This window comes from Streptomyces sp. NPDC059895, from assembly GCF_042731035.1.
Classification (GTDB): Bacteria; Actinomycetota; Actinomycetes; order Streptomycetales; family Streptomycetaceae; genus Streptomyces.
In genome coordinates this window covers 171,704-254,882 of sequence record NZ_JBHWKO010000011.1, presented here as the reverse complement: position 1 = coordinate 254,882, position 83,179 = coordinate 171,704, and the positions used below count along the sequence as shown (strand labels likewise).

74 protein-coding genes and 1 pseudogene (1 of these 75 only partly in view) are annotated in these 83,179 nt (G+C 72.9%); 47 read left to right on the top strand and 28 right to left on the bottom strand.

The features are described 5' to 3' along the window. Window positions 1-1,000 precede the first annotated feature (1,000 nt). The 7 genes from ACFV9M_RS16315 (at window position 1,001) to ACFV9M_RS16285 (ending at window position 8,187) form a co-directional block, all read left to right on the top strand. Complete coding sequence (locus tag ACFV9M_RS16315; protein WP_385102466.1) at window positions 1,001-1,237, top strand: helix-turn-helix domain-containing protein; 237 nt, start codon at window positions 1,001-1,003, stop codon at window positions 1,235-1,237. A gap of 203 nt (window positions 1,238-1,440) precedes the next feature. Next, on the top strand, window positions 1,441-2,415 hold the full coding sequence (locus ACFV9M_RS16310) for a tyrosine-type recombinase/integrase (protein ID WP_385068984.1): 975 nt from the start codon (window positions 1,441-1,443) through the stop codon (window positions 2,413-2,415). A 73-nt stretch (window positions 2,416-2,488) separates the two neighbouring features. Then, complete coding sequence (locus ACFV9M_RS16305) at window positions 2,489-3,322, top strand: M55 family metallopeptidase (RefSeq protein ID WP_385068985.1); 834 nt, start codon at window positions 2,489-2,491, stop codon at window positions 3,320-3,322. Next, window positions 3,315-4,619 (top strand): M20/M25/M40 family metallo-hydrolase, encoded by a 1,305-nt coding sequence (locus ACFV9M_RS16300; protein ID WP_385068987.1) that lies wholly within the window; start codon window positions 3,315-3,317, stop codon window positions 4,617-4,619. Before ACFV9M_RS16305 ends, ACFV9M_RS16300 begins: the two co-directional genes overlap by 8 nt. Before the next feature lie 16 nt (window positions 4,620-4,635). Next, complete coding sequence (locus ACFV9M_RS16295) at window positions 4,636-6,588, top strand: prolyl oligopeptidase family serine peptidase (protein ID WP_385068989.1); 1,953 nt, start codon at window positions 4,636-4,638, stop codon at window positions 6,586-6,588. Beyond that, window positions 6,585-7,508 carry an LD-carboxypeptidase gene (locus ACFV9M_RS16290; protein ID WP_385068991.1) on the top strand — a complete coding sequence of 308 codons (924 nt, stop codon included), beginning with the start codon at window positions 6,585-6,587 and terminating at the stop codon, window positions 7,506-7,508. The genes ACFV9M_RS16295 and ACFV9M_RS16290 overlap by 4 nt, the downstream gene beginning before the upstream one ends. A 118-nt stretch (window positions 7,509-7,626) precedes the next feature. Next, entirely contained in the window at window positions 7,627-8,187 is a 561-nt protein-coding gene (locus ACFV9M_RS16285) for a GNAT family N-acetyltransferase (RefSeq protein ID WP_385068993.1), read from the top strand. Here the strand turns inward: ACFV9M_RS16285 and ACFV9M_RS16280 are convergent. The 3 genes from ACFV9M_RS16280 to ACFV9M_RS16270 all read right to left on the bottom strand — a co-directional run bounded on the left by ACFV9M_RS16280 (window position 8,150) and on the right by ACFV9M_RS16270 (window position 9,359). Next, on the bottom strand, window positions 8,150-8,317 hold the full coding sequence (locus ACFV9M_RS16280) for a hypothetical protein (protein WP_385068994.1): 168 nt from the start codon (window positions 8,315-8,317) through the stop codon (window positions 8,150-8,152). The genes ACFV9M_RS16285 and ACFV9M_RS16280 overlap by 38 nt on opposite strands. Beyond that, on the bottom strand, window positions 8,314-8,673 hold the full coding sequence (locus tag ACFV9M_RS16275; RefSeq protein ID WP_385068996.1) for a VOC family protein: 360 nt from the start codon (window positions 8,671-8,673) through the stop codon (window positions 8,314-8,316). The genes ACFV9M_RS16280 and ACFV9M_RS16275 overlap by 4 nt, the downstream gene beginning before the upstream one ends. Before the next feature lie 149 nt (window positions 8,674-8,822). Then, window positions 8,823-9,359, bottom strand: a complete 537-nt coding sequence (locus tag ACFV9M_RS16270) for a hemerythrin domain-containing protein (protein ID WP_385068998.1) — start codon at window positions 9,357-9,359, stop codon at window positions 8,823-8,825. Window positions 9,360-9,479: 120 nt separating this feature from the next. Here ACFV9M_RS16270 and ACFV9M_RS16265 point away from each other — a divergent pair, with 120 nt between their 5' ends. From ACFV9M_RS16265 to ACFV9M_RS16195, 15 genes are all read left to right on the top strand, one after another. Continuing rightward, window positions 9,480-9,953, top strand: a complete 474-nt coding sequence (locus ACFV9M_RS16265; protein WP_385069000.1) for a phage holin family protein — start codon at window positions 9,480-9,482, stop codon at window positions 9,951-9,953. A gap of 48 nt (window positions 9,954-10,001) precedes the next feature. Further along, on the top strand, window positions 10,002-11,024 hold the full coding sequence (locus ACFV9M_RS16260; RefSeq protein WP_385069002.1) for an SDR family oxidoreductase: 1,023 nt from the start codon (window positions 10,002-10,004) through the stop codon (window positions 11,022-11,024). 463 nt (window positions 11,025-11,487) lie between these two features. Next, window positions 11,488-13,149 carry an NAD(P)/FAD-dependent oxidoreductase gene (locus ACFV9M_RS16255; protein WP_385069004.1) on the top strand — a complete coding sequence of 554 codons (1,662 nt, stop codon included), beginning with the start codon at window positions 11,488-11,490 and terminating at the stop codon, window positions 13,147-13,149. Window positions 13,150-13,153: 4 nt separating this feature from the next. After that, complete coding sequence (locus ACFV9M_RS16250) at window positions 13,154-15,001, top strand: transketolase (protein ID WP_385069006.1); 1,848 nt, start codon at window positions 13,154-13,156, stop codon at window positions 14,999-15,001. A 5-nt stretch (window positions 15,002-15,006) separates the two neighbouring features. Then, window positions 15,007-15,969, top strand: a complete 963-nt coding sequence (gene ligD, locus ACFV9M_RS16245) for a non-homologous end-joining DNA ligase (RefSeq protein WP_385069120.1) — start codon at window positions 15,007-15,009, stop codon at window positions 15,967-15,969. Between the two features lie 103 nt (window positions 15,970-16,072). Then, a complete protein-coding gene (locus ACFV9M_RS16240; protein ID WP_385069008.1) occupies window positions 16,073-16,432 on the top strand; it encodes a gas vesicle protein in 360 nt (119 codons plus the stop codon). A gap of 64 nt (window positions 16,433-16,496) precedes the next feature. Continuing rightward, entirely contained in the window at window positions 16,497-16,922 is a 426-nt protein-coding gene (locus ACFV9M_RS16235; RefSeq protein WP_385069009.1) for a gas vesicle structural protein GvpA, read from the top strand. After that, on the top strand, window positions 16,919-17,674 hold the full coding sequence (locus ACFV9M_RS16230) for a GvpL/GvpF family gas vesicle protein (protein ID WP_385069011.1): 756 nt from the start codon (window positions 16,919-16,921) through the stop codon (window positions 17,672-17,674). Before ACFV9M_RS16235 ends, ACFV9M_RS16230 begins: the two co-directional genes overlap by 4 nt. Window positions 17,675-17,708: 34 nt before the next feature. Then, complete coding sequence (locus ACFV9M_RS16225) at window positions 17,709-17,969, top strand: gas vesicle protein GvpG (protein ID WP_385069012.1); 261 nt, start codon at window positions 17,709-17,711, stop codon at window positions 17,967-17,969. Then, window positions 17,966-18,646, top strand: a complete 681-nt coding sequence (locus ACFV9M_RS16220) for a DNA primase (protein WP_385069013.1) — start codon at window positions 17,966-17,968, stop codon at window positions 18,644-18,646. Before ACFV9M_RS16225 ends, ACFV9M_RS16220 begins: the two co-directional genes overlap by 4 nt. Next, complete coding sequence (locus ACFV9M_RS16215) at window positions 18,643-19,815, top strand: SRPBCC family protein (protein WP_385069015.1); 1,173 nt, start codon at window positions 18,643-18,645, stop codon at window positions 19,813-19,815. Before ACFV9M_RS16220 ends, ACFV9M_RS16215 begins: the two co-directional genes overlap by 4 nt. Beyond that, a complete protein-coding gene (locus tag ACFV9M_RS16210; RefSeq protein ID WP_385069017.1) occupies window positions 19,812-20,153 on the top strand; it encodes a gas vesicle protein in 342 nt (113 codons plus the stop codon). The genes ACFV9M_RS16215 and ACFV9M_RS16210 overlap by 4 nt, the downstream gene beginning before the upstream one ends. Next, window positions 20,150-20,977, top strand: a complete 828-nt coding sequence (locus tag ACFV9M_RS16205; protein WP_385069019.1) for a GvpL/GvpF family gas vesicle protein — start codon at window positions 20,150-20,152, stop codon at window positions 20,975-20,977. The genes ACFV9M_RS16210 and ACFV9M_RS16205 overlap by 4 nt, the downstream gene beginning before the upstream one ends. Beyond that, on the top strand, window positions 20,974-21,162 hold the full coding sequence (locus ACFV9M_RS16200; protein WP_385069021.1) for a gas vesicle protein: 189 nt from the start codon (window positions 20,974-20,976) through the stop codon (window positions 21,160-21,162). The genes ACFV9M_RS16205 and ACFV9M_RS16200 overlap by 4 nt, the downstream gene beginning before the upstream one ends. After that, a complete protein-coding gene (locus ACFV9M_RS16195) occupies window positions 21,159-21,530 on the top strand; it encodes a gas vesicle protein K (RefSeq protein ID WP_385069023.1) in 372 nt (123 codons plus the stop codon). The genes ACFV9M_RS16200 and ACFV9M_RS16195 overlap by 4 nt, the downstream gene beginning before the upstream one ends. Before the next feature lie 171 nt (window positions 21,531-21,701). On the opposite strand, the gene ACFV9M_RS16190 is transcribed toward ACFV9M_RS16195, so the two are convergent. Both ACFV9M_RS16190 and ACFV9M_RS16185 read right to left on the bottom strand, forming a co-directional pair. After that, the gene (locus ACFV9M_RS16190; protein WP_385069025.1) at window positions 21,702-22,523 is read right to left on the bottom strand and encodes a class I SAM-dependent methyltransferase; all 822 of its coding nucleotides are present in this window, start codon (window positions 22,521-22,523) and stop codon (window positions 21,702-21,704) included. 184 nt (window positions 22,524-22,707) lie between these two features. Then, window positions 22,708-22,872 (bottom strand): annotated as a pseudogene (locus ACFV9M_RS16185) (phosphoesterase); the annotation flags it as partial. A gap of 79 nt (window positions 22,873-22,951) precedes the next feature. Here ACFV9M_RS16185 and ACFV9M_RS16180 point away from each other — a divergent pair. The 3 genes from ACFV9M_RS16180 to ACFV9M_RS16170 all read left to right on the top strand — a co-directional run bounded on the left by ACFV9M_RS16180 (window position 22,952) and on the right by ACFV9M_RS16170 (window position 25,794). Beyond that, window positions 22,952-23,641, top strand: coding sequence for a histidine phosphatase family protein (locus ACFV9M_RS16180; RefSeq protein ID WP_385069027.1), 690 nt, complete (start codon window positions 22,952-22,954; stop codon window positions 23,639-23,641). A 73-nt stretch (window positions 23,642-23,714) separates the two neighbouring features. Next, window positions 23,715-25,334: an ABC-F family ATP-binding cassette domain-containing protein gene (locus tag ACFV9M_RS16175; RefSeq protein WP_385069029.1), complete on the top strand. Its 1,620-nt coding sequence runs from the start codon at window positions 23,715-23,717 to the stop codon at window positions 25,332-25,334. A gap of 127 nt (window positions 25,335-25,461) precedes the next feature. Further along, a complete protein-coding gene (locus ACFV9M_RS16170) occupies window positions 25,462-25,794 on the top strand; it encodes a DUF6158 family protein (protein ID WP_385069031.1) in 333 nt (110 codons plus the stop codon). Between the two features lie 172 nt (window positions 25,795-25,966). On the opposite strand, the gene ACFV9M_RS16165 is transcribed toward ACFV9M_RS16170, so the two are convergent. The 3 genes from ACFV9M_RS16165 to ACFV9M_RS16155 all read right to left on the bottom strand — a co-directional run bounded on the left by ACFV9M_RS16165 (window position 25,967) and on the right by ACFV9M_RS16155 (window position 28,904). Next, window positions 25,967-26,518, bottom strand: a complete 552-nt coding sequence (locus ACFV9M_RS16165) for a type 1 glutamine amidotransferase domain-containing protein (protein ID WP_385069033.1) — start codon at window positions 26,516-26,518, stop codon at window positions 25,967-25,969. Between the two features lie 81 nt (window positions 26,519-26,599). Beyond that, window positions 26,600-26,977: a DUF2795 domain-containing protein gene (locus tag ACFV9M_RS16160; RefSeq protein WP_385069035.1), complete on the bottom strand. Its 378-nt coding sequence runs from the start codon at window positions 26,975-26,977 to the stop codon at window positions 26,600-26,602. A 127-nt stretch (window positions 26,978-27,104) separates the two neighbouring features. Continuing rightward, on the bottom strand, window positions 27,105-28,904 hold the full coding sequence (locus ACFV9M_RS16155; protein ID WP_385069037.1) for a thiamine pyrophosphate-requiring protein: 1,800 nt from the start codon (window positions 28,902-28,904) through the stop codon (window positions 27,105-27,107). A 284-nt stretch (window positions 28,905-29,188) separates the two neighbouring features. Here ACFV9M_RS16155 and ACFV9M_RS16150 point away from each other — a divergent pair, with 284 nt between their 5' ends. The 4 genes from ACFV9M_RS16150 (at window position 29,189) to ACFV9M_RS16135 (ending at window position 34,036) form a co-directional block, all read left to right on the top strand. Beyond that, on the top strand, window positions 29,189-29,983 hold the full coding sequence (locus tag ACFV9M_RS16150; protein WP_385069039.1) for an RNA polymerase sigma factor SigF: 795 nt from the start codon (window positions 29,189-29,191) through the stop codon (window positions 29,981-29,983). A 293-nt stretch (window positions 29,984-30,276) separates the two neighbouring features. Then, window positions 30,277-31,320, top strand: a complete 1,044-nt coding sequence (locus ACFV9M_RS16145) for a hypothetical protein (protein WP_385069041.1) — start codon at window positions 30,277-30,279, stop codon at window positions 31,318-31,320. A gap of 230 nt (window positions 31,321-31,550) precedes the next feature. Beyond that, a complete protein-coding gene (locus tag ACFV9M_RS16140; protein ID WP_385069043.1) occupies window positions 31,551-32,798 on the top strand; it encodes an aminotransferase class I/II-fold pyridoxal phosphate-dependent enzyme in 1,248 nt (415 codons plus the stop codon). Then, window positions 32,795-34,036 (top strand): MBL fold metallo-hydrolase, encoded by a 1,242-nt coding sequence (locus ACFV9M_RS16135; RefSeq protein WP_385069045.1) that lies wholly within the window; start codon window positions 32,795-32,797, stop codon window positions 34,034-34,036. Before ACFV9M_RS16140 ends, ACFV9M_RS16135 begins: the two co-directional genes overlap by 4 nt. 79 nt (window positions 34,037-34,115) lie before the next feature. On the opposite strand, the gene ACFV9M_RS16130 is transcribed toward ACFV9M_RS16135, so the two are convergent. Both ACFV9M_RS16130 and ACFV9M_RS16125 read right to left on the bottom strand, forming a co-directional pair. After that, window positions 34,116-34,748 (bottom strand): DedA family protein, encoded by a 633-nt coding sequence (locus ACFV9M_RS16130; RefSeq protein ID WP_385069046.1) that lies wholly within the window; start codon window positions 34,746-34,748, stop codon window positions 34,116-34,118. Beyond that, window positions 34,745-35,518, bottom strand: a complete 774-nt coding sequence (locus tag ACFV9M_RS16125) for an MBL fold metallo-hydrolase (RefSeq protein ID WP_385069048.1) — start codon at window positions 35,516-35,518, stop codon at window positions 34,745-34,747. Before ACFV9M_RS16125 ends, ACFV9M_RS16130 begins: the two co-directional genes overlap by 4 nt. 85 nt (window positions 35,519-35,603) lie before the next feature. On the opposite strand from ACFV9M_RS16125, the gene ACFV9M_RS16120 reads away from it, so the two are divergent. The 4 genes from ACFV9M_RS16120 to dnaK all read left to right on the top strand — a co-directional run bounded on the left by ACFV9M_RS16120 (window position 35,604) and on the right by dnaK (window position 40,883). Then, window positions 35,604-36,005: a hypothetical protein gene (locus ACFV9M_RS16120; RefSeq protein ID WP_385069050.1), complete on the top strand. Its 402-nt coding sequence runs from the start codon at window positions 35,604-35,606 to the stop codon at window positions 36,003-36,005. An 84-nt stretch (window positions 36,006-36,089) separates the two neighbouring features. Continuing rightward, entirely contained in the window at window positions 36,090-38,171 is a 2,082-nt protein-coding gene (locus tag ACFV9M_RS16115) for a phage holin family protein (protein WP_385069052.1), read from the top strand. A 151-nt stretch (window positions 38,172-38,322) separates the two neighbouring features. After that, window positions 38,323-38,751, top strand: coding sequence for an OsmC family peroxiredoxin (locus ACFV9M_RS16110; RefSeq protein ID WP_385069054.1), 429 nt, complete (start codon window positions 38,323-38,325; stop codon window positions 38,749-38,751). Between the two features lie 251 nt (window positions 38,752-39,002). Then, a complete protein-coding gene (gene dnaK, locus ACFV9M_RS16105; RefSeq protein WP_385069056.1) occupies window positions 39,003-40,883 on the top strand; it encodes a molecular chaperone DnaK in 1,881 nt (626 codons plus the stop codon). 61 nt (window positions 40,884-40,944) lie between these two features. Here dnaK and narJ read toward each other — a convergent pair whose 3' ends face one another. From narJ to ACFV9M_RS16090, 3 genes are all read right to left on the bottom strand, one after another. Beyond that, window positions 40,945-41,439 carry a nitrate reductase molybdenum cofactor assembly chaperone gene (gene narJ, locus ACFV9M_RS16100; protein WP_385069058.1) on the bottom strand — a complete coding sequence of 165 codons (495 nt, stop codon included), beginning with the start codon at window positions 41,437-41,439 and terminating at the stop codon, window positions 40,945-40,947. Window positions 41,440-41,613: 174 nt separating this feature from the next. Next, entirely contained in the window at window positions 41,614-42,432 is an 819-nt protein-coding gene (locus tag ACFV9M_RS16095; RefSeq protein WP_385069060.1) for an SAM-dependent methyltransferase, read from the bottom strand. Window positions 42,433-42,476: 44 nt separating this feature from the next. After that, window positions 42,477-43,340 (bottom strand): helix-turn-helix domain-containing protein, encoded by an 864-nt coding sequence (locus tag ACFV9M_RS16090; protein WP_385069061.1) that lies wholly within the window; start codon window positions 43,338-43,340, stop codon window positions 42,477-42,479. A 400-nt stretch (window positions 43,341-43,740) separates the two neighbouring features. Here ACFV9M_RS16090 and ACFV9M_RS16085 point away from each other — a divergent pair, with 400 nt between their 5' ends. Continuing rightward, a complete protein-coding gene (locus ACFV9M_RS16085; protein ID WP_385069063.1) occupies window positions 43,741-44,280 on the top strand; it encodes a hypothetical protein in 540 nt (179 codons plus the stop codon). Between the two features lie 7 nt (window positions 44,281-44,287). Here ACFV9M_RS16085 and ACFV9M_RS16080 read toward each other — a convergent pair whose 3' ends face one another. Beyond that, window positions 44,288-45,127, bottom strand: a complete 840-nt coding sequence (locus ACFV9M_RS16080; protein WP_385069065.1) for a helix-turn-helix domain-containing protein — start codon at window positions 45,125-45,127, stop codon at window positions 44,288-44,290. A 176-nt stretch (window positions 45,128-45,303) separates the two neighbouring features. Here ACFV9M_RS16080 and ACFV9M_RS16075 point away from each other — a divergent pair, with 176 nt between their 5' ends. The 3 genes from ACFV9M_RS16075 to ACFV9M_RS16065 all read left to right on the top strand — a co-directional run bounded on the left by ACFV9M_RS16075 (window position 45,304) and on the right by ACFV9M_RS16065 (window position 48,427). After that, on the top strand, window positions 45,304-45,609 hold the full coding sequence (locus tag ACFV9M_RS16075) for a 4a-hydroxytetrahydrobiopterin dehydratase (RefSeq protein ID WP_385069067.1): 306 nt from the start codon (window positions 45,304-45,306) through the stop codon (window positions 45,607-45,609). A 42-nt stretch (window positions 45,610-45,651) separates the two neighbouring features. Further along, window positions 45,652-46,413, top strand: a complete 762-nt coding sequence (locus ACFV9M_RS16070) for a class I SAM-dependent methyltransferase (RefSeq protein WP_385069069.1) — start codon at window positions 45,652-45,654, stop codon at window positions 46,411-46,413. A gap of 112 nt (window positions 46,414-46,525) precedes the next feature. Further along, complete coding sequence (locus ACFV9M_RS16065; protein ID WP_385069071.1) at window positions 46,526-48,427, top strand: rhamnogalacturonan lyase; 1,902 nt, start codon at window positions 46,526-46,528, stop codon at window positions 48,425-48,427. A gap of 44 nt (window positions 48,428-48,471) precedes the next feature. Here the strand turns inward: ACFV9M_RS16065 and ACFV9M_RS16060 are convergent, their stop codons facing one another. Further along, complete coding sequence (locus ACFV9M_RS16060) at window positions 48,472-51,141, bottom strand: cellulose binding domain-containing protein (RefSeq protein ID WP_385069072.1); 2,670 nt, start codon at window positions 51,139-51,141, stop codon at window positions 48,472-48,474. A gap of 166 nt (window positions 51,142-51,307) precedes the next feature. Beyond that, entirely contained in the window at window positions 51,308-54,223 is a 2,916-nt protein-coding gene (locus ACFV9M_RS16055; protein ID WP_385069074.1) for a glycoside hydrolase family 48 protein, read from the bottom strand. Window positions 54,224-54,487: 264 nt separating this feature from the next. Here ACFV9M_RS16055 and ACFV9M_RS16050 point away from each other — a divergent pair, with 264 nt between their 5' ends. From ACFV9M_RS16050 to ACFV9M_RS16040, 3 genes are all read left to right on the top strand, one after another. Beyond that, the gene (locus tag ACFV9M_RS16050; protein WP_385069075.1) at window positions 54,488-56,008 is read left to right on the top strand and encodes a cellulase family glycosylhydrolase; all 1,521 of its coding nucleotides are present in this window, start codon (window positions 54,488-54,490) and stop codon (window positions 56,006-56,008) included. Window positions 56,009-56,124: 116 nt separating this feature from the next. Then, window positions 56,125-57,861, top strand: coding sequence for a glycoside hydrolase family 6 protein (locus ACFV9M_RS16045; protein WP_385069077.1), 1,737 nt, complete (start codon window positions 56,125-56,127; stop codon window positions 57,859-57,861). Window positions 57,862-58,060: 199 nt separating this feature from the next. Then, complete coding sequence (locus tag ACFV9M_RS16040; RefSeq protein ID WP_385069079.1) at window positions 58,061-59,068, top strand: class I SAM-dependent methyltransferase; 1,008 nt, start codon at window positions 58,061-58,063, stop codon at window positions 59,066-59,068. 74 nt (window positions 59,069-59,142) lie between these two features. On the opposite strand, the gene ACFV9M_RS16035 is transcribed toward ACFV9M_RS16040, so the two are convergent. The 3 genes from ACFV9M_RS16035 to ACFV9M_RS16025 form a co-directional block, all read right to left on the bottom strand. After that, a complete protein-coding gene (locus ACFV9M_RS16035; RefSeq protein WP_385069081.1) occupies window positions 59,143-59,979 on the bottom strand; it encodes an aldo/keto reductase in 837 nt (278 codons plus the stop codon). A 130-nt stretch (window positions 59,980-60,109) separates the two neighbouring features. Continuing rightward, complete coding sequence (locus ACFV9M_RS16030; RefSeq protein WP_385069083.1) at window positions 60,110-61,930, bottom strand: AMP-dependent synthetase/ligase; 1,821 nt, start codon at window positions 61,928-61,930, stop codon at window positions 60,110-60,112. 310 nt (window positions 61,931-62,240) lie between these two features. After that, on the bottom strand, window positions 62,241-63,149 hold the full coding sequence (locus ACFV9M_RS16025) for a LysR substrate-binding domain-containing protein (protein WP_385069085.1): 909 nt from the start codon (window positions 63,147-63,149) through the stop codon (window positions 62,241-62,243). Between the two features lie 171 nt (window positions 63,150-63,320). Between ACFV9M_RS16025 and ACFV9M_RS16020 the strand changes: the two genes are divergently transcribed. After that, complete coding sequence (locus tag ACFV9M_RS16020) at window positions 63,321-64,379, top strand: bile acid:sodium symporter family protein (RefSeq protein WP_385069121.1); 1,059 nt, start codon at window positions 63,321-63,323, stop codon at window positions 64,377-64,379. Between the two features lie 393 nt (window positions 64,380-64,772). After that, on the top strand, window positions 64,773-65,300 hold the full coding sequence (locus tag ACFV9M_RS16015) for an isochorismatase family protein (protein ID WP_385069086.1): 528 nt from the start codon (window positions 64,773-64,775) through the stop codon (window positions 65,298-65,300). Window positions 65,301-65,413: 113 nt separating this feature from the next. Here ACFV9M_RS16015 and fdhD read toward each other — a convergent pair whose 3' ends face one another. From fdhD to ACFV9M_RS15990, 5 genes are read right to left on the bottom strand one after another with little or no spacing between them, the layout of a single operon-like run. Beyond that, window positions 65,414-66,262: a formate dehydrogenase accessory sulfurtransferase FdhD gene (gene fdhD, locus ACFV9M_RS16010; RefSeq protein ID WP_385069087.1), complete on the bottom strand. Its 849-nt coding sequence runs from the start codon at window positions 66,260-66,262 to the stop codon at window positions 65,414-65,416. Between the two features lie 7 nt (window positions 66,263-66,269). Next, complete coding sequence (locus ACFV9M_RS16005; RefSeq protein WP_385069089.1) at window positions 66,270-67,130, bottom strand: 2Fe-2S iron-sulfur cluster-binding protein; 861 nt, start codon at window positions 67,128-67,130, stop codon at window positions 66,270-66,272. Beyond that, window positions 67,127-68,944: an NADH-ubiquinone oxidoreductase-F iron-sulfur binding region domain-containing protein gene (locus ACFV9M_RS16000; protein WP_385069090.1), complete on the bottom strand. Its 1,818-nt coding sequence runs from the start codon at window positions 68,942-68,944 to the stop codon at window positions 67,127-67,129. Before ACFV9M_RS16000 ends, ACFV9M_RS16005 begins: the two co-directional genes overlap by 4 nt. 4 nt (window positions 68,945-68,948) lie before the next feature. After that, window positions 68,949-70,919, bottom strand: a complete 1,971-nt coding sequence (locus ACFV9M_RS15995) for a molybdopterin oxidoreductase family protein (protein ID WP_385069092.1) — start codon at window positions 70,917-70,919, stop codon at window positions 68,949-68,951. A 41-nt stretch (window positions 70,920-70,960) separates the two neighbouring features. Next, window positions 70,961-71,932 (bottom strand): 2-dehydropantoate 2-reductase, encoded by a 972-nt coding sequence (locus tag ACFV9M_RS15990; protein WP_385069093.1) that lies wholly within the window; start codon window positions 71,930-71,932, stop codon window positions 70,961-70,963. A gap of 226 nt (window positions 71,933-72,158) precedes the next feature. On the opposite strand from ACFV9M_RS15990, the gene ACFV9M_RS15985 reads away from it, so the two are divergent. The 4 genes from ACFV9M_RS15985 (at window position 72,159) to ACFV9M_RS15970 (ending at window position 75,608) form a co-directional block, all read left to right on the top strand. Beyond that, entirely contained in the window at window positions 72,159-73,505 is a 1,347-nt protein-coding gene (locus ACFV9M_RS15985; RefSeq protein WP_385069095.1) for an OFA family MFS transporter, read from the top strand. Beyond that, the gene (locus ACFV9M_RS15980) at window positions 73,465-73,644 is read left to right on the top strand and encodes a hypothetical protein (protein ID WP_385069096.1); all 180 of its coding nucleotides are present in this window, start codon (window positions 73,465-73,467) and stop codon (window positions 73,642-73,644) included. Before ACFV9M_RS15985 ends, ACFV9M_RS15980 begins: the two co-directional genes overlap by 41 nt. Window positions 73,645-73,824: 180 nt before the next feature. Beyond that, window positions 73,825-74,772 (top strand): beta-ketoacyl-ACP synthase III, encoded by a 948-nt coding sequence (locus ACFV9M_RS15975; protein WP_385069097.1) that lies wholly within the window; start codon window positions 73,825-73,827, stop codon window positions 74,770-74,772. Window positions 74,773-74,930: 158 nt separating this feature from the next. After that, window positions 74,931-75,608, top strand: coding sequence for a GntR family transcriptional regulator (locus ACFV9M_RS15970; RefSeq protein WP_385069098.1), 678 nt, complete (start codon window positions 74,931-74,933; stop codon window positions 75,606-75,608). 208 nt (window positions 75,609-75,816) lie between these two features. Here ACFV9M_RS15970 and ACFV9M_RS15965 read toward each other — a convergent pair whose 3' ends face one another. From ACFV9M_RS15965 to ACFV9M_RS15950, 4 genes are all read right to left on the bottom strand, one after another. Next, window positions 75,817-77,205 (bottom strand): OFA family MFS transporter, encoded by a 1,389-nt coding sequence (locus tag ACFV9M_RS15965; RefSeq protein ID WP_385069100.1) that lies wholly within the window; start codon window positions 77,203-77,205, stop codon window positions 75,817-75,819. Window positions 77,206-77,328: 123 nt separating this feature from the next. After that, window positions 77,329-79,473 (bottom strand): acetate--CoA ligase family protein, encoded by a 2,145-nt coding sequence (locus ACFV9M_RS15960; RefSeq protein WP_385069102.1) that lies wholly within the window; start codon window positions 79,471-79,473, stop codon window positions 77,329-77,331. 4 nt (window positions 79,474-79,477) lie between these two features. After that, entirely contained in the window at window positions 79,478-80,707 is a 1,230-nt protein-coding gene (gene frc, locus ACFV9M_RS15955; protein WP_385069104.1) for a formyl-CoA transferase, read from the bottom strand. 12 nt (window positions 80,708-80,719) lie between these two features. Then, window positions 80,720-82,402: a thiamine pyrophosphate-binding protein gene (locus tag ACFV9M_RS15950; RefSeq protein WP_385069106.1), complete on the bottom strand. Its 1,683-nt coding sequence runs from the start codon at window positions 82,400-82,402 to the stop codon at window positions 80,720-80,722. A gap of 339 nt (window positions 82,403-82,741) precedes the next feature. On the opposite strand from ACFV9M_RS15950, the gene sucC reads away from it, so the two are divergent. Further along, a protein-coding gene (gene sucC / locus ACFV9M_RS15945; RefSeq protein ID WP_385069107.1) for an ADP-forming succinate--CoA ligase subunit beta crosses the window boundary here: on the top strand, window positions 82,742-83,179 show its 5' end (the start). 693 nt of this gene lie beyond the right edge of the window; the window shows 438 of its 1,131 coding nt (coding positions 1-438); it begins with the start codon at window positions 82,742-82,744; its stop codon lies beyond the right edge, outside the window.

The following is an 83,179-nucleotide window of genomic DNA, read 5'->3' as shown; positions in this document are numbered from 1 at the left end:
CCGAAAGCCCCGCCTCGATCCCCTCCGCCACACCAGCATCCTACGAGCCAACAGAACTCAGAAACCGAGGAGTTATTTTTCGACAGCCCCCTGGGGCCGCCGCAACGAGGCATTCGCCTACGGCAGACAAGAAAGAGCGCCGAAAGACTGGATAGCTGCGTGATGACTATGTCAACGTACAACGTCCTGCAAATAATCCAGGCCAGACAGTGCTGATGCTCGACTGCGATCACATTTCCGGAACCACAAGGAATGAGCATCGTGCGGGCTGCCCTGTTGGCATGGCTCCTGTTTGAGAGGCCCGTCTGTCTGAACCTGCCCTCCGATCTGCCCGAATCGCCTCCCCCATTCTCTTTGGCCTTGGTGGATTTAACGCCTGGATCAGCCAAACGGCAGGCAACTACCTGGCGGTCTCCACCGGCCTCTGTGTCCGTTTCTGCGCGGCCGGCCATTTTGGTGAAAATCTCTTGCAACGGGACTGCCGCGGCGATCGTGTCGTCCTGGCGCACGTGGCACGGAATCTCGGCGCCACAACTCGGCAGGTGGCACCCAGGCCCTCGGGATTCCCGAGCGCCTCGTCACGGCGAATGCCGACCGGCTCACGGATGACGGTCTGCTGACGGTCACATCGGACAGCGTGCCCGGAACCCCGCGCTCGTACCTTCTTCCCTCCGGCTACGGCCCGGCCGAGCGGACATCGGGTACGTGGTGCGGTGCGAAACATAGCCGACGATCGCCGGTTAGCCAAACCGGCGATCGACGCGACCATCGAAGTGTTCGCGTTCGGCTGTGCTTGGCGGTGGAGCCGTCGCGTTCGCAGAGACAGCCAGCGAGACATGCATGCAGTTGTCGGTGTTCTCTCACTGCTGTCCGAAATTCGATTTCTGTTATTCGCGCCAGTGTTTCAACCGTGGATTGTTGACTCGACCAATGAGTTGGCGCGACGCGTAGCTGATCACATCGCGCGTCCGGTTGAGGAAAATCGTTGATTCCAGTCGATATGGCCATTGTCCGTAGCTCTCGTCTCGAAAATATGGTTTCGCCGGCGACGTATCGGTACGCCGATGATGAAGCGCTGACGGTCAGGGAGGTCGCTGCTTGGTTGCGGGTATCTAGGAACACGGTATTTGCATTGCTTCGCACCCGAGATATCGAATCATTTACCGTCGGTCGAAGTCGTCGAATCCTGGCTTCTGATGTGCGTGTCTACATGGAGCAGCGAAAGGGGCATGAGTAATGGCAAAACGTCGCCCGAATGGGGCCGGAATGGATCCGGTGAAGAGGTCTGACGGTCGCTACGCTGCACGCGTGTACGTCCTTCAATCGGACGGGGGAAGTCGGGCGAAATGGGTGTACTCGCGATCCTATGAAGAGTGTATACGTAAGCGAGATGCTCTTCTTAGTAAAACGCGCGACAGTATCCCTGTACCGTCGAGGGATATGAAAGTTGCCGAATGGCTTGACTATTGGTTGGAAAACATAGTGCTCGCAGAGCACCCGTACACCACCTTTGCTGGTTACGAGCAGTGTGTGCGCTTGCATCTTAAGCCCCGGCTGGGGACTAAGCGATTGAATGGTCTTTCCATCGCTGACGTGCGGTCCTTCAAGAACGCCATGCTGAGATCGAAGGGTGCCAGTACGACCAAGAGGGCACTCGTGCCGCTCAGGTCGGCCCTCACCGCGGCGATGAAGGAAGACCTGCTTACGCGGAATGTCGCTCAGTTGGTGGACTTCCCTGAAGTTGAGGTGGGCGACTATGAGCCCTGGTCCCATAGTGAGGCCATTACATTTTTCCGTGCCGCGCGGGCGCACTGGCTGTATGCCGGCTTTCTCTTCGCCCTTATTATGGGGCTCCGCCGAGGTGAAGTCCGTGGCCTGCGTTGGTCGGATGTCGACCTTGAGAAGCGCACCCTACGGGTGCACGCGCAGAGTCAACGGATCAAGGTCCCTGGCCGACCCATTGTGGATGTGGATTACAAGCCCAAGGGTAAAGGTCGAAAGAAGCATAAAGGCTTGATCGGCCTGCCTGAGGTACTGATCTTGCCTTTGCAGGAACAGCGGGAGAGGCAGAAATGGCAGCGCCTGCGGGCCGGCGCCACTTGGGTTGAGAATGACTATGTGTTCACCGGCGACAAGGGGCAGCCGATGAACAAGGATGCTCTGGCGGGTGCCTTCAGGCGTCTCTGTATCAAGTTGGGCCTCAGAGTCATCCGACTGCACGACCTGCGTCATGGCGCGTCGAGCCTCCTGGCTGACACCGGTGCCAAGCCGCACGAAGCGCAGGCCATCATGGGGCATAGCCACGTTGACACCACCATGTCGGTCTACACGCATGCTGCCCTGCAGGCTCAACGCGACGCGCTGGACAGGGTCGGTGCCCTGCTCGGAGCTCACGGAACTGATGTCAACAATTGATGTCAGCGGTACGAGCCCATCGATGGGGTGTGGTCCATGGCCAGCATATTCGGTGGCCTGTAGCGTCCTCTGCATGAAGATCCTCATCAGCGCCGACATGGAGGGCGCCACCGGCGTCACCTGGCCGGCCGACGTGCTGCCGGGGACGCCGCAGTGGGAGCGCTGCCGTGCCCTGTTCACCTCGGACGTCGACGCCGCCGTCCGCGGCTTCTACGACGGCGGCGCCGACGAGGTCCTGGTCAACGAGGCGCACTGGACCATGCGCAACCTGCTCCTCGAACGGCTCGACGAGCGGGCGCAGATGCTCACCGGGCGGCACAAGGCGCTGTCCATGGTGGAGGGGGTCCAGCACGGCGACGTCGACGCCGTCGCGTTCGTCGGCTACCACGCCGGCGCCGGCATGGAAGGCGTCCTCGCCCACACCTATCTCGCCAACTCCATCACCGGGGTGTGGCTGGACGGCGTACGGGCCAGCGAGGGGCTGCTCAACGCGCGGGTCGTCGCCGAGTACGGGGTGCCGGTGGTGCTGGTCACCGGGGACGACGTGGCCTGCGAGGACGCGCTCGGGTACGCGCCGGAGGCGCTGAAGGTGGCGGTCAAGGACCATGTGTCGCGGTACGCGGCCGTGTGCCGGACGCCGGCCCGCACCGCGGCCGACATCCGCGCGGCCGCCCGGGAGGCGGCACGGCTCGCCGTCCGTCACGAGCCGGTGCAGGCCGGGCCGTTCACGGTCGCCGTCGAGTTCGACGCCGAACACCTGGCGATGGCCGCCACCGTCGTACCGGGCGTCGCCCGGACCGGCGAGCGCAAGGTGGCGTACACCAGCGGCACCATGTACGAGGGGATCCGCACGTTCAAGGCGGTCACGACGGTCGTCTCGGCCGCGATGGAGGAGCAGTATGGCTGACGCCCGGGCGTACGACGAGGTCGTGGGGTTCACCTCCGACCTCATCCGGATCGACACCACCAACCGGGGCGGCGGGGACTGCCGGGAGCGGCCCGCCGCCGAGTACGCGGCCGCGCTGCTCGCGGAGGCGGGCGTCGAACCGACCCTCCTCGAACGCACCCCGGGCCGCACCAACGTCGTCGCGCGGATCGAGGGCACCGACCCGTCCGCCAACGCGCTGCTCCTCCACGGTCACCTCGACGTCGTACCCGCCGAGGCCGACGACTGGACCGTGCACCCCTTCTCCGGCGAGGTGCGCGACGGGGTCGTGTGGGGCCGGGGCGCGGTCGACATGAAGAACATGGACGCGATGATCCTCGCCGTCGTCCGCTCCTGGGCCCGCACCGGCGTCCGCCCCCGGCGCGACCTCGTCGTCGCCTTCACCGCCGACGAGGAGGCCAGCGCCGAGGACGGCGCCGGCTTCCTCGCCGACGCGCACCCCCACCTCTTCGAGGGCTGCACGGAGGCCATCGGCGAGTCCGGCGCGTTCACCTTCCACGACGGCGCCGGACGCGAGATCTACCCCATCGCGGCGGGCGAACGCGGCACCGGCTGGCTCCGGCTGACCGCGCGCGGCCGGGCCGGGCACGGCTCCAAGGTCAACCGGGAGAACGCGGTGACCCGCCTCGCCGCCGCGATCACCCGCATCGGCGAGCACGAGTGGCCGCCGCGCCTCACCCCGACCGTGCGGGCCGCGCTCACCGAACTCGCCGGCCTCTACGGCATCGACCCCTGCCTCGACGACGTCGACGCCCTGCTGGACAAGCTCGGGCCGGCCGCCCAGCTGGTCGAGGCGACCGTCCGCAACAGCGCCAACCCGACCATGCTGGACGCCGGTTACAAGGTCAACGTGATCCCCGGGGAGGCCGTCGCCCACGTCGACGGACGGTTCCTGCCGGGCGGCGAGGACGAGTTCCGCGCCACCCTCGACGACCTCACCGGCCCCGACGTCGACTGGGAGTACGTCCACCGCGAGGTCGCCCTCCAGGCACCCCTGGACTCGCCCACGTTCGCCGGGATGCGCGCCGCCGTGGCGGAGTTCGCGCCCGAGGGGCACGTGGTGCCGTACTGCATGTCCGGCGGCACGGACGCCAAGCAGTTCTCGCGGCTCGGGATCACCGGCTACGGCTTCGCGCCGCTGCGGCTGCCCGAGGGCTTCGACTACCAGGCCCTCTTCCACGGCGTCGACGAACGCGTCCCCGTCGACGCCCTCCACTTCGGCGTCCGCGTCCTCGACCGCTTCCTGCGGACGGCCTAGGCGAGCGGGGGAGAACGTGCAGATCCTGCCGTACGGCTCCTGGCCCTCGCCCCTCGACGCGGGCCTCGCCGCCGCGCACGACGGGCGCCCCGAGTACGTCGGCTTCGTCGGCGACGAGGTGTGGTGGACGGCGCCCCGGCCCACCGAGGGCGGCCGGCGCACCCTCGTGCGGCGGCGCACGGACGGCGGCGAGGAACCGGTCCTGCCCGCGCCCTGGAACGTCCGCAGCCGGGTCCTGGAGTACGGCGGCCGGCCCTGGGCCGGCGTGCCGCACGGGGGACGGCCCCTCGTGGTGTTCACGCACTTCGACGACCAGCGGCTGTACGCGTTCGAACCCGGCGGCACACCCCGTCCGCTGACCCCGCTCTCGGCGGTGGGCGGCGGACTGCGCTGGGCGGAGCCCCGGGTGCTGCCGGAGCGGGGCGAGGTGTGGTGCGTGCTGGAGGAGTTCACCGGCGACGGGCCCACCGACGTCCGCCGCGTCCTGGCCGCCGTACCGCTGGACGGATCGGCCGCGGACGACCGGCGGGCCGTGCGCGAACTCACCGACGGGCGGCGGCGGTTCGTCACCGGGGCGCGGCTGACCCCGGACGGGCGGCGGGCCGCCTGGCTGGCCTGGGACCATCCGCGGATGCCGTGGGACGGCACCGAGGTCGTCGTCGCCGAGGTCGGCGCCGACGGGACCTTCGGCCCGGAACGCGTCGTGGCGGGCGGGCCGCGGGAGTCGGTGGCCCAGGTCGACTGGTCGGCGGACGGCCGTCTGCTCTACACCAGCGACCGCACGGGCTGGTGGAACCTGTACCGCGACCACGAGCCGGTCTGCCCCCGCGAGGAGGAGTTCGCCGGTCCCCTGTGGAAGCCGGGCCTGTCCTGGTTCGCCCCGCTGGACGGCGGGTTCGTCGCCGTCCTCCACGGCCGCGGACCGGTTCGGCTCGGCGTCCTCGACCCGGAGACCGGCGAGGTCGTCGACGCGGCCGGGCCGTGGACCGAGTTCGCGCCCACGCTCGCCGCGCGCGGCGAACAGGTCGTCGCCGTCGGCGCCAGCCCGCGCAGCGCCCACGAGGTGGTCGAGCTGGGCGTCCGGACGGGCCGCGCCCGGGTCGTCGGCGCCGCCCACGACGACACCGTCGACCCGGCCTACTACCCGGAACCCCGGATCCGCACCTTCGCCGGCCCCGACGGCCGGGAGGTGCACGCCCACGTCTACCCGCCCCACCACCCCGGCTGCGCCGCCCCGGACGCCGAGCTGCCCCCGTACGTGGTGCGGGCGCACGGCGGGCCCACCGACCGCTCCCCGCTCGTGCTGGACCTGGAGATCGCCTACTTCACCTCCCGCGGCATCGGCGTCGCCGAGGTGAACTACGGCGGGTCGACCGGCTACGGCAGGGAGTACCGGGACCGGCTGCGGGAGCAGTGGGGCGTGGTCGACGTCGAGGACTGCGCGGCCGTCGCCCTCGCCCTCGCCGACGAGGGCACCGCCGACCGGCGGCGGCTGGCGATCCGCGGCGCCAGCGCGGGTGGCTGGACCGCCGCCGCCTCCCTGATCTGCACCGACGTCTACGCCTGCGGCACGCTCGCCTACCCGGTCCTCGACCTGGTGGCCTGGGCGACGGGCGGCACCCACGACTTCGAGTCCCGCTACCTCGACACCCTCGTCGGGCCGCTCGCCGAGGTGCCCGCCCGCTACGCCGAACGCTCGCCCGTCGAGCACGCCGACCGGATCGGCGTGCCGTTCCTGCTGCTCCAGGGCCTGGACGACCCGATCTGCCCGCCCGCCCAGGCCGAACGCCTGCTGGCCCGCCTCGCGGGACGCCGGGTGCCGCACGCCTACCTCGCCTTCGAGGGGGAGGGGCACGGCTTCCGGCGGGCCACGACGATGGTGCGCGCCCTGGAGGCCGAGCTCTCCTTGTACGCTCAGGTGTTCGGGCTGCGTCCGCCCGGCATCCCGACCCTGGAGTTCACACAGTGAAGGACCTCGTGCGGCCCACCCGGCTCGCCCCCGGCGCCCGGGTCGCGGTCGTCGCGCCCAGCGGACCCGTCGTCGAGGAACGGCTCCAGGCCGGTCTCGACGTCCTGCGCGGCTGGGACCTCGACCCGCGGGCCGCCCCCCATGTGCTGGACCGCCACGGTGAGCTGGACCACCTCGCCGGCACCGACGCGGACCGGGCCGCCGACCTCCAGCGGGCCTGGTGCGACCCGGCCGTCGACGCGGTCGTCTGCGCGCGCGGCGGCTACGGGGCCCAGCGCGTGGTCGACCTGCTCGACTGGGACGCGATGCGGGCGGCCGGCCCCAAGGTGTTCGTCGGCTTCAGCGACGCGACCACGCTCCACGAGGCGTTCGCCGTCCGCCTCGGCCTGGTCACCCTGTACGGGCCCGTCGCCGCCGGCGTCGACCTAGCCAAGAACGCCCGCGCCCAGGACCACCTGAAGGCCACCCTGTTCGCCCCGGAGACCGTCCGCACGCTCACCTCCTCCGGTACCGGCCTGGCACCCGGCCGAGCCCGGGGCGTCACCCTCGGCGGCTGCCTCACCCTGCTCGCCACCGGCCAGGGCACCCCGCACACCCGGCCCGGCGCCCGCGGCGGGCTGCTCCTGCTGGAGGACGTGGGGGAGCAGCCCTACCGCGTGGACCGCACGCTCACCCAGCTGCTGCGCACCGGCTGGCTGGACGGCGTCGCGGGCGTCGCGCTCGGCTCCTGGGACCGCTGCGGGCCCTACGAGCGGCTGCGCCCGGTCCTCGCCGACCGGCTCGGCGGGCTCGGGGTGCCCGTCGTCGAGGAGCTCGGCTTCGGTCACTGCGAGGGAGCGCTGACCGTGCCCTTCGGGGTGCACGCCGAACTGGACGCCGACGCGGGCACGCTCACCCTCGACGAGCCCGCCCTGCGGTGACCGAGGGCCGCGTCACCCCGCGGGGCGGACGGTGATCCGGCGACAGGACCCGAGCCCGGCGACAGGACCCGAGCCTGGCGGCGGAGCGCCACGACCGCCCCCGTCGTAGGCTGGGCCGGTGCCGCACACCGCTTCCCGCTACCTCGCCGAGGGCCCCCGCGTAGGCATACGCCACTTCACCTACGCGGACGGTGCCGAGTTCACCGCACGGGTCCGCGAGAGCAAGGACCTGCACCACCCGTGGCTGTTCCCGCCGGCCACCGCCCACGCCTACACCGCGTACGCGGGCCGGCTCATCGAGGACCCCACCAAGGCCGGCTTCCTGGTGTGCACGTCGGCCGACGACGCCATCGCCGGCTTCATCAACATCAACAACATCGTCGAGGGCGGCTTCCAGTGCGGTGCGCTGGGCTACGGCGCCTTCGCGCACGCCGCCGGACGCGGACTGATGCGCGAGGGGCTCGACCTCGTGGTGGGCCACGCCTTCGGGCCGATGCGACTGCACCGGCTGGAGATCAACGTGCAGCCCGGCAACGCCGCCTCCATCGCCCTCGCCCGGGCCTGCGGCTTCCGCCGGGAGGGCTTCTCCCCGAAGATGATCTACATCGACGGGGACTGGCGGGACCACGAGCGGTGGGCGCTCACCGTCGAGATGTGGACCTCCCGGCCTTCCGGTTGACCCCCATGGTGTCGATCTCCATGGTGCCCCGGACGATGACGATGACGATGACGATGACGATGACGACGACGATGACGACGCCGAGGACGACGCCGAGGACGACGACGACACCCAGCGGTGCCCGCGTCACGTCCGGCGGCGGTCGGCGGTCTCGGCGTACTCGTAGACCGAACCGTCCGGGTGCAGGGCGATCAGGTTGCGGCCCACCGGCGTCGCCAACGGCCCGGCGAGCACGTTCGCGCCCAGCTCGGTGAGCCGCTTGTACGCCTCGTCGACGTCCGTGACGGCGATCGTCGCCGTCACCTTGCGCAGCACCTCGAGCTCGCTCTCCGGCCCGCTCATCAGCAGGAAGCAGCCGACCGCCGCCACCTGCACACCACCGCGCTCGAACCGCAGCGCCGGGGCGCCGGCCAGACGCTCGTAGAAGGGGACGGCGGCCTCGAGATCGTCGACGCAGACACGCAGCGTGGCTCCCAGGATGTCCATGGCGAGGAGCCTAGTGGGGGCGGCCCGCGCGGGAGAATCCTTCACACCATCCCCGCGCCGTCCGGCCACCCCGCGCCGTCCGACCGTCCGCCTGCGGTGCCGCGCACGTCGGCCGTCCGCCTGCGGTGCCGCGCACGTCGGCCGTCCGCCTACGGTCCCGCGGCCTGCGCCGCCCGCCCGCGCCCGGTGTCCACGCCCGGAACGCCTCGCGCGGCGCCGGTGACCTGGACCGGGTGCGGACGGGTGGGCACGAGCGCGTCGGCCGCGCGTACGGCGTGGGCCAGGGTCGCCAGCCCGCCCCCGTCCGCGACCTGGTCGAGGCGCGGGAACTCGTACCGCTCCTCGGCGGCGGCGTGCGCCAGCACGTCCCGGTGCAGGGCCGCGAGCAGACCGGGGAACGCGGGCGAGTCCGGGTCCACGGCGTCCAGGCGGGCCAGCGCCCGCCCGGCCCGCGCCTCCTCCGCGATCCGCCTCCCGGCGAGGCGCGCACCGCCGCGCAGGTGCCTGCGCACGAAGGGATGGACGATCTCCTCCTCGACGGTCTCGTGCACCGCGAGCAGCCGGACGAGGTCCTGGAAGGCCCGCCTGCGCTCCTCGCCCCCGGCCCGCGCCACTTCCTCGAACAGCCTCCGGATGCGCGCGTGCTGCTCCATGAGCAGCCACACCACGTCGCTTCGCTCGGACATCGACCTGAGCTCTCTCGTGAGACGGTGAACCGCGGTTGCCGGGAGCACGACACCACCGGCCGCCGGGTGCCCCGCGGCGCGCCGGCGTTACCCGCCCGACGCCCCGGGTACCCGGATTCCATGGAACGCATCGATCACCTGGAGCATCTGGACAAGCATCTCGTCGACGAACTGGCGCAGGTGGCACGCGAGACCATCCGCGAGGAACTGCGCGAGCAGACCCGCAAGCAGCGCCGCACGGCCATGCTGTACGCCGCGTCCGGCGCCCTCGCCCTGTACGCGGGCGCTGCCGTCGCGCTCGCCGTCGGGCTGGGGCTCGCCACGGGCCTGCCCGACTGGGCCGCCGCGCTGATCACCGCGGCGATCCTCGGCGTCCTGGCGTACGTACTGCGCGGCGCCGCCCGGCCGCACCGGCACCCGGCCCACCACGAGGCCGACGCGTCGACCCCGCAAGGCCCCACGGCCGCCGGGGTGACCCCCACCGGGCCGGCCGGCGGTCTCGGCATGCCGTACCCGCCGATGCCGCCCACCCCGCCCGCCGCGGCACCCCGACCCGGTGACACCGACCCCGGGTCGCCGCACCACCGGGCGTGATGCCGGGTGCGGACGCGCGGCACGGCGGCGGACGGCCGGGGACGGGCCGTGGTGGTGACCGGGGCGAGCGGTGGCGTCGGCCGGGCCACGGCCCGTGCCTTCGCCGCGCGCGGCGACCGGGTCGCCCTCCTGGCCCGGGGCCGTGAGGGCCTCGCCGCCGCGGCGGACGACGTGCAGCGCACCGGCGGTGAGGCGCTCGTCGTGAGCGTCGACATGTCCGACGCCAAGGCGGTCGAGGACGCGGCGCAGAAGGTCGCCGACGCCTTCGGCCGCATCGACGTATGGGTCAACAACGCCTTCTCCGGCGTGTTCGCCCCCTTCAGCGAGATCACCCCCGACGAGTTCCGCCGGGTGACCGAAGTGACCTACCTGGGCTATGTGTTCGGCACGCGCGCCGCCCTGCGCCACATGCTGCCGCGCGACCGCGGCACGATCGTGCAGGTCGGCTCCGCGCTCGCCTACCGCGGGGTGCCGCTGCAGTCGGCGTACTGCGGGGCCAAGCACGCCATCCAGGGGTTCAACGAGTCGCTGCGCTGCGAACTGCTGCACGGCGGCAGCCGGGTGCGGACCACGATGGTGCAGCTGCCCGCCGTCAACACCCCCCAGTTCGACTGGGTGGTGAACCGCATGCCGGGACGGCCCCGGCCCGTGGCGCCCGTGTACCAGCCGGAGGTCGCCGCGCGGGCCGTCGTGCACGCCGCGGGACACGCGCGGCGGCGGGAGTACTGGGTGGGCGCCTCCACCGCGGCGACCCTGCTCGCCAACGCCGTCGCCCCCGGGTTCCTCGACCGCTACCTGGCCCGGACGGGCTTCGACGCGCAGCAGGAACCGCGGGACCGGCACGGCCGGGAGACGGAGTCCGCGGCCGGCGGGCCCGGCAACCTGTGGAGCCCGGCCGACGGCCCCCACGGACACGCCTTCGGCGCGCACGGCCGCTTCGACGAGGAGTCCGTCACCCGGGACCCGCAGGAGTGGCTGTCGCGCAACCGGAACCGGATGGGCGCCGGACTGCTGGCCGCGGGCGTGGGCGCGGCGGTCACCGCGAGCCTGCGGCGACGCGACCGGGGCTGACACGCGGTGCTGACACGCGGTCCGCGGTCCCGGACCCCGCCCGACATGCGGCGCTGACACGCGGTCCCGGACCCCGCCCGACATGCGGCGCTGACACGCGGTCCCGGACCCCGCCCGACACGCGGCGCTGACACGCGGTCCCGAACGACGCCCGACACGCGGCGCTGACACGCGGCGCCCGAACCGCGCCCGCCGGGCGGCCCCCGAACCGCCCTGGCCGAGGCACCTGCGCCGACGTGCCACGTGCGGGCGGGGCCGGACCCGCGCGTGCCACGGGCGGCCGTGCGGGCGGGGCCGGACCCGCGCCCCGGTGCCCGCCGCGGGCCCGGCGAACCGGCGGACGTGCGTCCCCCGCGCCCGGGCCCCGGACGTTTGGCGGCCCTGGCCAGGGGGACGCGGAAAGCCTCGTACGACACGCTCCCCGCGCCGCGAGGGCGTGGGGAACCCAGCCGGAGGCGAACCCGTGAGTCGACCGCGCATCGTGATCGTCGGAGCCGGTTTCGCCGGATACCGGACGGCCCGCACCCTGACGCGGGCGGCCCGGGGCCGGGCCGACATCACCCTGCTGAACCCCACCGACTACTTCCTGTACCTGCCCCTGCTGCCCCAGGTGGCCGCCGGCATCCTCGAACCCCGCCGGGTCACCGTCTCCCTCACCGGCACCCTGCCGGGGGTGCGGCTGGTGCTCGGCGAGGCCGACCGCATCGACCTCGACGGACGCACCGTCCGCTACACCGGCCCCGAGGGCGAACCGGGCACGCTCGCCTACGACCGGCTGGTGCTCGCCGCGGGCAGCGTCAACAAGCTGCTGCCCATCCCCGGCGTCGCCGAGCACGCGCACGGCTTCCGCGGCCTGCCCGAGGCGCTGTACCTGCGCGACCACGTCACCCGTCAGACGGAGCTCGCCGCCGTCGCCGACGGCGCCGAGGAGTGCGCGGCGCGCTGCACGTTCGTGGTGGTCGGGGCCGGCTACACCGGCACCGAGGTCGCCGCGCAGGGGCAGCTCTTCACCGACGCGCTGGCCCGCGCGCACCCGCCGGCCACGGGCATGCGGCCGCGCTGGCTGCTCCTCGACGTCGCCGAGCGGGTCCTGCCCGAGCTGGACGAACGGCTCTCGCGCACCGCCGGCCGGGTGCTGCGCGAGCGGGGCGTCGACGTGCGCACGGGGACCTCCGTGAAGGAGGCGACCCGCGACGGGGTCCTGCTCACCGACGGCGAGTTCGTCGGCACCCGCACCCTGGTGTGGGGCGTGGGCGTACGGCCCGATCCGCTCGCCGAGTCCCTGGGGCTGCCGATGGAACGCGGCCGGCTCCTCGTCGAGCCCACGCTCCGGGTGCCGGGCCGGCCCGAGGTGTTCGCCTGCGGTGACGCGGCCGCCGTACCCGACCTGGAGAAGCCCGGACAGTACACGCCGATGACCGCCCAGCACGCCTGGCGGCAGGGCAGGGTCGCCGGGCACAACATCGCGGCCTCCCTGACCGGGGGCACGCTGCGGCCCTACCGGCACAAGGACAAGGGATTCGCCGTCGACCTCGGCGGGGTCAAGGCCGCCGCCAACCCGCTCGGCGTCCCGCTCTCCGGGCTGCCGGCCGGCGCGGTCACCCGCGGCTACCACCTCGCCGCCATGCCCGGCAACCGCGTCCGCGTCGCCGCCGACTGGCTGCTGGACGCCGTCCTGCCGCGCCAAGCCGTCCAGTTGGGCCTCGTCCGCTCCTGGGCGGTCCCGCTGGACACGGCGTCGCCGGAACCGAGCCGCGCCTCCGACCGGCCCGGACACCGCGCCGGGGCGGCCTCCGGACCGGGAGCCGCCCTCGCCCCGGAGACGGGCGGCGCGGCGGACGCGGGAGGCGACGCGGACACGGGAGGCGACGCGGACGCGGGAGGCGACGCGGACGCGGGAGGCGACGCGGACCCGGGCGGCGACGACGGCACCGGGGCGGTCGTCGCGCCGACCCCGGAGACCGCCAGGCATCCCCCGCCCGGGGAGCCCCGGGGTCCGCGGCCCTCCGGGAACCCCCGGTCCGGGGCGCGTCCCGAAGGGCACGAGTCCGCCCCCGGTCCCGTGCGGCGCACCGGCCCCGCCCCCGACGCTTCCCCGCGAGCCTCCTCGAAAGGAGACCAGTAACCCGATGGACACCGCCGAACTCACCGCCCTCGGACAGCAGTTGCGCGTGGACAGCGTCCGCGCCTCCGCCGCCGCGGGCTCCGGGCACCCGACGTCCTCCATGTCCGCCGCCGACCTGATGGCCGTACTGCTGGCCAACCACCTCCACTACGACTTCGACCGCCCCGCCCACCCGGGCAACGACCGCTTCGTCCTGTCCAAGGGCCACGCCTCCCCGTTGCTGTACGCGGCCTACAAGGCGGCCGGCGCCGTCGGCGACGACGAGCTGCTCACCTTCCGCACGCTCGGCAGCCGGCTCGAAGGGCACCCCACCCCGCGGCGGCTGCCCTGGGTGGAGACCGCCACCGGCTCGCTCGGGCAGGGACTGCCGGTGGGCGTCGGCATCGCGCTGGCCGTGAAGCGGCTGGAGCGCTCCGAGGCGCGCGTGTGGGTGCTGTGCGGGGACAGCGAGCTCGCCGAGGGCTCGGTGTGGGAGGCCGCCGAGCACGCGGGCCACGAGCACCTGGACAACCTCACCGTGATCGTCGACGTCAACCGGCTCGGCCAGCGCGGCCCGACCCGGCACGGCCACGCCCTCGACGCCTACGCCCGCCGCTTCCAGGCCTTCGGCTGGCACACCGTCGAGCTCGACGGCCACGACGTCGACGCCGTCGACCGCGCGTACGGCGAGGCCCGGTCCACGAAGGGCCAGCCCACCGCGATCATCGCCCGCACCCTCAAGGGCAAGGGCGTCGAAGCCGTCGAGGACCGCGAGGGCCTGCACGGCAAGCCGCTGAAGGAACCCGAGGCGGCGATCGCCGAACTCGGCGGCCCCCGTGACCTGCGCGTCCGGGTGCACGAGCCGTCCGCGGCCCGCATGCTGCACTCCGTCTCCACCGGCCCGCTCGACCTGCCCCGCTGGGAGCGGGGCGAGGAGGTCGCCACCCGCGACGCCTACGGCCGGGCCCTGGCCGCCCTCGGCACCGCCCGCTCCGACGTGGTCGCCCTGGACGGCGAGGTGAGCGACTCCACCCGCGCCGAGTTCTTCGCCAAGGAACACCCCGAGCGGTTCTTCGAGTGCTACATCGCCGAACAGCAGCTCGTCGCCGCCGCGGTCGGCCTCTCGTCGCGCGGCTGGGTGCCGTACGCGTCCACGTTCGCGGCCTTCCTGAGCCGCGCCCACGATTTCGTGCGCATGGCCTCGATCAGCGGGGCCGGGATCAACCTGGTCGGCTCGCACGCCGGGGTCGCCATCGGGCAGGACGGGCCCTCGCAGATGGGGCTGGAGGACCTGGCGATGTTCCGGGCCGTGCACGGCTCGACCGTGCTGTACCCGTGCGACGCCAACCAGACCGCCCATCTGGTCGCCGCCATGGCCGGCCTGGACGGCATCCGCTACCTGCGCACCTCGCGCGGCGACGCCCCGGTGCTCTACGGGCCCGACGAGGAGTTCCCGGTGGGCGGCAGCAAGGTGCTGCGCTCCTCCGACCGGGACCGGCTGACGCTGGTCGCCGCCGGGGTCACCGTGCACGAGGCGCTGAAGGCCGCCGACGCCCTGGCCGGGGAGGACATCCCGGTGCGCGTGATCGACCTGTACTCGGTCAAGCCCGTCGACCGGGTCACCCTGCGGCGGGCCGCGGAGGAGACCGGCTGCCTGGTGACCGTGGAGGACCACCACGAGGAGGGCGGCCTCGGCGACGCCGTCGTGGACGCCTTCTCCGACGGCCGGCCGGTGCCCCGCCTGGCGCGCCTGGCCGTGCGGACGATGCCGGGCTCGGCGAGCCCGGAGGAGCAGCTGCACGCGGCCGGGATCGACGCCGAGTCGATCGCCGCCTCCGCCCGGCTGCTGGTGGAGACGGCGGTCGTGCCGTGACCGCGGTGGGCGACGGCCCCGGCATCCGCAGGGTGCGCGCGGGCCGTCGTACCGTCGAGGTGCACCGGCCGGACAAGGTGCTCCTCCCCGGCGAGGGGGACGGCGCGGGGTACACCAAGGGCGACCTCGTCGCCTACTACCGGTCGGTGGCCGCGTTCATGCTGCCGCACCTGCGCGGCCGTCCCCTGATGCTGGAGCGGCACCCCGACGGCCTCGACGGCCCGCGCTTCATGCAGAAGAACACCCCCGAGCACTACCCGGAGTGGATCGCCAGGGTGGAGGTGCCCAAGGAGGACGGCACCGTCCGCCACACCGTCTGCGACGACTCCGCCGGCCTCGTCTTCCTCGCCGACCAGGCCTGCGTCACCCTGCACCGCTGGCTCTCGCGGGCCGGCCACCCGCACCACCCGGACGTGATGGTCTTCGACCTCGACCCTTCCCCGGCGCCCGGCAGGCCCGGGGGGACCCCCGGCGAGGACTTCGCCGCCGTCCGTGAGGCCGCCCGGTGGACGGGCCGACTGCTCGACGAGGTCCGGCTGCCGTCGGCGCTGATGACGACCGGCTCACGCGGCCTGCACGTCGTCGTCCCCCTCGACGGCCGGCACGACTTCGACGAGGTCCGCGCCTTCGCCCGGGACGCCGCCGAACTGCTCGCCGCCGAACACCCCGACCGGTTGACCACCGCGGCCCGCAAGAAGGACCGCGGCGACCGCCTCTACCTCGACGTGCAGCGCAACGCGTACGCGCAGACCGCCGTCGCCCCCTACTCGGTGCGCGCCCTTCCCGGCGCGCCCGTCGCCACACCGATCACCTGGGAGCAGCTCGACGACCCCGCCCTCGGCCCGCGCCGCTGGACCGTCGCGGACGCCGTGGAGCAGGCCCGTACGAACCCGTGGTCGGGCGTGTCCGACCGCCGCGGCCGTGCCCTGGGGCCGGCCCGCCGCCGCCTCGACGCCCTTCGTGGTTGATACACCGAGCGCCGGCGCGCAGCTCGCCGCCCGGCGGCGCAGACGCATGCGCTCGTGAAGGTTTGGCCAAGGACCTACCGGCCACCCGGAGGAAGAGGTGGTCATGGCGAACACAAGACACACAGAGCATTCGCAGACTGCACCGGAACCGGACGACGAGAGCGACAAGGACGAGGAAGTGGCGGACGACCGGCCCACGCCCATGGAGATCCTGCGCGAGGCGCGCGGCCAGCTCGCGGAGCTGACCGGCATGACCGCCGAGAGCGTCTCGTCCTTCGAGCGGACGGAGGACGGCTGGTCGCTGGAGGTCGAGGTCCTGGAACTCGAGAGGGTTCCGGACACGATGAGCCTGATGGCGAGCTACGAGGTCGAACTCGACCCGCAGGGACAGCTCACCGGCTACCGGCGGGTCCGCCGTTACGAACGAGGGCGGGCCGACGCACATCGGCCCGGCGGCCGTTAGGCCGCGCGCCCGCAGCCACACCCGAACATCCACACCACCATCGACACGAGGAGGCACGGTCGGCATGACCGTTGTCCCGGCACAACAGACCGGCGGCGGAGGCGGCAGCAGCGGCCTCTACGACGTACTGGAGCTCGTCCTGGACAGGGGGCTCGTCATCGATGCGTTCGTGCGGGTCTCACTGGTAGGCATCGAGATCCTGAAGATCGACGTCCGGGTCGTCGTGGCCAGCGTCGACACCTACCTCCGCTTCGCCGAGGCGTGCAACCGCCTCGACCTGGAAGCCGGCCCGCGCAAGAGCCCGGGGCTGCCCGACGTCGTCGGCCAGATCACCGAGTCCGGCGCGCGCGGCAAGTCCAAGGGCGCCCTCTCCGGCGCCGCCGAGACCGTCTCCGGCGCCTTCAAGCAGGCCCGTGAGGAGAGCCAGGCCGAGCGGCCGCGTGCCCGCCGGACCACCACCTCCTCCCGCAAGAAGGAGGACGAGGAGTGAGCACGTACGTCTACGGCATCACCGCGAGCTCGCAGACGACGCTCCCCGAGGGGCTGGCCGGCGTGGGCGAGCCGCCCACGCCCGTGCGCGTGCTGACCGAGGGCGGGTTGGCGGCGATCGTCAGCGACGCGCCGGAGGACCTGCGGCCCAAGCGCAGGGAACTGCTCGCCCACCAGAACGTCCTCGCCGAGGCCGGCGCGGAGGGCTGTGTGCTGCCCATGCGGTTCGGCAGCGTCGCCCCCGACGACGCGGCCGTCACCGGGGTGCTCGCCGAGCGCGCCGACCACTACGAGGAGCGCCTGCGGGCTCTCGACGGCAAGGTCGAGTACAACGTGAAGGCCACCCACATCGAGGAGGCCGTGCTGCACCAGGTCATGGCGGAGAGCCCCGAGCTGCGGGCACTCGCCGAGGCCAACCGGCAGGCCGGCGGCGGCACGTACGAGCAGCGGCTCCAGCTCGGCGAGATGGTGGCCGCCGCGGTGAAGGCCCGTGAGGCCCAGGACGCGGCCGAGGTGCAGCAGGCCCTGGAGCCGCTGGGCGCGGCCGTCAGCGTCGGCCCGGAGTCCTCGGGCTGGCTGGCCAACGTGTCGTTCCTGGTGGCACGCGACCGGGCCGCGGAGTTCGCGAACGCGGTGGAGGACCTGCGCAAGGAGCGGCCGCACCTCGACGTGCGCCTCAACGGTCCGCTGCCGCCGTACAGCTTCGTCGAGCCCGGCCCGGCCCAGCCCGCGGGGACGACGGCCGTGGAGTGACACGGAACAGGCGAAACGAGCGGAGGTGCGGGAGATGGGGCTGATCTCGGAGGTGCTGCTGCTGCCGTTCGCACCGGTACGCGGCAGCGGATGGGTGATCCAGCAGGTGCTCCGCGAGGCGGAGCGGATCTACTACGACCCTGCCACGGTCCGAGCCGAACTCTCGCGCCTCGAAGAGCAGTTGGGGGCCGGTGAGATCACGGAGGAGGAATTCGACCAGAAGGAGGATGAACTCCTCGACCGACTGGAGATCGCCACGCGCCGCAGCGCGGGAACGGACGGGACGGCACGATGAATCGAGTGGGACTGGGCCTCGCGATAGGGGCCGGATACGCCCTCGGGCGTACCAAGAAGATGAAGCTGGCGCTCGCCGTCGGTTCGCTGGTGGCCGGGAAGCGGCTGAAGCCGAGCCCGAAGGCCCTGGCCGACCTGCTCTCCCAGCAACTGCGGGACAACCCCGAGTTCAAGGAACTCGGCGACCAGCTCCGCCAGGACCTGCGGGGCGTCGGCAAGGCGGCGTCCGGCGCCATGGTCGAGCGGCAGGTCACCGCGCTCGCCGACCGGCTGCACGGCCGTACCGCCCAGGTCCGCGACCAGCTCGCGGGCGTCGTCCCCGATGTGACGGGCGCGAAGCCCCGGGAGGCAGGCGAAGAGGCGGACGAGGAGTACGAGGAGCCGGAGCCCGCGCGGGACGAGGAGGACGGGGAGCCGGAGCCCGCGCGGGACGAGGAGGACGGGGAGCCGGAGCCCGCGCGGGACGAGGGCGAGGCCGGCGAGAGCGCCGAGGAGGAGGAGCCGGCGGCGGAGAGGGCGCCCCGGAAGAAGGCGTCCGCCGAGGAGAGGACCGCGAAGAAGGCAGCCCGGAAGGTGCCGGGGCGCGGGGCGGCCGCGAAGAGGTCGACCGCGGTCCGGAAGTCGGTGACGAAGGCGGCCGCCCGGACCCGGGCGCCGAAGGGAGGCGGTGAGCGATGACCGAGACACTGGGATCCGCGACGTCCGCCGCGGGCAAGGCGACCGGCAAGGCGACCGGCAAGGCGACCGACGGCAACCCGCTCGCCGGTCTGGCGCAGAGCGAGGCAGCCGAGCGGCTGAAGGCGGAGGTGCAGGAGTACCTCGCCGCCCAGGCCCAGCGCATGCTGGTCGGCGTCGGCCGCAAGCTGGGCGAGACCACCGGCAGATTGAACGACATCGCCGAGGGCAAGAGCCCCGGCTTCGCCAAGCTGGCCCTGGACGGCGGCCGCAAGCTGGCCGAGGGCAAGGGCCCGTTGCGCACCGCGCTGGAGCTCGGTGCCTCGCGCGTCAAGGACAGCGTGACCGGCGCGCTGAAGAACCTCGGTGGCGGCGGCAAGAGCAAGCGCAAGCGCGGCGCGGGCAAGAAGCCCACCGTCATCATGGAGCAGATCGACGTCGGCGTGCCGCTGCGCACGGCCTACGACCAGTGGACCCAGTACCAGGACTTCAGCACCTTCGCCAAGGGTGTCAAGAGCGCGAGCCGCGCCGACGAGACCACCAGCGACTGGCAGGTGAAGGTCCTCTGGTCCAACCGCAGCTGGAAGGCGAAGACCACCGAGCAGGTGCCGGACGACCGGATCTCCTGGGCCTCGGAGGGCGCCAAGGGCACCACGAAGGGCGTCGTCTCCTTCCACCGGCTCGCCGACAACCTCACCCGCGTCCTGCTGGTCATCGAGTACTACCCCACGGGGTTCTTCGAGAAGACCGGCAACATCTGGCGCGCCCAGGGCCGCCGCGCCCGCCTCGACCTGAAGAACTTCGCCCGCTTCATCACCCTGAAGGGGGAGGTGGACGAGGGCTGGCGCGGTGAGATCCGCGACGGCGAGATCGTCCGCTCCCACGAGGACGCGCTCGCGGAGGAGGAAGAGGAACGCGGCGACGAGGAGGAGCGGGCCGAGGACGAGGGCGCCGAGGGCGCCGAGTACGACGAGGAGCCGGAGTCCGAGGAGCCGGAGCCGGAGCCGGAGTCGGAGGAGCCGGAGCCGGAGTCGGAGGAAGCGGAGTCCGAGTACGACGAGGAGCCCGAGGAGGAGTACGAGGAGCGGGAGCCCGAGGAGGACGAGGAGTACGACGAGGACGAGCAGTACGACAAGGACGAGGACGTCCGTGAGGGCGGGAGCCGTCGATGAGCATGCCGAGCCGGATGCCGGAGCCGTACGGCCAGGGCGGCGGGGCCAACCTCGCCGACATCCTGGAACGTGTCCTCGACAAGGGCATCGTCATCGCCGGCGACATCCGGATCAACCTGCTCGACATCGAACTGCTCACGATCAAGCTCCGCCTCATCGTCGCCTCGGTCGACAAGGCCAAGGAGATGGGCATCGACTGGTGGGAGACCGATCCGGCGCTGTCCAGCCGCGCCCGCCGCGACGAACTCGCGCGCGAGAACGCCGAGTTGCGTGAGCGGCTGGCGCGCCTGGAGGAACTCGAGCCCGGTCGGACCCGCGCGCGGAAGGAGTCCTCATGACCGGACTGCGGTACGTGTACGCCGTCTGCCGCCCCTTCGGCGCGCCGCTCCAGGCCGAGCTGACGGGGGTCGGGGGCGCGCCCGCCAAGCTGGTGCACCACCACGGTCTCGTCGCGGTCGTCAGCGCCGTGCCGGAGCGGGACTTCGCCGAGGAGCCGCTGCGCTCCCACCTGGAGGACCTGGACTGGCTCGCCGCGACCGCCCGGGGCCACCAGCAGGTGATCGACGCGCTCACGGCGGTCACCACACCGCTGCCGCTCCGGCTCGCGACCGTCTTCCGGGACGACAGCGGCGTCCGCGTGATGATCGAGGAACGCGAGGAGGACTTCCTGCGCACCCTGGACCGGCTGGAGGGCCGCGTGGAGTGGGGTGTGAAGGTGTACGTCGAGGCCGAGGGCGACGCCCGGGAGGAGGCGCCGGCCGCGGCGCCGGCGAAGCCCGCCTCCGGCCGGGACTACCTGATGCAGCGCCGCCGGCGGGCCAGGGCGGACGAGGACGCCTGGCAGCGGGCCGAGCGGTTCGCCGGCCGGCTGCACTCCCTGCTCTCCGGGCGGGCCGACGCCGCCCGCCTCCACCCGCCGCAGAACCCCGCCCTGTCCCGGGCCTCCGGCAAGAACGTGCTGAACGCCGCCTATCTGGTCCCGCGCGCGCAGTCGGAGGAATTCGTGGAGATCGTGGACCGTACGAAGGGCGAGGAGTCCGGGATGCGCGTGGAACTCACCGGACCGTGGGCGGCCTACTCCTTCGTGGACCCCGACCTGCGGGAAGGCGGCGGGGAGGGCGGGACGGCCACCGCCCGGGACACCGAGGAGGAGCGGTCATGACCGTCGTGGAACGGCGTGAGATCGCTCTCGTCGACCTTCTCGACCGGCTGCTGGCCGGCGGGGTCGTCATCACGGGCGACATCACCCTGCGCATCGCGGACGTGGACCTCGTCCGGATCGACCTGAACGCCCTCATCAGTTCCGTGAACGAGAACGTCCCGTCGCCCTGGGGGGAGCTGGTGTGACCTCACCCGACACGCCCGACGCACCGAAGTCCCCGGGCGCGCCCGAGGGGCCCGGTGCCGCGCCGCCCGACGCGCCCGGTACGGCGCACCCGCGGCGCAAGCGGCTCGACCTCGAGCCCGACACCGTCGAGCGGGACCTGGTCAAGCTCGTCCTCACCGTGGTCGAGCTGCTGCGTCAGCTGATGGAACGGCAGGCGCTGCGCCGCTTCGACGAGGGCGATCTGACCGAGGAGCAGGAGGAACGCATCGGGCTCACCCTGATGCTGCTGGACGACCGCATGGCGGAGCTGCGTGACCGCTACGGGCTGCGGCCCGAGGACCTCAACCTGGACCTCGGGCCGCTCGGGCCGCTGCTTCCCCGGGAGTGACACGACGCCGGCGGCGCCCGCGCGGAGCCGCTCCGCCTCCGGCCGGCCCGCTCACCTCCGGCCGGCCCGCTCACCTCCGGCCGGCCCGCTCACCTCCGGCCCGCCCGGCTCACCTCCGGCCCGCCCGGCTCGTCCGGCTCACCTCCGGCTCGTCCGGCTCATCCCCGCGGGTCAGACATCTTTGCGGCAGAGGATCTCTGCGTGCAGGACGCCGAACCAGCCGTCCTCCCGCTCCCCCCAGGCCCGCCAGGCATCCGACACCGCCCGCAGCCGCTCCTCGGTGGCGTGCCCGCCGCCGGTGGCGCGCTCGGCGAACGCGGAGGCGACGGTCCGGTCGGCCCACAGCCCGCTCCACCACGCCCGCTCCTCGGGGGTGCTGAACGTCCAGGTGCTAGAGGTGGCCGTGACGTCGGTGAAACCGGCCGCCAGCGCCCAGGACTTCAGCCGCCGCCCGGCGTCCGGCTCACCGCCGTTGGCGCGGGCCACCCGCTGGTACAGCTCCTGCCAGTCGTCCAGTCCGGGCGAGGTGGGGTACCAGGTCATGGCCGCGTAGTCGGAGTCCCGTACGGCGACGAACCCGCCGGGCCGGGTGACGCGCCGCATCTCGCGCAGCGCCTGCACCGGGTCGCCGACGTGCTGGAGGACCTGGTGGGCGTGGACCACGCAGAACGTGTCGTCGGCGTAGTCCAGGGCGTGGACGTCGGCGACCGCGAAGTCGGTGTTGGTCAGGCCGCGTTCCGCGGCGGTGGCCCGTGCCCGGTCCAGGATCTCCGGGGCGTGGTCGACGCCGGTGACGTGCCCGTCGGGGACCAGGGCGGCCAGGTCGGCGGTGATGGTGCCCGGACCGCAGCCGACGTCCAGGATCCTCATGTGGGGCTGCAGCGAGCCGAGCAGGTAGGCCGCGGAGTTGGCGGCGGTCCGCCAGGTGTGCGAGCGGAGCACCGACTCGTGGTGCCCGTGGGTGTAGACGGCGGTCTCCCGTGCTTTCGGCATGGCTGTGCCCCTTCTCGACGGACCGGTCCCCGGGCTCCGGGGGAGTCCGGGGGCGACACCGTCACCGTACGCGCTCAGCCGAATGGTGAGACAACTCTTCCCGCTATGTGGACTGATGGTGTGTCAGCGTTCACTGATGGTGCATCAGTCCAGTTCCCGTCCGCAGGCGGCCGGTACACCGTCGCACGCCGTGGTCGGCGCTGCGGCTCAGCCTCGGCAGGATCCGTTCGGCGCGGGGCCAGTGCCGCGCGGCGGCGAACTCGAACAGCCGGCAGTCGAGGGCGAGCAGCCGGTCGCGCAGCGCGTGCCGGCCGGAGGCGAGGGCGGTCAGGTCGACGTCGGGGCTCATGACCCGCGGGTACCCTGGGGTGGCCGTTTCCCGCCCGGCGACGCGGGGACGGCGCGCCGAAGACCCGGAGGCCGACCGCATGCGCCTGATCCTCGTCCGCCACGGCGAGACGCCCACCAACGTGGACCACCTGCTGGACACCGCCGTCCCCGGACCGGGGCTGACCGCGCTCGGCGAGCGACAGGCCGCCGCGCTGCCCGAGGTCCTCGCCGACGAGGACATCGAGATCCTCTACGCCTCCACCCTCGTGCGCACCCAGCTCACGGCCGCCCCGCTGGCCGCCGCCCGCGGCCTCGGCGTGCGCGTGCGCGACGGGCTGCGGGAGATCTCCGCGGGCGACCTGGAACTGCTTCCGGGCGACCTCGGACACGGCGAGCTCTACATGCGCACCGCCTTCGCCTGGGCGGCCGGGAACACCGGGCTGCGCATGCCGGGCGGCGAGAGCGGCGCCGAGTTCCTCGCCCGCTACGACGCCGTCGTCGCCGAGGCCGCCGACAGCGGCGCCGCGTGTGTCGCCCTGGTCAGCCACGGCGCCGCCATCCGCACCTGGACGGCCGCCCGCGCCCACAACGTCGACATCCCCTTCGCCGCCGCCCACCGCCTGGCCAACACCGGCGTGGTCGTCCTGGAGGGCTCCCCGGCCGACGGCTGGAAGGCCCTGACCTGGGCGGGCGCGACCGTCGCCCCCGAGGGCGAGGCCGGACCGACGGGCGAGCCGGTCGGCGACGGCGGACCGGCGGGTGAGCCGGCGGGCTGGACCGGGGGGTGAGCCGGCGGCCGCGGGCGGCCGCCGGCACTAAGCGTTTGCCGTCGCCCGCGGGCGGCCCGCAGAATGCCTCTCCATGGGACATCTGGAAGCCGCGCACCTCGAGTACCACCTCCCCGACGGCAGGACGCTGCTCGGCGACGTGTCCTTCCGGGTGGGAGAAGGGGCCGTCGTGGCCCTCGTCGGGCCCAACGGCGCCGGCAAGACCACCCTGCTGCGGCTGATCTCCGGCGAGCTGAAGCCGCACGGCGGCGCCGTCACCGTCAGCGGCGGGCTCGGTGTGATGCGCCAGTTCGTGGGCTCCGTACGGGACGAGACGACCGTACGGGACCTGCTGGTGTCGGTCGCGCCGCCCCGCATCCGGGAGGCCGCGCGGGATGTCGACCGGGCCGAGCACGCCCTCATGACCGTCGACGACGAAGCCGCCCAGCTCGCGTACGCGCAGGCCCTCGCCGACTGGGCCGAGGCGCGCGGGTACGAGGCGGAGACGCTGTGGGACGTGTGCACCACGGCCGCGCTCGGCGTGCCGTACGAGAAGGCGCAGTGGCGGCAGGTGCGCACCCTGTCCGGCGGTGAGCAGAAGCGGCTGGTGCTGGAGGCGCTGCTGCGCGGCACCGACGAGGTGCTGCTGCTGGACGAGCCCGACAACTACCTCGACGTGCCGGGCAAGCGCTGGCTGGAGGAGCGGCTGAAGGAGACCCGCAAGACGGTCCTCTTCGTCTCCCACGACCGCGAACTCCTCTCCCGCGCCGCCGAGAAGATCGTCTCCGTCGAGCCGGGACCCGCCGGCGCCGACGCCTGGGTGCACGGCGGCGGCTTCGCCACCTACCACGAGGCCCGCCGCGAACGCTTCGCCCGCTTCGAGGAACTGCGCCGGCGCTGGGACGAGAAGCACGCCCAGCTGAAGAAGCTCGTCGTGAACCTCCGTCAGGCCGCCGCCGTCAGCCACGAGATGGCCTCCCGCTACCAGGCCGCGCAGACCCGGCTGCGCAAGTTCGAGGAGGCGGGCCCGCCGCCCGAGCCGCCGCGCGAGCAGGACATCACCATGCGCCTCAAGGGCGGCCGCACCGGCGTACGGGCCGTCACCTGCCAGGGACTCGAACTGACCGGCCTGATGCACCCCTTCGACCTGGAGGTCTTCTACGGCGAACGCGTCGCCGTCCTCGGCTCCAACGGCTCCGGGAAGTCGCACTTCCTGCGCCTGCTGGCCGGGGAGGACGTGGCGCACACCGGGGCGTGGAAGCTCGGCGCGCGGGTCGTCCCCGGGCACTTCGCCCAGACCCACGCCCACCCCGAACTCCTGGGCCGCACCCTCCTCGACATCCTGTGGCAGGAGCACTCCCAGGACCGGGGCGCGGCCATGTCACGGCTGCGCCGCTACGAGCTGACCCAGCAGGCCGAGCAGTCCTTCGACCGGCTCTCCGGCGGCCAGCAGGCACGCTTCCAGATCCTCCTGCTGGAGCTGCGGGGCGCCACCGCCCTGCTGCTCGACGAGCCGACCGACAACCTCGACCTGGAGTCCGCCGAAGCCCTCCAGGAGGGCCTGGAAGCCTTCGACGGCACGGTCCTCGCGGTCACCCACGACCGCTGGTTCGCCCGCTCCTTCGACCGCTACCTGGTCTTCGGCAGCGACGGCCGGGTCCGGGAGACCCCGGAGCCGGTGTGGGACGAGCGACGCGTGGAGCGGGCCCGCTGACCCCGCACCCGGAACGGAGGCCCAGGGGCCCGAATGTTCGTACAGTGGAGGCAGGCAAGCGAGATCCATGGCTCCCTCCCGGACGCCGCTCGAGGGTCGGTGTTCCGCACGCGGGTACCCGAACCCCATGGACGAACACGACGAGTGGGGCACGACCATGACCGGAGTCGACCCGGACCGGCTGGACGACCAGCAGCTCATGAAGGAGCTGGAGACGATCCACCGCACGCGCCACGACACTCTGCTGTACGGCTCGAACGACGCGCTGCGCGCCCACAACGACCGCATGGCCCAGCTGGAGGGTGAGTACCTGCGCCGCAACCCGCGCCGCTCCGTCGCCGCGAGCCGCACCCGCGAGGGCGCCCGGGAACGCGACGCCGCGGACGACGCGGGCGGCGGCGGCCGGACCCCGGTCGGCAAGTGGGGGCCGGGCAGAGCGGACGGCCCCGGCGGGGCCTGAGCCCACCGGGGCCGTTCCGGGAACCGCGGGGCCCTGGGGCCGTTCCGGGAGCCGCGGGGCCCTGGGGCCGTTCCGGGAACCGGCCGGGAACCGGTCAGCCCCGGCCGTCCACCGACGGCCGGAGCCGACCAGGGGCCGGAGCTGACCAGGGGCGCGGCACGGGCGCACGCTCTCAGTCGGCCTCCCCGGCCTCCTGGGTGAACACCTCCAGGTACGTCTCGCAGAACGCCTTCAGGTCGTCCGGCTTGCGGCTGGTCACCAGCTTGTTCGATCCGTGGTCGCACACCTTGACCTGCTCGTCCACCCAGGTGGCGCCCGCGTTGCGGAGATCGGTGCGCAGGCTCGGCCACGAGGTCAGCTCGCGGCCGCGGACCACGTCCGCCTCGACGAGCGTCCACGGGGCGTGGCAGATCGCCGCGACCGGGCGGCCCTGCTCGAAGAAGTCCCGGACGAACGCCACGGCCCGGTCGTCGGTGCGCAGGAAGTCCGGATTGGCGACACCGCCCGGCAGGACCAGCCCGCCGAAGGAGTCCGCGGAGACCTCGCCGACGACCTCGTCCACCGTGAACGTGTCCGCCTTGTCGAGGTGGTGGAAGGCCCGCACCTCGCCGGACGCCGTCGACACCAGGACGGGCTCGTGCCCGGCGTCCACCGCCGCCTGCCACGGATCGGTCAGCTCGACCTGCTCGACGCCCTCGGGTGCGGTCAGAAACGCGATGCGCATGATCGTTCAGAGTCCTTTCCTGACACGCCGGGGGCGATGACGCCCCCGGCACGATGTTTCCCGCGGCCCGGTCACGGCCCGTCAGCCGGCCCGGACCAGGGTCTCGGACAGTTCCTGCACGTTCGCGAAGCGCGCGTCGCGCGGCAGCCGCCGTACCGCCGCCACGAAGGCGTCCGGCGCGTTCTTGCGGCGCAGGGTCCGGGCGAGGTCCTCCGCGCCCGCGGGGAAGGAGCTGCGGCCCAGGATGCGGGCCAGCTCCAGCCGTACGGTCTCCAGCGACGCCCGGGGGGTGCCCGGCACCACCGGACCGCCCCAGATCTCCGGATCGTCCTCGGCGGACGGCTCCGGGTCGTGCCACTCCTCGGACCGCGTGGGGTGCCCGGACCTGAGCAGACCCTGCAGTTCATGCTTCATCTCGTCGTCCCGGTGGACGCTCAGCCGGTCACTGCCTCGCTGCATGTCTCCCTCCAGACCTTCGGGGTCGGCCCCCGCGTACCCGAGGGGCGGCGGCCGACACCGGTTGCGTCCCGCCGATGTGCCCTGTTCCCCCGAACGGGGGACGGCGGGCTCCGGCGGGCTCCGGCGGCTACCTCTTCTCCCGGCCCGGCAGGAACTCCTGCACCTTCGCCTTGAGGCCCTGCCTGATCACCGAACCCCGGTCGGCGTCGCCCTTGAGGAGCGAGGCGGCCGTGGCCTCCATCTGCTCCCAGGTCGCGTGCGGCGGGACCGGCGGCACGGCCGGGTCGGTGAGGAACTCCACGACCGCGGGCCCGTCCGCCTCCAGCGCCGTCCGCCAGCCCGCCTCGACGTCCTCCGGCTTCTCCACACGTACGCCGGTCAGACCCAGGGAACGGGCGAACGCCGCGTACTGCACGTCCGGGAGCTGCTGCGAGGGCAGGAAGGACGGGGCGCCCCCCATGGCGCGCATCTCCCAGGTGACCTGGTTGAGGTCGCGGTTGTTCCACACGGCGACCACCAGCCGCCGGTCCAGCCAGCGGTCCTTGTACTTCGCCGCCGTGATCAGCTCCGCGAGCCCGTTCATCTGCATCGCCCCGTCCCCGACCAGCGCGATGACCGGCCGGTCCGGGTGCGCGAACTTCGCGCCGATCGCGTACGGCACCCCGCAGCCCATCGTCGCGAGCGTCCCGGACAGCGAACCGCGCATCCCGGCCCGCAGGGTCAGGTGCCGCGCGTACCAGTTCGCCACCGAGCCCGAGTCGCAGGTGACGATCGCGTCGGCCGGCAGCAGCGCGTCCAGCGACCGGGCGACGTACTCCGGGTTGACCGGGTCGGCCGACAGCAGCGCCCGCCGCTCCATCACCTCGCGCCAGTGCCGTACGTTGTCGCACACCGTCTCGTACCACTCGCGGCCGCGCTCCTCGCCCGACGTCAGCATCGGGATCAGCCGGCGCAGCGTCTCCCGGGCGTCGCCGACCAGGTTCACCTCGTACGGGTAGCGCATCCCGACCATGTGCGGGTCGATGTCGATCTGCACACCGCGCGCCTTGCCGAACTCCGGCAGGAACTGCGTGTACGGGAACGACGAGCCGATCGTCAGCAGGGTGTCGCAGTCCCGCATCAGCTCGTACGACGGGCGGGTGCCGAGCAGGCCGATCGAGCCGGTGACGTAGGGGAGTTCGTCGCCGATGGCGTCCTTGCCGAGGAGCGCCTTGGCCACGCCCGCGCCGAGCAGGCCGGCGATCCGCTCCACCTCGGCGCGCGCCCCGGCCGCGCCCTGGCCGACCAGGATCGCCACCTTGTCCCCGGAGTCGAGGATCTCCGCCGCCCGCCGCAGCGACTCCTCCGACGGCACGGTCGTCCACTCGCTCCGGTCGAGGCTGGAGGGAACCATCTTGAACTCGTGTGTGGGGGCCGAGTACTCCAGTTCCTGGACGTCGCCGGGGATGATGACGGCGGTGGGGCAGCGGCGCGCGTACGCGGTGCGGATCGCCCGGTCCAGCACGTTCGGCAGCTGCTCGGGGACCGTGACCGTCTCCACGAAGTCCGAGGCGACGTCCTTGAACAGGGTGTGCAGGTCGACCTCCTGCTGGTACGAGCCGCCCATCGCGGTGCGGTGCGTCTGGCCGACGATCGCCAGCACCGGCACATGGTCCAGCTTGGCGTCGTACAGCCCGTTGAGGAGGTGGACGGCGCCCGGTCCGGACGTCGCCGCGCACACCCCGAGACGGCCGCTGAACTTGGCGTAGCCGACCGCCTGGAGCGCCGACATCTCCTCGTGCCGGGACTGCACGAACCGTGGCCGGTCGTCGGCCCGCCCCCAGGCGGCGAGCAGGCCGTTGATGCCGTCGCCGGGGTAGCCGAAGACCTGCTCCACACCCCATTCGCGCAGTCGTCGCAGGATGTGGTCGGAGACCGTGGTGCTCATGGGCGGGACCTCCCGGGCATCGGGAACGAGGGCATGGGGGCGTACGGCTGACCTCTGTCTGGCGTACGGCTGACCTCTGTCGGGTCACCCCGCAGGGCCCTCGGAAACCCCGGGCGGCGTTTGCGGGCCGGGGCGCAGGGCAGGCGCACACCCAGTGCTTCGGACCGGAGGCACGTCCGGGGACACCGCGAGGCCGCGGCCCCGGCAGGCCCGTCCAGCCGCTGTCGCGCGCTCCCGCGCCGACCGGCCACCACAGAGCACTTCCAAGGGAGTTGCTACGCATCATGCCGAACCGAGCGAGCGCGAGGCACCACCCGCACGACGACGCCCCCGACACCGACCGGGCCTTCCGCCGGCTCGCGGCCCTGCCGCCGGGCCCCGGGCGGAACACGCTGCGCGCCGAGATCGTCGAGGCCTGGCTGCCGATGGCGGACCGTCTCGCCGGACGCTTCCGCAGCCGCGGCGAGAGCTACGAGGACCTGCGGCAGGTCGCCGCCCTCGGCCTGGTCAAGGCCGTCGACCGCTACGACCCCGACCGGGGCCACGCCTTCGAGAGCTACGCCGTCCCCACCGTCACCGGCGAGATCAAGCGCCACTTCCGCGACCACCTGTGGACGCTGCACGTCCCGCGCCGCGTCCAGGACCTGCGCAACCGGGTCCGGATCGCCTGCCAGGACCTGTCCCGGACCGTCTCCGGACGCCGCCCCACCGACGCCGAGATCGCCGCGTGCGCGCAGTTGAGCGAGGAGGAGGTGCGGGAGGGGCTGGAGGCGCTGGAGAGCTTCACCGCGCTGTCCCTGGACGCCGAGGTGCCCGGCGGTGACGCCGGCTACTCCCTGGGCGACGCGCTGGGGGAGTCCGACCCCGCCCTCGACACGGTGGTCGACCGGGAGGCCGTGAAACCACGCCTGGCCGCGCTGCCGGAGCGCGAGCGGACCATCCTCTACCTGCGGTTCTTCGGGGACATGACGCAGAGCCGGATCGCCGAGCAGCTCGGCATCTCGCAGATGCACGTGTCCCGGCTGATCAACCGCTGCTGCGACCGGTTGCGGGAGCAGGTACTGAAGGACGCGGCGTAGGCACGGACGTGCCATAGGCGCGGATGTTGCCATAGGCGCGGGCGCGGGCGCGGACGCGGACACGGACGCGGCGTGGACCTTGCGGCGTCGACCCGGAGCCGTGGGCGTGTGCGGGGGGCGGCTCCCGCACTCCTCGCGGGGCCTTCCACGCTTCCGCACGGAACGTCACCCGGTCGGCGGGCTCTTCTCCCGCCAATGGCGGGCGGCCGCGCGCGGTCGTGGGCGGTGCGGGCTGTCATGGCCGTGGGGCATGGACGTCGTGTCCCGCAGTCGCAGGCCGAAGGAGCCGCCCCATGCGCCGCACCGCCCGTGTCCTGTCCGTCGCCGCTCTGGCCGGTGCCGTGCTGGCCGGTGCCGCCCCGGCCGCTTCCGCGGATCCGACAGCCGAGACGGGCCCGGCCACGGCCGCCCCGGACGGCAGCGTCACCGTCTCCGTCTCCTGCGACCCCCTCGGCGCTCCCGCCCCCGCCACCCTGGAGGCCACCTCGGACGCCTTCGCCGAGGGCACCGTCCGGCTGAGCCTCATACCCGGTGGCGACGAGCTGACCGGCCCCGTCTACCGCGGTACCGCCCGGATCGCCCCCGCCGACGCACTCGACGCCCCGCGGGAGACGGCCCCCACCGGCTCCGCCTCCACTGGCTCCGCCTCCACCGGCTCCGCCTCCACCGGCTCCGCCTCCACAGACTCCGCCCCCACCGGCTCCGCCTCCACCGGCTCCGCCTGGACCGTGGACGGCACCTGCCCGGCACCGCCCGGTGGGCAGGTCGCGCCGTGGAGCGCCACCTTCGGCGTCACCCGGGCCGAGAGCGGCGGCGGTCCGGCCTGCTCCCCGTCCCAGGGTGCCGACTGCGACAGCGGCGGCGGGCCGGAGTGCGCCCCCGGGCAGGGCGCGGACTGCGACAGTGGCGGCAAGCCGGAGTGCACCCCGTCCCAGGGCGCCGACTGTGACAGCGGCGGCAAGCCGGAGTGCACCCCGTCCCAGGGCGCCGACTGCGACAGCGGCGGCAAGCCGGAGTGCGCTCCCGCCCCCGCCCACGACGCGGAGTGCGACGGCGGCAAGACGTGCGCGGCACGGGAGCACGGAACCTCCTGCGCGCCGGACACCTCCTGCCCGAAGGGTCACGACGAGGAGTGCGCCGCCGCCGAACCCTGCCCGCGCGGCCATGACGACCCCTCCTGCGGGCCCCCGTCCGTCCAGCACGGTGTCCGGGCCGGGGCCGGCGGCGCGTTCGGTGTCTCCGTGCCCGCGCTGGCCGCCGGAGGGCTGCTGATCGCCGGTGCGCTCGGCGCCGCCGGGCACCGGCTGTGCCGTCGCGGCCCGCGGGAGGACGCCTGACACGGCGCGCGGGCCGGTCCGCGCCGCGCTGTGACCGGCGCAACCCGGGCGGACGGCCATGGGAGGACGCCCCGCGGGGTACTCAGAGCCCGAGAGCACACCCGGCCCCGAACGGGACCCCACGCACCACCCGGCACGCGGGCCGGCCGCCGGTTCCCGTGCCGAGGGGCGGGGCACCCACCGGGCGGCGACAGCACAGGGCACCAGGGACGGACTGCGCGGAGGACCTCATGCGGCGGACGGAACCGGGAGGGCACGGGCCCGTCCGCTACGGCCCGCAGCTCCCCCCGGACGGACTGCCCGTACCGCCCGCCCTCGCCGAGGTGCTCGCCGCCTCCGCCACCCGGGCCGGCGGCGAACCCGTCGGCGGCGGGACCGCCCTGCGCGAGGCCGCCTGCGGCTACTGGGAGCGGCGCGGCACGCCCACCGGGTCCGAGCGGGTCGTGGCCGGCCCCGGCGCCCCCGCCCTGCTGCTCGCGCTGACCGCGGCCCTCGGCGGTGACGTCCTCGTGCCGAGGCCCTGCGCGGCCTGGTGGGTGCCGGACGCCCGCCTGCTGGGACGACCCGTCTTCCATGTGGCGACGCCCGCCGAGTGCGGAGGCGTTCCGGACCCGTTCGCCCTGCTGGAGACCGTGCGCCGGGTCCGGGAGGAGGGGGGCGACCCGCGGCTGCTGGTGCTGTCCGTCGCCGACGACCCCACCGCCACCGTCGCCCCGCCCGAGGTGCTGCACGAGGCCGTGGAGGCCGCCGCCGCGGAGGGCCTGCACCTCGTCAGCGACGAGACCTGGCGCGACACCCTGCACCTCCCGCACGACACCGTGCTGGTGAGCCCCGCCGAGATGCTGCCCGAGCGGGTCACCGTCGTCAGCGACCTCGCCGGCGCGCTGCTGCCCTCGGGCTGGCCGGCCGCCGTCGCGCGCTTCCCCGGCACGGCCGACGGGGAGGCCCTCCGCGCACGCGTGCTCGACGTCCTCACCGCCCTCGACGCCCGCGTCGCCGCGCCGGTCGCCGCGGCCGCCGCCCATGCCCTGACCGAGCCCGAACCCCTCACCGCGCGCCTGCGGGACGCCGTACGCCTGCACGCGCGCGTGGCCGCCGCCGCGCACGCCGCCGTGGAGGCCGCGGGCGCCCTCGCCCGGCCGCCGCGGGCCGGCCGGCACCTGTACGTCGACCTCGCACCCCTGCACCCGGCGCTGTCCGCGCGGGGCGTCGGCGACGCGCAGGACCTGGAGGACCTCCTCACCGCCCGGCTCGGCCTGCCCGCGCCGGGCGGTCACCGCTTCGGGGACGACCTCGGGGCGCTGCGCGTCCGGCTGTCCACCGGCGACCTGCTGGGCGGCACGGACCCGGAGCGCGCCCGCTGCCTCACGTCCCCCACCCCGTTGGAACTGCCCCACGTGCAACGCGCGTTGACCCTTCTGAGGTCGGTCTTCGACGATCTCCGTGACGAAGCTCGGCGATGGGAGCCTCCTCGATGACGCAGCAGTCCGAGTCGACCACCACCACCCCCGCTGCCACGGCCACGGGTCCGACCGCCACCGCGAGCACCACCGCGAGCACCACCGCGAGCACCACCGCGAGCACCACCGCGAGCACCACCGCGAGCACCACCGCGAGCACCACCGCGAGCACCACCGTGGTGACCGCGCCCGTACGGGAAGCCGGCCCCCCTGCTCCGGCTCCGGCTCCGGCCCCGGCCCCGGCGAGGCCCGGCCCCCCGGGGGCCGTCCCGCCGGCGTCCCCCGTCCCGCCGCTCGCCGAGCCCCGCCCGCTCGGCGAGCCGCGGTCGTGGCCGCGCACCTTCCACGACCGGTTGACCGCGCCGCTGCCCGGCCTCAAGTCCCTCGCCCGGTTCGCCCGCGAGGGCTCCGTACGCCCCGGCAAGGAGGGCCTCGCCGACATCTCCGGGGTGCCGGTCGCACCCGGCCCGCTGCCCCGCGTGGACGCCCGCACCGTCGCCGTCACCTGGGCCGGACACGCCAGTTGGGTGGTCCGCGTCGGCGGCCTGACCGTCCTGACCGACCCGGTCTGGTCCCGCCGGATCCTCGGCACCCCGGCCCGCATCACGCCCGTGGGCGTCCCCTGGGAGGCGCTGCCGCCCGTGGACGCGGTCGTCATCAGCCACAACCACTACGACCATCTGGACGCGCCCACCCTGCGCCGGCTCCCGCGCGACACGCCCCTGTTCGTGCCGGCCGGGCTCGGCCGCTGGTGCCGGCGGCGCCGCTTCACCCGCGTCACCGAGCTCGACTGGTGGGAGGCGGCCGAACTGTCCGGCGTCCGCTTCGACTTCGTCCCCGCCCACCACTGGTCCAAGCGCACCCTCACCGACACCTGCCGCTCGCTGTGGGGCGGCTGGGTGCTGACCGCCCCCGACGGGCAGCGCGTGTACTTCGCGGGCGACACCGGGTACGGCCACTGGTTCTCCCGCATCGGCCGGCGCCATCCCGGCATCGACCTCGCCCTGCTGCCCATCGGCGCCTACGACCCCCGCTGGTGGCTCAGCGACGTCCACTGCGACCCGGAGGAGGCGGTACGGGCCGCGCAGGACCTGGGGGCGCGCCGGATGGCCCCCATGCACTGGGGGACGTTCGTGCTCTCCGCCGAGCCGGTCCTCGAACCCCTCACCCGGGTGCGGGCCGCCTGGGAGGCGGCGGGACGGGCCCGCGAGGACCTGTGGGACCTGCCGGTGGGGGGCTCCCGGATCCTGGACTAGGCGTTCTGTCCGGCTGTCCGGGGAGGTCGTGGACAGTGCCGCCCAGGACATCCCCGGTCCGGTCCCGCGCGCCCGGTCCTCAGGCCGCCCTCGTCCTGCGTACCCGGCGCCATACGCTCGGGGCCGCGCTGATCAGCACGGTCAGCGCGACCGCGGCGACCACGCCCTCCCACGGCTCCGGGAACAGCGAACCGCCCAGGATGCCGATGAGCTGGTAGGTCACCGTCCAGGCCAGACAGGCCGGCAGGTTGCCCCGCGCGAAGCGGCGCAGCGGCCACTCGGCCAGCAGGCAGGCCAGCATCACCGGTATCCGGCCCGCCGGCACCAGCCGGGACAGCACCAGCACCGCCGTGCCGTGGTCGGCCAGCTTGGCCTGCGCCTGTCCGAGCCGCTCCTCCGGCGCCCGCGACCGGATCGCCTCCAGCCAGCGCGAGCCGTTCTTCGACTTCAGCCCGCGCCGCCCGAGCCAGTACAGCGCCACGTCCCCCAGGAAGGCCGCCAGGGACGCCGTCAGGAACAGCAGCGCCAGCGAGAACGGCGCCGTCCGGTGGAAGGCGACCACGGCCGCCGTGCTCACCAGCGCCCCGGTCGGCACCACCGGCACCAGCGCGCCGATCAGCACCAGCAGGAACAGCGACGGATAGCCCAGCGCCTGCTGCGTGGACTCGGTCGGTATGACGGTGACGACCGAGGCCGACAGCGACGGCGTCACGACGTGGCCTCCAGACGCACGCTCTCCCCGTGTCCGAGCCGGTGTACGGCCACCTCCGGTGCCCGCTCCGCCGCCCGGCGCACGAACTCGTCACCCGGCGCATGGAATTCATGGGGGCGCACGGCGTCCAGCCCGATGGGCCAGTACGTGCCGTAGTGCACCGGTACCGCGCTCCGCGGCGCCAGCCGGGCCAGCGCCTCGGCCGCGCGCCCGGCGTCCAGGTGCCCCTCCCCGAGGTACGGCCCCCACCCGCCGACCGGCAGCAGCGCCACGTCGACCGGGCCGACCTCCTTGGCCATGTCCTCGAACAGGCCCGTGTCACCCGCGAAGTACGTGCGGGCCGCGCCCTCGACGACGTACCCGAGGGCGGGGCAGCGGTGCGGTCCCAGCGGCAGCCGCCGTCCGTCGTGCAGCGCCGGCACGGCCCGGATCCGCAGGTCGCCGACGGACGTCTCCTCGCCCGGCGCCATCTCGCTCAGCCGCAGGTGCGTCAGGCGCCGCAGACCGGGCACGGCGCGCGGCGCGCCCCGGGGCACCAGCAGGCGCGTGCCCGGCGCGAGGCGCGCCAGCGAGGGCACGTGCAGATGGTCGGAGTGCAGGTGCGACACGAGCGCCACGTCCGCGCGCCCGGCCTCGGGCGGCGGCAGCGCGCCCCGGCGGCGGCGCAGATGCGCCAGCCTGCGGGCGAACAGGGGATCGGTGAGCACACGGACGTCCGAATCCTCGACCGTGCAGGTGGCGTGACCCCACCAGGTGATCTCCACCGGCACCTCTTTGCCTCCTTCGCGCGACTCCCCCGAAGCCTACGGGCAGGGGTAGGGTCGGCGGCGAAACCCGGAGGTGAGGGGGGACGCCATGGGACCGGTGCGGGTCACGGCGATCGCGAGTCTGACGCCGCTGGAGGAGCTGGACGCCGATCCCTTCCTGGTGGACTCCCGCAGCCAGCACGCGATGTGCGCGCGGTGGGCCGCGGAGCGCGGCTACGTCGTCAGCCGCGAACTGCTCGTGCGGGGCCTGCGGGCCGACCACGACGTGCTGTGGGACGGGGTCCGGCCCGGCGTCGACCTGTTCGTCGCGCCCAGCCGGCGGGTGCTCGAGAGCGCCCTGTCCTCGGTGGAGGAGTTCCTCGCGGAGTGCGCGCGGCGCGGGGCGCGGGTGGAGACGGTGGGCTGCGCGGAACCCGCCTACGACGCGCAGATGAAGGCCCGGGTGCACCGCAGGCTGTCGATGCCGACCGCCGGGTACGACGGAGGCTGACCCCGCCCGTGGCGGCCGGGGCGGTGTGGCAGGGTGGAGACGGCTCCCGCGGGTGACGGGGCCGGATGGAGAGGTGTTCGGGGCGTGGGTGCGAGGCGTTGGCGGCGGGCCGTCGGTCAGACCGGGCGGAGCGTCGCGGTGTGGGGGGTGTCCACGGTCACGATGCTCGTCCTCGCGGGGATCCTGCCGGACTTCAGACTCCAGTCGCCCTCCGGCGACAGCGCCACCACCATCGCCGTCACCGCCGCCGCCGGCGCGGGCGTGTTCGGTCTGCTGTCGGCCCTGGTGTGGCCCCTCCTGGTCCGTCTGCTGCTGCTCGTGCCGGCCCTCGTCCTCGGCCTGCTGGTGTTCTTCCTCAACGGCTCGCTGCTCCTGCTCGCCCTGCGGCTGAACCCCTCCGGGCAGAGCGAGGCGGCCCCCGAGACGGCCGTCATCGTCGCCGCCGTGATGTCCGCCGTCGCCTCCGCGACCGGAGGCGCCCTCGCCGTCCGCGACGACGACGCCTACCGGCACCGCCTGTACCGCCTCGCCGACCGCCGCCGCCGGGGCGGCCCGGCCTGCCCCGCCACCCCCGGCACCGTCTTCCTCCAGCTCGACGGCGTCGGCCACGACGTCCTCCTCACCGCCGTCGGCAAGGGGCTCATGCCGACGGCCGCCCGCTGGCTCGGCCACGGCCCGCGGCAGGGCCCGCCCGCCACCCACCGCCTCACCCCGTGGCGCACCGACTGGTCCAGCCAGACCGGCGCGAGCCAGCTCGGCATCCTGCACGGCAGCAACCACGACGTGCCCGCCTTCCGCTGGTACGAGAAGGACACCCGGGAGGTGATGGTCTGCAACCGTCCCACCAGCGCCGCCGAACTCCAGCGCCGCGCGGTCGAGCGCACCGGCGACGGCGGACTGCTCTCCGCCGACGGCGCCAGCCGCGGCAACCTCTTCGGCGGCGGCGCCGGCGAACAGGCCCTGGTGCTGTCCATCGCGGCCCGCCGGCGCTCCCGCGCGACCCGCTCCCGCGCCGGCTACTTCGCGTACTTCTCCGACCCCGCCAACGCCGTCCGCACCGCCCTGTCGTTCGTCGCGGACGCCGCCCGCGAGATCGGCCAGTCCACCCGGGCCCGGCTGCGCAAGGAGCGCCCGCGCGTCGCCCGCGGCGGGCTCTACCCCCTCGTCCGCGCCTTCGCCACCGTCGTCGAACGGGACGTCGTGGTCGCCGCCGTGACGGGCGACATGCTCGCCGGCCGCACCGCCGTCTACGCCGACCTCGTCGCCTACGACGAGGTCGCCCACCACTCCGGGCCGCTCAGCCGCGACGCCGAGCAGGTGCTCACCCGCCTCGACCGGGCGCTGGCGCTCGTCGAGAACGTCGCCGAGCACGCGCCGCGGCCGTACCGGATCGTCGTCCTGTCCGACCACGGCCAGAGCCCCGGCGAGACCTTCCGCTCCCGCTACGGCCTCACCCTCGCCGATCTGGTGCGGGCCGGCTGCGGGCTGCCCGTGCCGCGCAGGGCGCAGCGCACCCGCAGCGGCGCCGAGGCGCGCGCCGCGGTCCGGGCGGCCCTGCGCCGGCCGGTGGAGGAGGGCGGCGAGCAGCACCGCCCGTCCCGCCGCTCGGAGCCGGTCGTGCTGGCCTCCGGCAACCTCGGCCTGGTCTCCTTCCCCGACGTGCCGCACCGGATGAGCAAGGAGGAGATCGACGCCCGGCACCCCGCCCTGCTCTCCACGCTCGCCAACCACCCCGGCATAGGCTTCCTCCTCGTCCGCAGCGAGGAGCACGGCGGCGTGGTGCTCGGCGCGTACGGGGCGCAGATCCCCGTGGACCGGCTCGACGAGGAGCCGGGTCCGCTCGCCGCGTTCGGCCCCGGGGCCGCCGAGGCGGTCCGGCGCACCCACTCCTTCCCGCACGCCGCCGACATCATGGTCAACTCCTTCCACGACCCCGCCGACGGCGAGGTCCTCGCCTTCGAGGAGCAGATCGGCTCCCACGGCGGCCTCGGCGGCGCCCAGACCAAGCCGTTCCTGCTGTCCCCGCTGTCCCTGTCCACCCCCGTCCCCCACGGTGCGGACCTGGTCGGCGCCGAGCACGTCCACCGCGTCCTGCGCCGCTGGCTGCGCGAGTCCGACGGCCCCCAGGTGCCCCTGCGAACGGTCCGGGAGGAGCGCGCCGCCTGAGGACGAACCCGGGGGCGGGTGGCCGGCCGTGATCCGTCGTCGTGTCCGGTGTCCGTCACGTGCGGAGGGCCCAGGTGTGATCGGATGGGGCCGGGCACCCGGCAACGGGACCGCCCGGCCGTCATCGTCCGTCTTGGAAAGGAATCCCGTCGTGGCCACCACGCGCTCCGCACACACCGTCTGGGAAGGCAGCCTGACCGAGGGCAACGGCGTCATCGCCTTCGACTCCTCCGGGGCCATCGGGGAGCAGCCCGTGACGTGGGCCGCCCGCAGCCAGGAGGCGAACGGAAAGACCAGCCCCGAGGAGCTGATCGCGGCCGCCCACTCCAGCTGCTTCTCGATGGCCTTCTCGCACGCCCTCGCCGGCGCGGGCAACCCGCCCGCCAAGCTCGTCACCTCGGCAGACGTCACCTTCCAGCCGGGTGAGGGCATCACGGGCATCCACCTGACCGTGGAGGGCACCGTGCCCGGCCTCGACGAGGAGGCGTTCGTCGCCGCCGCCGAGGAGGCCAAGGTCAACTGCCCGGTCAGCCAGGCCCTGAAGGCCGTACCGATCACCCTGTCGGCGAAGCTCGCCTGAGCCGGCACGGCACGGCATCCGCCCGGGGGTGCCGGACGTCCGCCACGGACGCCTCGCACCCCCGGCGCACCGCCGACCGCGTGCCTGTCGTCCCCCCTCGACGACGGGCACCCGTCCCGCTGACCGCAGGGCCGGCGGGGCGGTCCGCCGGACGTCCGCGGCGCGCGAACGGCCCCCCATTGACAGGAGCCCGCGCACGTTTTGTGCTGGAAGTCCTGGAGTGCGGGGCTCCCTGGCGGAAGGGGACAGCGATGGGACGTCCGGTCGGTGTCGATCTCGGCACCACGAACTCGGTGGTGGCCGTCCTGGAGGGCGGCGAACCCACGGTCATCGCCAACGCGGAAGGCGCCAGGACCACGCCGTCGGTCGTGGCCTTCGCCAAGAACGGCGAGGTGCTCGTCGGCGAGGTCGCCAAGCGGCAGGCCGTGACCAACGTCGACCGCACCGCCCGCTCGGTCAAGCGCCACATGGGCGACGCGCACTGGCGCTTCCCGGACCGGGGCGACGTGGACGGCACCCGCTACCGCGCCCAGGAGCTGTCCGCCCGCGTCCTGCAGAAACTGAAGCGGGACGCCGAGTCCTACCTCGGCGAGGACGTCACCGACGCGGTGATCACGGTGCCCGCCTACTTCGACGACGCCCAGCGGCAGGCCACGAAGGAGGCCGGGGAGATCGCCGGCCTGAAGGTCCTGCGGATCATCAACGAGCCCACCGCCGCCGCCCTCGCCTACGGCCTCGACCGCGGCGAGGAGCAGACCGTCCTCGTCTTCGACCTCGGCGGCGGCACCTTCGACGTCTCCCTCCTGGAGATCGGCGACGGCGTCATCGAGGTCAAGGCCACCAACGGCGACACCCACCTCGGCGGCGACGACTGGGACCAGCGGATCGTCGAGTACCTGGTGAAGAGGTTCAAGGGGCAGTACGGCATCGACCTCGGCACCGACCGGATGGCGCTGCAACGGCTGCGCGAGGGCGCCGAGAAGGCGAAGATCGAGCTGTCCAGCTCCTCCGAGACGACGATCAACCTCCCCTACGTCACGGCCGGCGCCGAGGGCCCCCTCCACCTCGACGAGAAACTGACCCGCGCCCAGTTCCAGGAGCTCACGGCCGACCTGCTGGACCGCTGCCGCAGGCCCTTCCACCAGGCCGTCGAGGACGCCGGCGTCAAGCTGTCCGCGATCGACCACGTCATCCTCGTCGGCGGCTCGACCCGGATGCCCGCCGTGACGGAGCTGGTGCGGGAGCTGACCGGCAAGGACCCGCACAAGGGCGTCAACCCCGACGAGGTGGTGGCGGTCGGCGCCGCCCTCCAGGCGGGTGTCCTGCGCGGGGACGTCAAGGACGTACTGCTCCTCGACGTCACCCCGCTGTCCCTCGGCATCGAGACCAAGGGCGGCATCATGACCAGGCTCATCGAACGCAACACCACGATCCCCACCCGCCGTTCGGAGATCTTCACCACCGCCGCCGACAACCAGCCCTCGGTCGGCATCCAGGTCTACCAGGGCGAACGCGAGATCGCCGCGTACAACAAGAAGCTCGGTGTCTTCGATCTGACGGGCCTGCCGCCGGCCCCGCGCGGGGTGCCGCAGATCGAGGTGGCCTTCGACATCGACGCCAACGGGATCATGCACGTCTCCGCGAAGGACCTCGCCACCGGCCGGGAGCAGAAGATGACGGTGACCGGGGGTTCGGCGCTCCCGAAGGACGACATCGACCGCATGATGCGGGAGGCCGAGCAGTACGCCGAGGAGGACCGCAAGCGCCGGGAGGCGGCCGAGACCCGCAACCAGGCCGAGCAACTCGTCTACCAGACGGAGAAGTTCCTCCGCGACAACGCCGACCGGATCCCCGCCGACACCCGGTCCGAGGTCGAGTCGGCCGCCGCCGACCTGAAGGCCCTGCTGGAGCGGAACGCCGACACGGCGGCCCTGCGGGACGGCGTCGACAAGCTCGCCACGGTCAGCCAGCGCATGGGCCAGGCGATGTACGCGCAGGCCGAGCAGCAGCGGCCGACGGCCGACGGCACCGGGCCGGGCGGCCCGCCGCGGGACGAGGAGACCGTGGTGGACGCGGAGATCGTCGACGACGACAAGGACACCGGCAAGGACGCCCGCGGCCCGGCCGCCTGACGGCCACGGCGGCGACGCCGCACGCACGCGGCGCGGGGCAGGACGCCCCGGAGGAGGACGGTCAGCGGCGGCCTCCGGCGGGGGTGGGCGGCAGGGTGGCGCACACCGCGTCCAGCACGCACGCGTACGGCGTTCCGGCGGCGGTGAGCCGGGAGCGCAGCCGCGCCAGGGCGGCGCGGTGCTCGACGAGCGGTCCGGTGTCGCCGGTGCGCGAGGTGAACTCCAGGACCGCGGGCAGGAAGTCGGGCAGCTCCTCGCCGGTGAACTCCAGGCCGTGGGCACGGTAGAGGTCCTTGAACCGGCCCAGCGACATCCCGCGCCGCCGGGTGTCGCCGTCGTTCCACCGGCTCAGGTACAGGCTGTGCCGGTTCTCGACGTCGAAGACCTCCACGTAGTGCGCCTGGAGGTCCCGCTGCGGTGTCACGGCCGCGTGGTCGGTGAACTCCCGCAGCTGCGGGGCCGCCTCGCGCAGCAGCGGCAGCCGGGCCCGGAAGTCGTCGTCCGGGTAGGTCAGGCAGAGCGCCGCCGCCTGGTACAGCACCTCGAAACCGGGCATCGGACCTCCTCGTCGTCGTCCGCGGTCTGCCGTCCGCGCGGGATGCGGACGTTCTCCACCGGCACCAGCGGCAGCCTCCTGCGTCCCGAGTCCCGCCCCCTGTCTCGAACCTAGGGGCGGGCGCGGGAGCGCACCCGTTCACGGCGCCCGTACGGGTCACCCGGCACCGGCGCCTCAGGGTTTGCGGGCGACCCCCGCGTACACCGGCACGATGCCCTCGGCCTGGACGGCCACGTCCTCCGGCTCCGGCCGCCAGCCGGTGACCGGGATGACGCCCGGGCCCAGCAGCTCCAGGCCCTCGAAGAAGCGGGAGAACTCCGCCAGCGAGCGCGGGTGGAAGGGGGTGCCGCTCTGCCGGAAGCTGTCCGCCGCCTTCGCGATGGCCTCGGGGTTCAGATCGGGGGTGACCTGGGACAGGATCAGATGACTGCCCGGTGCGAGCGCCGCCATGTACGTCCGGAGCAGCCCGTACACGTCGTCGCCGGCCGGGTCCTCGTCCAGGTAGTGGGTGAGCGCCACCAGCGACAGGGCGACCGGCCGGCCGAGGTCCAGGGTCTCGCCCGCCCGGTCCAGCAGGGTGTCCAGGTCGCGGACGTCGGCGTGCACGTACTGGGTGGCCCCCTCGGGGGAACCGTGCAGCAGCGCCTCCGCGTGCCGCAGCACGATCGGGTCGTTGTCGGCGTACACCACCCTCGACTCCGGGGCCACGCCCTGCGCCACCTGGTGCAGGTTGGGCTCGGTGGGGATGCCGGTCCCGATGTCCAGGAACTGGCGCACCCCGGCCCCGGCGACGGCCCGCACGGCCCGGTGCATGAACCGGCGGTTGGCGCGCGCCCCGCGCACCACCGTGCCGTCCACGGCGAGGATCCGGCGGGCCAGCCGCTCGTCCACGGGATAGTTGTCCTTGCCGCCCAGCCACCAGTCGTACACGCGCGCCGGATGCGGCCTGCTGGTGTCGACGCGGACGGGCGCTGCGGACTCGGATCCGGTCATGCGGGGTCTTCTCCTGGTGGTGGGATCGGTGGTGACGGCCGTGCTCACGGGGTCCCGCGGAGTTCCCGCAGGAGCGTGACGGTGCGCTGTGCCGACGCGGCGTGCGCCGTCATGTGGTCGAGGACCTCCAGGTGCAGGGAGACCTCCTTGCGCGAGTCCAGGTACAGGGCGCCGGACAGGTACTCGGTGACGACCATGTCCGGCAGCTCGGGCTCGGCGAAGCGGAAGAGCGAGAACGGCGCGGACGTCCCCGGGTGCGGGCCGTCGGCCAGCTCGGCGACCTGCAACGTGATCCGGTCGCGGTCGGCGAACTCCAGCAGCTTGTCGAACTGCTCGTACATCACCGAGGGGTCGACGCTCACCGGGCGGCGCAGCACCGTCTCGTCCATCACCACCCACAGGTGCGGCGGGTTCGGGCCGTCCAGCAGCCGCTGCCGGGCCATGCGCAGCGACACGTGCCGCTCGATCGCCTCCGGGCTGGTCCGCCCGACCGTCCCGGCCTCCAGCACGGCCCGCGCGTACGCCTCGGTCTGCAACAGGCCCGGCACGAAGTGCGGTTCGTAGGAGCGGATCATCCGTGCCGCGCCCTCCAGGCTCACGTACAGGCTGAACCACTCCGGGAGCACGTCGTGGAAGCGCTGCCACCAGCCGGGGCGGTTCGCCTCCTCGGCGAGCGCGACGAACGCGGCGGTCTCCTCCTCGGACACCCCGTACGTCTCCAGCAGCACCTGCACGTACGGGATCTTCAGCGCGACCTCGGCCGTCTCCATGCGCCGCACGGTCGCCTGGGCCACGCGCAGCGCGCGGGCCGCCTCGTCACGGCCGAGGCCGGCCGCCTCGCGCAGCTCCTGAAGCCGTCTGCCGAGTACCACCTGGCCCACCGTGGGCGCGGGCCGTCGTTCACTCACGCCACGTCTCCCCTACGTGTCGAGGCACGCGGGCCAGTGTGTCATGCCGCGGCGGTGCTTCCACAGGGGCGACGGCGGGACGACCCCACCGGGCGGCACCGGACGGCCGGACGGCACCGGACGGCCGGGCGTGGCGGCCGGCATGACCCCGTGGGTAATCGACCCGGTCCGCCGCGGGCGGGATCGTGGAGGCGGCGGGTCCGGGCCGGCGCACTCCGGCCCGGACCCGCCGTCCCCGCCCGCGTACCGACCTCGACGGAGGGTGATGCGTCATGTCCGCGACCCTGCCCACATCCCGAACCGCCGCGCAGCCCGCGGTGCGGCCCGCCCCGCAGCCCGCCGCGCTCACCGCGCTCGCCCGCACCGCCGAGCCGCACAGCGCCCTGCGCCGTTCCTCGCCGTGGACGCCGTGGACGCCGTGGACGCCGTGGACGCCGTGGTCACCGCCGTCAACGGCCTCGCCTACCTCGCCGTCTCCGGTCCGCTCGGCGGGCTCCTCGGCGTCGCCCCGGGGCTGCTGCTCGGACTCGGCCTCTTCCTGACGGCGTACGCGGCCGCGGTGGGTCTCCTCGCCTCCCGCGCCCGTCCGGCCGCGCCGGCCGTGAGGGCGGTGGTCGAGGTCAACCTCGCCTGGTCGGCGCTTAGGGCGTTTTTGATGGATCTCCGCGGCGTCGCGGCGTTCGGTGCGCACTCTCGCCGCACGGTGCGGAGGGCCAGGTGGCTCCGCCACATGACCCTCCGCACCGCACACCGAGAGCACGCACCGAACGCCGCTCCTTCTTCCACGGAGATCCATCAGAAGCGCCCTAGCGCCTGCGCGCTCGCCGCCTGGCTGTCACCGACCGCGGTGGGCGCGGTCTGGACGGTGCTCCAGGCGCTGGTGGTGGCCGCTCTCGCGGTGCTCCAGCACCTTGCGCTGCGGGCGGCCCGGCGCGGCTGACGGCGGCTCAGCCGGACAGCGCGTGCAGGTACGCGACCGTCTCCGGGTCGGCCGGGAGGAACGTCTCGATGGCCAGTTCGGCGACGGTCACGTCCATCGGGGTGTTGAACGTGGAGATGGAGGAGACGAACGACAGCGTCCGCCCCCCGTGCTCGATCCGCAGCGGCAGCGCGACGCAGGGCACCGGCTCGGCCGGTTCGCACGGGGAGACGGTCCCGGGCACCGGATAGGCCGCGACCTCCTCGTACAGCTCCCGCAGCGGGGCGGAGCGGTGCAGGGCGATCTGGCGCTCCATCTGGGCCAGCAGGTGCCGCCGCCACTCCGGCAGGTTGCGGATGCGCGGCGCGAGGCCCCGCGGGTGGAGGGTCAGGCGCATCGCGTTCAGCGGCGGCGTCAGCAGGGACTCGGGGACGCCGTCCAGCAGCATCATGATCCCGCGGTTGGCCGCCTGCACGTCGTACAGGGCGTCCACCACCAGCGCCGGGTACGGCTCGTAGCCCCGCAGCAGGCGCTGAACGCCCGCGCGCAGCCCGTGCAGCGCCGGGTCGTCCAGCGGGGTCTCGCGGTAGCGCGGGGCGTACCCCGCCGCCAGCAGCAGCGCGTTGCGCTCGCGCACGGGGACGTCGAGGTGCTCGGCGAGCCGCAGCACCATCTCCTCGCTGGGCCGCGAGCGGCCGGTCTCGACGAAACTGACGTGCCGGGCCGAGGAGTCCGCGCGCAGGGCCAGCTCCAGCTGGCTGAGCCGCCGCCGCTGCCGCCAGGCCCGCAGCAGCGGGCCCGCGCCCCGGCTGGACGGGGCGGCGGGGGAGGTGGCGGGGGCGGCGGTGCCGGTCTCGACGGTCGTCATGCCCGCGACCGTAGCCGAGGGGTGGCGTCCCGCACGAGGCGTTCGGGGCGGGTCCGGCCGGGCGCCGACGGGCGGGCGTGGCCCGCCGGCCGTCCGGGAACGCTCTGACCAGGGCCGCCAGGCCTGTTCTGTGGCAGGCTGGACGGGTACGCGACACCCCTGAAGGGAGCCGGCGCATGGCCGTGGAACCGCTGTCGCAGAAGGAGATCGAGGAGCGGCTGGCCGAGCTGCCCGGCTGGTCCCTCGAGGCCGGCCGCCTCACCCGCTCCTACCGGCTCGCCTCCCACTTCGCCGCCACCGCCCTGGTCGTCCACGTGGCGCAGGTCCAGGACGAACTCGACCACCACTCCGACCTCACCCTCGGCTACCGCACGGTGTCCCTCGCCGTGCACACGCACAGCGCGGGCGGCGCCGTCACCGAGTTCGACTTCGAGCTCGCCAGACGGGTGGAGGAGCTCGCCCCGGGCCACGGGGCCCACTGACCCGCGCGACGGACCGGACGGAGCGCGGAGGGGGGAGCGGGCGTGCTGGACTACGAAGAGGAAGCCGGACGCTACGACGCCTCCCGCGGCGGCGAGCCCCGGGCGGCCGCCGCCGCGGAGGCCGTCCTAGGCCTGGTCCCGGCCCCGGCCCGCAGTCTGCTCGACGTCGCCTGCGGCACGGGCATCGTCACCCGCAGGTTCGCGGCCGGGCGCGACGGCCTGCGGGTGACCGGCGTCGACCTGGCGTCCGAGATGGTCCGCCAGGCCGCCGTACGCCTGCCCGGCGCCGTCGTCCGCGCCGACAGCCGCCGACTGCCCTTCCGCGACGGCGAGTTCGACGCCGTCAGCAGCGTCTGGCTGCTGCACCTGCCGGAGGGCGACGCGGACGTGCGCCGGATCGTCGGCGAGTGCGCCCGGGTGCTGCGGCCCGGCGGCGTCTGGGTCACCACGGTCGACAAGGCCGCCGCGCACAACGTCGGCAGCGACATCGACGCCGTGCTCGCCTCCCGGCCGCCCCGGGCCGCCCGCGACGAGGCGTCCCGCGTCGAGGCCCACGCCCGCGCGTGCGGCCTGGTCCCGGCCGGGCGGGCCCGCTTCCCCGGCCGGGGGCAGGGCCGCTCGCCCCGCCGTACGGTCGCCGACCTGCGGCGCGGCTGGTTCGTCACGCTGCCGCCCGGGGAGCCGCTCGCGGACCGGTTCGCCGAGCGGCTGGCCCGGCTGCCCGACCAGGACCGGCCCCGCCCGGACCCCGTGTTCACCCTCCGGGCGTTCCGGAAACCGGCCGTGCCGCCGGGGGAGGGCTGACTCGGCCGCGCGTCATCTCCCCGAAAACAACGTGACGCACCCCGGCAACCCCCCGTCGCCCGGCGGCGACTGACGGGCGACAACCTGTCCGTCCCCACCGGGAGGTCCCCCCGTGCAGCACCCGCACCCGCACCCGCGGCCGCGCCCGGCCACGCATCGCAAACGGCGCCGCGGCGCGCTCCTCGCCGCCGTGACCGCCGTGACCGCGCTGGTCGGAGCCGGTCTCACCACGCTCTCCACGGACACCGCCGAGGCGGCCACGGCCCGCCAGGTCGAGGCACTCGACCGCGGCGTCGTGAGCGTGCACACCGACAGCGGCAACCTGGTCAGCTGGCGCTGGCTGGGCACCGACCCGAACGACATCTCCTTCAACGTCTACCGGGCCGGCACCAAGGTCAACTCCAGCCCGATCACCGGCTCCACCAACTACTTCCACTCCGGCGCGCCCGCCCAGGCCGACTACACGGTCCGCGCGATCGTGGGCGGCGTGGAACAGGCCGACTCCGTGCACGCGGTGCAACTGCGCGCCGGCTACACGGACGTGCCCATCAGCGCGCCCTCCGGCGGCACCACGCCCGACGGCGTCGCCTACACCTACGAGGCCAACGACGCCTCCGTCGCCGACCTCGACGGCGACGGGGCACTGGACTTCGTGCTGAAGTGGCAGCCGACGAACGCCAAGGACAACTCGCAGTCGGGCTACACCGGCAGCACGGTCGTCGACGGCATCAAGCTCGACGGCACCCGGCTGTGGCGCATCGACCTGGGCCGCAACATCCGCTCCGGCGCCCACTACACGCAGTTCCAGGCGTACGACTACGACGGCGACGGCAGGGCCGAGGTGGCCATGAAGACCGCCGACGGCACGGTCGACGGCACCGGCGCGGTCATCGGCAGCTCGTCCGTCGACTACCGCAACTCCAGCGGCTACGTCCTGTCCGGCCCCGAGTACCTGACCATGTTCGACGGCCAGACCGGCAGGGCCCTGGGCACGGTCGACTACGTCCCGGCCCGCGGCACGGTCTCGTCGTGGGGCGACTCCTACGGCAACCGCGTCGACCGCTTCCTCGCGGGCACGGCGTACCTGGACGGCGTCCGCCCGTCGCTGATCATGGCGCGCGGCTACTACACCCGCACGGTGATCGCCGCCTGGGACTGGCGGGGCGGCGCCTTCACCCGCCGCTGGACCTTCGACACCAACTCCTCCACCAACACCGGCAAGGGGTACGACGGCCAGGGCTCGCACAGCCTGTCCGTCGGGGACGTCGACAACGACGGCAAGGACGAGATCGTCTACGGCGCGATGGCCGTCGACGACAACGGCAGCGGCCTGTGGACCACGAAGACCGGCCATGGTGACGCCCAGCACCTGGGCGACCTGGACCCGTCGACGTCGGGCCTGGAGTACTTCAAGGTCTCGGAGTCGACCTCCCAGCCGGCCGAGCTGTACATCGACCCGGCGACCGGCGCGATCCGCTGGCAGCTGTCGGCGTGCTGTGACAACGGCCGGGGCGTGGCCGGCGACATCTACGCCGGTAACGACGGCGCCGAGGTCTGGTCGGCCTCCGACACGTACATCCGCGACGAGGCCGGCGCCACCAAGGGCCGGGAGCCGTCCTCCGTCAACTTCCTGTCCTGGTGGGACGGCGACACCGTGCGCGAACTCCTCGACGGCACGAACATCGACAAGTACGGCACCTCCTCCGACACCCGCCTGCTGACCGGCTCCGGCGTCCACTCCAACAACAGCACCAAGGCGACGCCGTCCCTCTCCGGAGACATCCTCGGCGACTGGCGCGAGGAGGTCGTCTGGCCGACGACGAACAACACGGCCCTGCGGATCTACTCGACCCCGGTCGAGACCAGCACCAGGATCACGACCCTGCTGCACGACACGATGTACCGCACGGGCCTCGCCTGGCAGAACACCGCCTACAACCAGCCCCCGCACCCGAGCTTCTTCCTCGGCAACGGGATGGCCACGGCACCCCGGCCGGCGGTCTACACCCCCTGACCGCACAGGGGCGCGTGCCGCATCCGGCACGCGCCCCCTTCGGGTCAGCTGACCGTGCAGCTCTGCTCGCCCAGCTTGAACGCCGTCGGTTCCGCGTTCGTCCCCGACCAGCTCCCGGTGAAGCCGAAGCCCACCGACGAGCCGGCCGCCACGTTCGCGTTCCAGCCGACGTTCGCCGCCGTCACCGCCGCACCCGACTGGGTGTGCGCGGCGTTCCAGATCTGCGAGACGGTCTGCCCGTCGGGGAACGTCCAGCCGAGGCTCCAGCCGGACCACGCGCTCGTCCCCGTGTTGGTGAGCTTCACGTCCGCCTGGAAGCCGCCCGACCACTGGTTGGTGATGCTGTACGTCACGGCGCAGGCGCCCGTCGGCGTCGGATCCGTACCGCCGCCGCCGTCCCCGCCCCCGTCCCCGCCCCCGGTGTCGGAGGTGTCGCCGTAGATGACGCCGCGGCCGTTGGTCGCGACGTAGACACGGCCGTAGACCCTCGGGTCGCCGGTGATCGCCGCGCCGGTCCAGCCCCACTGGTGGGCGTCGTCGTTGATCCTGGTCCAGGTGGCGCCCTGGTCCGTGGAGCGGAAGACGCCGCGCACGCCGGCGATCTTCGCGCTGGTGTAGAGGGTCTGGTACGACGCCCCGGACGCGGCCTTGCCGAAGCCGATCGTGTCGGCCTCCTCGACGTTCGACAGTTCGGTGAACGTCGCGCCGCCGTCGGTGGAGTGCCACAGCCCGTACGCCCCGTCGCTCGCCCCGCCGGCCAGCCACACGTCGCCCTCCACCCCGGGCAGCGCCTTGAACCGCACGCTGTCACCGCTGGGCAGGCCCGTCGCCGCGGACGCGGTGAAGGTCGCGCCGCCGTCCGTGCTGACGTAGAACCTCCCCGACTTGAAGCCGTAGAAGGTCAACGGGTCGACGCGGTCCGACTCCACGATCGCGCCGGCCGGGATGCCGCTCGACGCCGACCACGACGAGCCGAAACCGGTGGTGTACTGGACGCCCGTGCCCGCCGGGCTCCACACGAAGCGGCTGCCGTCCGCGGCCGCGGCCACGGTCCCGCCGCCGCTCACGCCCGAGGGATCCGTCCCCGCGAACCAGTTGGCGCCGTTGTCCGTCGAGAACGCCACGTGCGGGCCCGAGTCGAGGTTGCCGACCCGCACCACCGTGTTCGGGTTGGACTCGGCGTAGTCCAGGCTCGTCGTCGACGTGAAGTTCGGCGAGGTGAACATCATCGACGGGACCTTCGTCAGGTCCGTGTGCCGGAACCCGCCGATGTCACCGAGGGCGCTCAGCAGCGGGGCACCGGACGGGGGAGCGGCGAGGTCGTTGACCGCGGTCTCCTCCAGGCCCTGCACCATCGGCTTGACGGTGAACTGGGCGCCGCTGTCCCAGTTGGTGAGGTTCTCCGTGCCGTAGACCGTCGCCCCCGTCCCGTACATCATCCGGTTCGAGTCGAACGGGTCGATCTCCAGCGACTCCGTCATCCACCCCAGCTTCGGCGTCTGCTCGGGCGGCGAGGGGTTGGCGCCCCAGGTCAGCCAGGGCGAGGAGGAGACGTCCATCGTGTAGCGGTTGGCGCGGTTGGGGTACGACGTGTAGTCCCAGGCCTTCGTCCAGGTGCCGCCGCTGTCCGTGGAGCGGAAGATCTGGGTGTCCGGCCACCAGGAGCTGTAGGCGGTGGCCATGACGGTGCCGGGGTTCTGCCGGTCGACGGTCAGCCCGCTGAAACCGTAGTAGGTGTCGGCCTCCGCCACCGGGCTGATGTCCGTCCAGGTGCCGGTCGCCGTCGCGTACCGCGACAGCCGGCCCTTGCCGCCGTCGTAGGGGCCGCCCTTGTCGCCGTAGGCCAGGTAGAGGTAGCCGTTCTCCGCGTCGAGCACGCCCTTGTGCGCCAGGTAGCCGGTGGGCTGACCGGCCAGCCTGCTCCAGGTCGCGCCCCCGTCCGTCGACCGGTACACCGCGTTCTGGAGGTCCGCCACCCCGACGTAGATCGTCTGCGTGGCGGTGCCGGAGCCGCCGGTGGACTCGTCGAAGGTGACCCAGACGATGCCCTGGTTGTCGCTCGCGTAGCCGGAGGTGTCGCTCGCGTCCTGCACGTAGTTGCCGACGTTGGGGAAGTTCGTCACCTGCGACCAGGTGGCGCCCGAGTCCGTCGACCGCCACAGGCCCTTGCCGCTGGGCGCGCCCAGGTAGAGCACGCTGTTGCGGTTCGGGTCCACCGCGAGCCGCTCGCCCATGCCCCGGCCGGGCATGTTGCCGCCCAGCTTGAACGGCAGGTCCGTCTTCTGCCAGCTCGCGCCCCGGTCGGCGGAGCGCAGCACGGCCCCGTTGCCCGGGTCCCAGCTGTTGGTGTACGTGCCGACGGCGGCGTAGACGTTGTCCGGGTCGACGGAGTCGGAGGCCAGGCTCACCACGCCCGTGTGCCCCCAGTCCGCCCAGCCGACCGAGTCCAGCAGCGGCGTCCACGTCTGTGTCGACTCCGCCCAGCGGTAGGCGCCGCCGATGTCGGTGCGCGCGTAGGCGAGGTCCTTCTCGGTGCGGTTGAAGACGATTCCCGGGACGAAGCCGCCGCCGTCGATGCGGGCGTTCTTCCAGGTGTACGACTCTGCGGCCAGGGTCACGTCCGGGCCGGCGTCGGCCGCCAGTACGGGCGGGGTGCCCGCGAGCAGGCCGGCGGCCAGCGCCAGGACGGCCGTCAGGATGCGGGTTCTTCGCACGGTGGGGGTCCTTCCTCGTGAAGCCATGTGGAGCCATGGGGGAGGAGGTGCGGGGAGAAGCTGCGGGGAGGAGGTACGGGGAGCGGGCGCGGTGGGGCGCGACGACCGGGCGGCCCCCTGTGCGGTGGGGACCGCCCGGCGCGGTACGCGAAGCCTTAGCGGGGGCTTATTCGAGGAGCTCCGCGTACGAGCCCATGGCCAGGGCGATGTCCGCCTGGGCCCAGAACCGGTGGTACGTGAACACGGGCGCGGCTCCGCCCGCGAGATAGCTCTCGATCTTCGACCAGTTGGGGTCGTCCTCGTAGAAGGACCTGATCGAGTCGAAGGTCGAGGAGGAGTTCACCGTGTCGCCGTTCGGCATGGTGCCGGTCCAGCCGCTCGGGACGTACACGGCGTCGTCGAAGCGGTTGTAGTCGGCGCGGGTCTCCGGGACGGCGATGCCCAGGCTGTCCTGGTGGTTGTCCCACATGCCGTCGAGGAGGGCTTTGGCCGTCGTCGCGGCCTCGGTGTCACCGGAGCGGTCGGCGTAGTACGTCAGGGTCTTGGCGTACGCGGCGGCCACACCGACGTCGTTGGTGTAGTCGGCGACGGTGACGTGCAGCCCGTTGTTGGCTCCCGGGCTGGCGGCGTTCCAGGTGTCGGGCTGGCCCGACCACTGGAGCGTGGAGGGGATCAGATAGGTGCCGTCCGGGTTCACGGTGGTCTCGGACAGCGCCCAGTCGACCCACTTGTCCAGGACCGTCTTGGCGGCCGCGTCGCCCGTCTGCTGGTAGTACTCGGCGACCCGCTCCATCGACCACGCCTGGAAGCCGAACCACTGGTTGGACGGCGGGTCGTGGTAGACGGGCTGCTGGTCGTAGTACATGCCGTAGAACGTCGACGTGCCGGCCGGCGGGGTCGCGTAGCGGCCCGCCCAGCTGTTGGTCGCGCCGCCCGCGATGGCGCCCTCGGACGACTGGAGCCAGCGGTAGAACTCCAGCTGCCGGTCCAGCGAGGTGGCCCAGTCCGCCTGGCCCGTCGCCGACTTGGGCTTCAGGTCGGCGTGGCTGCTGAGCGCGTAGGCGGCCAGGGGGTTCTGGTAGCCGCCGTGGGCGTGGCTGGAGCCGATCCGCCAGGCCCAGCCGGCGCTGGTGTCGGTGGCGCCGCCCCAGGCGTAGTACCAGGACAGCAGGTAGTGCGAGGCGTCCTTGCCGGTGCCCGCGGGGCAGGCGGAGGTGCCGACGCAGTTGCCGACCTTCTTGAAGTACTTGTCGTACATCGCGTAGCGCAGGTAGTCGCCCATCTTGGCCGCCTTGGCGACGGTGGCCGAGATCTGGCTGCCCTGGCCCTGCTGGTCGGCCCAGAGGTCCGCCCAGTACGCGGCCTGCACGGCCCGGGCGTCGGCGTCCGGCGCGTTGGTGAACTTCCACTGCTCGGCGTAGGAGGCGTCACCGGTGAACAGGTCCAGGTACCCGTTCGTCCCGCCGTACGTGAAGTTGTCGCAGGTCGGCTGGGGCACCGTCTCCCACACCGACTCCTGCGCGCCGCGCTGGAAGGTGTTGATGTAGGAGGGGCCGGTGTCGGAGGGGCCGGCCTCGCACTTGCCGGGCGAGTTGCCGTAGCCGTAGACGTTGTCGACGTCCTGGAGCCAGTGCATGCCGTAGACGTCGTCCGTGCCGTACGCGGTCTTCAGCTCGGCGGCGATCGGGTCCGTTCCCACCGGCACCGTCCCGTCCAGCCGCGCCGGGTACTCCTGCGGTGTGTCCAGTTCCGGCGCGTAGGTCGCCGGCTTGGACGCGTTGTAGAAGGAGTTCGTCGGCTGGTCGGCGTGGGTGGGGATCATGTACTTCTCCATGATCTCCCAGGCGCCGTTGAACCGGGTCCAGTCGCCGGTGACCTTGCCGTACATGGCCTGGAGCCACAGCAGGTAGCTGTAGGCCTCCGACGTGGTCTCGTGGCCGTGGTCCGGGGCCTCGACGATCAGCGTCTCCACCGAGTGGTAGGGGATGCCCTCGGGGGAGAAGTAGCCGTTCGCCGGGTCGGTGATCTTGCCGTAGAGCTCCAAAAAGCGGGCGTCGTACTCCTGCGACGCGGCGATCTGGGTGACCGTGACCGAGGCCTTGGCGTGTCCGGTGGCCGTCGACTCGAAGGTCGCCGAGCCGGTGCCGGAGGCGTCGCCCGTGAGGGTCACCTTCTGGGCGGTGCTCCAGTTCGACGGGGTGAAGGTGAGGCTCGCGCCGCCGGTCACCGTCAGGCCCGTGTTCCCGCTCGTCCGGGCGGTCGCCACGGTCACGTTCGCCGACGGCTGCGTCGACAGCTTCACCTCGTACGAACCCGTCCCGCCCTGCTGCACGGCGAGCTGGGTGGCCGAGGCGACCACGGCCGGTCCCGAGGCGACCGTGATGCCGACCGGCGCGGAGGACGCGGACGCGCCCAGGCTGTCGTACGCCTTCGCCAGCAGGGAATGACTGCCCACGGTCAAGCCGGAGGCGGACAGCGAGAACGGCGCGCTGGTGTCGGTGCCGAGCAGGGCCGTGTCGTCGTAGAACTCGACCTTGGTGACGGTCGCGCCGTCGGCGGCCGCCGCGGTGGCCGCGAGCGGCACCGCGTCGCCCTGGGTGTAGACGGCGCCGGGCGCCGGGCTGGTCAGCACGGTGACGGGGGGCTGATGGGCGCCGGTGCACGGGGTGCCGTTGACGGAGAAGCTCGTGGGGGCGGCGTTGGTGCCGCTGTAGGTGAACTGCGCGCCCGTGGTGACCGCCGCGGCGGCGGCGACCGTCCCGTTGTACGAGGCGTTGTTCACGGTGATCTGCTGACCGGACTGCGACCAGGTGCCGTTCCAGCCGTTGGTCAGCTTCTGGTTGCCCGCGTAGGCGTACGTCAGGGCCCAGCCGCTGATCGGGTCCGTGCCCCGGTTGGTGAGGGTCAGTTCCGCGGTGAAGCCGGAACCCCAGTCGTTGGTCTTGTAGTCCACGCTGCACTGGACGGCCGCCGCCTGGGCGGGAGTCGTGCTCGTGCTCAGCATGGCCACGGGAAGCGCGAGGGCCGCCACGACGGCGGTCCACAGCCGCCGCGCCGCGCGGCGTCTGCGTGAGGGATCCATGGTGCTGGTTCCTCCTTGCGGCTCGGAGAAGGGGGAGGAGCAACAAGCCTTGAACCAGTGGGAGCGCTCCCATAGTGGGGAGGGGCTGGAGTGCGGTCAAGGTGCTTGAAGAGTCGAAAAGATTCGACGCGAGGAAGTTGAGGGAAAGTCAGCAGGTCTCTTGTTCTTTGCCGACCCTTGGCGCTAGCTTCATCGACACCAGTGGGAGCGATTCCATCAGTCGGCGCGTCCGTCACGACGTGCCCGAGCTGCAAGGAGTCGCTCATGCGACACCCCCCGCGTTCAGTACTTTTAGCCGTCACCGGCACGGTCGCCCTGAGCCTGGGCGCCATCCTGCCGGCCGTGACGGCACAGGGAGCCACGCCCGCGTGCACGGTGGAGTACTCCGTCACCGGCCAGTGGGACGCCGGCTTCCAGGGGGCCGTGACCATCACGAACAACGCCGCGGCCATGAGCGGTTGGAGCCTCGGCTTCGACTTCGCGAACGGCCAGACGGTCACACAGGGCTGGAACGCCAAGTGGTCCCAGTCCGGCGCGACCGTCACCGCGGTGAACGAGAGCTACAACGGCACGCTCGGCACCGGCGCGAGCGTCAGCGCCGGATTCCTGGCCACCAGGGCGGGGACCAACACCGCACCGACCGCGTTCCGGCTCAACGGCACCACCTGCAACGTCGCCACCGACCCCACGCCCACCCCCACCTCCACGACCACTTCCACCCCGACCCCGACTCCCACCCCCACGCCGACCGATCCGCCGGACACCGGTGACGAGCCGCCCGTGCTGCGCGTCTCCGGGAACCAGCTCGTGGACGCCGACGGCACCACCCGTCGTCTGCTCGGCGTCAACCGTTCCGGCGGCGAGTTCATGTGCGTGCAGGGCCGCGGCATCTTCGACGGCCCCGTCGACGACGCCGCCGTCCAGGCGATCGCCGACTGGAACGCCAACACCGTCCGCATCCCCCTGAACGAGGAGTGCTGGCTGGGCCTGTCCAACATCGCGACCGAGTACGGCGGGGCGCGGTACATCGCCGCGGTCGAGGACCTGGTGGCCCGCGTCGAGGCGCACGGCATGACACCGATGCTCGAACTGCACTGGTCCTGGGGCCAGTACACGGGAAACTCGGCCGGCTGCTCCGACGTGCACGCCTCCTGCCAGAAGCCGATGCCGAACATGCGGTACACGCCGGCGTTCTGGACCTCGGTGGCCGACACCTTCAAGGACGACCCGGCGGTGGTGTTCGACCTGTTCAACGAGCCCTACCCGGACCGCGCGACCGCCACGGCCACCGAGGCGTGGCAGTGCTGGCGGGACGGCGGCACCTGCTCCGGCATCGGCTACGAGGTCGCCGGCATGCAGGACCTCGTCGACGCCGTACGGTCCACCGGCGCCACGAACCTGATCCTCGCCGGGGGACTCGCCTACTCCAACGACCTCAGCCAGTGGCCGGCCCACCGGCCCACCGACCCGGCGGGCAACCTCGCCGCCGCCTGGCACGTGTACAACTTCAACTCCTGTGCCAACGAGAGCTGCTGGAACTCCACGCTCGCCCCGGTCGCCGCCCAGGTTCCGCTGGTGGCGGGGGAGATCGGGGAGAACACCTGCTCACACGGTTTCGTCGACCAGGTCATGCAGTGGTTCGACGAGCGCGACCTGTCGTACCTGGGCTGGACCTGGAACACCTGGGACTGCTCCTCGGGTCCGTCCCTGATCTCCGACTACGACGGGACGCCCACGGCGTACGGCATCGGGCTGCGCGACCATCTGCGCGCCCTGAACGGATGACACACCCGTACGGCGCGAGATCCGCGCCGCACGCCCTCCCCACCGCACGAAATCCGCACCGCACCGCACGAGATCCGCACCACACCAGATCCGCAACGAGAGGGAAACCCGCACTCATGAGCCGCAGCAGAACAGCGATACTCGCCGCGCTGGCGCTGGTCGCCGGTGCCTCCGGGACGGCACTCGCGGTCGTCCCCGGTGACGTCGGCATCGCCGCCGTCCCCTGCTCCGTCGCCTACCAGGTGCAGAACGACTGGGGCAGTGGATTCACCGCCAACGTCACCGTCACCAACAACTCCACCGCGAAGTCCAGCTGGTCGGTGAAGTGGTCGTACGCCGGAAACCAGAAGATCACCAGCGGCTGGAACGCCAAGATCACCCAGTCCGGGACGGCCGTCACCGCCGCCAACGAGAGCTACAACGGCACCCTGGCGACCGGAGGGTCGGCCAGCTTCGGCTTCCAGGGCACCTACAGCGGCACCAACGCCGTCCCGACCACGTTCACCCTCGACGGTGTGACCTGCAACGTCGACGACGGCGGCACCGATCCCACCGATCCCACGGACCCGACCGACCCGACCGATCCGACCGACCCCTCCGACCGGGTCGACAACCCCTACACCGGCGCCAAGGTCTACGTGAACCCCGAGTGGTCCGCGAAGGCCGCCGCCGAGACCGGCGGCAGCCGTATCTCCAACCAGCCCACGGGCGTGTGGCTCGACCGGATCGCCGCCATCGAGGGCGTGAACGGCGGCATGGGCCTGCGGGACCACCTCGACGCGGCCCTGGAGCAGCAGGGCTCCGACGAGGAGGTCGTCCAGCTGGTGATCTACGACCTGCCCGGCCGTGACTGCGCCGCCCTGGCCTCCAACGGCGAGCTGGGACCGACGGAGATCGACCGCTACAAGAGCGAGTTCATCGACCCGATCGCGGAGATCCTCGCCGACCCGGCCTACGCCTCGCTGCGGATCGTCACCACCATCGAGATCGACTCGCTGCCCAACCTCGTCACCAACACCGGCAGCCGGGCGACCGCGACCGCGGCCTGCGACACCATGCTGGCCAACGGCAACTACGTGAAGGGCGTCGGCTACGCGCTGAGCCGGCTCGGGGCGATCCCCAACGTCTACAACTACATCGACGCCGGTCACCACGGCTGGCTCGGCTGGGACGACAACTTCGCGCCGTCCGCCCAGCTCTTCTACCAGGCCGCCAACGCCGAGGGCGCCACCGTCGACGACGTCCACGGCTTCATCACCAACACGGCGAACTACAGCGCCCTGAAGGAGAACAACTTCACCGTCAACGACACCGTCAACGGCACCTCGGTGCGCCAGTCGGAGTGGGTCGACTGGAACCGCTACGTCGACGAGCTGTCGTACGCGCAGGCCTTCCGCAACCAGCTGGTGACGGCCGGCTTCGACTCCGGCATCGGCATGCTGATCGACACCTCCCGCAACGGCTGGGGCGGCACCGCCCGGCCCACCGGCCCGGGCGCCACGACCTCCGTCGACACCTACGTCGACGGCGGCCGCTACGACCGCCGCATCCACATCGGCAACTGGTGCAACCAGGCCGGAGCCGGCCTCGGCGAGCGTCCGCAGGCCGCCCCGGCGACCGGGATCGACGCCTACGTCTGGATGAAGCCGCCGGGCGAGTCCGACGGCTCCAGCACGGCGATCGAGAACGACGAGGGCAAGGGCTTCGACCGCATGTGCGACCCGACGTACACGGGCAACGCCCGCAACGGCAACAACCTGTCGGGTTCCCTGGCGGGCGCGCCGCTCTCCGGCCACTGGTTCTCCGCGCAGTTCCAGCAGCTGATGCAGAACGCCTACCCGCCGCTGTCCTGACCGGGTGACACCGGACGGAGCTCCCGCCGGAACCGTCGCTGACGGTCCGGCGGGGGCTCCGCCCGCTTCACTCCGTCCGGGACCGTGCGGATCCGGTTTGCTCAAGGGACTCCGTTTTTTGCCGTCCCGGCAACAGCGGTGGCCTCCGTCCGGTGCGTCGGCGCACGCTGTCGGCACACCGGAGGAGAGGCTGACCACCATGGCGCACCAGCAGCACGGCCACCACGGCCACCACGGCCACCACGGCCACCAAGGCCACCAGGGCGACACCCACGGCGCGGACCACGCGGACCACGCGGACCACCCGGACCGGCCGCACGGCGGGCACGGACACCACCACCACGGTCACGGCCAGGACACCGACATCGACTGGGCCGAGATGGCCCCGCACCTGGAGGCGCAGGCCGAACTCTTCACGCCTCTGTACGAGCGGGCCCTGTCCTGGCTGGGCAGGGAGGTGACCGAGCCGGGGCTGATCGTCGACGTGGGCAGCGGCCCCGGTGTCGTCACCTGCCTGTTCGCCGAGACGTTCCCCGGCGCGCGGGTGCTGGCCGTCGACGGTTCGGCGCCGCTCCTGGAGCGGGCCCGGGCGCGGGCCGGCCGGCTCGGCCACGGGGACCGGTTCGACACCCTGGCCGGTGACCTCCCCGGCGTCCTCGCCGAGCTGGACTACCCGGCCGACCTGCTGTGGGCCGGCCGCAGCCTGCACCACCTCGGCGACCAGCGCGCCGCCCTCGCCGCGTTCGCCGAGCGGCTCGCGCCCGGCGGCACGCTGGCGATCATGGAGGGCGGTCTGCCGTCCCGGTTCCTCCCCCGCGACCTGGGCATCGGCCGCCCCGGCCTGGAGGCGCGGCTGGACGCGCTGGAGGCGGAGTGGTTCGCCCGGATGCGGGCCGATCTGCCCGGTTCCGTCGCGGAGACCGAGGACTGGGCGGCCCTGCTGGGCGCCGCGGGGCTGAAGCAGGCCCGCTCCCGCACCTTCCTGCTCGACCTGCCCGCCCCGGCCTCCGACCGGGCCCGCGCCCACATCGCCGCCTCCCTCGGCCGGCTGCGGGACGCCTTCGGCGACGTGCTCGACGCCGACGACCGCGCCGTCCTGGACCGGCTGCTCGACCCGGCCGACCCCGCGGGCCTGCACCGCAGGCCGGACGTGTTCGTCCTGGCGGCCCACACCGTGCACACGGCGGTCAAGCCGGTCCAGGCGTGAGCGACCGGCCCAGGCGTGAGCGACCGGTCCGGGGGCGCCGAACACGTCCCCCGGACCGGTGGCGGCGAGTCCGCTCAGACCACGTCGAACTCGGCCGGGTCCGGGCCGATGCGCCGGTCCTCGTTCAGCGCGCTGATCGCCGCCAGGTCCTCGGTGTCCAGGCTGAAGTCGAAGACCTCGATGTTCTCCTTGATCCGGGACGGCGTCACGGACTTGGGGATCACGATGTTGCCGGTCTGGAGGTGCCAGCGCAGCACGACCTGGGCCGGGGTGCGGTCGTGCTTGCGCGCGATGGCGACGATCGCCGAGACCTCCAGCAGGCCCTTGCCCTGGCCGAGCGGCGACCAGGCCTCGGTGGCGATGCCCTGCTCGGCGTGGAACTCCCGCGAGGCGTGCTGTTGCAGGTGCGGGTGGAGCTCGATCTGGTTGACGGCCGGGATGACCGACGTCTCGCCGATCAGCCGCTCCAGGTGCTCGGGGAGGAAGTTGGAGACGCCGATGGCCCGGACGCGGCCGTCCGCGAGGAGCTTCTCGAACGCCTTGTAGGTGTCGACGTACGTGCCCCGGGCCGGCAGTGGCCAGTGGATCAGGTACAGGTCGACGTAGTCCAGGCCCAGCTTCTCCAGGGAGGTGTCGAACGCGCGCAGCGTCGCGTCGTAGCCCTGGTCGCTGTTCCAGAGCTTGGTGGTGACGAAGATGTCCTCGCGGGGCAGGCCGGAGGAGGTGATCGCCTTGCCGGTGCCCTCTTCGTTGCCGTAGATCGCCGCTGTGTCGATGCTGCGGTACCCGGCCTCCAGGGCGGTGGTGACCGCCTGCTCCGCCTCGTCGTCCGGCACCTGCCAGACGCCGAACCCCAGCTGGGGCATCTCGACGCCGTTGTTGAGGGTGATCGGGGGGACCTTGCTGCTCACGAGCTCTCGATCCTTCGGTTGTCCGTCAAATGTTCCTCCCATCGTCAACGATCACGAGGCGGGATGCATTCCTGACCCCCGAATTCGTCGCCGTGGCGCGTGTCGTCCCGTTACCCGCGCCCCCGTGGCCTCATGTGCGGTACAGGGCGTCGACCTCGGCGGCGTAGGTGTGCTCGATGGCCCGGCGCTTCAGCTTCAGGGACGGGGTGAGCAGGCCGTGCTCCTCGGTGAAGGGCTGCGCGAGGATGCGGAAGGTGCGGATCGACTCCGCCTGGGAGACCTGGGTGTTGGCGGCGACCACGGCGCGGCGCACCTCCGTCTCCAGGTCGCGGTCGCGCACCAGCTCGGCCGGCTTCATCCCGGGTTTGCGGTGCATCTGGAGCCAGTGCTCGACGGCCTCCTGGTCGAGGGTGACCAGGGCCGCGATGAACGGCCGGTCGTTGCCGACGACGATGCACTGGTTGACCAGCGGATGGTCGCGGACGCGTTCCTCCAGCAGCCCCGGTGAGACGCTCTTGCCGCCGGAGGTGACGAGGATCTCCTTCTTGCGGCCGGTAATGGTGAGGTAGCCGTCCTCGTCGAGGACGCCGAGGTCGCCGGTGGCCAGCCAGCCGTCCTGCAGCGTCTCGTCGGTGGCCTTGGGGTTGTTGAGGTAGCCCTGGAAGACGTTGTCGCCGCGCAGCCAGATCTCACCGTCGTCCGCGATGTGCACGGTCGTGCCGGGGATGGCCTGGCCGACGGTGCCGTAGCGGGTGCGGCCGGGCGGGTTCGCGGTCGCGGCCGCCGTGGACTCGGTCAGGCCGTAGCCCTCGTAGATCTGCACGCCCGCGCCGGCGAAGAACAGACCCATCCGGCGGTCCATGGCCGAGCCGCCCGACATGGCGTGCCGGACCCGGCCGCCCATCGCCGCGCGCACCTTGGAGTAGACGACCTTGTCGAAGAACTGGTGCTGCATCCGCAGCCCCGCCGACGGGCCGGGCCCGATGCCCCACGCCTTCGCCTCCACGGCCTCCGCGTAGTTCACCGCCACGTCCACGGCCTTCTCGAACGGGCCCGCCCTGCCCTCCCGCTCGGCCTTGCGGCGGGCCGCGTCGAACACCTTCTCGAAGATGTACGGCACGGCCAGGAAGAACGTCGGCCGGAACGCGGCCAGGTCGGGCAGCAGGGCGGCCGCGTGCAGCTGGTGGCCGAAGCGGACCTTGCCGCGGATCGCGGCGATCTGCACCATCCGACCGAAGACGTGCGCGAGCGGCAGGAACAGCAGGGTCGCCGCCTCGTCGCCCTTCTTGGAGTGGAACACCGGCTCCCAGCGCTCGATGACGGTGTCCGCCTCGAACATGAAGTTGCCGTGCGAGACGACACAGCCCTTGGGCCGGCCGGTCGTGCCGGAGGTGTAGATGACGGTGGCGACCGAGTCGGGGGTGACCGCCTCCCGGTGCCGGTGCACCACGTCGTCGTCGATGGCGGCGCCCGCGTCGTACAGCTCCTGCACGCAGCCGGAGTCCAGCTGCCACAGGCGCCGCAGGCCCGGCAGCCGGTCGATGACGGTGGCGATGGTCATCGCGTGGTCCTCGTGCTCGACGACCGCGGCCGTGACCTCCGCGTCGTACAGCATCCAGAAGCACTGTTCGGCCGAGGAGGTGGGGTAGACGGGGACGACCTGGGCGCCGATGGTCCACAGGGCGAAGTCGAAGAGGGTCCACTCGTAGCGGGTGCGGGACATGATCGCGACGCGGTCGCCGAACCGGACGCCCTGGGCGAGCAGGCCCTTGGCCAGGGCGAGGACCTCGTCGCGGAACTCCGCCGCGGTCACGTCCCGCCACGCGCCCCGCTCGTTCTTGCGGCCGAGCGCGATGTGGCGGGGGTCGTCCTGGGCGTGCCGGAAGACGACGTCGGCCAGTCCGCCCACCGGCGGTGCCGACGCCGACGCAGGAGTGGTGAACTCACGCAACCCGCACCCCGCTTCCCATGGCCGCACAGCGCCGTGAAAGCTACCCCACGCCCGGTCGGGGCGGGAGGGGGGCGGAAAGCGCGCGATGCTCTTGTCCGAGCTGGTCAGTACCGGAAAATGGGCTCACATGCGGAAGGGTCGGACAGAAAACTGACCGTTCAGTAAGTTCCGGGGCCGTAACCTCCACCGAATCTGCCCGAACCGGTCACCGGGCCCGACGCCCCTCCGGCAGGGCCCGCTCCACGCGTCGTCCACGCGGCACCCAGGCGTCGTCCCCTCACCTCGAACAGCGGAGGAACGCCCGATTCCGTCACGGCGGCCCGGACCGGACCGGTGGGGCGGTGCGCGGGCCCGGCCCCCGCCGGTGCAGCCGGTCGCCGCCCGCCAGGACCGCCGCCGCCAGGGCGTCCGCCGCGCCCTGCGCGGACGTCCGGCGCCGGCCGTGCACCAGGACGAAGTCCACCCGGCCGAGCTCCGGCAGCCCCGACCGGTCGGGAACCCTGACCAGACCGGGCGGGATCAGCCCCCGCGTGTGCGCCATCACCCCGAGGCCCGCCCGCGCCGCCGCGACCAGACCGTTGAGGCTGCCGCTCGTGCACGCGATCCGCCACGCCCGCCCCTGCCGCTCCAGCGCCTCCAGCGCGCGGGCCCGGGTGATGCCCGGCGGCGGGTACACGATGAGCGGCACCGGGCGGTCGGCGTCCAGCCGCAGCCGTTCCGCGCCGATCCACACCAGCTCGTCGGTCCAGACCAGCTCCCCGCGCGGGTCCTCGGGCAGCCGCTTGGCCAGCACCAGGTCCAGCTTCCCGGCCGCCAGCTGCTCGTGCAGCGTGCCGGACAGCTCCACCGTCAGCTCCAGATCGACCTCGGGATGGTCGTGCCGGAAGCCCTCGAGGATCTCCGGCAGCCGGGTCAGCACGAAGTCCTCGGAGGCGCCGAACCGCAGCCGGCCCCGCAGCCGCGTACCGGTGAAGAACGCCGTGGCCTGCTCGTGCACCTCCAGGATCCGGCGCGCGAAGCCGAGCATCGCCTCGCCGTCCTCCGTCAGCTCCACCGAGTGCGTGTCCCGTGTGAACAGCGTCCGGCCCGTCGCGTCCTCCAGCCGCCGTACGTGCTGACTGACCGTGGACTGGCGCAGCCCGAGCCGCCGGGCGGCCTGCGTGAAGCTCAGGGTCTGCGCGACGGCCAGGAAGGTGCGCAGGTGGGAGGGGTCGTACACGGCGACCACGGTACGCGCTCATCGCGGTGCGCGATAGCAGTGAGAGCGGTATGACGGATTCCCGATCACGGTGGCGAGGAGCACGATGGAGGGGGGCCCTCCGGGCCGTCGCACCGATGGCAGCGAACGAGCAAGTGGAGCACCGTGAAACGCCTGAGATGGCCGAGCTGGATGCCGATCGACCCGTACATCCTGCTGCTGCTCGGGACGGTGGGCCTCGCCGCGCTCTGGCCGGCCCGCGGCACCGGCGCCGATGTGGCCTCCGGCGCCTCCACGGCCGCCATCGCCTTCCTCTTCTTCCTCTACGGCGCCCGCCTGTCCACCCGGGAGGCGCTGGACGGGCTGAAGCACTGGCGGCTGCACGTCACCGTCCTCGCCTGCACCTTCGTGGTCTTCCCGCTGCTCGGGCTGGCCGCCCGCGGCCTCGTCCCGGTGTTCCTCACCGAGCCGCTCTACCAGGGGCTGCTCTTCCTCACCCTGGTCCCGTCGACCATCCAGTCGTCCATCGCCTTCACCTCGATCGCCCGCGGCAACGTGCCCGCCGCGATCTGCGCGGGCTCCTTCTCCTCCCTCGTCGGCATCGTCGTCACCCCGCTGCTCGCGGCCGCGCTGCTCGGCAGCAGCGCCGGCGGCTTCGCCGCGGACTCCGTCGCCGAGATCGTGCTGCAACTGCTCGTCCCGTTCGTCTCCGGACAACTGCTGCGGCGCTGGATCGGCGGGTTCGTCGCCCGGCACAAGAAGGTCCTCGGCTACGTCGACCGCGGTTCGATCCTCCTCGTCGTCTACACCGCGTTCAGCGAGGGCGTGGTCCAGGGCATCTGGCACCAGGTCCGTCCCGTCCGGCTCGCCGGACTGCTGGTCGTCGAGGCCGTCCTGCTCGCCGTCATGCTGGCGCTGACCTGGTACGGGGCCAAGGCACTGCGCTTCGGCCGGGAGGACCGCATCGCGATCCAGTTCGCCGGCTCAAAGAAGTCCCTGGCCTCCGGGCTGCCCATGGCGAGCGTGCTGTTCGGCGCGCATGCCTCCCTGGCGGTGCTGCCGCTGATGCTCTTCCACCAGATGCAGCTCATGGTCTGCGCGGTGATCGCCAAACGCCGCTCGCACGACCCGGACCCGGACCCGAACCCGGACCCGGACCCGAACCCGGACCCGGCCCCGGAGCCCGACTCCGCCCCGCCGACGGGCGCCGCGCCACGCACCGCGGTCGACGCGGGCCCCGGCCGCGGCTGAGGGGGCCCCGGCGGCCGTGCCGACCGGCGGGAGGACGCCGACCTGAGGGGCGCGGGGAACTGCGCGACCAGCCACCCACGACCCGCGCCCGCGAGGCCCGCGCCCCCACCGCGGCTGAGGGGGCCCGGGCGGCCGCCCGATCCCGGCGGCCGTGCCATCCGGCGGGAGGACGCCGACCTGAGGGGCGCGGGGAACTGCGCGACCAGCCACCCACGACCCGCGCCCGCGACGCGACCGGCAGGCACCCCCATGCGTGGCGAAAGATCAGGCACCCCTACGCGTGGCGAAAGATCAGGAACCCCCACGCGTGGCGAAAGATGGCGCGCGACCCGTTCACGGACCCGTCGGACGCGATTTCCCGTACGGACGGCTGACGACGGATAACGTTCCGTCATGACCGCACCCCTCACGCTCGACCCCACGCGCACCGCGCTCGTCCTCGTCGATCTGATGGACCGGATCGTCGCGCTGCCCCTGGAGCCCCGCAAGGGCACCGACGTGCTGGACGCCGCCGGAGAACTGGCGGACGCGTTCCGGGCGGCCGGCGCCCTCGTCGTCCTCGTCCGCGTCGAGCGCCCCGGCGTCGCCGACCAGCCGCCCGGCAGCGACCTGGTGCACGGGCTGCTGCGCGACGGCGACGTGGAGGTCGTCAAACGGACCGTCGGCGGCTTCCAGGGCACGGGCCTGGACGACCGGCTGCGCCGGCACGGCGTCACCACCCTGGTGTTCGGCGGCATCGCCACCAACCTCGGCGTCGAGTCCACGGCCCGCGCCGCCGCCGACCTCGGCTACGGCCTGGTCTTCGTCGAGGACGCGATGGCCGCGCTCACCGGCGCCGAGCACGAGGCGTCGGTACGGCTGGACTTCCCCCGGCTGGGCACGGTCGTGCGGGCCGGCGAGGTGCGGTTCACCGCGCGCTGAGGGCGCCGCCGACCGGCCCGGCGGGGGCCGGAGGCCGAGACGGGGCCCCTGCGCGGCGCAGGGGGCGCTCCCCGCCGGTCGGGGCCCCGCCGCCGTGCCGCGGGCAGCCCGCCTCAGCCCCGGGCGGCCGCGGTCCGCAGGGCGATGCGGTCCTCACCCGCGTACACGTTCATGGAACTGCCCCGCAGGAAACCCACCAGCGTCAGCCCGGTCTCCGCGGCCAGGTCCACCGCCAGCGAGGAGGGTGCCGAGACCGCCGCCAGCACCGGGATGCCCGCCATCACCGCCTTCTGCGCCAGCTCGAAGGAGGCCCGCCCCGACACCAGCAGGATCGTCCGGGACAGCGGCAGTTCCCCGTTCCGCAGGGCGCGCCCGACCAGCTTGTCGACCGCGTTGTGCCGGCCGACGTCCTCCCGGACGTCCAGCACCTCGCCGTCCTCGGAGAACAGGGCCGCCGCGTGCAGCCCCCCGGTCCGGTCGAAGACCCGCTGGGCCGCGCGCAGCCGGTCGGGGAGCTCCGCCAGCAGCTCCGGCGTGACCCGGACCGGGGGAGTGTCGGCGATGGGCCAGTGCGCCGTCGTACGGACCGCGTCGAGGCTCGCCTTGCCGCACAGGCCGCAGGAGGACGTGGTGTAGACGTTCCGTTCGAGGGTGATGTCGGGGAGCGTGACGCCGGGGGCGGTCCGTACGTCGACGACGTTGTAGGTGTTCGACCCGTCGGCCCTCGCCCCCGCGCAGTAGACGATGTTCAGCAGGTCGTCCGCGGAGGCCAGGACGCCCTCGCTGACCAGGAATCCGGCGGCGAGGGCGAAGTCGTCACCGGGGGTGCGCATGGTGATGGCGAGCGGTTTGCCGTTGAGCCGGATCTCCAGCGGTTCCTCGGCGACGAGTGTGTCCGGCCGGCTGGAGACCGCCCCGTCGCGTATGCGCAGCACCTTGCGTCGTTCGGTGACTCGTCCCATGTCGTGATCAGCCCCGGTTCTGTACGTGCTGGTAGCCGAAGCGGCCCTTGATGCAGAGGTTGCCGTGGGTCACCGGGTTGTCGTGCGGTGAGGTGACCTTCACGATCTCATTGTCCTGCACGTGGAGCGTGAGGTTGCAGCCCACTCCGCAGTAGGCGCACACGGTCGTCGTCCTGGTCTGTGCCGATTCATCCCAAGTACCCGCCGCCCGTCGGTCGAACTCCGACTTGAACGACAGCGCCCCCGTCGGGCACACCTCGACGCAGTTCCCGCAGTAGACACACGCCGAGTCGGTCAGCGGCGCGTCGTGCTCGACGGCGATCCGGGCGTCGAAACCGCGCCCCGCGACGGAGATCGCGAAGGTGTTCTGCCACTGGTCACCGCAGGCGTCGACGCACTTGTAGCAGAGGACGCACTTGTCGTAGTCGCGGACGTAGAGGTCGTTGTCGACCCGGGGCTCCTCGTTCAGCCGGGCCGCGTCCGGACCTAAGCGGTCCGGCTTCGCCTCGTACTCCTTCACCCATTCCGCAACCATTGGTGTCGTGGACAGATCGACCGACGAGGCGAGGAGTTCGAGGACGATCCTGCGGCTGTGCCGGACGCGTTCGGTGCCGGTGCGGACCTCCATGCCGGGCTCCGCCCGGCGGGAGCACGCCGGGACCAGGGTGCGCGAGCCCTCCACCTCCACGACGCAGAGGCGGCAGGCGTTCTTCGGCGTGAGCGTGTCCCCGTGGCAGAGGGTCGGCACGTCCTTCCCGGCCGCCCGGCACGCGTCGAGGAGCGTGGCGCCCTCGGGCGCGCGCACCGGCTCGCCGTCGAGGGTGAACTCCAGCAGCCGGCGCGGGATCCCCAGCGGTGTCACGGTCATTCGTACGCCCCCAAGCGGTCGATGGCGGATTCCACGGCGTTCCACGCGGTCTGGCCCAGACCGCAGATCGAGGCGTCCCGCATCGCCCGGCCGACCTCCCGCAGCAGGGCGATGTCGTCGGCTGCGGCCGCGCCCGTGCGCTCCACGATCCGGTGCAGCGCCTCCTCCTGGCGGACGGTCCCCACCCGGCACGGCACGCACTGCCCGCACGACTCGTCCCGGAAGAACTCCGCGATGCGCAGCAGCAGCCGGGGCAGTGGGACGGTGTCGTCGAAGGCCATCACCACCCCCGAGCCGAGCGTCGTGCCCGCCTCCCGCGTGCCCTCGAAGGTGAGCGGGACGTCCGTCTCGTCGGGCCGTACGAAGCCGCCGGCCGCCCCACCGAGCAGTACCGCCCGCAGCCCGTCGCGCACACCGGCCCGCGCCAGCAGCTCGCCCAGCGTCGCGCCGAACGGCAGCTCGTACACGCCCGGCCGCCGCACGCTGCCCGACACGCAGAACAGCTTGGGGCCGGTGGACCGCCCCGTGCCGACCGCCGCGTACGCCGGCGCGCCCATGGTCAGCACCGGCAGGACGTTGACCAGCGTCTCCACGTTGTTGGCCACCGTCGGCTTGCCGAACAGGCCCTTCTCCACCGGGAACGGCGGCTTGGAGCGCGGCTCGCCCCGCCGGCCCTCGATCGAGTTGAACAGGGCCGTCTCCTCGCCGCAGACGTAGGCGCCCGCGCCGCGGCGGATCTCGATGTCGAAGGCGTAGCCCTGGCCGAGGACGTCGTCGCCGAGCAGCCCCCGCTCCCGCGCCCGGTCCACGGCGTGCCCCATGCGCTCGATCGCCCGCGGGTACTCGCCGCGCACGTACAGGTAGCCCCGGTGCGCGCCGACCGCGTACCCGGCGATCGTCATCGCCTCGACGAGCGCGTACGGGTCGCCCTCCATCAGCACCCGGTCCTTGAAGGTGCCCGGCTCGGACTCGTCGGCGTTGCACACCACGTAGTGCGGGTGGTCCGGCTGGGACGCGGTGGCCTGCCACTTGCGGCCGGTGGGGAAGGCCGCGCCCCCGCGCCCCACCAGCCCCGAGTCGGTGACCTCCCGGATGACGCCGGCGGGACCGAGCGCGAAGGCGCGGCGCAGCGCCGCGTACCCGCCGTGGGCGCGGTAGTCGTCCAGGGAGGTGGGGTCCACCACGCCGACGCGGCGCAGCAGCACCAGCCCCTCCTCGCCGGCCTGCGGGACCGCCGCCCGCGCGGGCGGCTCCCCGGGCGCGGAGTCCGGCGCGGTCGCGGCGCGCACGGCCTCCCGCACGGTCGCCGGTGCCGACACCGCCGTACGCGCCGGGTCGCCCGCCCTGATCGCGAGGGCGGCCGGGGCGCGTTCGCACAGGCCGAGGCAGGGGCTGCGCTCGACGTGGACGCCCGGGCCGAGGGCGGACTCCGCGCCGGCGCACAGCTCGCCGGCGCCGGCGGCGGTGCAGGCGAGGTCCGTGCACACGTGCAGGACCGTCGCGGGGCGGGGCCGGACGGAGAACATCGCGTAGAAGGTGGCGACGCCGTACGCCTCCGCGGGCGGCACGGTCAGGCGGCGGCAGAGGTAGGCGAGGGCGCCCTCGCTGATCCAGCCGACCCGGTCGTTGACCGCGTGCAGCCCCGGCAGCAGCAGGTCGCGGCGGTCGCGGGCCTGCCGTCCGCCGCGCGCCCACCGCAGGTCCGCGTCGGACCGGTCCGCGCCCTCCCACGACGACTCGGGAGGGCCCAGCAGGGCGTCGACGGCCGCCCGTTCGTCGTCCGTCGGCTTGCTGTCGCCGAAGTGCAGGTCCACGCCGTCACCTCACACCGTTCGGGGCCGGGAGCTTCTCGATCCGGATCGCCGACGCCTTGAACTCCGCCGTCCCCGCGATGGGACAGTTCGCCTCGATCGTCAGCCGGTTGGTGTCCACCTCGTCGGGAAAGTGCATGGTCATGAAGGCCAGCCCGGGCCGCAGCGCGGTGTCGATCCACACCGGCGCCACCACGGATCCGCGCCGGGACGTCACCCGCACCCGTTCCCCGACCACGACGCCGAAGCGCTCCGCGTCCTCCGGGCACAGCTCCACGTACTCGCCGCGCCGCAGCGGGGAGGCGTAACCCCCGCTCTGCACCCCGGTGTTGTAGGAGTCCAGCCGCCTGCCCGTGGTGAGCCGGACCGGGTACTCCTCGTCCGTCAGGTCGACCGGCGGATCGTGCCGCACGATCCCGAACGGCGCCCGCGGGCCGCGCCGCGCGGGCTCGGCCTCCCACAACCGGCCGTGCAGGAAGGTCGGTTCGAGCCGCTCGGTGCTCGGGCACGGCCACTGGATGCCCTGGTGTTCCTCCAGCCGCTCGTACGTCATGCCGTAGTGGTCCGGCGAGAGCGACCGCAGCTCGTTCCAGACGGTCTCGGAGTCGGCGTACTTCCAGTCGTGGCCGAGCCGGGCCGCCAGGTCGCAGAGGATGTCGATGTCCTCGCGGGCCTCACCGGGAGGCGTCACCGCGCGGCGCACGCGCTGGACCCGCCGTTCGCTGTTGGTGGTGGTGCCCTCGGTCTCCGCCCAGCCCGCGGTGGCGGGCAGCACGACGTCCGCCAGCTCGGCCGTCTTCGTCAGGAAGATGTCCTGCACGACGAGGAAGTCGAGGGCCTTCAGACGGCGTACGGCCTGCTCGCTGTCGGCCTCGGACTGCGCCGGGTTCTCGCCGATGCAGTAGACGGCCCTCAGCGAGCCCTCCTCCATCGCCTCGAACATCTCCGTCAGGTTCATTCCGTGGTGCGGCTCGATGACGGTGTCCCAGGCCGTCTCGAACCTCAGCCGGGCGGCGGGGTCGAGGATGTCCTGGAAGCCGGGCAGGCGGTTGGGGATGGCGCCCATGTCACCGCCGCCCTGCACGTTGTTCTGGCCGCGCAGCGGCTGCAGTCCCGAGCCGAGGCGCCCCACGTGCCCGGTGAGCAGGGAGAGGTTGATCAGCGCGCGGACGTTGTCGGTGCCGTTGTGGTGCTCGGTGATGCCGAGGGTCCAGCACAGCTGGGCCCGCTCGGCGCGGGCGTAGGCGTGCGCCAGCTCCCGGATCGCGGCGGCCGGGACGCCCGTCACCTTCTGGGCGAGGGAGAGCGTCCACGGCTCGACCAGCGCCCGGTACTCCTCGAAGCCGCTGGTCGCCCGCTCGATGAAGGTCCGGTTCGCCAGACCGGCGTGGATGATCTCGCGGCCGATCGCGTGGGCCATCGGGATGTCGGTCCCGACGTCGAGCCCGAGCCAGCTCTCCGCCCACTCGGCGGTGGACGTCCGCCGCGGGTCGACCGCGTACATCCGGGCGCCGTTGCGGATGCCCCTCAGCACGTGCTGGAAGAAGATCGGATGCGCGAACCGGGCGTTGGAGCCCCACATCACGATGACGTCCGTGTGCTCGATCTCCGCGTACGACGACGTCCCCCCGCCGGAGCCGAACGCGGCCGACAGACCGGCGACGCTCGGCGCGTGACACGTCCGGTTGCAGGAGTCGACGTTGTTGGTGCCCATGACGACCCGGGCGAACTTCTGCGCCACGTAGTTCATCTCGTTGGTGGCGCGGGCGCAGGAGAACATGCCGAACGCGCCGCGCGCGGCGGCCAGGCCGCGGGCCGCCCGGTCCAGCGCCTCCTCCCAGCTCGCCTGTCGGAACGGCTCGTCGCGGGAGTCGCGGACGAGCGGGTGGGTGAGCCGGGCGTAGGTCCGGGGAGCCCGGTCGCGTTGCGCCGTGGTCCTCGTGTCCCTCGTGTTCGTTGTGTTCCTCGTGGTGCTCATGATGCTTGTTGTGCTTGTGGTGCTCGTGTTCCTCGTGCTCTTCATGCGGCGCTCCTCAGCGCGAGCAGGTCCGAGATGGCGTGCACGGTGCGCAGGGTGGGCACCTCCACGCCGGTGATCTCCGCCAACTCGACGACCGCCGCGAGGAGGACGTCCAGTTCGAGCGGTTTGCCGCGCTCCAGGTCCTGGAGCGTGGAGGTGCGGTGGTCGCCGACGCGCTCCGCGCCCGCGAGCCGGCGCTCGATGGAGACGCCCACCTCGCAGCCGAGGGCCTCGGCGACGGCGAGCGTCTCGCGCATCATCGTCTCGATGACCCGGCGGGTGCCGCCGTGCAGGCACATCTGCCGCATGGTCGCGCGGGCGAGGGCGCTGATCGGGTTGAAGGAGATGTTGCCGAGCAGTTTGAGCCAGATGTCGTTGCGCAGGTCGGGCTCCACCGGGCACTTCAGCCCGCCCGCCGTCATGGCCCCGCTGAACGCCAGGCAGCGCGCCGAGACGCTGCGGTCGGGCTCGCCGACCGAGAAGCGGGTTCCCTCCAAGTGCCGTACGACGCCGGGGGCTTCGAGTTCGGTGGCGGCGTAGACCACGCAGCCGACGGCCCGTTCGGGCGCGAGCACCGCACTGACCGCGCCGCCCGGGTCCACGCTCTCGACGCGGTGCCCGTCGTGGGGGCCGCCGTGCCGGTGGAAGTACCACCAGGGGATGCCGTTCTGGGCGGCGACCACCGCGGTGGTGCCGTGCAGCAGGGGCCCGATCAGCGGCCCGCACGCCGCGTACGCGTGGGCCTTGAGGCCCAGGAAGACGAAGTCGGCCGGGCCGATCTCGGCCGGGTCGTCGGTGGCGTGGGCGCGGGCGGTGAAGTCGCCCCGCTCGCTGAGCACCCGCACCCCGTGCCGCCTCATGGCCGCGAGATGCGGTCCACGGGCGACGAGGTGCACGTCGGCGCCGGCGCGATGGAGCGCGGCACCGACGTAGGCGCCGATCGCACCGGCGCCGAGGACTGCGACTTTCATGACGGTGGAGCTCCGTTCGGTCGAGGGTACCGAGGAACTGCCGAACGCTGTCGACTGAATATTGTCTACAGTATGGCGATAGGGGCGGCAAGGGTCGGCGCAGCACCTGGGGAAAGCCTGGAAACCGGCCGGTCCGACCGTTCGGCGCACCCCGGGTACCGCTCACCGCACCCGCCCGACGCGCCTCCTTCTCAACTGCCGGAATCCTTCCTACCGTTCCGGACTCATGAGTCCCCCCGTCGCACCGCCCGGCTGGAGCCGCTGGCTCGTCCCCCCGGCCGCGCTCTCGGTCCACCTCTCCATCGGGCAGGCCTACGCCTGGTCCGTCTTCAAGCCGCCGCTGGAGTCCGCGCTCGGCCTCACCGGCACCCAGAGCGCGCTGCCCTTCCAGCTCGCCATCGTCATGCTCGGCCTGTCCGCCGCGTTCGGCGGCACCCTCGTCGAACGCAACGGCCCGCGCTGGGCGATGACCGTCGCCCTGGTCTGCTTCTCCTCCGGCTTCCTGGTCTCCGCGCTCGGCGCCGCCACCGAGCGGTACTGGCTGATCGTCCTCGGCTACGGCTTCGTCGGCGGCATCGGCCTGGGCATCGGCTACATCTCGCCCGTCTCCACCCTGATCAAGTGGTTCCCGGACCGGCCCGGCATGGCCACCGGCATCGCCATCATGGGCTTCGGCGGCGGCGCGCTCATCGCCTCGCCCTGGTCGGCGCGGATGCTGGAGTCGTTCGGCGCCGACCCTTCCGGGATCGCGCTCGCCTTCCTCGTCCACGGGCTGGCGTACGCGGTCTTCATGACCCTGGGCGTGCTGCTGGTGCGCGTCCCGCGGGCCGCGGAGCCGGCCGCCGGCGCCGGACCGGGGGCCCCGCGAGGCGTGCAGGTCTCGGCCCGCAGCGCCGTGCGCACCCCCCAGTTCTGGTGCCTGTGGGTCGTGCTCTGCATGAACGTGACCGCCGGCATCGGCATCCTGGAGAAGGCCGCCCCGATGATCACGGACTTCTTCGCCGACACCTCCACCCCCGTCTCCGTGACGGCCGCGGCCGGCTTCGTCGCCCTGCTGTCGGCGGCCAACATGGCGGGCCGTATCGGCTGGTCGTCCAGCTCCGACCTGATCGGACGCAAGAACGTCTACCGCGTGTACCTCGGCGTCGGCGCCCTGACGTACGCCCTGATCGCCCTGTTCGGGGACTCCTCCAAGCCCCTGTTCGTCCTGTGCGCGCTGGTGATCCTCTCCTTCTACGGCGGCGGCTTCGCGACGATCCCCGCCTACCTCAAGGACCTGTTCGGCACCTACCAGGTCGGCGCGATCCACGGGCGGCTGCTCACCGCATGGTCCACGGCGGGCGTCCTCGGCCCGCTGATCGTGAACTGGATCGCCGACCGGCAGGAGGAGGCCGGCCGGCACGGCGCGTCCCTCTACACCCTGTCCCTGTTCATCATGATCGGGCTGCTCGCCGTCGGCTTCGTCGCCAACGAACTCGTCCGGCCCGTCCACGCCCGCCACCACCACGTCCCCGCCCCGAGAGAGGCCGCCGATGCCGCCCGAGCCCAGCCCCAGCAGCCCGAGTCCGCCTGACCTCCCCGGCTCCGGACCCCGCCCGGGCGCAGGGACCCCCCTGCCCCTCGTCGCCTTCGTGTGGCTGTGGGTGGGGGCGCCCCTCGTTTACGGCCTCTACGAGCTCGTACGCAAGGCGACGCAGCTGTTCACCGGGTAGGCGGTCGGGGAGGCGGCCATTTATCGCCCGTTCGGGGGATGGACTGGGCGGGTGTCCGACGGTTAGAGGGAAGCCGACAACCCGGACGCCCGTTTCCTGTCGCTTCACGCGCCCTCGTACCCGTGAGTCACTGATCAGACTGGTGCATCCCGCTACCCGAGGCACCGAGGGGATCACCCAATGACTGGCTCGCGCATCGCCGCCGTCGGCCACTACCAGCCCGCGAGGATCCTCACCAACGAGGACCTGGCGGGCCTGGTCGACACCAGTGACGAGTGGATCAGGAGCCGGGTGGGCATCCGTACGCGCCACATCGCCGGCCCCGACGAACCCGTGGACGAGCTCGCCGCGCACGCCGCCGCCAAGGCGCTCGCCACCGCCGGGCTCACGCCCGCCGACATCGACCTGGTGCTGGTCGCGACCTCGACCGCCGTCGACCGCTCACCCAACATGGCCGCCCGGGTCGCCGCCCACCTGGGCGTTCCGAGCCCGGCCGCCATGGACGTCAACGTCGTGTGCGCCGGGTTCACCCACGCGCTGGCCACCGCCGACCACACCGTGCGGGCGGGCGCCGCGAGCCGGGCACTGGTCATCGGCGCCGACAAGATGTCCGAGGTCACCGACTGGACCGACCGCACCACCTGCGTCCTCGTCGGCGACGGGGCCGGCGCCGCCGTGGTCGAGGCCTGTCCGGACGGCGCCGAGCCGGGCATCGCCCCCGTGCTGTGGGGGTCCGTGCCCGAGATGGGACACGCGGTGCGCATCGAGGGACAGCCCGCCCGGTTCGCCCAGGAGGGGCAGAGCGTCTACCGCTGGGCCACCACCCGGCTGCCCCCGCTCGCCCGCGAGGCGTGCGAGCGCGCCGGGCTCACCCCGGCGGACCTCGCCGCCGTGGTCCTGCACCAGGCGAACCTGCGCATCATCGAACCCCTCGCCGCGAAGATCGGCGCCGTGAACGCCGTCGTCGCCCGGGACGTCACCGAGTCCGGCAACACCTCCGCCGCCAGCATCCCCCTCGCCTTCTCCAAGCTGGTCGAACAGGGCGCGATCTCCACCGGCGACCCCGTGCTGCTGTTCGGCTTCGGAGGGAACCTGTCGTACGCCGGGCAGGTCGTGCGGTGCCCGTGAGAGCGGGGGGCCGCCCGCGCGGGGGTCGTGCGGGCCGGTGTGACGAGGACGACTGTCCGCCGGCCTGGCTACAGTGAGCCGTAGACTGTAGACGAAAGACAATCGATACTGGCTTCCCGGCTGCCGGCCCCGGCGCTGCCCAGGAGGGGGACCGACCGATGTTGTCGACAGGACTGCCGCAGGGTGCGGTGCCCAGGCTCGAACGCCCCGGCCCGCTGCGCGAGCGCGTCTACGAAGCCCTGCTCGAACTCATCACCACCCGCGCGCTGCAGCCCGGCCAGCACCTCGTCGAGAGCGAACTCGCCGGCCACCTCGGCGTCTCCCGCCAGCCCGTGCGCGAGGCCCTGCAACGGCTGAACACCGAGGGGTGGGTCGACCTGCGGCCCGCCCAGGGAGCGTTCGTGCACGTGCCCACCGAGGAGGAGGCCGACCAGCTCCTCACCGTGCGCACCCTGCTGGAGGCCGAGGCGGCCCGGCTCGCCGCCGCGCACGCCGACCGGGCCGGCGTCGAGGCCCTGAACGAGCTGCTCGCGCAGGGCATGGGGGCCGTCGCCTCCGACGACGTGGACGCCGCGGTCGCCCTCAACGCCCGTTTCCACGCCAAGGTGATGGAGCTCGCGGGCAACGCGGTCCTCGCCGAACTGGCGGCGCAGGTCGACCGGCGGGTCCGCTGGTACTACACGCCCGTCGCCCGGCAGCGCGGACAGCAGTCCTGGGAGGAGCACCGCGACCTCATCGCCGCCATCGCGGACGGCGACGAACAGCGCGCCACCCGGCTCATGCGCGAGCACACCGAGCACACGCGCCGCTCGTACCACGCGCGCCAGGAGTCATAGCCCGGCGGGCGGGCCCCCGCCCGCCGGGCCACACGCCTCGCGGAGGGGCCCCCGCCCGCGCCGACACCCTTGAGGCGGCCCTCCCCGTGCCCGGGGGAGGGCCGCCTCAGGGGAACGGCCGTGCCGGCCTCAGCCGTACCAGTGGTGGGAAAGGTGCGCGGCGACGGGATCCGCCGTCGGTCCGTCCGCGACGGGACCGTGCGTCAGGTCACGCGGTCTCCTCGCCGAGCGGCTGCGGGTTGGGGACGACCTTGCGGGCCTGCGGCCGGCCCGGGGCCTTCAGGAAGAGCGCCAGCACCGCGGAGGCCAGCCCGATCGAGCCGGCTATCACGAACGCGCCCTCGTAGTCCCACGCGCCGACCACGACCGCGCCCATGCCGGAGCCCACGAGACCCGAGATGAGCTTCGAGCTGTAGACCATCCCGTAGTTGGAGGCGTTGTTGTTCTCCCCGAAGTAGTCCGCCGTCATGGCGGCGAACAGCGGGAAGATCGCGCCGCCCCCGAAGCCGGACACCATGGAGCAGAACAGGAAGAACGGCATGCTGCCCATCTGCCCGGAGACCAGCACCCCGAACTGGGCGGTGCCGAGCACCAGACAGACGATGACCAGCGTGCTGCGGCGGCCGAACCGGTCGGAGATCCAGCCGATCACCCCGCGCCCGGTGCCGTTGACGATCGCCTTCAGGGACATCGCCGTGGCCACGATCCCGCCGGCGAAGCCCATGTCCTTGCCGAACGGCACCTGGAAGGCGATGCCGAAGATGTTGATGCCGGCCGTGCACAGCAGACAGAACCACATCATCCACAGAACGGGGGTACGGGCGGCCTCCTTCGGGGTGTACTGCTTGACCGCCGGCGGGTTCTTCTCCAGCGCCCGGCGGATCTTCGGGTCGTCGGTCATCCGGAGCGGGTCGACGTGCGCGGGCCACCAGTTCTTCGGCGGGTCCTTGAAGAACCAGCCGGCGACGGCGACGACCGAGCAGCAGATCAGGCCCACCGTCACCAGGACGCCCCGGTAGTTGCCCAGGTCCATGTACGAGGTGAACAGGAACACGAAGGGCACCGAGCCGTAGGCGAAACCGCCGTTGACCATGCCGGTCTTGCCGCCCTTGCGTTCCGGATACCACTTGCCGACCATGTTCACGCAGGTCGCGTAGACGAGGCCGGCGCCGATGCCGCTGCACATGCCGAAGCCGATGTAGGCGACGATCACGTGTGGCGCGAACGCCAGCGACAGATAGCCGCAGACGGTGCCCAGCGCGCCGAGCATCATCGCGTACCGCGCGGGAAGCCTGCCGCTCTCCCGCAGCTGCCCGGCGGGGAAGGCGACGGCCGCCTGGAAGAACACCCAGACGCCCATCAGCCAGAAGATGTGCCCGCTGTTCCACAGATGGGCCTCGTGCAGGGTGTCCTCGGCCGAGGTGAACGCGTACTCCGAGGAGCTGATGCCCAGCATCCCCATCCACGGGAAGAGCACCATGGTCCAGCGCGGCCGTCCCATGATGTCCCGGTCGGTCTCGCCGATCCGGTACACCCGGCCGTTGCGGTCCGCCACCTCCCGGTAGGGAAGTGGGGTCGAGAAGTCGGTGGTTGTCATGTGTGTCGCACCCCTTGCGTCGAAAGATCTGGCCAGCGCCCCCTGTCCCATGCCTTTCGTGTGCGCACTGGGTCCCGGGGCCGGCCGACGCGCACCGTCGGCCGGCCCCGCACCGGGATCACGTCATGAACCGCCCCCCAGCAACCCCGCCGCGCGCGCCCACCGGTACTTGGCGCCGAGCACGGCCACCGGCTGCTCGGTCGTGTACGGGTAGGCGACGACGCCCCGCTCGTACAGGTACTGGCAGGCCTCCTCGACCTCCACGTCACCGGCGAGCGACGCCACCACGGGCTTGACGACGCCCCGCTCGCGGAACTCGGCCACCACACGCGCGGTGAGCTCCGCGAAGACCATCGGCGGGGTGACGATGGTGTGCCAGTAGCCGAGGACGAGCGCGTGGACGCGCGGGTCCTGAAGGCCCAGCCGGATCGTCGCCTCGTACGTCGACGGCGGCTCGCCCCCCGTGATGTCGACCGGGTTGCCCGCCGCCCCGAAGGGCGGGATGAACGCCCGGAACGACGCGTCCAGGTCCGGCGGGATCTCCATCAGGGTGAGGCCGTTGTCGGTCACCGCGTCGGACAGCAGCACCCCGCTGCCGCCCGCGCCCGTGATGATCACGATGTTGTCCCCCCGGGGGGTGGGCAGCACCGGCAACGCGCGCGCGTACTCCAGCATGTCGTTCAGGCCGGGCGCCCGGATGACACCGGCCTGCCGCAGGATGTCGTCGTACACGGCGTCGTCGCCCGCGAGGGCCCCGGTGTGCGATCCGGCGGCCTTCGCCCCCGCCGCCGTGCGCCCCGCCTTCAGGACGACGACCGGCTTCCTCGGCACGGTCGCCCGCGCGGCCTCTACGAAGGCGCGCCCGTCCTTGAGGTCCTCCAGGTGCATGGCGACGCACTCGGTGCGCGGGTCCTCGCCGAACCAGGTCAGCAGGTCGTCCTCGTCCAGGTCCGACTTGTTGCCGAGGCCCACGATCGCCGACACGCCCGTCTTCGTGGTCCGCGCGAACCCGAGGACGGCCATCCCGATGCCGCCGGACTGCGAGGTCAGCGCCACCCCGCCCTTGACGTCGTACGGCGTGCAGAACGTGGCGCACAGGTCGTGCCAGGTCGAGTAGTAGCCGTAGATGTTCGGCCCGAGCAGCCGGACGCCGTGCCGTTCGGCGATCGCCACGATCTCCGCCTGGAGCCCGTGCTCGCCGGTCTCCGCGAACCCGGAGGGGATCAGCACGGCGTTCGGGATCCTCTTGCGTCCCACCTCCTCCAGGGCCGCGGCCACGAACCGGGCGGGGATCGCGAAGACCGCCACATCCACCTCACCGGGAACGTCGGTGACACTCTTGTACGCCTTGCGGCCGAGGATGTCGTCGGCCCGGGGGTTCACCGGGTGGATGTCCCCGGCGAAACCGCCGTCGACGAGGTTGCGCATCACCGAGTTGCCGATCTTGCCCTGCTCGTTGGAGGCGCCGATCACGGCGACCGACGACGGCTGCATCAGCCGGCGCATCGAGGCGAGGATCTCCTCGCGCGAGTACGTCCGCCGAGGCTTCGGCACGGACTGCGCGAGGATGACCCGGATGTCGGCGGCGACCGCCCCCTCGGGCGTCGCGATCACCGGGTTGAGGTCCACCTCCGCGATCTCCGGGAAGTCCGCGACGAGTCGGGACACCCGCCGGATCTGCTCGGCGACCGCCCACCGGTCCACGGCCGGCCCGCCGCGCACCCCGCGCAGGATCTCCGCAGACCGGATCGAGTCCAGCATCGACAGCGCCTCGCCGGCGTCCACGGGCGCGAGCCGGAACGTGACGTCCTTGAGGACCTCCACCAGCACCCCGCCGAGCCCGAAGGCCACGACCTTCCCGAACGTCGGGTCCGTCACCGCGCCGACGATGACCTCCTGCCCCCGGGGCAGCAGCTCCTGCACCTGGACGCCGTCGATCCGGGCGTCCGCGTCGTACGCCCGCGCGTTCTCCACGATGCGGTGGAACGCCGCCCGTACGTCCGCGGCCTCCTCCACCCCGACGATCACACCGCCCGCGTCGGTCTTGTGCAGGATGTCCGGCGAGACGATCTTCATCACCACGGGTCCGCCGAAGCGCGCCGCGTACGCCACGGCCTCCTCGACGTCCCGCGCCAGCTCCTCGCCCGGTACGGCGATCCCGTACGCGTCCGCGACCACCTTGCCCTCGGGCGCGGTCAGCGCGGTCCGCCCCTCGGCGCGCACCGCGTCGAGCAGCGCGCGCACCCGCGGCACCCGGTCCTCGGCCATCACGTCAGATCACCCCGTTCGACTTGAGCAGGCGCAGTTCCTCGTCCCCGAGGCCGAGTTCGCCGACGTAGACCTCTTCGTTGTGCTCGCCCAGCAGCGGCGAACCGCTCACCTCGACGGGGGAGTCGGAGAGCTTGAGCGGGCTGCCGACGGTCACGAACTCGCCCCGCTCGGGGTGGGGGACGCGCACCACCATCTCGTTGGCGGCCAGCGACGCGTCCTCGATGATCTCCTTGGTGGACAGGATCGGCCCGCACGGGATGTCGTGGGCGTTGAGCCGCTCCAGCACCTCCCACTTGGGCAGCGTCGAGGACCACTCCTCGATCAGCTGGAACATCTTGTTCAGCTGGGGCAGCCGGGCCTCCGGCGTCGCCCACTCGGGGTCGTCGGCCAGTTCGGGCCGGCCGATGAGCTCGCTGAGCGGCCGCCAGCCGACGGGCTGCACGATGACGTACACGTAGTCGTTCGGGCCGCCCGGCGCGCACTTGACCGCCCAGCCGGGCTGGCCGCCGCCGGACGCGTTCCCGGACCGGGGGACCTCGTCGCCGAAGTCGTCGTTGGGGTACTCGGCGAGCGGGCCGTGGGCCAGGCGCTGCTGGTCGCGCAGCTTCACCCGGCAGAGGTTGAGTACGGCGTGCTGCATGGCCACGTTGACCCGCTGACCGCGCCCGGTGCTCTCGCGCTGGAACAGCGCCGCGAGGATGCCCGCCACGGCGTGGACACCCGTGCCCGAGTCACCGATCTGCGCCCCCGTCGCCAGCGGCGGCCCGTCCTCGAAGCCGGTGGTCGCCATCGACCCGCCCATGGCCTGCGCGACGACCTCGTACGCCTTGAAGTCGGTGTACGGGCCCTCGCCGAACCCCTTGATGGAGGCGTAGACGATCCGTGGGTTGATCTCGCGGATGCGGTCCCAGGTGAAGCCCATCCGGTCGACTGCGCCCGGACCGAAGTTCTCGACCATGACGTCGGAACGCCGGATCAGCTCGGTGAGGATCTCCTTGCCGCGCTCGGTCTTGGTGTTGAGGGTGATGCTCCGCTTGTTGCAGTTGAGCATCGTGAAGTAGAGGGAGTCGACGTCCGGGAGGTCACGCAACTGCCTGCGCGTGATGTCACCGGAGGGCGCCTCCAGCTTGACGACGTCCGCGCCGAGCCAGGCGAGCAGCTGCGTCGCCGACGGCCCGGACTGGACGTGCGTCATGTCCAGGACGCGGATGCCTTCGAGAGCCTTGGTCATGACAAGCGCTCCTCACTTGTACATGGTCTGGTTCATGGTTCCGGGGGCGTACGCGTCGGGGTCGACCCAGACGTTGATCAGCGAGGGCTTCCCGGACTCGCGGGCGCGCCGCAGCGCGGGGCCGATGTCGGCGGGGTCGCGGACCTCCTCGCCGTGGCCGCCCAGCATCCGCGCGAACCGGTCGTAGGGGACGTCGCCGAGGGTGTTGCCGACCCGCTCGCGTTCCTTGCCGTACTTGGCGGCCTGGCCGTAACGGATCTGGTTCATCGAGGAGTTGTTGCCGACGATGCCGACGAACGGCAGGTCGTAGCGGACGAGGGTCTCGAAGTCCCAGCCGGTCAGGGAGAAGGCGCCGTCGCCGAAGAGGGCGACGACCTCCTTGTCGGGCCGCGCCTGCTTGGCGGCGAGCACGAAGGGGACGCCGACGCCGAGGGTGCCCAGCGGGCCCGGGTCCATCCAGTGGCCCGGCGACTTGGGCTGCACGACCTGCCCGGAGAAGGTGACGATGTCGCCGCCGTCGCCGATGTACACCGAGTCCTCGGTGAGGAAGTCGTTGATCTCGCTCACGAGGCGGTACGGGTGGATGGGGGAGGCGTCCGACCTGAGCTGCGGCAGCCGCTTCTCGATCGCGCTCTGCTCGGCCGCGCGCAGCTCGTCGAGCCACTCCTTGCGCTTCGACGCGCCCCCGTCGATCCGCCCGGAGGCCGCCTCGGTCACCGACTTCAGCACCAGTGCGGCATCACCGACGATGCCGAGGTCGATGTCGCGGTTCTTGCCGACGGTCCGGTAGTCGAGGTCGATCTGGACGACGGTCGCGTCCGGCGACAGCCGCTTGCCGTAGCCCATGCGGAAGTCGAAGGGCGTGCCGACGACGACGATGACGTCGGCGTTCGAGAAGGCGTAGCGGCGGGAGAGCTGGAAGTGGTGCGGGTCGCCCGGGGGCAGGGTGCCGCGGCCGGCGCCGTTCATGTACGCGGGGATGCCGAGCGTGCGGACCAGTTCGACGGCCGCCTCGGTGGCGCGGGTCGTCCACACCTGGCTGCCCAGCAGGACGGCCGGCTTCTCGGCGTGCACGAGCAGGTCGGCGAGCTTCTCGACCGCCTCGGGGTCGCCGGGCGACCGGGTGGAGGCGCGGTACGCGCCCGGCCGCGGCACACGGGCCTTCGCCGCCGGCACCTTGGCGTCGAGCACATCGCGCGGGATCTCCAGGAAGGAGGGGCCGGGCGCGCCGTGGTAGCACTCGCGGAACGCCATGGACACCATGTCCGCCGCGCGCGCCGTGTCCGGCACGGTCGCCGAGAACTTGGTGATGGGCGCCATCATGTCGACGTGCGGCAGGTCCTGCAGCGACCCCATCTTGTGCTGGGTGAGCGCCCCCTGACCGCCGATCAGCAGCATGGGGGACTCCGCGCGGAAGGCGTTGGCGACGCCGGTGACGGCGTCGGTGGTGCCGGGGCCGGCCGTGACGACCGCGCAGCCCGGCCTGCCGGTGATGCGCGCGTAGCCGTCGGCGGCGTGGGCGGCTACCTGCTCGTGGCGGACGTCGACGACTTCTATGCCCTCGTCGACGCAGCCGTCGTAGATGTCGATGATGTGGCCGCCGCAGAGGGTGTAGATGCGGTCGACCCCCTCGGCCTTGAGCGCCTTGGCAACGAGATGACCACCGGAGATCACGTCCTGGGTGTCGTCGGGCATGGCGAAGTCCCGTCCCTTCGTAGGGGGGTGGAAGGCTCTCGCGGTACATTGCATACAGTCGACGAATACTGTATGAATCTCGTTATCCCGCATCCGATGGGTGGTGTCCAGGGGGTGCGCGGCACTTTAGGTCGGCTTGACTCCGGCTTTGACTCCGGCTTTTACATCGGCTTTGGCGCCGCTTCGACATCGGCTTCGACGTCGGCTGCGGCGTCGCTCGGGCACCGGCTTCGGCATCGCTCTGACATCGGCATCGGCTTCGGCATCGGCTTTGACATCGGCTTCGGCATCGGCTTCGGCATCGGCTTTGACCTCGCAACCTCGCAGACGGGAGCCGGGATGGACCTGTACGAACACCAGGCAAGGGACCTCTTCGAGCGGTACGGCATCGTGGTGCCGGCGGCCGAGGTGACCGACTCGCCCCGCCGGGCGCGCGAGATCGCCCGCCGGCTCGGCGGCCGCGTCGTCGTCAAGGCGCAGGTCAAGACCGGGGGGCGCGGCAAGGCGGGCGGAGTCAGGCTCGCCGCCGACCCTGCCGCCGCCGAACTGACCGCCCGCCGGATCCTGGGCATGGACATCAAGGGGCACACGGTCGGCACGGTGATGCTGGCCCGGCCCGTCGACATCGACAGCGAGTTCTACGTCTCCTACGTCCTGGACCGCGCGGCCGGCCGCTTCCTCGCCATCGCCTCCGCCGAGGGCGGCACGGAGATAGAGGAGGTCGCCGCGGCCCGTCCCGAGGCCGTCGCCCGGGTGCCGATCGACCCGGCGGAGGGC

Bases quoted from the DNA above. Each gene is read 5' to 3' on its own strand.
- ACFV9M_RS16155 (WP_385069037.1), bottom strand. From the start codon at position 28,904: ATGAGCACCACGGTCTCCGACCACATCCTGCGACGACTGCGCGAATGG.
- ACFV9M_RS15985 (WP_385069095.1), top strand. From the start codon at position 72,159: ATGAGTCCCCCCGTCGCACCGCCCGGCTGGAGCCGCTGGCTCGTCCCC.
- ACFV9M_RS16050 (WP_385069075.1), top strand. From the start codon at position 54,488: ATGCGACACCCCCCGCGTTCAGTACTTTTAGCCGTCACCGGCACGGTC.
- ACFV9M_RS16175 (WP_385069029.1), top strand. From the start codon at position 23,715: ATGGGACATCTGGAAGCCGCGCACCTCGAGTACCACCTCCCCGACGGC.
- ACFV9M_RS16275 (WP_385068996.1), bottom strand. From the start codon at position 8,673: ATGGACATCCTGGGAGCCACGCTGCGTGTCTGCGTCGACGATCTCGAG.
- ACFV9M_RS16140 (WP_385069043.1), top strand. From the start codon at position 31,551: ATGCGGCGGACGGAACCGGGAGGGCACGGGCCCGTCCGCTACGGCCCG.
- ACFV9M_RS16080 (WP_385069065.1), bottom strand. From the start codon at position 45,127: ATGACGACCGTCGAGACCGGCACCGCCGCCCCCGCCACCTCCCCCGCC.
- ACFV9M_RS16170 (WP_385069031.1), top strand. From the start codon at position 25,462: ATGGACGAACACGACGAGTGGGGCACGACCATGACCGGAGTCGACCCG.
- ACFV9M_RS16270 (WP_385068998.1), bottom strand. From the start codon at position 9,359: ATGTCCGAGCGAAGCGACGTGGTGTGGCTGCTCATGGAGCAGCACGCG.
- ACFV9M_RS16235 (WP_385069009.1), top strand. From the start codon at position 16,497: ATGACCGTTGTCCCGGCACAACAGACCGGCGGCGGAGGCGGCAGCAGC.
- ACFV9M_RS16145 (WP_385069041.1), top strand. From the start codon at position 30,277: ATGCGCCGCACCGCCCGTGTCCTGTCCGTCGCCGCTCTGGCCGGTGCC.
- ACFV9M_RS16075 (WP_385069067.1), top strand. From the start codon at position 45,304: ATGGCCGTGGAACCGCTGTCGCAGAAGGAGATCGAGGAGCGGCTGGCC.
- ACFV9M_RS15950 (WP_385069106.1), bottom strand. From the start codon at position 82,402: ATGCCCGACGACACCCAGGACGTGATCTCCGGTGGTCATCTCGTTGCC.
- ACFV9M_RS16020 (WP_385069121.1), top strand. From the start codon at position 63,321: ATGCCGATCGACCCGTACATCCTGCTGCTGCTCGGGACGGTGGGCCTC.
- ACFV9M_RS16220 (WP_385069013.1), top strand. From the start codon at position 17,966: ATGAATCGAGTGGGACTGGGCCTCGCGATAGGGGCCGGATACGCCCTC.
- ACFV9M_RS16055 (WP_385069074.1), bottom strand. From the start codon at position 54,223: ATGGATCCCTCACGCAGACGCCGCGCGGCGCGGCGGCTGTGGACCGCC.
- ACFV9M_RS15995 (WP_385069092.1), bottom strand. From the start codon at position 70,919: ATGAGCACCACGAGGAACACAACGAACACGAGGGACACGAGGACCACG.
- ACFV9M_RS15965 (WP_385069100.1), bottom strand. From the start codon at position 77,205: ATGACAACCACCGACTTCTCGACCCCACTTCCCTACCGGGAGGTGGCG.
- ACFV9M_RS16120 (WP_385069050.1), top strand. From the start codon at position 35,604: ATGGGACCGGTGCGGGTCACGGCGATCGCGAGTCTGACGCCGCTGGAG.
- ACFV9M_RS16190 (WP_385069025.1), bottom strand. From the start codon at position 22,523: ATGCCGAAAGCACGGGAGACCGCCGTCTACACCCACGGGCACCACGAG.
- ACFV9M_RS16250 (WP_385069006.1), top strand. From the start codon at position 13,154: ATGGACACCGCCGAACTCACCGCCCTCGGACAGCAGTTGCGCGTGGAC.
- ACFV9M_RS15960 (WP_385069102.1), bottom strand. From the start codon at position 79,473: ATGGCCGAGGACCGGGTGCCGCGGGTGCGCGCGCTGCTCGACGCGGTG.
- narJ (WP_385069058.1), bottom strand. From the start codon at position 41,439: ATGCCCGGTTTCGAGGTGCTGTACCAGGCGGCGGCGCTCTGCCTGACC.
- ACFV9M_RS15975 (WP_385069097.1), top strand. From the start codon at position 73,825: ATGACTGGCTCGCGCATCGCCGCCGTCGGCCACTACCAGCCCGCGAGG.
- dnaK (WP_385069056.1), top strand. From the start codon at position 39,003: ATGGGACGTCCGGTCGGTGTCGATCTCGGCACCACGAACTCGGTGGTG.
- ACFV9M_RS16160 (WP_385069035.1), bottom strand. From the start codon at position 26,977: ATGCAGCGAGGCAGTGACCGGCTGAGCGTCCACCGGGACGACGAGATG.
- ACFV9M_RS16005 (WP_385069089.1), bottom strand. From the start codon at position 67,130: ATGACCGTGACACCGCTGGGGATCCCGCGCCGGCTGCTGGAGTTCACC.
- ACFV9M_RS16165 (WP_385069033.1), bottom strand. From the start codon at position 26,518: ATGCGCATCGCGTTTCTGACCGCACCCGAGGGCGTCGAGCAGGTCGAG.
- ACFV9M_RS16200 (WP_385069021.1), top strand. From the start codon at position 20,974: ATGACCGTCGTGGAACGGCGTGAGATCGCTCTCGTCGACCTTCTCGAC.
- ACFV9M_RS16045 (WP_385069077.1), top strand. From the start codon at position 56,125: ATGAGCCGCAGCAGAACAGCGATACTCGCCGCGCTGGCGCTGGTCGCC.
- ACFV9M_RS15970 (WP_385069098.1), top strand. From the start codon at position 74,931: ATGTTGTCGACAGGACTGCCGCAGGGTGCGGTGCCCAGGCTCGAACGC.
- ACFV9M_RS16180 (WP_385069027.1), top strand. From the start codon at position 22,952: ATGCGCCTGATCCTCGTCCGCCACGGCGAGACGCCCACCAACGTGGAC.
- ACFV9M_RS15980 (WP_385069096.1), top strand. From the start codon at position 73,465: ATGCCGCCCGAGCCCAGCCCCAGCAGCCCGAGTCCGCCTGACCTCCCC.
- ACFV9M_RS16265 (WP_385069000.1), top strand. From the start codon at position 9,480: ATGGAACGCATCGATCACCTGGAGCATCTGGACAAGCATCTCGTCGAC.
- fdhD (WP_385069087.1), bottom strand. From the start codon at position 66,262: ATGGGACGAGTCACCGAACGACGCAAGGTGCTGCGCATACGCGACGGG.
- ACFV9M_RS16215 (WP_385069015.1), top strand. From the start codon at position 18,643: ATGACCGAGACACTGGGATCCGCGACGTCCGCCGCGGGCAAGGCGACC.
- ACFV9M_RS16040 (WP_385069079.1), top strand. From the start codon at position 58,061: ATGGCGCACCAGCAGCACGGCCACCACGGCCACCACGGCCACCACGGC.
- ACFV9M_RS16210 (WP_385069017.1), top strand. From the start codon at position 19,812: ATGAGCATGCCGAGCCGGATGCCGGAGCCGTACGGCCAGGGCGGCGGG.
- frc (WP_385069104.1), bottom strand. From the start codon at position 80,707: ATGACCAAGGCTCTCGAAGGCATCCGCGTCCTGGACATGACGCACGTC.
- ACFV9M_RS15990 (WP_385069093.1), bottom strand. From the start codon at position 71,932: ATGAAAGTCGCAGTCCTCGGCGCCGGTGCGATCGGCGCCTACGTCGGT.
- ACFV9M_RS16305 (WP_385068985.1), top strand. From the start codon at position 2,489: ATGAAGATCCTCATCAGCGCCGACATGGAGGGCGCCACCGGCGTCACC.
- ACFV9M_RS16150 (WP_385069039.1), top strand. From the start codon at position 29,189: ATGCCGAACCGAGCGAGCGCGAGGCACCACCCGCACGACGACGCCCCC.
- ACFV9M_RS16205 (WP_385069019.1), top strand. From the start codon at position 20,150: ATGACCGGACTGCGGTACGTGTACGCCGTCTGCCGCCCCTTCGGCGCG.
- ACFV9M_RS16225 (WP_385069012.1), top strand. From the start codon at position 17,709: ATGGGGCTGATCTCGGAGGTGCTGCTGCTGCCGTTCGCACCGGTACGC.
- ACFV9M_RS16135 (WP_385069045.1), top strand. From the start codon at position 32,795: ATGACGCAGCAGTCCGAGTCGACCACCACCACCCCCGCTGCCACGGCC.
- ACFV9M_RS16015 (WP_385069086.1), top strand. From the start codon at position 64,773: ATGACCGCACCCCTCACGCTCGACCCCACGCGCACCGCGCTCGTCCTC.
- ACFV9M_RS16300 (WP_385068987.1), top strand. From the start codon at position 3,315: ATGGCTGACGCCCGGGCGTACGACGAGGTCGTGGGGTTCACCTCCGAC.
- ACFV9M_RS16315 (WP_385102466.1), top strand. From the start codon at position 1,001: ATGGCCATTGTCCGTAGCTCTCGTCTCGAAAATATGGTTTCGCCGGCG.
- ACFV9M_RS16310 (WP_385068984.1), top strand. From the start codon at position 1,441: ATGAAAGTTGCCGAATGGCTTGACTATTGGTTGGAAAACATAGTGCTC.
- ACFV9M_RS16095 (WP_385069060.1), bottom strand. From the start codon at position 42,432: ATGACCGGATCCGAGTCCGCAGCGCCCGTCCGCGTCGACACCAGCAGG.
- ACFV9M_RS16240 (WP_385069008.1), top strand. From the start codon at position 16,073: ATGGCGAACACAAGACACACAGAGCATTCGCAGACTGCACCGGAACCG.